Source organism: Arenibacterium halophilum, assembly GCF_005938225.1.
Classification (GTDB): Bacteria; Pseudomonadota; Alphaproteobacteria; order Rhodobacterales; family Rhodobacteraceae; genus Arenibacterium; species Arenibacterium halophilum.
In genome coordinates this window covers 506926-620747 of the sequence record NZ_VCPC01000001.1, presented here as the reverse complement: position 1 = coordinate 620747, position 113822 = coordinate 506926, and the positions used below count along the sequence as shown (strand labels likewise).

At 62.2% G+C, this 113822-nt stretch carries 108 protein-coding genes, 1 tRNA gene and 1 pseudogene (2 of these 110 only partly in view); 67 read left to right on the top strand and 43 right to left on the bottom strand.

Annotated elements, in window-relative coordinates:
* The 16 genes from FGK64_RS03000 to FGK64_RS02925 form a co-directional block, all read left to right on the top strand.
* A protein-coding gene (locus FGK64_RS03000; RefSeq protein ID WP_138862312.1) for a NapC/NirT family cytochrome c crosses the window boundary here: on the top strand, positions 1–542 show its 3' portion. Its footprint begins 151 nt before the window's first position; the window shows 542 of its 693 coding nt (coding positions 152–693); its start codon lies beyond the left edge, outside the window; it ends in the stop codon at positions 540–542.
* A gap of 132 nt (positions 543–674) precedes the next feature.
* Positions 675–845 carry a twin-arginine translocase TatA/TatE family subunit gene (locus FGK64_RS02995; RefSeq protein ID WP_138862311.1) on the top strand — a complete coding sequence of 57 codons (171 nt, stop codon included), beginning with the start codon at positions 675–677 and terminating at the stop codon, positions 843–845.
* A gap of 213 nt (positions 846–1058) precedes the next feature.
* Positions 1059–3194 carry a NosR/NirI family protein gene (locus FGK64_RS02990; RefSeq protein WP_246057658.1) on the top strand — a complete coding sequence of 712 codons (2136 nt, stop codon included), beginning with the start codon at positions 1059–1061 and terminating at the stop codon, positions 3192–3194.
* A gap of 13 nt (positions 3195–3207) precedes the next feature.
* A complete protein-coding gene (gene nosZ / locus FGK64_RS02985) occupies positions 3208–5106 on the top strand; it encodes a TAT-dependent nitrous-oxide reductase (protein ID WP_138862309.1) in 1899 nt (632 codons plus the stop codon).
* Positions 5107–5123: 17 nt separating this feature from the next.
* Positions 5124–6377 carry a nitrous oxide reductase family maturation protein NosD gene (locus tag FGK64_RS02980; protein ID WP_138862308.1) on the top strand — a complete coding sequence of 418 codons (1254 nt, stop codon included), beginning with the start codon at positions 5124–5126 and terminating at the stop codon, positions 6375–6377.
* On the top strand, positions 6374–7282 hold the full coding sequence (locus FGK64_RS02975; RefSeq protein ID WP_138862307.1) for an ABC transporter ATP-binding protein: 909 nt from the start codon (positions 6374–6376) through the stop codon (positions 7280–7282). Before FGK64_RS02980 ends, FGK64_RS02975 begins: the two co-directional genes overlap by 4 nt.
* Positions 7279–8106 carry an ABC transporter permease gene (locus tag FGK64_RS02970; protein ID WP_138862306.1) on the top strand — a complete coding sequence of 276 codons (828 nt, stop codon included), beginning with the start codon at positions 7279–7281 and terminating at the stop codon, positions 8104–8106. Before FGK64_RS02975 ends, FGK64_RS02970 begins: the two co-directional genes overlap by 4 nt.
* On the top strand, positions 8103–8636 hold the full coding sequence (locus FGK64_RS02965; protein ID WP_138862305.1) for a nitrous oxide reductase accessory protein NosL: 534 nt from the start codon (positions 8103–8105) through the stop codon (positions 8634–8636). Before FGK64_RS02970 ends, FGK64_RS02965 begins: the two co-directional genes overlap by 4 nt.
* Positions 8633–9550, top strand: coding sequence for an FAD:protein FMN transferase (locus FGK64_RS02960; RefSeq protein WP_138862304.1), 918 nt, complete (start codon positions 8633–8635; stop codon positions 9548–9550). Before FGK64_RS02965 ends, FGK64_RS02960 begins: the two co-directional genes overlap by 4 nt.
* An 83-nt stretch (positions 9551–9633) precedes the next feature.
* Positions 9634–10782 (top strand): copper-containing nitrite reductase, encoded by a 1149-nt coding sequence (gene nirK / locus FGK64_RS02955; RefSeq protein WP_138862303.1) that lies wholly within the window; start codon positions 9634–9636, stop codon positions 10780–10782.
* Positions 10783–10862: 80 nt separating this feature from the next.
* Positions 10863–11693, top strand: a complete 831-nt coding sequence (locus tag FGK64_RS02950; protein ID WP_246057657.1) for an SUMF1/EgtB/PvdO family nonheme iron enzyme — start codon at positions 10863–10865, stop codon at positions 11691–11693.
* 78 nt (positions 11694–11771) lie between these two features.
* Complete coding sequence (locus FGK64_RS02945) at positions 11772–12917, top strand: HPP family protein (protein WP_138862302.1); 1146 nt, start codon at positions 11772–11774, stop codon at positions 12915–12917.
* 118 nt (positions 12918–13035) lie between these two features.
* Positions 13036–14613 (top strand): sensor histidine kinase, encoded by a 1578-nt coding sequence (locus FGK64_RS02940; RefSeq protein WP_171053954.1) that lies wholly within the window; start codon positions 13036–13038, stop codon positions 14611–14613.
* On the top strand, positions 14610–15218 hold the full coding sequence (locus FGK64_RS02935; protein ID WP_138862300.1) for a response regulator transcription factor: 609 nt from the start codon (positions 14610–14612) through the stop codon (positions 15216–15218). Before FGK64_RS02940 ends, FGK64_RS02935 begins: the two co-directional genes overlap by 4 nt.
* Positions 15219–15307: 89 nt before the next feature.
* On the top strand, positions 15308–15787 hold the full coding sequence (locus FGK64_RS02930) for a GlcG/HbpS family heme-binding protein (RefSeq protein ID WP_138862299.1): 480 nt from the start codon (positions 15308–15310) through the stop codon (positions 15785–15787).
* Between the two features lie 66 nt (positions 15788–15853).
* A complete protein-coding gene (locus FGK64_RS02925; protein ID WP_138862298.1) occupies positions 15854–16528 on the top strand; it encodes an ankyrin repeat domain-containing protein in 675 nt (224 codons plus the stop codon).
* A gap of 629 nt (positions 16529–17157) precedes the next feature.
* On the opposite strand, the gene hemN is transcribed toward FGK64_RS02925, so the two are convergent.
* From hemN to FGK64_RS02885, 8 genes are read right to left on the bottom strand one after another with little or no spacing between them, the layout of a single operon-like run.
* Positions 17158–18513: an oxygen-independent coproporphyrinogen III oxidase gene (hemN, locus tag FGK64_RS02920; RefSeq protein ID WP_138862297.1), complete on the bottom strand. Its 1356-nt coding sequence runs from the start codon at positions 18511–18513 to the stop codon at positions 17158–17160.
* Between the two features lie 50 nt (positions 18514–18563).
* Positions 18564–19256: an NnrU family protein gene (locus FGK64_RS02915; protein ID WP_138862296.1), complete on the bottom strand. Its 693-nt coding sequence runs from the start codon at positions 19254–19256 to the stop codon at positions 18564–18566.
* Positions 19256–19471, bottom strand: coding sequence for an NnrT protein (locus tag FGK64_RS02910; RefSeq protein WP_138862295.1), 216 nt, complete (start codon positions 19469–19471; stop codon positions 19256–19258). Before FGK64_RS02910 ends, FGK64_RS02915 begins: the two co-directional genes overlap by 1 nt.
* Positions 19468–19653, bottom strand: coding sequence for a hypothetical protein (locus FGK64_RS02905; protein ID WP_138862294.1), 186 nt, complete (start codon positions 19651–19653; stop codon positions 19468–19470). The genes FGK64_RS02910 and FGK64_RS02905 overlap by 4 nt, the downstream gene beginning before the upstream one ends.
* Position 19654: 1 nt before the next feature.
* Positions 19655–21529, bottom strand: coding sequence for a nitric oxide reductase activation protein NorD (locus FGK64_RS02900; RefSeq protein WP_138862293.1), 1875 nt, complete (start codon positions 21527–21529; stop codon positions 19655–19657).
* Between the two features lie 4 nt (positions 21530–21533).
* A complete protein-coding gene (locus FGK64_RS02895) occupies positions 21534–22328 on the bottom strand; it encodes a CbbQ/NirQ/NorQ/GpvN family protein (protein ID WP_138862292.1) in 795 nt (264 codons plus the stop codon).
* Between the two features lie 4 nt (positions 22329–22332).
* Positions 22333–23688, bottom strand: a complete 1356-nt coding sequence (locus tag FGK64_RS02890) for a cbb3-type cytochrome c oxidase subunit I (RefSeq protein WP_138862291.1) — start codon at positions 23686–23688, stop codon at positions 22333–22335.
* Between the two features lie 21 nt (positions 23689–23709).
* Positions 23710–24162 (bottom strand): c-type cytochrome, encoded by a 453-nt coding sequence (locus tag FGK64_RS02885; protein WP_138862290.1) that lies wholly within the window; start codon positions 24160–24162, stop codon positions 23710–23712.
* A 125-nt stretch (positions 24163–24287) separates the two neighbouring features.
* On the opposite strand from FGK64_RS02885, the gene FGK64_RS02880 reads away from it, so the two are divergent.
* Positions 24288–24533: a DUF1858 domain-containing protein gene (locus FGK64_RS02880; protein WP_138862289.1), complete on the top strand. Its 246-nt coding sequence runs from the start codon at positions 24288–24290 to the stop codon at positions 24531–24533.
* A gap of 66 nt (positions 24534–24599) precedes the next feature.
* On the opposite strand, the gene FGK64_RS02875 is transcribed toward FGK64_RS02880, so the two are convergent.
* Positions 24600–25295: a Crp/Fnr family transcriptional regulator gene (locus tag FGK64_RS02875; protein WP_093450980.1), complete on the bottom strand. Its 696-nt coding sequence runs from the start codon at positions 25293–25295 to the stop codon at positions 24600–24602.
* A gap of 102 nt (positions 25296–25397) precedes the next feature.
* Between FGK64_RS02875 and FGK64_RS02870 the strand changes: the two genes are divergently transcribed.
* Together FGK64_RS02870 and FGK64_RS02865 are read left to right on the top strand one after the other, a co-directional pair.
* Complete coding sequence (locus FGK64_RS02870) at positions 25398–25826, top strand: pseudoazurin (RefSeq protein WP_138862288.1); 429 nt, start codon at positions 25398–25400, stop codon at positions 25824–25826.
* Between the two features lie 76 nt (positions 25827–25902).
* Entirely contained in the window at positions 25903–27093 is a 1191-nt protein-coding gene (locus FGK64_RS02865) for an NnrS family protein (protein WP_138862287.1), read from the top strand.
* A gap of 344 nt (positions 27094–27437) precedes the next feature.
* On the opposite strand, the gene FGK64_RS02860 is transcribed toward FGK64_RS02865, so the two are convergent.
* Positions 27438–27851, bottom strand: coding sequence for a hypothetical protein (locus tag FGK64_RS02860; RefSeq protein ID WP_138862286.1), 414 nt, complete (start codon positions 27849–27851; stop codon positions 27438–27440).
* A 355-nt stretch (positions 27852–28206) separates the two neighbouring features.
* Positions 28207–30300, bottom strand: a complete 2094-nt coding sequence (locus FGK64_RS02855; RefSeq protein WP_138862285.1) for a hypothetical protein — start codon at positions 30298–30300, stop codon at positions 28207–28209.
* Positions 30301–31215: 915 nt separating this feature from the next.
* Here FGK64_RS02855 and FGK64_RS02845 point away from each other — a divergent pair.
* Positions 31216–31617, top strand: a complete 402-nt coding sequence (locus tag FGK64_RS02845) for a hypothetical protein (protein WP_138862283.1) — start codon at positions 31216–31218, stop codon at positions 31615–31617.
* A gap of 209 nt (positions 31618–31826) precedes the next feature.
* Here the strand turns inward: FGK64_RS02845 and FGK64_RS02840 are convergent, their stop codons facing one another.
* The 4 genes from FGK64_RS02840 to FGK64_RS02825 all read right to left on the bottom strand — a co-directional run bounded on the left by FGK64_RS02840 (position 31827) and on the right by FGK64_RS02825 (position 36746).
* Positions 31827–33341, bottom strand: coding sequence for a hypothetical protein (locus tag FGK64_RS02840; RefSeq protein ID WP_138862282.1), 1515 nt, complete (start codon positions 33339–33341; stop codon positions 31827–31829).
* Entirely contained in the window at positions 33338–35242 is a 1905-nt protein-coding gene (locus tag FGK64_RS02835) for a hypothetical protein (protein WP_138862281.1), read from the bottom strand. Before FGK64_RS02835 ends, FGK64_RS02840 begins: the two co-directional genes overlap by 4 nt.
* A gap of 115 nt (positions 35243–35357) precedes the next feature.
* On the bottom strand, positions 35358–35933 hold the full coding sequence (locus FGK64_RS02830) for a hypothetical protein (protein ID WP_138862280.1): 576 nt from the start codon (positions 35931–35933) through the stop codon (positions 35358–35360).
* Between the two features lie 243 nt (positions 35934–36176).
* The gene (locus tag FGK64_RS02825) at positions 36177–36746 is read right to left on the bottom strand and encodes a hypothetical protein (RefSeq protein WP_138862279.1); all 570 of its coding nucleotides are present in this window, start codon (positions 36744–36746) and stop codon (positions 36177–36179) included.
* A 578-nt stretch (positions 36747–37324) separates the two neighbouring features.
* Here FGK64_RS02825 and FGK64_RS02820 point away from each other — a divergent pair.
* The 3 genes from FGK64_RS02820 (at position 37325) to FGK64_RS22695 (ending at position 40877) form a co-directional block, all read left to right on the top strand.
* Complete coding sequence (locus tag FGK64_RS02820) at positions 37325–38632, top strand: SIR2 family protein (protein ID WP_246057656.1); 1308 nt, start codon at positions 37325–37327, stop codon at positions 38630–38632.
* Complete coding sequence (locus FGK64_RS02815; RefSeq protein ID WP_210236532.1) at positions 38619–40397, top strand: ATP-binding protein; 1779 nt, start codon at positions 38619–38621, stop codon at positions 40395–40397. Before FGK64_RS02820 ends, FGK64_RS02815 begins: the two co-directional genes overlap by 14 nt.
* 141 nt (positions 40398–40538) lie before the next feature.
* Positions 40539–40877: a transposase gene (locus FGK64_RS22695; protein ID WP_281280368.1), complete on the top strand. Its 339-nt coding sequence runs from the start codon at positions 40539–40541 to the stop codon at positions 40875–40877.
* 237 nt (positions 40878–41114) lie between these two features.
* Here FGK64_RS22695 and FGK64_RS02805 read toward each other — a convergent pair whose 3' ends face one another.
* Both FGK64_RS02805 and FGK64_RS02800 read right to left on the bottom strand, forming a co-directional pair.
* The gene (locus FGK64_RS02805; RefSeq protein WP_138862277.1) at positions 41115–41348 is read right to left on the bottom strand and encodes a hypothetical protein; all 234 of its coding nucleotides are present in this window, start codon (positions 41346–41348) and stop codon (positions 41115–41117) included.
* 245 nt (positions 41349–41593) lie between these two features.
* Entirely contained in the window at positions 41594–42199 is a 606-nt protein-coding gene (locus tag FGK64_RS02800; protein WP_138862276.1) for a hypothetical protein, read from the bottom strand.
* Positions 42200–43033: 834 nt separating this feature from the next.
* Between FGK64_RS02800 and FGK64_RS02795 the strand changes: the two genes are divergently transcribed.
* Positions 43034–43540, top strand: a complete 507-nt coding sequence (locus tag FGK64_RS02795) for a 3'-5' exonuclease (RefSeq protein ID WP_138862275.1) — start codon at positions 43034–43036, stop codon at positions 43538–43540.
* Positions 43541–43812: 272 nt separating this feature from the next.
* Here the strand turns inward: FGK64_RS02795 and FGK64_RS22815 are convergent, their stop codons facing one another.
* The 7 genes and pseudogenes from FGK64_RS22815 to FGK64_RS02770 form a co-directional block, all read right to left on the bottom strand.
* Positions 43813–44136, bottom strand: coding sequence for an integrase core domain-containing protein (locus FGK64_RS22815; RefSeq protein ID WP_425456593.1), 324 nt, complete (start codon positions 44134–44136; stop codon positions 43813–43815).
* A pseudogene (locus FGK64_RS02790) lies at positions 44103–44801 on the bottom strand (DDE-type integrase/transposase/recombinase); the annotation flags it as partial. The gene FGK64_RS22815 and the pseudogene FGK64_RS02790, both read right to left, overlap by 34 nt.
* A complete protein-coding gene (locus FGK64_RS22450) occupies positions 44735–44905 on the bottom strand; it encodes a transposase (protein ID WP_246057655.1) in 171 nt (56 codons plus the stop codon). The pseudogene FGK64_RS02790 and the gene FGK64_RS22450, both read right to left, overlap by 67 nt.
* A 335-nt stretch (positions 44906–45240) precedes the next feature.
* Complete coding sequence (locus FGK64_RS02785; protein ID WP_138862274.1) at positions 45241–47163, bottom strand: site-specific integrase; 1923 nt, start codon at positions 47161–47163, stop codon at positions 45241–45243.
* A 395-nt stretch (positions 47164–47558) separates the two neighbouring features.
* Positions 47559–47633, bottom strand: a tRNA-Gln gene (locus FGK64_RS02780).
* Positions 47634–47723: 90 nt separating this feature from the next.
* On the bottom strand, positions 47724–49034 hold the full coding sequence (locus FGK64_RS02775; RefSeq protein WP_138862273.1) for a mechanosensitive ion channel family protein: 1311 nt from the start codon (positions 49032–49034) through the stop codon (positions 47724–47726).
* A gap of 69 nt (positions 49035–49103) precedes the next feature.
* Positions 49104–49589 carry an SH3 domain-containing protein gene (locus FGK64_RS02770; protein ID WP_138862272.1) on the bottom strand — a complete coding sequence of 162 codons (486 nt, stop codon included), beginning with the start codon at positions 49587–49589 and terminating at the stop codon, positions 49104–49106.
* A gap of 160 nt (positions 49590–49749) precedes the next feature.
* Here FGK64_RS02770 and FGK64_RS02765 point away from each other — a divergent pair, with 160 nt between their 5' ends.
* The 4 genes from FGK64_RS02765 to rpmG all read left to right on the top strand — a co-directional run bounded on the left by FGK64_RS02765 (position 49750) and on the right by rpmG (position 54440).
* Positions 49750–50736, top strand: a complete 987-nt coding sequence (locus tag FGK64_RS02765; protein WP_138862271.1) for a 2-hydroxyacid dehydrogenase — start codon at positions 49750–49752, stop codon at positions 50734–50736.
* Between the two features lie 91 nt (positions 50737–50827).
* A complete protein-coding gene (gene ggt / locus FGK64_RS02760) occupies positions 50828–52618 on the top strand; it encodes a gamma-glutamyltransferase (RefSeq protein WP_138862270.1) in 1791 nt (596 codons plus the stop codon).
* A gap of 27 nt (positions 52619–52645) precedes the next feature.
* Complete coding sequence (locus tag FGK64_RS02755) at positions 52646–54049, top strand: FAD-binding oxidoreductase (RefSeq protein WP_138862269.1); 1404 nt, start codon at positions 52646–52648, stop codon at positions 54047–54049.
* Positions 54050–54272: 223 nt separating this feature from the next.
* A complete protein-coding gene (gene rpmG, locus FGK64_RS02750; RefSeq protein WP_050927593.1) occupies positions 54273–54440 on the top strand; it encodes a 50S ribosomal protein L33 in 168 nt (55 codons plus the stop codon).
* 274 nt (positions 54441–54714) lie between these two features.
* Here rpmG and FGK64_RS02745 read toward each other — a convergent pair whose 3' ends face one another.
* Positions 54715–55401 carry a DUF4336 domain-containing protein gene (locus FGK64_RS02745; protein ID WP_138862268.1) on the bottom strand — a complete coding sequence of 229 codons (687 nt, stop codon included), beginning with the start codon at positions 55399–55401 and terminating at the stop codon, positions 54715–54717.
* A gap of 241 nt (positions 55402–55642) precedes the next feature.
* Between FGK64_RS02745 and FGK64_RS02740 the strand changes: the two genes are divergently transcribed.
* A complete protein-coding gene (locus tag FGK64_RS02740; protein WP_138862267.1) occupies positions 55643–55993 on the top strand; it encodes a hypothetical protein in 351 nt (116 codons plus the stop codon).
* Positions 55994–56136: 143 nt separating this feature from the next.
* Entirely contained in the window at positions 56137–56397 is a 261-nt protein-coding gene (locus FGK64_RS22315; protein WP_138862266.1) for a hypothetical protein, read from the top strand.
* A gap of 105 nt (positions 56398–56502) precedes the next feature.
* Here the strand turns inward: FGK64_RS22315 and FGK64_RS02730 are convergent, their stop codons facing one another.
* Both FGK64_RS02730 and FGK64_RS02725 read right to left on the bottom strand, forming a co-directional pair.
* Positions 56503–57249 (bottom strand): Bax inhibitor-1/YccA family protein, encoded by a 747-nt coding sequence (locus FGK64_RS02730; protein ID WP_138862265.1) that lies wholly within the window; start codon positions 57247–57249, stop codon positions 56503–56505.
* Positions 57250–57422: 173 nt separating this feature from the next.
* Entirely contained in the window at positions 57423–57644 is a 222-nt protein-coding gene (locus FGK64_RS02725) for a DUF1127 domain-containing protein (RefSeq protein ID WP_138862264.1), read from the bottom strand.
* Between the two features lie 127 nt (positions 57645–57771).
* On the opposite strand from FGK64_RS02725, the gene FGK64_RS02720 reads away from it, so the two are divergent.
* Entirely contained in the window at positions 57772–58647 is an 876-nt protein-coding gene (locus FGK64_RS02720; protein ID WP_138862263.1) for a LysR family transcriptional regulator, read from the top strand.
* A 3-nt stretch (positions 58648–58650) separates the two neighbouring features.
* Here the strand turns inward: FGK64_RS02720 and FGK64_RS02715 are convergent, their stop codons facing one another.
* Positions 58651–59613 (bottom strand): NADPH:quinone oxidoreductase family protein, encoded by a 963-nt coding sequence (locus tag FGK64_RS02715; protein WP_138862262.1) that lies wholly within the window; start codon positions 59611–59613, stop codon positions 58651–58653.
* A gap of 343 nt (positions 59614–59956) precedes the next feature.
* Between FGK64_RS02715 and FGK64_RS02710 the strand changes: the two genes are divergently transcribed.
* The 4 genes from FGK64_RS02710 (at position 59957) to FGK64_RS02695 (ending at position 63015) form a co-directional block, all read left to right on the top strand.
* On the top strand, positions 59957–60325 hold the full coding sequence (locus FGK64_RS02710) for a helix-turn-helix domain-containing protein (RefSeq protein WP_138862261.1): 369 nt from the start codon (positions 59957–59959) through the stop codon (positions 60323–60325).
* Between the two features lie 40 nt (positions 60326–60365).
* A complete protein-coding gene (hisN, locus tag FGK64_RS02705) occupies positions 60366–61160 on the top strand; it encodes a histidinol-phosphatase (protein ID WP_138862260.1) in 795 nt (264 codons plus the stop codon).
* A gap of 116 nt (positions 61161–61276) precedes the next feature.
* Positions 61277–62611, top strand: a complete 1335-nt coding sequence (locus tag FGK64_RS02700) for an 8-oxoguanine deaminase (protein ID WP_138862259.1) — start codon at positions 61277–61279, stop codon at positions 62609–62611.
* Positions 62608–63015, top strand: coding sequence for a CAP domain-containing protein (locus tag FGK64_RS02695; RefSeq protein WP_246057654.1), 408 nt, complete (start codon positions 62608–62610; stop codon positions 63013–63015). The genes FGK64_RS02700 and FGK64_RS02695 overlap by 4 nt, the downstream gene beginning before the upstream one ends.
* A 93-nt stretch (positions 63016–63108) precedes the next feature.
* Here FGK64_RS02695 and guaD read toward each other — a convergent pair whose 3' ends face one another.
* Complete coding sequence (guaD, locus tag FGK64_RS02690; RefSeq protein ID WP_138862257.1) at positions 63109–64398, bottom strand: guanine deaminase; 1290 nt, start codon at positions 64396–64398, stop codon at positions 63109–63111.
* 132 nt (positions 64399–64530) lie between these two features.
* On the opposite strand from guaD, the gene mgtE reads away from it, so the two are divergent.
* The 5 genes from mgtE (at position 64531) to FGK64_RS02665 (ending at position 70171) form a co-directional block, all read left to right on the top strand.
* Positions 64531–65931, top strand: coding sequence for a magnesium transporter (mgtE, locus tag FGK64_RS02685; protein ID WP_138862256.1), 1401 nt, complete (start codon positions 64531–64533; stop codon positions 65929–65931).
* Positions 65928–66497, top strand: a complete 570-nt coding sequence (locus tag FGK64_RS02680) for a 5-formyltetrahydrofolate cyclo-ligase (protein ID WP_138862255.1) — start codon at positions 65928–65930, stop codon at positions 66495–66497. Before mgtE ends, FGK64_RS02680 begins: the two co-directional genes overlap by 4 nt.
* 81 nt (positions 66498–66578) lie before the next feature.
* The gene (locus tag FGK64_RS02675; protein WP_138862254.1) at positions 66579–67391 is read left to right on the top strand and encodes a TIGR00282 family metallophosphoesterase; all 813 of its coding nucleotides are present in this window, start codon (positions 66579–66581) and stop codon (positions 67389–67391) included.
* Positions 67388–68338 (top strand): DMT family transporter, encoded by a 951-nt coding sequence (locus FGK64_RS02670; RefSeq protein WP_342773927.1) that lies wholly within the window; start codon positions 67388–67390, stop codon positions 68336–68338. The genes FGK64_RS02675 and FGK64_RS02670 overlap by 4 nt, the downstream gene beginning before the upstream one ends.
* 54 nt (positions 68339–68392) lie before the next feature.
* Positions 68393–70171 carry an SLC13 family permease gene (locus FGK64_RS02665; RefSeq protein ID WP_138862253.1) on the top strand — a complete coding sequence of 593 codons (1779 nt, stop codon included), beginning with the start codon at positions 68393–68395 and terminating at the stop codon, positions 70169–70171.
* Positions 70172–70234: 63 nt separating this feature from the next.
* Here FGK64_RS02665 and FGK64_RS02660 read toward each other — a convergent pair whose 3' ends face one another.
* Positions 70235–71893, bottom strand: coding sequence for an FAD-binding dehydrogenase (locus tag FGK64_RS02660; RefSeq protein WP_138862252.1), 1659 nt, complete (start codon positions 71891–71893; stop codon positions 70235–70237).
* Between the two features lie 99 nt (positions 71894–71992).
* On the bottom strand, positions 71993–73765 hold the full coding sequence (locus FGK64_RS02655) for an SLC13 family permease (protein ID WP_138862251.1): 1773 nt from the start codon (positions 73763–73765) through the stop codon (positions 71993–71995).
* A gap of 143 nt (positions 73766–73908) precedes the next feature.
* Here FGK64_RS02655 and FGK64_RS02650 point away from each other — a divergent pair, with 143 nt between their 5' ends.
* Positions 73909–74649 carry a YebC/PmpR family DNA-binding transcriptional regulator gene (locus FGK64_RS02650; protein WP_138862250.1) on the top strand — a complete coding sequence of 247 codons (741 nt, stop codon included), beginning with the start codon at positions 73909–73911 and terminating at the stop codon, positions 74647–74649.
* Positions 74650–74821: 172 nt separating this feature from the next.
* On the opposite strand, the gene FGK64_RS02645 is transcribed toward FGK64_RS02650, so the two are convergent.
* Positions 74822–75514: a nitroreductase family protein gene (locus tag FGK64_RS02645; RefSeq protein WP_138862249.1), complete on the bottom strand. Its 693-nt coding sequence runs from the start codon at positions 75512–75514 to the stop codon at positions 74822–74824.
* Positions 75515–75518: 4 nt separating this feature from the next.
* A complete protein-coding gene (locus tag FGK64_RS02640; protein WP_138862248.1) occupies positions 75519–76427 on the bottom strand; it encodes a LysR family transcriptional regulator ArgP in 909 nt (302 codons plus the stop codon).
* Positions 76428–76521: 94 nt separating this feature from the next.
* On the opposite strand from FGK64_RS02640, the gene FGK64_RS02635 reads away from it, so the two are divergent.
* From FGK64_RS02635 to FGK64_RS02590, 10 genes are all read left to right on the top strand, one after another.
* Positions 76522–77139, top strand: coding sequence for a LysE/ArgO family amino acid transporter (locus tag FGK64_RS02635; protein ID WP_138862247.1), 618 nt, complete (start codon positions 76522–76524; stop codon positions 77137–77139).
* 40 nt (positions 77140–77179) lie between these two features.
* Positions 77180–78085: a DMT family transporter gene (locus tag FGK64_RS02630; RefSeq protein WP_138862246.1), complete on the top strand. Its 906-nt coding sequence runs from the start codon at positions 77180–77182 to the stop codon at positions 78083–78085.
* A gap of 68 nt (positions 78086–78153) precedes the next feature.
* Positions 78154–79149: a DUF1036 domain-containing protein gene (locus tag FGK64_RS02625; RefSeq protein WP_138862245.1), complete on the top strand. Its 996-nt coding sequence runs from the start codon at positions 78154–78156 to the stop codon at positions 79147–79149.
* Between the two features lie 87 nt (positions 79150–79236).
* Positions 79237–79809 carry a choline-binding transcriptional repressor BetI gene (gene betI / locus FGK64_RS02620; RefSeq protein ID WP_138862244.1) on the top strand — a complete coding sequence of 191 codons (573 nt, stop codon included), beginning with the start codon at positions 79237–79239 and terminating at the stop codon, positions 79807–79809.
* Positions 79806–81314, top strand: a complete 1509-nt coding sequence (gene betC, locus FGK64_RS02615; RefSeq protein ID WP_138862243.1) for a choline-sulfatase — start codon at positions 79806–79808, stop codon at positions 81312–81314. Before betI ends, betC begins: the two co-directional genes overlap by 4 nt.
* A gap of 113 nt (positions 81315–81427) precedes the next feature.
* Positions 81428–82606, top strand: coding sequence for a BCCT family transporter (locus FGK64_RS02610; RefSeq protein ID WP_138862242.1), 1179 nt, complete (start codon positions 81428–81430; stop codon positions 82604–82606).
* A 60-nt stretch (positions 82607–82666) separates the two neighbouring features.
* A complete protein-coding gene (gene betB, locus FGK64_RS02605) occupies positions 82667–84118 on the top strand; it encodes a betaine-aldehyde dehydrogenase (RefSeq protein ID WP_138862241.1) in 1452 nt (483 codons plus the stop codon).
* Between the two features lie 85 nt (positions 84119–84203).
* Entirely contained in the window at positions 84204–84851 is a 648-nt protein-coding gene (locus FGK64_RS02600; protein ID WP_138862240.1) for a glutathione S-transferase family protein, read from the top strand.
* A complete protein-coding gene (betA, locus tag FGK64_RS02595) occupies positions 84851–86500 on the top strand; it encodes a choline dehydrogenase (RefSeq protein ID WP_138862239.1) in 1650 nt (549 codons plus the stop codon). Before FGK64_RS02600 ends, betA begins: the two co-directional genes overlap by 1 nt.
* Before the next feature lie 126 nt (positions 86501–86626).
* Positions 86627–87214: a thermonuclease family protein gene (locus FGK64_RS02590; protein ID WP_342773926.1), complete on the top strand. Its 588-nt coding sequence runs from the start codon at positions 86627–86629 to the stop codon at positions 87212–87214.
* A 150-nt stretch (positions 87215–87364) separates the two neighbouring features.
* On the opposite strand, the gene FGK64_RS02585 is transcribed toward FGK64_RS02590, so the two are convergent.
* The 3 genes from FGK64_RS02585 to FGK64_RS02575 all read right to left on the bottom strand — a co-directional run bounded on the left by FGK64_RS02585 (position 87365) and on the right by FGK64_RS02575 (position 91473).
* Positions 87365–88765 (bottom strand): helix-turn-helix domain-containing protein, encoded by a 1401-nt coding sequence (locus FGK64_RS02585; RefSeq protein WP_138862237.1) that lies wholly within the window; start codon positions 88763–88765, stop codon positions 87365–87367.
* Positions 88766–88836: 71 nt separating this feature from the next.
* Positions 88837–90051 (bottom strand): multidrug effflux MFS transporter, encoded by a 1215-nt coding sequence (locus FGK64_RS02580; RefSeq protein WP_138862236.1) that lies wholly within the window; start codon positions 90049–90051, stop codon positions 88837–88839.
* A 99-nt stretch (positions 90052–90150) separates the two neighbouring features.
* Positions 90151–91473 (bottom strand): M10 family metallopeptidase, encoded by a 1323-nt coding sequence (locus tag FGK64_RS02575; protein WP_138862235.1) that lies wholly within the window; start codon positions 91471–91473, stop codon positions 90151–90153.
* Between the two features lie 222 nt (positions 91474–91695).
* Between FGK64_RS02575 and FGK64_RS02570 the strand changes: the two genes are divergently transcribed.
* The 7 genes from FGK64_RS02570 to FGK64_RS02540 all read left to right on the top strand — a co-directional run bounded on the left by FGK64_RS02570 (position 91696) and on the right by FGK64_RS02540 (position 98167).
* Positions 91696–93228, top strand: coding sequence for an acyl-CoA carboxylase subunit beta (locus FGK64_RS02570; RefSeq protein ID WP_138862234.1), 1533 nt, complete (start codon positions 91696–91698; stop codon positions 93226–93228).
* A 108-nt stretch (positions 93229–93336) separates the two neighbouring features.
* On the top strand, positions 93337–93735 hold the full coding sequence (locus FGK64_RS02565) for a cupin domain-containing protein (protein WP_138862233.1): 399 nt from the start codon (positions 93337–93339) through the stop codon (positions 93733–93735).
* 29 nt (positions 93736–93764) lie between these two features.
* Complete coding sequence (locus FGK64_RS02560; protein WP_342773925.1) at positions 93765–94226, top strand: DUF6497 family protein; 462 nt, start codon at positions 93765–93767, stop codon at positions 94224–94226.
* A gap of 34 nt (positions 94227–94260) precedes the next feature.
* Positions 94261–94611, top strand: coding sequence for a hypothetical protein (locus FGK64_RS02555; protein WP_138862231.1), 351 nt, complete (start codon positions 94261–94263; stop codon positions 94609–94611).
* A gap of 355 nt (positions 94612–94966) precedes the next feature.
* Positions 94967–95182, top strand: coding sequence for a hypothetical protein (locus FGK64_RS02550; RefSeq protein WP_138862230.1), 216 nt, complete (start codon positions 94967–94969; stop codon positions 95180–95182).
* A gap of 137 nt (positions 95183–95319) precedes the next feature.
* Positions 95320–97365, top strand: a complete 2046-nt coding sequence (locus FGK64_RS02545; RefSeq protein ID WP_138862229.1) for an acetyl-CoA carboxylase biotin carboxylase subunit — start codon at positions 95320–95322, stop codon at positions 97363–97365.
* A 4-nt stretch (positions 97366–97369) separates the two neighbouring features.
* Positions 97370–98167, top strand: coding sequence for a hypothetical protein (locus tag FGK64_RS02540; RefSeq protein ID WP_138862228.1), 798 nt, complete (start codon positions 97370–97372; stop codon positions 98165–98167).
* Between the two features lie 73 nt (positions 98168–98240).
* Here the strand turns inward: FGK64_RS02540 and FGK64_RS02535 are convergent, their stop codons facing one another.
* A complete protein-coding gene (locus FGK64_RS02535) occupies positions 98241–98693 on the bottom strand; it encodes a DUF4174 domain-containing protein (protein WP_138862227.1) in 453 nt (150 codons plus the stop codon).
* Between the two features lie 175 nt (positions 98694–98868).
* Here FGK64_RS02535 and scpA point away from each other — a divergent pair, with 175 nt between their 5' ends.
* The 5 genes from scpA to FGK64_RS02510 all read left to right on the top strand — a co-directional run bounded on the left by scpA (position 98869) and on the right by FGK64_RS02510 (position 103658).
* Entirely contained in the window at positions 98869–100998 is a 2130-nt protein-coding gene (gene scpA, locus FGK64_RS02530) for a methylmalonyl-CoA mutase (RefSeq protein ID WP_138862226.1), read from the top strand.
* A gap of 18 nt (positions 100999–101016) precedes the next feature.
* Positions 101017–101499 (top strand): MAPEG family protein, encoded by a 483-nt coding sequence (locus tag FGK64_RS02525; protein ID WP_246057653.1) that lies wholly within the window; start codon positions 101017–101019, stop codon positions 101497–101499.
* A gap of 63 nt (positions 101500–101562) precedes the next feature.
* Entirely contained in the window at positions 101563–102243 is a 681-nt protein-coding gene (locus FGK64_RS02520; RefSeq protein ID WP_138862224.1) for a molecular chaperone DjiA, read from the top strand.
* Complete coding sequence (locus FGK64_RS02515; RefSeq protein WP_138862223.1) at positions 102243–103232, top strand: endonuclease/exonuclease/phosphatase family protein; 990 nt, start codon at positions 102243–102245, stop codon at positions 103230–103232. Before FGK64_RS02520 ends, FGK64_RS02515 begins: the two co-directional genes overlap by 1 nt.
* A 39-nt stretch (positions 103233–103271) precedes the next feature.
* Positions 103272–103658: a hypothetical protein gene (locus tag FGK64_RS02510; RefSeq protein WP_138862222.1), complete on the top strand. Its 387-nt coding sequence runs from the start codon at positions 103272–103274 to the stop codon at positions 103656–103658.
* Between the two features lie 80 nt (positions 103659–103738).
* Here the strand turns inward: FGK64_RS02510 and FGK64_RS02505 are convergent, their stop codons facing one another.
* The 4 genes from FGK64_RS02505 to FGK64_RS02490 form a co-directional block, all read right to left on the bottom strand.
* Positions 103739–105280: a Ppx/GppA family phosphatase gene (locus FGK64_RS02505; protein ID WP_138862221.1), complete on the bottom strand. Its 1542-nt coding sequence runs from the start codon at positions 105278–105280 to the stop codon at positions 103739–103741.
* Between the two features lie 118 nt (positions 105281–105398).
* The gene (locus tag FGK64_RS02500; RefSeq protein WP_138862220.1) at positions 105399–107573 is read right to left on the bottom strand and encodes an RNA degradosome polyphosphate kinase; all 2175 of its coding nucleotides are present in this window, start codon (positions 107571–107573) and stop codon (positions 105399–105401) included.
* 44 nt (positions 107574–107617) lie between these two features.
* Positions 107618–108307, bottom strand: a complete 690-nt coding sequence (locus FGK64_RS02495) for a P-loop NTPase family protein (RefSeq protein WP_138862219.1) — start codon at positions 108305–108307, stop codon at positions 107618–107620.
* Position 108308: 1 nt separating this feature from the next.
* On the bottom strand, positions 108309–109400 hold the full coding sequence (locus FGK64_RS02490; protein WP_138862218.1) for an AI-2E family transporter: 1092 nt from the start codon (positions 109398–109400) through the stop codon (positions 108309–108311).
* Between the two features lie 168 nt (positions 109401–109568).
* Here FGK64_RS02490 and proS point away from each other — a divergent pair, with 168 nt between their 5' ends.
* The 4 genes from proS (at position 109569) to FGK64_RS02470 (ending at position 113327) form a co-directional block, all read left to right on the top strand.
* Positions 109569–110927, top strand: coding sequence for a proline--tRNA ligase (gene proS / locus FGK64_RS02485; RefSeq protein WP_138862217.1), 1359 nt, complete (start codon positions 109569–109571; stop codon positions 110925–110927).
* Positions 110928–111016: 89 nt separating this feature from the next.
* Positions 111017–111292 carry a hypothetical protein gene (locus tag FGK64_RS02480; RefSeq protein ID WP_138862216.1) on the top strand — a complete coding sequence of 92 codons (276 nt, stop codon included), beginning with the start codon at positions 111017–111019 and terminating at the stop codon, positions 111290–111292.
* Between the two features lie 54 nt (positions 111293–111346).
* A complete protein-coding gene (locus FGK64_RS02475) occupies positions 111347–112633 on the top strand; it encodes a lipoprotein-releasing ABC transporter permease subunit (protein ID WP_246057652.1) in 1287 nt (428 codons plus the stop codon).
* Positions 112626–113327 carry an ABC transporter ATP-binding protein gene (locus tag FGK64_RS02470; RefSeq protein WP_138862215.1) on the top strand — a complete coding sequence of 234 codons (702 nt, stop codon included), beginning with the start codon at positions 112626–112628 and terminating at the stop codon, positions 113325–113327. The genes FGK64_RS02475 and FGK64_RS02470 overlap by 8 nt, the downstream gene beginning before the upstream one ends.
* Here the strand turns inward: FGK64_RS02470 and FGK64_RS02465 are convergent.
* Both FGK64_RS02465 and FGK64_RS02460 read right to left on the bottom strand, forming a co-directional pair.
* A complete protein-coding gene (locus FGK64_RS02465; protein ID WP_138862214.1) occupies positions 113311–113745 on the bottom strand; it encodes a DMT family transporter in 435 nt (144 codons plus the stop codon). The genes FGK64_RS02470 and FGK64_RS02465 overlap by 17 nt on opposite strands.
* Positions 113746–113761: 16 nt before the next feature.
* Positions 113762–113822: the 3' portion of an eCIS core domain-containing protein gene (locus FGK64_RS02460; protein ID WP_138862213.1), read on the bottom strand. The gene runs 632 nt beyond the window's last position; the window shows 61 of its 693 coding nt (coding positions 633–693); its start codon lies beyond the right edge, outside the window; its stop codon occupies positions 113762–113764.

Below are 113822 nucleotides of genomic sequence, written 5' to 3'. Positions count from 1 at the left end.
CCGAGGACTTTTGCGTCTCCTGCCACGAGATGCGGGATAACGTCTTCGAAGAGCTGTCGCACACCGTCCATTTCTCTAATCGGTCCGGGGTAAGGGCAGGGTGTCCCGACTGCCACGTGCCGCACGAATGGACCGACAAGATCGCCCGCAAGATGCAGGCGTCGAAAGAGGTCTGGGGCAAGATCTTCGGGACCATCGATACCCGCCAGAAGTTCCTGGAACACCGATTGGTCATGGCGAAGCGTGAATGGTCGCGGCTGAAGGCCAACGACAGCCTTGAATGCCGGAACTGCCATTCAGAAGTGGCGATGGACTTCAGCCGCCAATCTCCGCGCGCGGCGGAGATCCACACCGAATACCTGCTGTCCGGTCAGCGAACCTGCATCGATTGTCACAAGGGCATCGCGCACGAGCTCCCGGACATGACCGGCGTCGAACCGGGCTGGACCGTGCCAAAGGAACTTCAGGGCGAGACGCAGCCCGGTCTTTCACCGGCGGAGGAGATCCAGAGTTTTCTTATGGAACGGCAGATCGGCGACTGAAGCCTCGCGAGTTTGCTGAAGCGCAAAGACAGCAGCCGCAGGGAAGCGCATGTCTACCAGCGTTCTTCGCCTTTCGTGCGAAGTTAGGCGCGGCCGACGTGCCGGTGTAATTGCAATAAAGGACATGACGTTATGCTGAACAATATCGGATTGCCGGGTCTGGCGATCATCCTCGTCGTAGTGATCGTGCTGTTCGGGCGCGGCAAGATTTCCTCGATCATGGGCGAGGTGGGACAGGGATTGACCGCCTTCCGTCGCGGTATCAAGCAGGAGCCGGAGACGGACCAGACCACAGCCGCCTGAACCGCGTGCAAAAGAAAGACATAAAGAGAGAGCGGGGCCCAAGGCCCCGCTTTTCGTTTCACCGCACCCGTAATTCGCCGAGAACGTTGCTCTATCGCAAACTCCGCACCCGGCCCTGCCTTTAAGCAACGCCTAAAGAAGTTTGGGCTGATGTGAGGCGGCGAGAAGATGCGAAGCGCGATACGCCAGATTGCTTGGGCGGTGGCCGTCCTGATGAGCATTGCTGTTCAGGCCTTCGCGGCGCCTATGGTGGATCAATTCCTTGAGGCTGTAGAGCCCCAGGAGCTCGTGCCTGGAGCCGAGGCCTTCGGTGTTCCACGCGACGACGGGCTCGTGCCGACGCTGAAGGGGAGCGACACGATCGGTTGGGTGTTCCTGACCTCTGATTTCGTGCCCACGACCGGGTATTCCGGCAAACCGATCCACATACTCGTGGGCCTCTCGCCCGAGGCACATCTGACCGGTGCGAAGCTGATCAAGCATTCGGAGCCGATCGTTCTGGTCGGTATCCCCGAGAGCGAGATCCGGGCGGTCATCGACCACTATACCGGGTTCGATCTGCGGTCTGTGGCGGGTCCGAGGGATACGGATGACCTGGAAATCGTCTCGGGGGCCACGGTCACCATCATGGTGATCGACGACTCGATCCTGAGGGCCGGCGTGAAGGCTGCCCGCGCGTTGGGGCTGGACGGTTTCGCGGCCCCGTCCGCATCAGGTCCGAGAAAAGAGATCGCCCCCGATGCCGGTCAAGTGACTGACTGGGAAACGCTGGCCGGCAATGGTGCCATTCGCCGCCTCATGCTGGATGTCGGAACAATCAATGCGGATTTCGCCGCGCTCGGTGATCAGCGGACGGAGAAAAACGCGGAAACAGCGGCACCCGATGAGGCTTATGTCGATGTCCGGACAGCGCTGGTTAGCCATCCCGCCATTGGGCGCTCGCTGCTGGGCGAGGCGGGCTGGGGCAATCTGGCCGCACGGTTGGAACCGGGTGACCACGCCATCGCCGTTTTCGGGGCCGGGGAATGGTCCTTCAAGGGCTCGGGCTACGTGCGCGGCGGCATTTTCGACCGTTTCCAGCTGATCCAGGGTGAGATGTCCTATCGGTTTCGCGATCGCGGGCATCAGCGCATCGGACAGATCGCGGCCGAGGGCGCCCCGGAGTTCGGAGAGATGGACTTGTTCATCGTCCCCGCAGCGTCTGGGTTCGATCCGGCCAGGCCCTTCCGGCTACAGTTCCTCGTCAGCCGTGCCGTCGGTCCGATCGAGAAGGTCTTCCTGACCTATGACCTGGGCTACGAGTTGCCGTCCCCATATGTGCGCGAGGTTCCTTCTAAACCCGTCGCACAGGCGGAACCGGTAGCGGCCGACACGGACGCCCGCGACGCGCTCTGGCAACGGATATGGGACACCAAGCGGCTACAGGTGATCGTTCTTGCCATCGCGCTGGCGCTCCTGTCGGGCATCTTCTTTTTCCAGGCCTTCGCGACCCGGAACGCGCGAACCTTCGCGATCCTGCGCAACGCCTACCTCGTGTTCACGCTCGTCTTTGTCGGCTGGATCGCCAATGCGCAGCTCTCGGTCGTGAACATTCTCGCGGTGGTGAACGCTCTTTTCAGTGACTTCCAGTGGAACACCTTCCTGATGGACCCGCTGATCTTCATCCTTTGGTTCGCCGTGGCGGCAGCCCTGCTGTTCTGGGGGCGTGGGGCCTACTGTGGCTGGCTGTGCCCGTTCGGCGCGCTTCAGGAACTGTCGAACAAGATCGCGCGCCGGTTCCGGGTGCCGCAGGTGACGTTGCTTTGGGGCCTGCACGAGCGGCTCTGGGCGGTCAAATACATCATCTTTCTCGGACTCTTCGGCCTGTCGCTCTATTCGCTCGAACTGGCCGAGCGGTTCGCCGAAGTTGAGCCGTTCAAGACTGCGATCATCCTGAAATTCGCGCGGCCTCTGCCTTACGTCTTGATCGCATTCGCCTTCCTGCTGCCGGGGCTGTTCATCGAGCGGTTCTATTGCCGCTACGTCTGCCCCCTCGGCGGTGGCCTCGCCATCCCCGCACGACTGCACATGTTCCGCTGGCTTAAACGCTACAAGGAATGCGGCAACCCGTGCCAGCTCTGCGCGACGGACTGCCCGGTCGATGCCATCCACCCGACGGGCGAGATCAACCCGAACGAGTGCATCTCCTGTCTGAATTGTCAGGTGCTCTACCAGGATCACGCGCGCTGTCCTGTCGTCATCAAGACCGACAAACGGCGCGCCAAGGACGCGGCATCGGCGGCAGCGCTCGCGGCCCATGCCGAACGACCGAACCTCGGTCATCCCAACCAACTTTCCAATGCCAAATGAAGGAGGAAAGACAATGAGCGAAGAAACCAAGGGTGTGTCCCGCAGGGGACTTTTCAAGGGGACGGCTGGCGTCGCCGCGCTCGCGACGGTCGCCGGGAGCAGCGGGCTGGGCCTGCTTGCGTCGACCCGCAAGGCGGCGGCCGCGACGGCCTCGATTGAGGTCGCACCGGGCGAGCTGGACAGCTACTACGGCTTCTGGTCCTCGGGCCAGTCGGGCGAGGTGCGCATCATCGGCGTGCCCTCCATGCGTGAACTTATGCGTATCCCGGTGTTCAACCGCTGCTCGGCGACCGGCTGGGGCTCTACCAACGAAAGCCTGAAGATCCTGACCGAGGGGCTTCTGCCGGAGACGAAAGAGTTTCTCGCCAAGCGGGGGCGCGTGACCTACGACAACGGCGACCTGCACCACCCGCACATGTCCTTTACCGAAGGCACCTATGACGGGCGCTACCTGTTCGCCAACGACAAAGCGAATACCCGCGTCGCGCGCATCCGCTGCGACATCATGAAAACCGACAAGATCATCGAGATTCCGAACACGTCGGACATCCACGGTCTGCGGCCGCAAAAATACCCGCGCACCGGCTACGTTTTCGCCAACGGCGAACACCGCATCCCGCTGCCGAACGACGGCATCGTGCTGGATGAGCCCGAGAAATACGTCTCGATCTTCACCGCCATCGACGGCGACACGATGGAGATCGCCTGGCAAGTGATCGTCAACGGCAACCTCGACAACTGCGATGCGGATTATGACGGGCTCTATGCCTTCTCGACCTGTTACAACTCCGAGAACGGGGTCACGCTGGCGGACATGACCGCGAACGAGCAGGACTGGGTCGTCATCTTCGACATCAAGGCGATCGAGGCCGGCATCGCGGCCGGGGATTACACCGAATACAACGGTGTGAAGGTCATCGACGGTCGTGAAGCCGGGAAATACACCCAGTATATCCCTGTGTCGAACAGCCCGCATGGCTGCAACATGGCTCCGGACAAACGCCACCTGTGTATAAATGGCAAGCTGTCGCCCACGGTGACCGTGATCGACGTGACCAAGCTGCCCGAGGTCTTCGGCGGGGCAGAACCGCGCTCGGCCGTGGTCGCAGAGCCGCAGCTGGGCCTCGGCCCGCTTCACACCGCCTATGATGGCAAGGGCAATGCTTTCACTACGCTCTTCCTCGACAGCCAAATGGTGAAGTGGAACATCGAGGACGCCATCAAGGCCTTCAACGGCGAAGACGTGGACCCGATCATCGAGAAGATCGATGTGCATTACCAGCCGGGCCACAACCACACCACGATGGGCGAGACGCTTGAGGCGGATGGGCAGTTCCTGATCTCGCTGAACAAGTTCTCGAAAGACCGGTTCCTGAACGTTGGCCCGCTGAAACCCGAGAACGACCAGGTGATCGACATCTCGGGCGAGAAGATGGCGCTTGTCCACGACGGCCCGACCTTTGCCGAGCCGCATGACTGTATCCTCGTGCGCGCCGACAAGGTGAACCCCGTGTCGATCTATGATCGCGGTGACAGCCTGTGGGAAGAGGCGCGGCTTCAGGCCGAGAAGGACGGCGTGGAACTGGAATACGGAGCCGATGTGATCCGGGACGGCAACAAGGTGCGGGTCTACATGCACTCGGTCGCGCCGGCCTTCAGCCTCGATCAGTTCGAGGTGACACAGGGCGACGAGGTGACGGTCTACATCACCAACATGGACGAGGTCGACGACCTGACCCATGGCTTCACCCTGGGCAACCACGGTATCGCCTTCGAGGTTGGTCCGCAGGCCACGGCGTCGGTGACCTTCACCGCCGATCGTCCGGGCGTGCACTGGTATTACTGCCAGTGGTTCTGTCACGCGCTCCACATGGAGATGCGCGGCCGCATGCTCGTGAAACCGGTCGCGTAAGGGGAGGGGACCGGATCATGCGCTCTCTGGTTTTCGTGCTGGCCCTTTGCCTCGCTCCGCTTGCGTCCCTTGCGGAGACGGTCGAGGTGCGGCCGGGACCGGGGGCGCTGGTGCGGGCCCTCGCGACCGTCCGGCCCGGCGATACATTGGTGCTTGGGGAAGGCACCTATGCCGGGCCGGTGATTATCAAGACACCTGTTACGCTCACGGGACCTCTTGCCCGGATCGAAGGTCCGGGCGAGGGCTCCGTCGTCACGGTCGATACCGGCGGCGTGACGATCACCGCGCTTACAATTTCGGGCGCGGGTGCCCGGCTCAGCGATCTCGACAGCGGCATTCGCCTGACGAAGGCGGCCAAGGGCACCATCATCGACGGAGTGACGTTGAACGGGAACCTGATCGGGATCGACGTTCATGGTGCCCGTGATGTCACCATCAGAAACAACCGGATCGACGGCCGCAACGACCTCCGTGTCGCGGAACGCGGACCGGGCATTTACGTCTGGAACGCACCGGGGCTCACGGTCGAAGACAACCAGATCTCGAAAGGCCGGGACGGCGTGTTCATCACGACGTCAAATGACGCGGTCTACCGGCGCAACCGTTTCAGCGATCTGCGGTTCGCGTTCCATTCTATGTATGCCAACCGGATCGAGGTCACTGACAATATCAGCCGTGGCAACGACATGGGCTTCGCCTTCATGTATTCGACGCGGCTGATCGTCGAACGGAACCTGTCGGACGGAGATGCCAACCACGGCTTTTTCATGAACTTCGCCAACCGCGCCGAAATGCGTCGGAACGAAGTGCGCAATGGCGGCGAAAAATGCCTGTTCATCTACAATTCAAACCATAACCGGTTCGAGGGCAACCGCTTCGAAGGATGTGGGATCGGTGTCCACTTTACCGCAGGCAGCCAAGGCAACGTGCTGGCCCGAAATGCCTTCATCGGTAACAGAACCCAGGTGAAATACGTCGGCACCACGTGGATGGAATGGTCGGCCGACGGCATCGGCAACTACTGGTCCGATCACGTCGCCTTTGACGTGAACGGCGATGGCATCGCCGACAGTCCTTATCGGCCCAATGACAGTATCGACCGGCTTGTCTGGTCGCAGCCGGCGGCACGGCTGCTGATGGGGGCACCGGCCATGCAGCTCATCCGCTGGTCGCAGTCAAGGTTCCCTGGGCTATTGCCCGGTGGCGTGACCGATACCCATCCGCTGACGTCGCCGACCGGAACCGGACTGCCGCAAGGAGAACCATCATGACTGCAATTCTCGCCATCAATGCTCTATGTCTGTCTTTCGGTGGACAGAAGGTTCTCGACGATGTTTCGCTGTCCGTTCAGCCCGGCGAGCGGTTGGCGTTGCTCGGCCATAACGGTGCCGGCAAGTCTACGTTGTTCAAGACGGTCCTCGGGTTTCTGCGTCCAAGCTCCGGCACCGTTGCCGTTGCTGGCCACGCGCCGGGGTCCAACGCGGCCAGGGAGGCCGTGAACTACCTCCCCGAGGTCGTCTCGTTCCAGAGGAACCTGTCGGGCCGCGAGGTGCTGAGCTATTTTTCAGGCCTGCGGGGAACACCGAAAGCCGAGGTTTCGGACCTTTTGGCGCGTGTCGGCCTTCTGGATGCCGCTGATCGGGCGGTCGGGGCCTATTCCAAGGGGATGCGCCAGCGTCTTGGGCTGGCGCAGGCCCTCATCGGCGCCCCGAGGCTTCTTCTGCTCGACGAACCGACCAGCGGTCTCGATCCGGTGTCGCGGCACGAGTTCTACGAGGTGATCGCCGATGCGGCTGCCCGGGGATCTGCCGTGCTGCTCTCGTCGCACGGGCTGGAGGAAGTGCAGGACAAGACGGACCGCATTGCGATTCTCGCCCGCGGACGGCTGAAGGCAGAGGGCACCCTGGCAGAGTTGGCCCAGGAGGCAGGTTTGCCGACCACGATCCGCATATCGGCCAAGCCGGGGGCGGCAGACGATCTTCATGGAGAATTCGGCGGGCGGCGGATCAACGGATGCCGTCTGGACCTCGATTGCGCGCAGGGAGCGAAGGTGGACCTTCTCGCGCGCCTGGGGCAGCACCAAGACAGGCTGCGGGACATCGAGATTTGTCCGCCGGGTCTCACTGATATCTACAGGCATTTTTCCCGAATGGGCCCGACGGAGGACCAGATATGAGCACGCGCATCGGCACCGTTTTCGGGCAGGAGTTGCGGCAGGCGCGCCGTAACCTCTGGGTCATTCTGGCAACCGCAGTGCTTGGCTTGTTCGCTTTGGCGCTGGCGCTCTTTGGTGCCGGGCAGGGAAGTGACCTGAAGGTCGATGTGCTGACCCTGACGGCGGTCAGCCTTGCGACCCTTTCGGTCTACCTGATCCCGCTGATCGCCTTGCTCATGTCCTATGACTCGATTTCCGGAGAGGTCGAGCGAGGGTCCCTTGCCCTGACCTTTGCCACGCCGGTCCGTCGGTGGGAGGTGTTCGTCGGGAAGTTTCTGGCCCAGACGGTTGCGGTCTGCGTGGCCATCCTGATCGCCTTCGGCACAGTCGGATGTATCATCGGTTTCCTGGCCGAGATCAGCGGGGACGGCGTGTTGGCGTGGCTTCGGTTGATGCTATCGGCGGGCGGGCTGGGGGCGATCTTCGTCGGGATCGGGCTGATGCTGTCCGCGCTGACCGGGCGAACAGCGCGGGCCGCCGCGGCCGCTGTGGGTGTCTGGCTGCTGCTGGTCGTCCTTTATGACGTTGCGCTTCTGGGTGCCATCATGGCGGCGGGTGAGGGCATCTTCGCCACCCACGTGTTCCCGTGGCTTGTCATCGCGAATCCCGCCGATGCGTTTCGCCTCTATAACCTTGCCATGATCGACGCCGCGCCCGTCGCAGGGATCGACGGCCTTTCGCAAACCCTTCCGTTCCCGCCGGTGGCCGCGCTGGCCGCCCTCGGGCTTTGGCTGGTGGCAACCATCGCCATCGGCTCCGCCCGCACCAAAAGGATTGTCCCATGAAGAAAGTCGTGTTCGCCCTTGCCGTGTCTCTGGCCCTGACCGGCTGCAAGGAAGATGTGGCGAGCGTCGTTGTCCCCGTCGAGATGACGGACGATGCGCTCGGCCATTACTGCCAGATGTTCGTCGCGGACCATCCTGGTCCCAAGGCGCAGGTCCACCTGAAAGGCCGGGCAGAGCCGCTCTGGTTCAGCCAAGTGTCCGATGCCGTCGCCTATATGCATGACCCGGAGCGCGAAATGGAGGTAACTGCGGTCTTCGTCTCCGACATGAGCCACGCGGAAAGCTGGAGCGTGCCGGGCATCGCCAACTGGCAGGCTGCCGAAACCTCCTTTCTCGTCATCGAGAGCGATCAGCTTGGCGGAATGGGGGTGCCGGAAGCGCTACCGTTCAGCCGCCGTGAGGATGCGACCGCCTTCGTAGCGGACAGGGGTGGACGCATCGTCCAATGGGGCGATGTGCCGGAAAGTTACGTGCGTCCCGCGGAAATCGGGATGAGCGGGCATGCCGCCCACGGGGAGTTGATGCAATGACCCGGTTTTCCAGACGTCGTTTCATTGCCATGTCGGCCGCGACCCTTGCGTCTGGCCGTGCATCCGCTGCGGGCAGAGAGGTCGCCTACTGGCGGGGGCAAGCCCTTGGTGCGCGCGCCGAGATCGCCCTTTGCGGCATTTCGCAGGCCGAGGCGGCTCCGCTGTTCGAAGACCTTGAATTGGAGCTTTCGCGTATCGAGAGCCTATTTTCGCTTTACCGGACTGACAGCGCCCTGGCTCAGCTGAACCGGGATCAGATCCTGCGTAACCCCGATCCCGCCATGCTACATCTCTTGTCGGAGGCCCGGGCTGTCTTCACGGCGACGGAAGGCGCCTTCGATCCAACGGTCCAGCCGCTGTTCGACCTTCATGCTCGAGCGTTTGGCGAAGGACGCCGTGTCGGGGCGGACGAAGTGCAGCACGCGCGTCGCCGGGTCGGATTCCAACATGTGTCGCTATCCCCGCAGGCTATCAGGTTTCAAAGGGGCGGTATGGCTCTGACCCTGAACGGGATCGCACAGGGCTATGCCACGGATCGCCTTGCCTCTCTTCTGAAGAGTGCCGGTCTCCGGCACATCTTGGTAAACGCAGGAGAAATCCGGGCCCTTGGGGACGGGCAGGGGCAGGGATGGCGTGTATCGATCCCCGGCGGCCGGACCGTCACCTTGAAAGACCACGCAATCGCCACTTCGGATGTTTCGGGCACCTTGGTCGATCCCGCCGCGGGTATCGGACACATCTTCGATCCCAGACGTGACGCGCAGCTCACTTCCGGGCCAGCCTCGATATGTCATGACAGTGCGGCGATTGCGGATGCCGCATCGACTGCGGCCGTTCTCATGTCGCCATCGGAACGCGACCTGCTTCGGCCGCTCGGGGCGAAAATCGTCGGCTCGGCTGGCATTCGGTCCTGAAGTTTGTGTTTCCGCAACGTTCGAAAACAACAGGGCCGGTAGCTTCCACTCAAACAGCATTCATACCTGAAAGGAGATTGAAAATGCTGACGAGAAGAGCCGCACTGATGGGCGCCGCCGGTATTGCCGCGCTGCCCGTTCTCGCCAAGGCCGCCAAGGCCGAAGAGATCATGGACACGTCGATGGCCCCCCCCGCGGATTTGTCGAGCCTGAAGCGCATTAAGCGCAAGCTCGTGCGTCCTCCGATGGTCCACGAGCATGAGCAGGAGGCCCCGGCCGAACCGCGCATCGTCGAATTCGAGATGCAGATCGTAGAGAAGGAGATCGAGGTCGATGACGGTGCCTACCTTCAGGCCATGACCTTCAACGGGTCGGTTCCCGGCCCCATGATGGTTGTCCACGAAGGCGACTATGTCGAACTGACACTGTTCAACTCGCCTGAGAACATGATGCAGCACAACATCGATTTTCACTCGGCGACCGGTGCGCTTGGGGGCGGGTCCCTGACGCTGGTCAACCCCGGTGAAAAGACCACGTTGCGGTTCAAGGCAACGCGTCCGGGGACGTTTGTCTATCACTGCGCCCCGGGTGGCCCGATGATCCCATGGCACGTCGTCAGCGGCATGTCCGGCTGCATCATGGTCCTGCCGCGCGGCGGTCTGACCGACCACAAGGGCGATCCGGTCCGCTACGACCGCGTGTTCTATATCGGAGAAAACGACTTCTACATCCCGAAGGACGAAAATGGCGACTACAAACGGTTCGAGGACGTGGCCGAAAGCTATCCCGACACGCTCGAAGTGATGAACGGGCTGATCCCGAGCCATGTGGTCTTCAACGGCAAGGTCGGATCGCTGACCGGCGACAACGCGCTGCACGCGGCACAGGGTGAAAAGGTCCTGTTCGTGCACAGCCAGGCCAACCGGGACACCCGGCCTCACCTGATCGGTGGCCACGGCGACCTCGTCTGGGAACGCGGCAAGTTCAACAACACGCCGCAGCGTGACCTCGAAACGTGGTTCATTGCGGGCGGATCCGCCGGCGCGGCTCTCTATGAGTTCCTCCAGCCGGGCGTCTACGCCTACGTGAACCATAACCTGATCGAGGCTGTGAACCTCGGCGCGACGGCCCACGTGGTGGTCGAGGGCAACTGGAACAACGACCTGATGGAGCAGGTTCAGGCACCTGTCGAGTATAACGCCGCCTACGAAGGCAAGACCGCGCTGCCATAAGGCGCGGCTGTTCCAAGGCGAAAACTGACTGGGGCGGCCGGACAATCCGGGCGCCCCTCTTTTGATCATGAGGTCCCGATATGGACAGGATGAGAGTGATGATCGGGCTGGCGGGTCTGACGCTGGTCTGCGGTCTCGGGGCAGGGGCGTGGCTTGGGGATCAGGCACGCGACAGGGATGCTGCGCAGGCTTTGCGCGCGGCCGACCTGCAAGGTGATATCGTGCGGGTGCCCGCGGGCGCAGTGGCCTATCGGCCGCTTGGCAATTTCAGCCGGGATGGCAAGGCTGCGACGCCCGGTGTGCAAAGCCTTCCGGTCGGTGCGTTCGACATCATGAAGTATCAGGTCTCGCAACGGGAATATTCGGCCTGCGTTGCAGACGGGGCCTGTGTGGACGTCGAAACCGGGGCTGGCGGGTTGGCCCAGACGAACGTCAACTGGATCGATGCGACGGCCTATGCCGCATGGCTGTCCGAACAGACAGGTCAGGTCTGGCGTCTTCCGACCGCGCTGGAATGGCAGCGAGCCGCCGCCGAGCGGCGGGGCGATGCTGCCCCGGACGAAGGCGACCTCGATCCGGGAGAGCGCATGCTGTCGCAATACCAGCGCGGCGTATTCCTGCGTGGCAGTTCCAGCCCGGCCCTGAGACCGCGCGGCGGCTTTGGTGAAAACAGCCTCGGTCTGGCGGATATGGGCGGCAATGTCTGGGAATGGACGGACGGATGCATGGAGAATGGCGAGGTGGGTGCCGATGGTGTGATCACCGCCCGCGACCCCTATTGCGGCGTGCGCATTGCCGGCGGGCGTCATCAGGCGGCGGTCATTGACTTTATTAGGGACGCCAGCGTCGGTGGGTGTGCCGTTGGGCTTCCACCGGATCACTTGGGATTCCGGCTGGTGCGGGAACGATAAACCGGCATTGCTCGAACATGTGCTTGAACTCTGGGCGATGTGCTGAAAATTTGCGCGCAAAATAAATAGGGGTCTTGTTTGCAAATTTTCAGATCTTTTGGACCTGCGGTAGGACACGTTCATACCAGTGAAGCTTTGCGTGCCGGTCTCGGCGCGGTCGTCGGTCTGGGGCTGACAGGGCTGTTGCTACTGTCGCCGTCTATCGATTTGGAGTGGGGCCGTTACCTCGTCGCCCCTTTCGGAGCGACGTCGGTCCTTCTCTTTGCTGTTCCGAACTCGCCTCTTGCTCAGCCCTGGTCAGCCGTCATCGGCAATACCGTCGCAGCACTGGTTGCTGTTGCAGTGTGTCTGCTTGTCTCGGATCCCCTGACACGGGTGGTTGCGAGCGTCGGTTTGGCAATCAGTGTCACCATGATGTGCCGCGCCTTGCATCCACCGGCCGGTGCCGTGGCGATGACCGCGGCACTCTCTCCGGACGCTATCCAGAGCCTCGGCTTTTGGTTCGCGATTATGCCGATCGGCTTGGGCACAGCGGCTCTGGTCGCTGTCGCGATGTGCTTTGCACATCTGACCGGCCGACGTTATCCCTTCCGGCAATTTGAAGATCCGGGTCCGCACGGCACGGAAGACGCCTCTCCGATTGAACGCCTCGGCCTTACAGAGAGTGAACTGAGTTCTATTCTCGAACGATACAGACAGTCATTTAACCTGGGGGTCGAGGATCTGGCCCGTTTGATCGGTGCTGCCGAGATCCAGGCGGCTACTCACGAGACCGGACCGCTTACCGCAGCCCAGATTATGTCCACGGACCTTGTTACGGTCGCTCCTGACACGGAACTTGTGGAAGTCGCGGATCTGTTTCGACGTCACAAGTTCACCTCACTTCCGGTGATTGACCCGAGCGGCAAGTTTTTGGGCGTCATCTTTCAGATCCACTTGATAGGGAAAGCGCGGGAGGACGCGCTGCGTCTGGATCGACGGTTCGTGCCGGCATTTAGGCGGTTGATGGATCGGCGGAGAGAACGACCTGTCCAGGCTAAGGAGATTATGAGCGTCGCCGGACCTCGTGCCACGACCAATACGCCGATCAGTGCTCTGCTCCCAATGATGGCTGATGGTGATGTCGACGCAGTGCCGGTTATCGAACACGGCGCAATCACGGGCATCGTGACGCGAACGGACCTGATCGCTGCGCTGGCCAGAAGCGTCGTAAGGAAGGTGTAGCAAAGCGCGACACGTTTTCAACCAAAGTGAGCTTTGCGGGTTCTGGATATTGTGTGTAGTCATACGGATTTCAAATTCGAGTAGGGAGTCTATGCTGACTTCTACCTTTGGATGCACCATGAGTATCTCTCGCTCCGGAACTGGGCACTTGTCAGAAGCGACGCGATCAACACGAGAATACCTTCGTAAACCCTTCGCCAGGACGGTTTCTTGGGCGTTTGTGTGTGCAATGGCGCTTGGGATTCTCGCCAGCTTCGAGCACAACTCGCGAATGGGAGAGCTCAAAAAGGAGAGCGAACGACTCCATTTAGTAGCATCGCAACGTGTTAACCAGCACGATGCCCATCTGACAGCACTTTCGGCCATCGCAGTGGCGGGAGGAGAGCAACTTCCCGACCTCTTTCGTGAGGTGTCTGGTGCGATCATGCGCTTCTACCCGAGGATTATCGGTATCGCTCTAATTCCGCTCGACAGCGAAGACGTAATGATGGAAATTGGCGTCCAAGGTGCCGAATTGCGGGAGCAGGTTCGGACAGCTGGCGTGCGCTTGACTGGCTCTCCGGTCTTGGTTCGACATCCTTCAAACGACGCAGCTTATCTGATTGTAAAACGCAGCCCAAATTCTGAGTCGGCGCGCTACGGGCTTGCTCTCGCAATCGACGCTTCAGCTTTGCTGCATGGAGATTCTGACTACTGGATGCGTGCTAAAACCATACGGTGGCTGGCTCTTCCTGATGGAACCCCTCTGGTCGTTGATAGATGGCGCTTGCGACCGCCGCAGTTCACACGTGCTCTTTCCAGTAGCACACAGCCGCTTGAGCTGAAGACCGCTATCCGCGTGACCGCTTTCGACTTACTTCCACCGGGTAGGGTGGCTCTCGTCTTGGCGACAATTTCGTTGGCCGCGATTTTGCTTCGTGCGAGCGGGCGGCAACGTGCCAAGGTGCGAATCGCCGAAGCACGGGCTGAGTTGAGTGGTCTCGAGACCCGGCTCAGCCATGCGTCTCGGGTGAATGCGCTTGGCGAGATGGCAAGCGGCATGGCCCATGAATTGACGCAGCCCCTGACCGCGATCCTTGCTCAGACGCAGGCTGCCAGGCACCTGGCCGCGCGTGGCGACTTCGATCGGGTAACCGGAGTCCTCGAGGATGTTATCGGGCAGACACGACGCGCGTCAGCTATCCTTGAGCGGCTGCGGACTTGGACGCGACCGCAGGCGCGCAACGCCGAACTGATCGATGTGAGAGAATGTATCTGGGTGGCGGAGACATTGCTCGCGGGTCAGGCCAAGGAGCTTGGTGCACGGGTCAGTCTTAGGATGCCACCAACGCCATTAGTTATCCAGGGCGTTCGTGTAGAACTCGAGCAGGTGTTGTTCAACCTGATCAGGAATGCTTTGGATGCAGTTGCCGAGAAGGTCGGATCGCGGGCGGTGATGGTTGAAGCATTGCTGGCTGGCCAAACAGCGGTGATCGATGTGAGCGACAATGGGCCAGGCGTTGAGCCAAGTGTGCGAGATCAGTTATTCACGCCTTTTGTGACGACCAGAGAGAATGGAACTGGGCTCGGCCTTGCGCTGAGCCATCGTCTGGTCGAGCGTGCCGGCGGTGATCTGACAATATTGGATGCCAGCGAAGGTGCTTGTTTCAGAGTTAGTCTGCCGCTGGCCAGTATTTCTCGGGAAACATCTGAATGAACCCGCCTGTCTATCTCGTTGACGATGATGTTGCCGTTCGAGACGCTCTTTCACTGCTCCTTTCAACTGTGGGAGTTAATGTGAGAGCTTTCTCCGGTCCTCAAGATTTCCTGTCAGTTCTCCCAAAGCTTGTCCCGGGCTGCCTGATCCTTGATATCAGAATGCCGGCGATCTCTGGGTTGAAACTCCAAGAACAACTGACCGCCAGCGGTGTGTCATGGCCGACTGTCGTTATCTCGGGGCATGGCGACATGGAAGCTTGTCGCAAAGCATTCCGCAATGGCGCCATCGATTTTCTATCCAAACCCATCGATGAGCAGGATCTCATCGATGCCATACAAAAAGGGTTAGCTACACTCGGTCGGGCCGCCGAGGCCGATGCCGAGCGCCGAGAAACGATGGCACTGATGGCTTGTCTGACGCCACGCGAGCGGGAGGTGCTGTCATTCGTTGCGCGCGGCTTCACAACCCGTGATATTGCTGGATCGCTCAAGCTTTCGCCCCGAACGGTAGAAAGCCACCGTGCTGCCATTGGGGCCAAGCTTGGCACTACCTCGGCAGCAGAAATGACGCGCCTCTGGATCGAGGCAGGGAGCGCTCCGTAGTTCTACGAAGATGTCGGGTCGGTATACGAATGATGTGGGCTCTCGGGATGAGTTAATTGTCTTCTTGTCACTACAGAAGGAGGACTGACATGCTTAGAACAATCGCTTTTCTCGCCGCTCTCACCGCTCCTGCGGCGATGGCGCAAGACCTTCCCACCAGCCCCTATCTGCCACTCGACTTGGCGAGTGAAGCCGCGAATGCTGCCTTGGAAGCATGTTCTGCCCAAGGCCACGATGTCAGTGTCGCGATAGTAGCACGCGATGGTAGCACGAAGGTTCTTCTGAAAGCGGATAATTCCGGACCTCATACCGCGTCGAGCGCGACCGGCAAGGCTTTCACTTCTGCCGGTCTTGGACGGGATACTGCTGGTCTTGCGGAGTTCATTGCGGGGAATATGCAGAACAACGGGCTGCGAGATATGGACGCGCGTCTCGTCATACAGGCAGGCGGTATGCCGATCCGGATCGGCGGTGCTCTCGTGGGTGGTATCGGTGTCGGCGGCGCACCCTCCGGCGCGATTGATGCAGAGTGTGCCCTTGTCGGCCTCGACGTGATCGGTGCCGAGTAAAGCAAACTGGGTCCGCATTTCAGGCGCGGACCTTCCTTTTACTAACCCGTCAAGAAAGGTAAGCCTTTGCGCACCAGCTATCTTATCGCTCTTCTCATTGGTCTGGCCAGCCATGGCTGGGCGCAAACAGCCCCTTCCGCTCGCGAAATCGCGGCCTATGAGGGGCTTCTGAGGGCTGCCCATGAGGGTGATGTCGCTGGGATCAAGCAATTGGTCGCGGAGGGGGCTGACGTGGATGTCCGCGACAAAAAAGGCCGGACGCCAATTCATGTGGCTGCATTCGCCTCCGAGGACGAAGCACTTCGTGCTCTGGCTCTGGCTGGTGCCGACATGAACGCGCTTGAGCACCAAGCCTACGATGTTGTGACGATTGCGGCGGTGGCAGACGATCCTGAACTTGTGTCGCTCGCCATCGAGGCAGGCAATGATCCTGGACTCGTGACCAGTCCCTATCTGGGCACGGCACTCATCGCGGCGGCGCATCTCGGCCATGCTGAAGTGGTGCGGCGCCTAATCGCTTATGGTGCGCCACTCGATCACATCAATAATCTCCACTGGACGGCCGTCATGGAAGCCGTGGTGCTGGGGGATGGCGGATCGAGCCATCAAGCGGTGCTTGACGCGCTTTTGTCCGCCGGTGCCGACCGTTCGTTGGCCGATCGTGATGGCGTAACACCGCTTCAGCATGCAGAGGCGCGTGGCTTCGTTGAAATGGTTGAACGACTGCGGAAAGAAAACTGACTCACGCCCACGCTGAAAATTGCTTTGATTTTTTCGATGCATATTCAAATGGACCGGTAACTTGAGCTCTTTGTTTCCCTTCACCAGGCCAGTCATACGAAAATTTCCCAGAGTGCAGGATGTTTCGCACAATTTAGTGGGTAAACTCGGCCATACGAACTTCACGCTTTGCATAGTGACGCGGATCATCATATCAACCTGTCCCGGCCTTTTGGATATGGCTTATGGCTGGAGCGTATCGCTTCTTTGCCACCCAAACCGTTTCAGGTGTAGGTGGTCGTGTGACGTGCCTTGCCATCGGCCAGCTCAAGTTCGTGAACAACTTACTGGGCGTTAAGTTCGTGGAGGGTGATTTTCATTTCAGTTGGATTCCAGTTCGTTGCGAGACCTCAGTAGGTCGCGTCGTTTTCCGGCCGGCGAAAAACTTTCTGTATCTCTTGCTTCAGATGATCTATTCCGACGAATGGCGGTGCCGGTCGCAAACTATGTCGATTACAATTTTTCAAACCACTGTATGACTACTCGGAGCGCAGATTTATTAGTGCAATTCTTGCTGAGGCAATAAGATCGAAGTGGTCGTGACCGCGATCGCAACTACCGCGTGTTGCCGACGCTGATGTTACATACTTTCATGACGCCTGACTGTATTTCATAACATCTGGATCATGCGCGTCGAACGAACTTGCGATGATGCGTGTGAGAGGCCTGCCTTCGTGGGAAATGTCGAGATAGTTTTCCGAAAGCTCTACGTAGTCGCGAAACCGGGTTGCCACCTGCGCGATCAGCGGATCGACGATGTTTGACTTGTCGCCGAACATCTGACGAAGTGCACGTCGGTTGAGGCGGAAATCGCACATCAGCATCTCGATGACGCGGGCCCTGAGCAAGTCGTCCTCTGTCATTACGTGACCGCGCGCCCCTGCCAACGTCCCGCTCTCGATGCGCTGGGTGTAAGCGGCGGTGGCCGGCGCGTTCTGGACGTAGCCCGAGGGCAGACGCGAGATAGAGGAGGCTCCGAGGCCGATCAGCGTCGGGTAGATGTCGTCGGTATAGCCCTGAAAGTTGCGCCGTAGGTGGCCGGAACGTGCTGCTTCGGCGAGCGAGTCACTCGGCCGGGCGAAGTGGTCAATTCCGATCGCTTCGAAGCCCGCGTCCATGAACCGCTGTGCGGCGAGGGTCGAAAGTTCGTATCGCTCAACCTCCTTCGGCAGGGCGTCACCGTCGATCAGCTGCTGGCGTTTCGAAACCCACGGAACGTGGGCATACCCGAAAATGGCTAACCGATCCGGCGCCAGCTCGAGCACCTTCGTGATCGTGTCGTCCAGCCGGGTGAGGTCCTGATGGGGCAGCCCGTAGACGAGGTCTGCATTCAGCGAGTGAACCCCCGCTGCGCGCAGGTCTTCGACACAGGCCCGTGTCACGTCGAAGGGCTGGATGCGGCCGATGGATTGCTGGACCTTCGGGTCGAAATCCTGGATGCCGATGCTGGCGCGGTTCATGCCCTCTTGGGCCAGCGCTGCGATCTTGTCGGGATCGACCATCGTGGGATCGATCTCGACCGAGAACTCGTGGTCCTCGGTCGGGGGGATGACGGCGCGAACGGCCTGTGCCAGCCGGCGGATGAGAGCGGGAGGCAGGATCGTCGGCGTGCCGCCGCCCCAGTGCATGCGGCCCATCCGCAGCCCGGCGGGCAGGGTATCTTTCAGCAACGCAAGTTCCTGTTCCAGCGTGCCGATGTAGCTTTCGACTGGGGAAAGTGTCTTCGTGCCCTGCGTCCGGCAGGCGCAGAACCAGCACAGCCGCTCGCAGAAGGGTATGTGGAGGTAGACTGAGACGGGCTCGTCCGGGTTCAGCGCGGCGAGCGCTTTGACCTGGTGAGCGGCGCCGACCTCGGGCGAGAAGACCGGGGCGGTTGGATATGAGGTGTAGCGGGGCACCCGGGCGTCGAAGAGGCCGAGGGATCTGAGGCGGTCGATCTGTTTCATACGCCCCGTATGTGCCTTTTCCGAGACGTGAACTTTGCGCAGGATCAAGCTCAGAACGGAAAGGGCGATGCGCCGATCAAGGATCCGTGCAGGTGAAGGGCGGCGACCCAGATCAGCAGGCCGATGGTGGCCCGGATTGTCAGCGGGCGTTCGTTGTCGCGGAGCCATGCTCGGTCGGTCAGGGGGCGTAGAGAGAATGTTGCTGTGGCCTTGAAGAATGCCGTGGCTTCGGCACTGAGTGAACGGCGGGCTTTCGCGTCGAAGGCGGGAATGGCGGCAAGCGCCATTAGGCTGAAGCTGCCGAAGAGGATCACATGGGCGAGGTCTCCGTTCGGCACGAGATGCGCCCCGGCCCAAATCGCCAGGGCGAGGAACAGCGGGTGCCGGGTAATGGCTGCGAAACCCGGCCCGTTGGGATTGGCGATGGCGTTTCGCTTGCCGCCAAGCGTGAAAGGGTTCCGCAGACCGAAGCCGCAGGCAACCAGCACCATGGCAACGGGCATCGCGATATTGGGCACCCACCTCGTCCAGGGCACCTGTGGCCAGAGTTCGACATAGGGCGCCCGGCCCGCCGCGACGATGACCCAGACGAGCAGAGCGAAGGACAGCAGCCCGTAGGCTGAGAAATACACGCGCCGCCCGACCGTGCCGATCAGCCTGTCGCGCAGGCCGCCGATGCGCGGCAGAAAATGGCTGGCGACGAAGATCGCCAGTGCGAGCGTGTATTCCGTCCATCCGGTCATCAGCTTTCGGCTTTCTCAATCAGTCGCACGATGTGACAGGCAAAGGCGTAGGTCGCGGGCAGGCCGATGACCAGCCCCCCGGCTACGGATTGCCAGGGCGTCAGCACGGGCAAGCCCATCCATGACCCGATGAGCGAGGCGAAGAAGAGGTTCACCCCCATGGCCCCGGCCCCGAAGGGGTAGAGCGCGGCGAAGAGCTTCGGTGAGGGTCTCATCTCCGGCTCACCAGCATCTGCACGGCGACCAACGACAGGACGAGCGCGACCGAGCCGACAAGGAACCAGAACTCGGCGACGTGGGTCTGGGGCTGTGGAATGGGCCTTTCGAATGCTTCCGCCAGCGCGGTGGTGGGCAGGGTCAGGGCAAGATACGGGGCGATGGCGAGGATGCGTTTCATCTCAGCTCTCCATGGTCAGGGTTTGATAGATCTCGGGCAGGGCGCGGGGCAGGCGTTCGGGATGCGGCAGCAGGGTGAAGCCGGCGCGTCCGAAGATGCGGGCGAACCAGTCCTGGCCGTCCTGATCGACGATGACGCCATGCACCGCCTGTCCGAGGGCGCGTGCCTCGCGGACGGCCATGCGGCTGTCCTCGATCCCGTGCTGACCCTCGTAGTGGTCGAGGTCGTTGGGTTTGCCGTCGGTCAGCACCAGCAGCAGGCGGCGGGTCGCACCTTCTTCGGCGAGCTGGGCCGAGACATGGCGGATCGCGGCGCCGAGCCTGGTGTAATGGCCGGGGGTCAGACCGCCGATGCGGGCGGTGACGTCGCCGGACATCGGTTCCTCGAAGGTCTTGGCCCGGTGCAGGAAGACACGGTCGCGGCGAAGCGAGGAAAAGCCCCAGATGCCAAGCCGATCGCCGGCGGTGTCGATCCCTTCGGCCAGCGAGGACAGGGCTTCGCGGGCGACCTCGATGACCGAGGTGTCGCCGATTGCGGCCTCGGTCGAGCGGGAGCAGTCCATCAGGATCGCGACGCTCAGGTCGCGGGCCATGGGACGTCCAGCCTGCCAGACCCGGTCGGACCCTTCCTGCCCGGAGGCGATGTCGGTGCGCGAAGTGACAAGCGCGTCGAGGTCGAGATCCTCACCGTCGATCTGACGGGGCAGGACGACGCGGCGCGGATGCAGCGGGGCGAACTGGCGTTTGACCCGGGCGACGAGGCGCGGGTCGGGGGCGTATTCGGCGCGCGGCTTCGCGGGCGCCTCCAGCACGCGGGTATGGCCGGGCATGTAATCGCCGGTGCGGCGGTTCCATTCCGGGTAGGTGAACTTGCCTGCCAGCATCTCGTGATCGGCGTCCTGCGGCGACAGGTCCAGCGACAGACGCAGACGGGTCGCGGCGCGCTTCATGTTCTCCGAGAATGTCAGGTGGTCCTGATCCTCTGCCGCCTTTGCGGCGTTGTCCTGATCGTCGTCATCGACCATGCGGTTGATGTTCAGGCTTTCGGCCCAGGACATGATCGTTTCGAACCGGTGGATGATGAAGCCGTCGTTGCGGTCGGCCTGATCGCGGTCTTCGCGCTTCGCCTCTTTCCGGCTGGGCACGGCAAAGGCGGGGTTCTGGTCGGGTTCCTCGGCTGTGTCCGCCGCGCCCTTGCCGGTGGTCCGCGGCAGGAACCGCAGCCAGATCGGCACCGGGGCATAACTGCGGTAGCCGCGCGGGGCGGGGGTGTCGATTTCCTCGATCCCGCCGCGCTGACAGCCGATCTGATCGAGGATCATCAGCTCGACCGAGGCTTCGTGCCGGGGCAGGGCGCCGCGTTTGCGTAAGGCGCAGGTTTCGAGGCAGAGGGCGCGGTAGTCCGCCTGAAGGCCGGGGCAGGCGCGGAAGGCGCGGTCCATGGCAGCTTCGTTGGCCGCAACCTGGGCGAGGTCGTTGCGGTAGGGGTCGGCCAGTCGCGCGGGCACCGTGGCAAAGGCTGCAATAGAGGCAAGCCAGAGATAGGCGGCGCGGTTCAGCTCCCGTGTGGAAAAGCAGTCCATCACCGGCGGCAACCGCAGCCGGTCACCGTCGAAGTCCGCCACATGCACCATCTCGCGCGGGGTGCCGACCCGGCGGAACAGGCCGGGCCGGTGGTCGGAGGAGGCGAGGGGCGATGCCACGATCTCGACCCCCGCCGGGCCACCGAGTGCCCGGAAGAGTGCGGCAAGGCTGGGGCGCATGGCGTCGAATGTGACGGCGCGCTCGGCATCCTTTGCGGCCTTGCGCGTCGCCATGTCGTGCCAGAGGTTACCGACAGTTTCCTCCGGCTCCATGAGGTCGAGAACGTGGATCATGGCATCACCCGAATACGGCGCTGGCGATATCGCGCAGGGCCTGTTGAACGTCCGGCTCATCGCTGAGCGGTTCGATGATCGCGGCCTGAAGGGCCCGGTCGACGGGCATCCCCTTGGCAATCATCGTGGCGGCGTAGATCAGCAGGCGGGTGGATACCCCTTCCTCAAGGTCCATGCCCGAGAGGTTGCGGATACCGCCCGCCAGCCGGACCAAGGCCTTGGTCCTGTCCTCGTCCAGCCCGCTTTCGCGGATCACCACGGGCACCTCGACCTCCGGTGTCGGGAAGTCGAACCCGACGGAGACGAAGCGCTGCCGGGTCGAGGGCTTCAGCTTTTTCAGGATGTTCTGGTAGCCGGGGTTGTAGCTGGCGACGAGCATGAAGCTGTCGGGCGCCACCAGTTCCTCGCCCGTCTTGTCGATGACCAGCCGACGGCGGTCATCGGTCAGCGGGTGCAGGACGACGGTGACGTCCTTGCGGGCCTCCACCACCTCGTCGAGGTAGCAGATGCCGCCTTCGCGCACCGCCCGGGTCAGGGGCCCGTCGACCCAGACGGTTTCACCCCCTTTCAACAGGTAGCGGCCGATCAGGTCGGCGGCGCTGAGGTCGTCATGGCAGGCCACGGTGTGCAGCGGCAGGTCCAGACGCGCGGCCATGTGTTCCACGAAGCGCGTCTTGCCGCAGCCGGTCGGCCCCTTCAGAAGAAGGGGCAGAGCGTTGGCATGGGCCGTCTCGAACACCGCGCATTCATCGGCGACGGGCTGGTAGAACGGCAGGTCGGAGTTATGCAGGTCTTTCATCGGATCACTCTCCCGGAACGGCCGCGTCCTTGATGGCGGGGCCGGGTTTGACCACCTCGCGGCGCACCACGAGCATGGAGTAGATGAAGAGGAGCGCACCGAGGACCACCGCCACACCCGAGCCGAAGCGCATCAGGTAGAAGAGGCCAAGCTGGTCCTGGACGTCCATGTAGTAGTCGCCCACGATCCGCTGCATGTGCGTCTGGATCGTGCCCGCGAAGGTCAGCGTGAAGGTCATGAAGGCCATCCCGCCGGTCATCAGCCAGAAGCTCGCCATGTTGAGCACCTGGTTGTAGGGCGCGCGGTTCCGCAGCAGCGGCATCGCATAGCTGAACATCGCGAGGTTGAGGGCCACGTAGGCGCCGTAGAAGGCCAGGTGCCCGTGGGCGGCGGTGATCTGCGTGCCGTGGGTGTAGAAGTTCACACCGTGCAGCGTGTGCAGGAAGCCCCAGACACCCGCGCCGAAGAAGGCCACGGTGGAGGACCCGAGCGACCACAGAAGCGCGGCCTTGTTCGGGTGGTTCTTGCGGCCCTTCCAGACCATCACGAAGGCGAAGGACATCATGGCGAAGAAGGGGACCACCTCGAAGGTCGAGAAGATCGATCCGATCCACTGCCAGTAGCCCGGCGTTCCGATCCAGTAGAAGTGGTGACCGGTTCCGAGGATGCCCGAGAAGAGCGCCGTGGCGACGATGACGTAGAGCCATTTCTCGATCACCTCGCGATCGACGCCCGTGAGTTTCAGCATCAGGAAGCCGAGGATCGCGGCCATGACGAGCTCCCAGGTCGCCTCGACCCAGAGGTGCACGACCATCCACCAATACATCTTGTCGAGCGACAGGTTGTCGGGGTTGATGAAGGCGAAGACCCAGAGCAGGCAGAGCAGCCAGAGGCCCATCATCAGGATGTTGGTGATCGCTGTCTTGCGCCCTGCGAGGAAGGTCAGCGAGACGTTGACGAGGAAGATCACGGCGGCGACGAGGATGCCGAACTTGACCCAGAGCGGCTGTTCGAGGAACTCGCGCCCGCCGTGGATGCCGACAAGGTAAGAGCCGACGGCGCCGAGCGTGCCGACCACGAGGATCGCCAGCTGGATGTAGGCGAGCTTGACCGAGAAGATCTCGCGCTCGCTTTCCTCGGGGACGAGGTAATAGGCCGCGCCGAAGAAGCCGAGCAGCAGCCAGACGATCAGCGCGTTGGTATGGATCATGCGGATGACGTTGAACGGCAGAATTTCACTCAGCGTGTTCGGGGACACGTAGATCCAGCCAGCGAGAAGCCCGCCCAGCACCTGAATGCCGAAGAGGGCCATGGCCACGAGGAAGTAGGCGTAGGCCACCTTTTGCGATTGGTATTTCATGATTTTTCTCCTGTCCCTCGATCAGCCGGCGTCGTTCGGCGGCCAGTTCTGGGTGTCGGTCTGATCGGCCCACCGGAGGAATTCGGCGAGCGCGCGCATCTCCTCCTCGGTGATCTCGAAATGCGGCATCTGGCGGCGGCCCTCGATGCCCGAAGGCTGCGCCTGCATCCATCCGTCCAGCATTTCGTATGCGAGTTCGGGGTCGTCCTGCGCGCCCCACCTCGTCATCACGTTGCCGACCTCGGGCGCGAAGTAGGCGCCCTCGCCGTGCAGCGTGTGGCAGTTGATGCAGGAGTTGCGTTCCCAGACGTGCTTGCCCAGCCGAACCTCTTCGGTGAGGGGCATTCCGGCCGTGGCCTTGTCCACGATGTGACGGTGGCTCTGCGCCGTCAGGGCCACGAACACGACGACGAAGAAGATGGATCCCCCGTAGAACACGTTCCTGGCCCGCGATTTGGTGAGTATTTCTGACATGTCGCGGTCCCGACAAATTGTTGCGGATACCGGATGTCTATTGGCTGCGATATCGCCACTTGTTGCGAAATCGCAAAGAACGGGACGAAAGGTGAGCGCAACATGCGGGTATGAAAGGACCCGCCATGAGCAAGCCTGACTTCGATGACCCCAATCTGCCCTTGTCAGAGTTGTTTGCGGCCTGGCCTGAGGTTGCATCGGTGTTTTTTGATCGCAGGATGTTGTGTCCTGGCTGTCCGATTGCGCCCTTTCACGCGATTACAGATGCGTGTCTCGAATATGACCTGGACGAAGACGCTTTTCGGGCAGAGTTATCAGCGCGCATCGATGACCAGGCTGATGGCGACGGGAAACTGAGCTCAGACAATTGACCAAGAGAGCGACCCGCTAAGATCATCCCGCCCTGCGATGCTCGGAGCGGTGTCCTCAAGCGATGGTTATCCTTCGATGCCGCTTAAAAGAACAAGACGGTGTGGAGCTGTGACCACGATGTGTTTGCGCGTCGACTGCACAATACCGTCCTTCTGCCAAGCGGAAAGCAACCGGCTGACCGTGTGCAGGGTAGTGCCGGTCATCTCTGATATGTCGTGCCGAGTGACGGGAAAGGCGATTTCGATTCCTCCCTCTGTCTTCCGCCCTGTTTGGTTCACAAGTCGCAAAAGAGCGCAGGCCACGCGTTTCTCCACGGCCTGCGTAGCCATTTCGGTCAGCGTATCCTGAATCTGGCCCAAACGCTGGCCGAGAGTCTTGTAACTCTCGGTCGCGAAGCCAGGGTAGTTCGTGGTGAAGTCTGACCAGAGGCTGACGGGCCACGAGAGGGCAATCGACTCGGCAGCAGCGATGGATGTTGCCGGGTAGGTGTCGCGCTGCAAGGCCGGGGCTATCCCGAACAACTGACCGGGCGAAATATGCAGAACGATGATCTGGTCACCACCGGGCGTTGTCCGAACCACGCGCAGATAGCCGTCGAGCAGCATATAGAACCGGTCGGCGTCGTGTCCTTCACGAAAGATCGCAGTGCCTTCCTCGTAGCGACGTGACACCGCGTGGTCGAGGACCTCGCGAATCTGGGATCTCTCAAGAAGGGAGAAGGGTGGCAGGTCGCTCAGAAGGCTTTCGTCGAGTTTGGGCAATATTTGGGTCCGGAGTTTGTTTCAGAGCAACGTTCGGTTGCTCACCTTAACGCATAACGCGGCCAGAGAATGCAACCGGACAAGATACGAAAGGATGTTCCGATGCTTACGAAACTGATGATGACCGCTGCGCTTGCCCTTGCCGCCGGTGCCGCCAGTGCCGAGACCTTCGAGGTCCACATGCTGAATAAAGGCGAGGCAGGTGCCATGGTCTTTGAGCCTGCCTTCGTTAAGGCGCAGCCCGGCGACGTGGTGAAGTTCATTCCGACCGATAAGGGCCACAACGTCGAGGATATCGACGGTATGCTTCCCGACGGGGTCGAGGGATTCAAGACCAAGTTCAATGAGGAATTCGACCTAACCGTCGAGGCCGAAGGCATCTACGGCATCAAGTGCACACCGCACTATGCCATGGGGATGGTTGCGCTGATCCAAGTGGGCGACGCGGTCAATCTCGAAGCGGCCGAGGCCGTGAAGCAGAAGGGCAAGGCGAAAGGCCGCATGGCTGATCTAATCGCTCAGGTCGAATGACGCAGCGTCCCGCGTCTGATGACCGATCCGGGCGGTGCCAGTGGTGCCGCCCGATTGCTTTGAAAGGGTAAGATCAATGAAAACGCGCGAAATCTATGAAGGCCCGGCACTCTTCAGCTATGGCTTTCGTCCTTTCTTTCTTTTTGCGGGTCTCTTTGCCGTCGCGGTGATCCCGATGTGGTGGCTGATCTGGCGCGGAGATGTCAGTATCATCGGCCACCTCGCACCGACTGACTGGCACATCCACGAAATGATCTTCGGATATGGTGCCGCCGTGGTTGCCGGGTTTCTGTTCACAGCCGTGCCCAACTGGACCGGGCGGATGCCGACACGCGGCTGGCCATTGGCGGTGCTATTGGCACTGTGGCTGGCGGGACGGGCCGGTGTCGCGGGGCTGTTACCGGTCGGTCCGGTCGGGGCTGCCATCATCGACCAGATGTTCCTGCTGGCCGTCGCGGCGATGATCGCACGGGAAATCGTCGCCGGTCGAAACTGGAAGAACCTCAAGGTGCTCGTCCCGGTGTCTCTGCTGTGGGGGGCGAATATACTGTTTCACATTGAGGCGTTGACCCAGGGTGTGTCCGACATCGGACGTCGGCTGGGGATCGCCCTGCTGATCTTCCTTATCATGCTGATCGGGGGGCGCATCGTGCCAAGCTTCACGCGGAACTGGCTTGCCCAACGCAAGTCGGAGCGGATGCCGGTTGCGTTCAACCGTTTCGACGGTGTCTGCATCCTGATCGGTGCCGCCGCACTTGCCAGTTGGGCTATCGCGCCATTTCATGCGGCGAGCGTTCTTTTCGGCGGCGCCGCAGCTTTGCTGCACCTGATGCGGCTGCTGCGCTGGCGGGGACTGGCCACCTGGCGGTCGCCGCTTCTTCTGATGCTCCATGTCGCATACCTGATGGTGCCGCTGGGTTTTGCGTCCATCGGAGCCGGAGCGGCAGGCCTCTTGGGGCCGGCCGCCAGTGCCCACGTGCTTGGCATCGGCGCCGTCGCGGGGATGACACTGGCGGTCATGATGCGGGCCACAATGGGGCATACCGGTCGTCCCCTGGTTGCCGGACCTTGGCTCACGGGCGCATTCGCCCTGATCTGTGCCGCCACTTTGGCGCGTGTGGCTGGCCAAGGCGCTGAGGTTGGTAGGTTCGACGGCATCGACTTTGCCACCGCCCTCTGGACTATGGCATTCATTGTCTACCTTTGGCGCGTTGCGCCCTGGCTTCTTGGCCCCAAGGTCGGGCGGAAGCCAGCGTCAAAACCCTAAAATGCCCTACCTGTCGAAAAATATAACGCTCGAACCGGGAGCTTCCGGCCAAACTTGCCTGCTTGGTGGAGGAGGGCGAGCGAGGAAGCCATCGAAGTTATTGGCCCGAGCGATGGCATTTGAATGGCACGCGGGAGATAGCCGCGGACCATCCAATCCGGCCTGGATCGATCTAACCAACTCCGCCACGCCATGTTGCATGCTCTATCGGACGAAACCCTCGTCGATGCTCAAGTCGATTTCGGGATCGAATCGACGGTGTTCATCACGAGGTCGTAGCCGTCAACTCTTTCAAAAACATGGTTTGCCAATCACGGAGAGCGTTTTCGGTCTTTAGCGTCGAACTAAAAAGCGTCATCGACTGGCATCGACGCAATTTCCTCATCCGTCGGGCGTGGACGGCTATAGTCATGTGCCGAAGAGTATTTGCCGTTGATCGCATCGTAGACGCGACGGATGCTGCGGAGTTTCTGGTGCGCTGACATCCCTTCCCGGGACGCCGGGCCCGTGTCATAGACATCGCCGCCCGCCGGTGCCACGGTGTATCCCAGCGCTTGGAGCGCCTGGGTCGCTTCTTCGCGAAGCATGCGGCGTGTATTCTGATCTTCACAACCGGCGACGACATGCGAGATCACGCCCGGTTCAGAGCTGTAGTTTCGATCCACGCAGATACCGAACAGCGTATCTACATGCCGGCTGCTCAGCCACACGCAGACATCACGCAGGTCGAGAGTGAGTTTGAACAGTTTGTCGGCCATTGCGATTGCGATCATTCCCGATCATGTTTCAATATCCAACGACGCCGGATTCTCGCCGAGACGGACCGGGCCACTCATCCAAATCTGAAGGCAAGGGGCACTGCCCAGAACTGGTTGCGAACCCTCGACGATGCGAAGTTGGATACCGAAAACATAGCAAGTCACTTAGGTCACGAATATACCTTACCCGCGGACTTGTCGGCTTTGAGGCGACAGAAGGGTATGAGGACGGATGATGACGCATCGTGCAAATGGCCAGGGGTTCGCTGTTTGTCCGCAAGGTGGCTGCCGTGTCGATAGTCCACCGCGAGCGGCGGTGCCAGATGTCAGCCAAGAAGATACCATCTTCCAAGGCTCAATAGCTGCTATCTCCAAGGCGGGCAGGTGGCTCGGTGGGCAGCAGCACCGCAGGAAGGATCGCTACGTTTCTGAACACGCCCTTCTGCCGAAGAACTTCGAATCGTCCGACGTTCGCCAGCAGCGTTTTCGCCAGGTCTGCTCTGCCATACCGTGAGAGGTCGTTTGGCCGACGCAATTGTCGTTCGACTTCTTGAAGCCACTCCGGCGTCAGATCAGATGGCTCGAGGCCGTTCGCGTATTTCAACATCGCAGGTATCGGGTTGCTGGCCGAAGGGGTCCCGGCGTCACGAACGCTGGCGTAGAGCGAGATCCACGTCGGCGTCCATTTCAGTGAAACGTAGTCCTTGGCCGCTCCAAAAGATTGCCGGTAGCGAGCCTGTTGGTTCTTAGAGAGACTTGCGTCCGAGAATAATTCCAAATCGTAATCGAAGACCTGACCGAGGGTCTCTGCCGGGCTGCCTCCATTTTCCATATGTAGGCGGTGCAGGGTGTTACACGCGACGGTAAGCGCACGACGCGTGCTCTCACTGTAGCCGATTCGACCGGCCAGATCTCTCAAATCGGCCAATATTTTTGTAGGTAGCTGGACAGTGCCCTGAGGGTCGGACGCATGGAGCGTGTTGTTATATGAAGTGAGGTAATCGGAAAGTTGCGGCAGGACGGCGGCTCTTTCCATCACCATCCCCGCCTCGCGAATTGCTGCCTTACGGGATTTCTTTGCCCAAGCCAATCGCGACGTTATGAAAGCTCGGTCAATGTCATCAGGGGCCTTCTTGTTATAGACCGCCAAATTTTCCAACACGGCTATCCTGTCGAGATCCGAGCCAGAAAACCCCTCGCTAAGGAGGGCGTTTTTGAAAGAGGCCCACGCCGCAGCGAGATGGTTAGCCACGGGCGTTTCTCTCACTTCTCCTTTGCGCTGCCTGAGCCGTTGAAGACCGCTGGGTTCTTTCGGCAGCAACTTGGCGGGAAAGTCTTGGATTTCGAACAGGGCATCTATTGCGAACGCGCCTGACCGGAACCGTGACCGCTCGGATTTTGTCAGTCGCCTCTCAGTTTCGGTGAACCACTGCGGCGTCAAGTCCGACGGCTTCAGTCCTTCTTTGCGAGCTTGACTTGAGACGGCGAGCGTTCTCGATGCCGGTTTTTCCATCCCACGATCTGCTAACTCGGCTCGGATCTTCGACCAAGGTATTGAAACCGCATCGAAGGCCGTGTTTCGACGTGATGGATCGGACGAAATCGCTTTCTTGAGGTTCAGGACGTAAATGTGGAAGGCCTTTTTTTTAGGCTTCTCCATGCCCAAGATCGAGGGGTCGAGGTCGATCAGCTGTTCGACGGCCCGCTCAGAGAGCAGTTCGTCCAGAGTTGGATCAGCATGGATATCTACCAGATGCAACAACACTGAGGCACGATAGACTGCCGGGAGTGCACTTTTGACTTTGGGTCCGGAAATGGCATGCAGTCGTTCGAGCTTCGGCGGAAGGGGAGCGTGCGTGGTGTGATCCGAAGGCCGCGGCAGGGGGCCGATGAGATCGCGGGGCAGGAGCCCAGTCGCTCGAGCTAATTCAGAGCTCTGGAGGCGGTCGAGCACGCCGAGGGCCGCACGGTAAGAGCCTCTGTTCAAGCCGGTCAGGGGCTTCTCGAGCTCAATTGCCAGTTCTCGGGTCAGTTCCGCAGGCTCAACTTGGTCTGCGAGCACGCGCCGCAACTCGTAGAAGGGGTTTGCCGCGGAACTCCGGATTTCAAGACGCGCCAGTCGTTGAAGCGCGTGAATTGCGTCCGCGTCGACGCGGGTTCTGGTTGCCAGTAATTGAAGATCCAGAATTCGTCTCCGGAAAGCCAGGTATCGTGAACGGTTGCTCCCAAAGATCTTTTGTGCTCCCTCAGGTATCTCATCGACGGTTAGCCGGTTCGACAAGGAAGTTCCGGAGTATCGGAGCATCGACAGCGGCGTCTCGTCGATCTTGGCGAGGAGGGTTAGAGCCGTAGCCAAAGCAAATGGTGAGGCTGCCCGGGTGAGTTCTTTCCTCGGGTCGGCACCAGACAGTTCGTCGAAGAGCTTGCCGCAGTCCATTACTTCAGACATGGAAATTGCCTCGACCAGTTCGCTTCGTCGACGGTGGAGACTGCCTTGGTCCCAAGGCTTTTCCGGTGACCTCGCCTTGCCTGCGGCCGGTGTTGGTGCTGTGTTCGATCCCTGTCATACAGAGCATATTGGCCGTTTGCGCGCGGAGCAAAATCCGAGGCGTGTCCGTAATGCTATCGCCAAAACCCAATCAAAGCACCCTCCGGAGATTCTATTGATTCTGGGATTCTCTTGATTCAGGGGGGCGAATTTATCTTTTATTTCATTAGCTTGAGAGGGGGTTGGTCGCATTGAGCCTGTAGTTTGTCGCAAATTACTTTGCTCAGGTCGCAAAATTTCTGACGAAGGTCGCACGTCGCCTTACTTGGGTCGCAATGCGTCTGACGCAGGACGCAGAAAACCTGCGAGAAACCTCACGGTAATGTGATCCTCGGAGGTCAAGCATGAACATTTTTTCCAGTCCGTAGCCCGGGTGCCGGACAGCAAACCGACCAGCTCGAGCCCGCCGGCCGATATCAGGCGCGCGCGGCGTGCGAATTCATAACGTTCAGATCTGTTCGCCTGTTGCCGCGAGGGTGCCAGGTTTTCAGTGAGGCATGCTGTCTGGCAGCAAGCCAAGCACGTTGCAGATCAATTCTGTCGGGTCGTCTGAGACAGCGCGAGCCCAGTAATAAAATTCGACGACGTCCAGCCTTCGTTCAGCCAACTCGACTTTTGCCACGAAAGACGGTGGCCTGCCCAATTGCTCCGCAAGCGCCGCTTGAGAGAGGCCGGCAGACTTTCGAGCGCTTACCAAGGCTGCGATGACGTCTCGATATTGTTTTGAGTGTAATGTGCCCGCCACTGCTGCATCTTTCCGCTGGACAGGCTCTCATACGTGAGTTACTCGACGCTCCCAAAATGGGAGTGACTGTGGTGGCGGAAGAAACGTTTTGGTTGGATACACGCTGGATGAAACCGGGCTGGCAAGAGGCGTTTCGAGCACGTCTTTCTGGCTGGTTGCCGATAGGCTGGGTGCAGGAGGGCGTTCGCCTTGGTGTGATTGAATACGATGCCGAGAGGAGGATGATCGAGGTGACCACCTATGGGCGCGAGATCACTGACCTCGATTTGAGCTTGATCAGTGAAGATACCATCAAGGCGCTTGCAGCTACGGTCGCGATCCGCGGCGGAGATGATGCATGGTTCAACTCTGACTTGGGTCAGCCAGGGGGCTGGCTGGCCGTAGCACGGACGTTCCCAATCAATTTTAGGGAAAGATTTGAAGAGTGTTTTCAGGCAGCTTGTTCTGAACTGACGAAGCAACCGGTCAAATGATCTTGCCAAGATCGCAAGGAAGCGCCCGTTCCCTGTTGTCAATTGTCTCCGGGAGTATTCAGAAATGATGATTGTGCAGGGTTATCCGGTCCCGCAGCCGACCAAAAATAAAGAAGAAAAACCCGCCGAGGAGGAAAAGAAAGAAAAAAAGACAGAAACCCTACAACACGGGTAACCTGTCTGAACATCCAATCACCGTCGCCCGTGTGTTACGGTTGGCTATTCCAGTTGAAGTCGGCTCGGTAGCGCTCGCGCATACTATTCACTCGGCGGTCCCGCCGCGCCCTCATCGCTTCGGCGTCAAGCTGGGCAACTTCTTCCGCGATGTAGTGAATCTTGACGATATCGGTGCCCGACGTCGTAGGTGAGTGATGAGCAGCATGTTTTGCCAGCTCGATACCCACTGGGCCGTGGTGGCGTATGGCGTCTGAGTAATGCATGACGCGCAGCGTCGTAAAACTATTGCCAGTGAGCGCCTTGAAAACCCTGGGGATGTAGCTCGCAGCGGCGGGCCTCTCATCAACGAGGCAGAACAGTTGCCGTCTTTCCTGTATGGCCTGTTCTCTCAAGCGTGGCAGGAGGACTGGCGTCGAATCTTGGAGAAGAACTGCATCGATGAACCGTCCGCATTCGGGGTGAAGCGGAAGAACCAGAAGTTCGGGTCGAGAAGTATGTGTTTTCTGGATCTTTGTCCTGATGACCCAGTGGTTGTTCTCCCAGAACAGAGTAGTGCCGAAGGCAAGCTGAGCGGACGCATTCCGGAGCGGGGCGTTGGCGTAAATAGCCAGAATGGCAGCGGCGTTCCGCATTTGGTGCCGCTTGCCAGGGCTTAGTTCCGCATCTACGCCGATAAGAAGCCGTTCAGCCTGGTCAAGAATGCGGTCGGTCGTGTTCCCGGTCCTTGCCAGCTTAAAGAACTTCAGGGCCCGCTGTGCGCGCTCACGGGCCTCGAATTCTCTGATGTAGCAACGCAGGTGCGAGAGTATCCTTTCTTCTTCGCCGTGATAACGTGCGAAAAGGTATAATCCGTCCACCGATGCCCGGATGGATGACCAGCGAAGTCCATGTGGTTTCAGAGAGCACCGCGAGATAAGGTCCTTCACGTATCTATCGATGCCAATGGGCGAAAGGACAGGCTGGAAGTCATTGTTCCGGATCGACCACATACACTGGCATAGCTTTTCGCGCATGCGCAGCACCATACTCCGGGCCGGGACCTTGACCTCGGCCCCTCTTCCTGGAAGCCCACGAGCCGCACGGCGAATGGTTTCCTGATAATCCAGAGGCAACTCGTCGGGTTGAATCGAAACATGACGGAGGATCGGCGGTCGTTTCGGTGGTCGGGCAATCGGATCCCAACTTAGTATTTCGTAGGACGGAAGCATGACGGTGTTCTTGGGCAGGGCGAGCACCGGGGACTGGTTTGCCCCGGGAGACTTCTTAGCCAGTTGCTGGCGCGCATCCGCAATCTGTCGCAAGAACGATGGGTCAAAGAGTGAAAAGGTGTCCTCGAGCAAATCGAGGGTAAGCTGAACATCTGCTCTGCCATCGCCCTTCAGCCACATGACTACGTCGCCGGCTGACGGGGCGCTGAGACCGTGTTCCAGTAGATAGTCAAAGAACCCGTCCGTCGCGAGAATTGAAGCCTCGCCAACAGTTGCGAAACCGGGACGCATCGCCAGAGCTTTCCAGACTGGCTTTGCCAGGATGCTGTGAACATTCATTCCGAGGCACCCCGAATTTCTCTCGACCACTGGGAACGGTTGGCCCTACGGCGATAACGCGTTTCTTGGAAATCAAGAGCACGCTTCTCGGCATCTATGAATGTGTAGTTTCTCCGCAGAACACGCTCGGTATCTCCGGTGATTGTCTCGAGTTGCGGGAAACAACTCGGATCCTCATTGATCTCGATGGAGCACAACCCATGCCGGAAGTTATGGCTGGTGAGGGGAAGGCCGATTTCATCCGAACACTCCGCGAGCCAACTATCAAACGTCTGGAAAACCAATTCCTCTCCGACCACTTCAATGGCGGGAAACAGGAGAGAAGACTCGGTCGATCCGCCGAACAATGGTCGTATGCACGCCAGGTAGAATGAAAGTATATTGAAAGCGTCGCGACGGTGATGAGCTTCCGAAATCGGGAAGGGTGGCATGTGCTGCCCGCGAGCGGTCATGGCTTTGCCGTTTTTGAGGAGCTCGTTTGGGATGTGAATGACGAAATGGGGATTCACCGGGTCAGATCGATGATCGAAGAAAGTTTGCGGATGACCGTCCATGTTCAGATCGCGCAGGATGTTGGATTTCCGAAATGGAGCGACGTCAATCGCAATTGCTGCGAAGGCCGCGCAGGTTCCGAACATACGGGCTTGCCGAAGGAGGCGCTTCGCGATGCGAACCTCCTCGGTTGACAGAGCCAAAGATGCCGGATCTTTCACAAACGCTCCAAGATCAATTTTTTCGAGCGCGGCCATTTCAAGTGCTGCCTGTGCTTTGGCGGCATACTGGAGGTGCTGGGTCTCGAATATTTCGGTCTTGACCTCATTTTGGATGAGGTTTCTGCACCATGCTTTCGTTTTGGGAGACATCTGCTCGCTTGCCTTGGCTCCTTCGATCAGGACCGGCAGGCGAGATATTAGCTTGGCGAGTTTCTCCGCCTCCTCGGTCAAGCCACGACGCTTGACGGTCAGCTTTAGCGCCGACGCATATTCGTAGAGGCTTCTCGGCTCCAGGCCGTTGGAGTTCTTTGATCTCTCGCAGAGGGTCACCAGAACTTTCTCGATGACGTCCAATTCGAACAGCGGAGTAAGTCCGTTGGACATCTTCAGGTCGCGGTATTCACCGGCGGTCCTAACATAGGTTCTCAAGGCAGCTCTATAGATCCCGGTGTTGCCGGACGAATGGCGTTTTGCCGTGGCCTCCCTAGCCTCTTCTGTAAGAGCGGTGTCGTCATACTCGACGGTCGCATTGGTCACCCAATTATTTACCTCCTCGAAGAGAAATTCGGGAATAGCCTCTTCGTTTCGGAAAACGCCTGTCAGGGATCCGATCTCATTGTGCGGGAGCATCGCGCGGCATGTGGGAAACTGCCGAAGTAAATCGATGAAGCCGGCTCCCCGCTTGACTTGTGTCCATTCGTCTGAGGTCGAACACTCTTCACGAAGCTGGATGACACGGTCCCGCGTGAGATCAGTGATGTCCCAGCCGCGTAAACGGGCGAGATCGCATAGCTTGGGGTAGCCACGAGTCTGATCCTCCCGGATGAAATTTGCTTCAATGAGATCCGGCAGGACGGCCTTGAGGCGGGCGAATACGTCCTTCCTTTCGCGGCGTGCCTGCCGAGCCTGCAAGTCGCCATGGTAGAACTCAATCATCCGCCTGCCGTCGGCCTGATACTGCCGATATGTCGATGGCAAAATGCCCCATGCTGCAACACGGGCATTCAGGCGGGCATTTTGCTTCGAGTATTTGGGGGCGAGGTCGAGATATTCTCCCAGGGCGCCCGCGAGGGCTCGTAGGTGGTGATCCTTGTAACCACGCTTTCTCAACATACGCTCGAGATGGCTGGCGTATTGGCGGACCGTAGGGTCCTCGTGACCCAGACCGTAGTCTATGATGTCGTGCATCGACGGCTCTGATGTGAGCATTGGTTTGACTTTCTATCTTTCGGTGTTACCGGGACGATCTGGCGTTATCGGGAGGCGGATAATAAAAACCGGTGGGTTTGCCAGTTCCGAAAACCTACTGACTGTTGTTATTTTCGGCGTTGGAGGGACGAGCGGCTTCGGAAGCAAATAGAGTCGCGAAAACGTCACCTGCGTCGGCTGAAGAGGCAGGCTCGCATCGTGGATTTGAGCCAGGTGCTGACACCGGCACTGGTTCCACGATCTCGAAGTTTGGGGTAGGGGTGCCAAGGACACGGGTCCGGATTAGCGCGGGCAGCCAGCGGCGCATGCGAGGTGCGTGCTCAGAGTTAGCTTTGCCGAGTTGGACGCCACGGTCGTATTGCCATCGCCCTGTCCGAAGGTTGTCTCTTATCGTCGAGTTCGGCACGCCGGTGATGCAGCGAACCCAATGGATGTCTGCCAAGCTCTCCCGCAACAGATTGCTTGCGAGGTCGTCCGCAGGAAGGACGCCGAACAACTGGCGCCATAAGATGTGCTCCGGGTAGATGTCGTGCATCTTTTCCAGTCCGAAGCGTCCTGCGATGTCTCTTACAGTGTTGCGGCCGACGCCGAGATAGAGTCTGAGCTCTTCGGTGGACAGTCCAGCGGCTTTGGCGGGAACGACCTTGGCCCGATACAATTCGAATGTCATGGCATCTCTCCTTTGGCGGGAGATGGGTCCGAAAGGGTGTTGGCCAAAATGTCGGTCGTTAGGGTCGGCTTACGAGGCGGATAAGGAATGTGACCCTCTTCCAGCACAACGTTTCTGGAGCCAAGCGACGAATAGCCGACGAGTTCGGTGACGCCAAAGCTCCGGTATCGATGTCGATGGTGGCGAGACATAACGAACCGGCGCAGTTCAGTTGGCACCGACTACGGGGCAAGAAAATTCGTGTCAGTCTTCTTTGTCGGAGGGCCACCGACGCCGCTTTTCGGTCAAAATTACAAGATCAAGCGCATCTCTCAGCACGCCGTTAACGCTCCCTGCATATCCGTCTGCAACGAGCTGCTTCGCAATCGCATAGTGCTCGTCACTCAAATGGACCTCGATCCTAACCTCAGTCTCCGTCCGCAGATGGTCTTGTGCGTCTGACGAGAACTCTGCGACCACCTCCGAGGGCCCAGGGATATTCCCGGCGCGCGGGGAACCTACATCGCGCAGCCCTTCCAGGTCGTCGATCAGAACGAAGTCGGGATCGATGCGTCCCCGGGAGCGTTCGAAAGCCTCGCGGAACCGTTCGTCATCAGACTTGAGTGACCGCAAAAAATGTTTGGGCACGGCGCCTCGGTCGTCATCTGCATCGAGAACGCCGATGCGGTATCCGAGTGGCGTGTCCTCGGCCGCGTAGTTGCCGGATGTCCGGGGCCGGAGCGAGACCCCCGTCTCGATATCAAGCTCAATGCCAGTTTCACGCGTCAGTCGAGTGAGCCCATAGATGAACGCCTGGATCTGGTCAGGTGTCATGTCACCTCGCATACGGGTTCATAAATCGTCGCCCGGTATCGATCGTATCGACTCTGTGGGGTTCAAGGGAAAGACTATTATTCATTACCAGAAGCTATCACGGACGTGCATTCCGGCCGAGGGATCAAGCATTACACCACAGAAAACAACTTGCGGCGTAAATGCTCATGTATCGTCGCTGCCGCGCAGTTGTCGCCGCGCTTACTCTAAGCCGCACATGCTACAATTTCGCCGGAGTGGCCGTCGTGGAATCTCATGTCTACAAGTCGCGTGCGGCTCGCCACCCCCCCCCGACGTTCGTTCGAACCCGAGCAAACATCGTTTCCGCGCGGACCGGGACCGCTCCCGGCCTTTGGCCGCCATTTGGACCGCCCTGCGTCATCGGCCCATCGCTATCTCACATAAGCCATGAACTGTGGGCCCCAGCCGCAGGCAACGGCGGGCATTCACCTTGAAAATAGGTAATCATCAATGCACCATGGGACCACGACCGCTGTTTCCCGGGCAAAGTATTGAGGCGTCCGCGCAAAAGCGCGGACCTACGTTGGAACACAGTTTTTTGCAGGAGCAAGGTGCGTTTGAATTACTGGACCAATAAGCCCCCGTCTGCAAGTAACCTACGCTTATTTCAGTCCGATGGGACGTGGTTGGCTTGGGATGATTGTGAGGAAGACGGAAAGACTCGTAGGGGAGCAATAGGACAGGTCGAAGAACGACTGCTGTCGGCCCTGAATGCAACCAACCTGATGGCTCTGCTTGGTTCGGGCGCATCTTTTGCCGCAAAAAACGCGGACGGAAAGCAGGCCCCAGGGATGGGTGACCTCTGGGACGATGTCCGACAGAAAGTTGGGGAGACGAATTTTGACCAGGTTGTCGCCAATGTCTGGGGGGCGACCGACAAGAAGGACATCGAGTCGCTTCTCAGTCTGTGCAAGATGACGGTCGAGTTGCAAGCTGCCCGCAGGGCAGCCGCTGGTCAGGATGCAACTGGCAACATGCAAGTCGACCTGCCATCCTTCGTCCAAAATGCAGAACAGGCGATCTTGGATCGCGTCGACTTCGTCTCGGAGAAGACGGACCTCATTTCCCACAAAGAGTTCCTGCGCCGCCTCGCCCGCCGAAGCGCAGACAAGGCGCGGGTGAAGCTTTTCACTACTAACTACGACCGCTGCATCGAGGAAGCGGCCGTCACCCGGAATCTGGCCCTTATCGACGGCTTCTCCCACTCCGCGGTCCAGCGGTTCAATCGCGATCACTTTCAGCAGGACATCGTGCGGCGATCCGCCGGCAGCACGCGCGCAGACTATGTTGATGGGGTTTTTCACCTCTATAAGCTACACGGGTCGATGGATTGGAGGCGTCGCAAGTCTGATGGTGTGGTCATCCGCCGTCTCGGCCACGACGAGAACCACGAACCAGTGCTGATCTACCCGCGCTCCTCGAAGTATCAGGAGGCGTTTGCGCCGCCCTACCTCGACATGTTCGCCGCTTGGCAGGCGGCACTGCGAGAACCAGACACGACATTGATCGTCAGCGGTTTCGGTTTTGCCGACGATCACATCAGCGCACCGGTCTGGTCTGCGCTTGAGTCGAACCTCTCGATCCGCCTCGTGCTTTGCGATCCATGTTTCGTGCCAGTCGATGAACTCGACGTGAGCCTCATCGACACCCAAGAGCATGCAATTTCTCACACCAACGAAAACTTGCACACATACCAGCAACGCATCCTAAGCTTGGTGAAGGAGGGCGACAGCCGGATCACGGTCCTGAACGGCCGGTTCAGCGATCTGGCCGTCGCTTTGCCGGAATTTATGGGGGAGACCGACCGGCAGCGGCTGGAGGCTCGACTTGAACGCATCCGGGGGCAGGACGATGGCGATGGATGACCGGTCGGCGCTAATCGACGGGGAAAAGCGCCTTGGCACCGTGACCAAGGTTAGCGCTTCCGGGATCGAACTGAACCTGCCACAAGCCCTCGCCGCGACCGGTCGGCGTGGCATCGCGCGTGGGACGGTGGGCGACTTCGTCTTCATCGACTGCGACCAGGCAGCTATACTCGGACGCATCGTCGAGGTTCATATTCCCGACCGCAACCGACCCGCCCTTGAAAGACAGATCGAACGTGAGCCCAGCGTGGAGCCGGTTGGCAGGGTTCAACTGCTCGCAACGATACGCAAAACGACGCAGACTGTCGTTAGAGGCGTGCTGGTATCACCGAGGGTCGGGGACGGTGTTTTCGAGTCGAATGGCCCAGCACTGTCAAGCTCGATCCAAGCTGCTCTCTTCGATGGCGTCGATGTGCAAGATGGCGCACAGCCGATCGCCGTTTCCCTCGGTCGAATATCTGGCATCGACGACGCCGAAATCGCGTTACCGCCGGAAAAGCTGTTCGGCCGCCACTGCGGCATCTTCGGTGCAACCGGCGGCGGGAAAAGCTGGACGCTCGCAAAGCTCGTTTCCGAAGTCGCTCGTCTCGGCGGAAAGGCCATCGTATTTGATCCGACAGGCGAGTTCTCGGGCAAACTGCCTGGCGCAGTCGAGTATGTCTTCACGCGGGCCGAAGATGGTCAGACGCTGGTCAGGTTTCCTTCTGAACGGATGACCGAGTTGTCACTCTTCGCGCTCCTGCGCCCCACCGGTCAAAGCCAAGGACCGACCATGCGCGAGGCGATTAGGAGCTTGAGGGTGGCACGCGCGTTAGCGACCGACCAGCAAATACAAGCACAGGACATCGTTCAAGGAAGGCAATATTTCGACCAATCATTTGGGACCGTCTGGGTCGAACAGGCGGGCACAATTCGCAAGACCGGACAGAAGATCGCTGAATTCAATAAGGCTACAGATCACTATGCCACAGAAATCGCGAGCCAAGACTGCAACTTCGATATCCATCGGTTGACCGATCAGATCGCGAATGAGTGCATCTGGCCGGATGATCGCAACGACCGGTCAAAATTCGGCGGGCCGAATGACTCCACTTTGGGATACTGCAACACTTTGATCGTGCGGATGCGTGGAATGCTGGCGTCCGCAGAACTGCGATGCCTGTTCGGGGACGAGGGCGAAGACATTTGCACTCTCCTCGACGGCTTCCTGAAAGACACGCAGCAACAGATATGCCTGATCTCCTTCAAGAATGTCAGCTTTAACCACAACGCGCGCGAACTGCTTCTGAACACCATCGGTGAGTATCTTCTCGGCCTCGCCCGTGGCGACCGCTTCCGGACCCAGCCCGTCATCTGCTTCCTCGATGAGGCGCATCAGTTCATGGGTCGTTCTGTCGGGGATGAGTTCAACAGCGTATCGCTCGACGCATTTGGCCTGATTGCCAAGGAAGGCCGGAAGTATGGGCTGACGACTGTTCTCGCCACACAGCGCCCCCGCGACGTTCCGCAGGACGTGCTGAGTCAGCTCGGGACGATGTTCGTCCATCGACTTACGAATGAGCGCGACCGCGAGACCATTGAGCGAGCCTGCGGTGATCTGGACAGGTCCGCCGCTGCATTTATCCCGTCATTGAGCCAAGGAGAGGCAATCGTCTTGGGGCCAGATCTTCCCGCTCCCCTACCGATCCAAATAACTGCGCCCGAAAGAACGGCACAGCCAACCTCTCGCGGCCCGAATTATCAGCGCGCCTGGCGGCAATTCTGATCAGGTCGCCGTCAGCTCAATTGTGCGCGGCCGCTTACGGCCCTCAGCGGACCTTTGAGATGACCGCTCCCAGCTCTGACCTGCTCCCCTGAAAAGTCCGCAGTTTGAAGTTAGCCTGTTCTCAAAACGAGGAAACAGACGATGCGGAAAAGCCGTTTTAGCGAAGAGCAGATCATTTGCATCCAGAAGGAGCACCAGGCCGAGATAGGCGCCAAGGAGCCCTGCCGGAAGCATGGCATCAGTGATGGCACGTCCTACAAATGGCGCTCAAAGTATGGCGGCATGGGTCGCGACTCTGGGTCGGAGTGGCTGCGACGGGATCAGCTCACCGGTAGATATTCGGCCAAGAGGTCGGCGGCGCTCTCGTCCTCCAGGCGATCAAGGGCGAAGGAGATTTCGAACTCGTCATCGAGGGTTGCGAAGATTGTGTCTTCGTCCTCGACGGTGAGGGTAGCGATGGGCCGGGACATGTTGCCGTAGTTTAGGCGCACTGCGTCCAGATGCAGCTTCGCGTCCTGAATGGCGCTGCGAAAACCGCGAGGGCCGTGGGCGTAGTCACTGCTATATCCTGCGCGCTGGAGGATGTCATTGGAAAGGCCCTCGTTCGTGGGCCCCACGGTAAGATAGATGCGCTTTGTCATTGCTGTGGCTCCTTGATGGGGTGAGGTTGAGGTGATGACCGGCTGCCCGAAGTGACCGCGCCGGGTGGCACCAAGGTCAGACAAGGCCGCTCCCGCGCGACGGATCGAGATCGGCCCTGCGGTAGAGTTCGCTGAGCGGAGATGAGAGCAGCTTACGGGAAACCGTATCGGTCACGCGCGCCATCAGTCGCTGCCCGCCGTAGGTCTTCATTACCTTGTGAATGAACGCATTGCTTTCTGCGGCGGTCGGCAGAAAGCGCAGTTCATGTTTGTCGTTCAGTCCGGCTGCGAGAGCGTAGAAAAAGCGCATAGGGGATCTCTTGTTCATGCCTATTGGATTGACCCTCTTGGGGGTGAAAATCGTCAAGAGGCTTCTGCTGCACCTGACAACAAGGATATATGCCCCAAAATCTCTCCCCAAAGCGGATTTCGGCTCGTCGCCCACATTGGTCCTGCTCATCGAAGCAATAAGTCTGGTAGCCTGAGCGGCCTGCTCCCTCTCTTTCAATCCCGTGCGCCAAAATACGGCCCACATCCAACTGCCTGCGATGCCTATCATAATCCGCGATGCCCATCGTGATCACTGCATGCAGAACCTGGACTTGCCTCGAAAAAGTGGAAAGCACCAACTGAGGAACCGTGAGGTGTTCTACGGGAAACGGAAACAGGCCGACGCCGGAGTTTCGGCTGGAAGCGGTGAGTCTGGCGCCGACGCGCGGCCTGACACGGCGCGAGATCGCAGAGGGCCTGCCGGTGACCGTAGTCGGCCATCGCGATAGGAACCGCACTGAAAGTCGGATGCCCTTCGAGGAACCGGGTATGCTTGCCTTCGATAAAGACCTTCGAACCGTCGACAAGTTGCAGCAAGAAATCCGGTGTATAGCACCAAGGCCTGTAGCGCGTTCCGTGCAAAGCATCCATGAGAGCCTGTTTCGAAGGGTAGGCTTCGCCGGTATTGAGATCGAACGTGCATGGCTGCGGAAAGACGCCGCGCACCCGTGGATCGAGATCTGCCGCGATCAGGATGATCGACTCGAGTTCACTCTCCGTGTCCACGATCCCGCAGGCTTTGCCGGACGTCTGACGGTTAACCTTCTTCTGCAACCCTCGCTTGTCGATCGTGCGAGCAGGATCGCTGTATTTGCCGTCTGCGTCGAACATTTCTTCGCCCCTTCAGTTGATGGGAATCGTTCTCGTAGGCGAATGAGGCAATGCGTAGGCACAAATTCTACTAAAATATATCGACGCTGAAATATCATGTAAGCATCAGAAGATAAACAATAATATAGTAATTTCTTCTTGATTTTGACGATAAAGATCCAGAAATGCCATTTCCAAGAAGATATCCTATTTTAATCACATAGCCCTATAGGGCTATGTGATTTTTCGGTCGACAGATTTGCAGAATTGAACGATTCTATCTGAAAGCCCCGGGTCAACCCTGAAAGGCGGCCGCCAAGAGCGGGAATTCCCAAGGTTCTAATGTCGATGTGGCTCGACTGACGCCGAAATGGTATACTCAAGCTGTCAGGTTACGCTTGATGATCAATGGGCAAGTGACAGAGGCATTGGACTATGGAGCAGATCGTTCAGGGTTACCCGGTGCCAGGCAACTGGCGTAAACCACTGGAAGACGAAGAGGACGAAGAAGCTGGAGGCGGCAAGAGTAAGTAGTCCGCGGCAGTCAATCTGCGGGTGTCGGACCTGCTACGAAAACTCGATGGTGGAAGTGTTCTTCAACACCATCAAATCGGAGCTGATCTGGCCGGTCGCATGGCAATCCCGCCAGCCGGCGGAAAACGTTGTCGCCAGATACATCCACGTGCACCTCTCCCCCATCAGGCCACATTCCTTGCTCGGCTACCAGAGCCCTAACTCATTCGCGCGGAAGGCAAGGAAGTGAGATAATCTCTCCCCACAAGAAGCCAGGCAACTCCAGTCTGTCACAGCGATCCAGGACATGAGGTTGCCCAAATGAATTGCGACAAGAAGACAATGAGCCGCCTCGAACGCCTCGTCGTAATCGACTTCGAGGCTTCGAGCCTGTCCGAGGGCAGCTGGCCGGTAGAGGTCGGCATCTCATGGATTGAAAGAGGTGAACTCCATTCCTGGGCCTCTCTTATCCGGCCCGACGCGGGATGGAGCATGGACCATTGGTCGATCGCCAGCGCCGCGGTTCACAGGATTCCGCTCGAAACGCTCTCCGCCGCGGCGCCCGCAAAAGAAGTTGCGGACGCACTCATCACACTGGTCGCAGGGAAGCATCTGGTTTCGGATGCGCCGACGTTTGAGAGGATGTGGCTTTCCAAGCTGCTGGCTGCCGCCGGTCATTCAAGGAAGCCTGACATTGCGGAATACAACGAGATCACCTTTTCCATATTCGATGGATATGCACTCGACATGGTTTACGAGACCCTGGAACGGACCTTCGTCCCGCACAGAGCTGGACCTGACAGCGCCCGACTTGTGAAAGGCTGGCTCAAGGGGGCAGAAACATCGTGACAGGCCGAGTTCGCTGAAATCATGCGACCTATTCAGCTGACGTCCGGCTACTCTGCAACGCGTCGCATCCTGTGCGAAGGTCCCTTGTAGGATACCTTGTCACACAGGAGGGTGCCGATTGCATGCGATATTTCAACGGGGAAGCCAAATTCTACGCAGTTCTGGAAACTGAAGACATAGCCGCGTAACCAACGACAATCAGTCTCCGGCAAACACGGCGCGGTTTAACTTTCAACTCGCGATCGTGGGTAGACTGACCTGCCACTGAACTTTCATCCAGCCGTGACCGGAGCCCGGTTGGTGTTTACGCCGTTCGGCGCAGGTTGAGCAATCGCCCGACGCGCGGAGCTATCATCTCGCGCAGCGGGGCGGGCGATTGCGCTGGTCAGGGCGCGCGCGTAGTCAGCCGGTGTCTCGTAGTCCAAGGCAGAGTGCGGGCGTTTGGTATTGTAGTCGGCAGCCCAGGCGGCGATCACGATCCGCGCGTGGGCCAGGTTGCGGACATGGTCTCGTTGAGCAGCTCGTCCCGCATCCGCCCGTTGAAGCTCTCCACGAAGCCGTTCTGCATCGGCTTGCCCGGCGCGATGTAGTGCCACTCGATCCGGTGCGCGGTAGCGAAGGTTAAGATCGCGTTACTGGTCAGTTCGGTGCCGTTGTCAGAGACGATCATCCCCGGCTTTCCGCGGCGCTCGATCAGGGCAGTCAGTTCACGAGCCACACGGCGCCCCGAGATCGAGGTGTCCGGGATCGCCGCGAGGCACTCCCGGGTGACATCGTCGACCACGTTGAGCACCCGGAAACGCTGACCGTTGGCGAACTGGTCGTGAACGAAATCCAGCGACCATCGCGCATTGGGCCGCGCCTCGACCAGGATCGGGGCTCGCGTCCCGACAGCCTTGCGGCGTGCTTTGCGTTTGCGCACCGTCAACCCTCCCTCGCGGTAGAGCCGATAGATCCGGTTGATGCCTGAAGGCTCACCCTCGCGCCGCAGCAGCACGAAGAGCCGCCGATAGCCGAACCGGCGGCGTTCGTTGGCCAGCTCCCGCATCCGCCCGCGCAGCACCGTGTCCGGCGAACGCTGCGTCTGGTAGCGGACCATCTTGCGATCCGCCCCGGCAATCCGGCACGCCCGCCGTTCCGAGAGCCCGAACTGGGCCTTCAGATGCGCGACCGCCTCGCGCTTCAAGGCAGGCGTTACCACTTTTTTGAAACCAGTTCCTTCATGGCGGCGAGATCGAGCATCTGCTCGGCCAGCAGCTTCTTCAGCTTGGCGTTCTCGTCTTCGAGCGTTTTCAGCCGCTTTGCCTCCGGCACCGTCATGCCGCCGAACTTCGCCTTCCAGTTATAGAAGGTCCCTTCCGACATGCCGTGCTTGCGGCACAGGTCCGCGCACTTCGCGCCTGCCTCGTGTTAGGCCAGGATGCCGATGATCTGCTCGTCCGTGAATCTCGTTCGTTTCATTGTCCGTCCTCAAGTTGGGCCGGACTCTAATCGACGGTGGAGGAAAAATCCCGTGGCAGGTCAGGGAGGCCGAGAGCTGACCGCTGCGCAGCAGGGTCTATTGAAACTTGCCTACAGCTACGCTTCAGACTGGCCTGCGTAATGCCTAAGGTCATGAAGTGAAGCATGTCTCCGTGGCTGAAACAGGAGCGGCAGGCTCTACAGAGCCTGCCGTCATATGTGTTTTTCTGTCTTTCTTTTCAACCGAGGGCGCGGAAGTGCTCAACCGCTTGGCGCTTCAGCGGATGCTTGGGGAAACGCATCGTCCTCTTGTCCGTGAGTTCTTTGAACGCGGACGCCAACGAGCAGAGCTCGATAGGTTCGATCTTCTGCCCGGTGGCGACATCAATCGTAAGAAACTTGCGGGGTTCCTTGCCGTCCTCGTTGACTACAACTTCGGAGGCCGTTCCGTCAGCGGCCAGAATGACATCAACGGAAAGCGGTGCACCTTTGCTCAGGCCGCACGACAGAATGACAGGGAAGCCGTGTTCCTCAGAAAATCCGATCTCGAGTGCGAATTCGGCTTTGTCTACGGCCTCCTTCAGCTCCTTCGTCCGATGCGCTGTGTAGTGAATATTCATGATCGACCCCGTCCGGTGACCGGCGATCGCCTGGCGCTGTCCGTCGGCAACATCTGCGGCTCGCAAGAGGGAATGGAATGTCTTGCGAAGCGCATAGAAGTCTTCGTCGACGTCACCAAGATCCAGGTGGTTCAGGATGATGTAATAGGCCTTGCTGAACGGCTCAGTCACATTTCCCACCGCCGAACGATTGGCGGCTTCCGGGAAGAGAAGGGGGCCATGCGCATCGTCGAGACCCTTCCACCATTCAATAAAACCGAGATCGAGAAGGATCTGGGGAATGGGGACAACGCGGTATGCGTCGTCCGTTTTTCCAGGCTGATCAGCGCCCTGACCCAAGATGAAGCAGTATTCGCCGTTGCGCCAGATGATGTTGCGCCGCTTCAACAAGAGTATCTCCTTGATCCGGCTGCCGATCATCATGACGATGAGAGGCACCCAATAGAATGCGTCGCGGATGATCACGTTACCGGGTCTCCAGCGGCGATTTGCGGAAAAGCAGCCGGCGTAGATCGGAGAGGTCAGCAACTGGCTCAGTCGCTCTTCGGTCCAAGGCATGCGGATCTTCGACTGGACAACCCGCAGGTAGAGCGGATCTTGTTTCTCCTCGCCCAGCGCCTTCACGATGCGTTCGACATCGCGATAAGAAATCACCTCTGGCAGGTCCGTGCACCCGAGTGCTCGGGCTCCTTTCATCAAGCGGCTCAGGCCGTCTCGGTTGCGCTTCAGCGTGCTGTTTGTCAGCCGAGGCACGAGCTGTTCCGACAAGAGGGCCCGTTTCTCCAAATCGGACAAATCGTCCCTGTCCCGAAGCGCTTCAGTCGCGACGTAGTCCGCCTCATCGGCTGCCTCAATCTCGTCATCCTTGGTGATCAGCGCTTTGCTTGGGTCCTTGGGAGCGTCTGGGCAGAACCGGTTCTTGCCGTGCCCTTTTCCGTGGCTCTTCGGCAGTCGAGACATCCATTTGAAGAACTCCGTCTGTCGATCCGTCGTGATCGTCGCGACTGGAATATCTCCAAAGAAAGCGATCGCAATTTTTGCGATCGCGTCGATGTTTCCTTTCATGTCGCGGGTCGGATAGAGCTCGAGCGTCTTGGCCCAGGCTGCATTCAGGGAAACAGGCTTCGTTCGGACGAAGTCGTCGACAGGCAGTGACGAGAAACGCGCGACGGAGTCTGCTGCTTCCGTGACCGCGTCGTATCCGTCGAGGGCCTTCACTTCGAGATCGAGAATGTCACGGGCCAAATCAGTCACCCGGCGTCCCAGGCTCGACGGGAGATCTTCGGGCAGAGTGATGCCAAGGCGGGCAGCGGCATCCCGCGCGATCTGGTCCACAAGTCGAAAGTCGTTCTTACGGGCGTGGTGACGCATATCGTCACCTTGGTCCGTCAGGCTCTGGATCTGGAGATCGAGCTCATCGTCGTCGATGGGCTCACCTGTGTTCTGCGCGTCGATGATGCGGTTGAGTTCAGCGCGCAGGATGTCGGACAGGATGACCTTGATCTGCTCTGCGGTGACGGCGGTTGCGGAGGTGTTTGTCATTATTTTTCTCTCTTCGCGTTGTAGGACTGAGAGGAGATGCGCCGCCCGGCACATCGCCTCGGTCCGAAAATTCGTCCGAAGGGAGAGGCACAGAAATTTTCCCGTGCATTTTTTCTGATTGTTGACGCTACGTAATCTTTTTCTGAAGTAGTAGGTCGACCCTCTGAGAAGAAGATAGGGCCCTGGCGAACGCCGGGGCCGGCGGGTCTTCGATAGCATCTTTGCCGCGTTGCAGGGGCCTGCCGGAGGGCGGTCGATGGAGCGCGGTTCCGCAGGATGTGGCGCATCCTGTGATACAGCTGGTGGCACAGTCTCAGATTTCTGTGACACAGCATTTCCGGACCGCATCCTTGCGACCCTATATTCTTGGGCTTTTTTGTTCTGGTGGGAAAACATGGCTGGGGTGGTAGGATTCGAACCTACGGTACACGGTACCAAAAACCGCTGCCTTACCGCTTGGCTACACCCCAACGTGAGCGGCTAATTAAGCCGACAGCGCGGGGGGTGCAAGACCAAATCCGCAAAAAATCTTGTCCTTTCCGTCGGGCTCTTGCGGGGCGTCACTCAACGGGGGCGTCGCGGTTCAACAGGTCCTGATCACCAAGGGCGCGGCGTTCGTCGTTGACGATCTTTTCCAACTGCGCCTCGGCGTGGGCGTCGGTTTGCTGCGCTTCCATGTCGGGCGCTTTGGTAGGCGCGCGCGCCGGGGCGGGGGCGGGCGTATCGGGGCCGAGGATTCGGAACGTCGGCTCGGGCATCGTGACGCCCGCGGCATCCAGCGCGGCCAGACACAGGCGCGACGCCTCGGACCGGGCCAGAAGATAGGATGTATCGTGCTGGTCGATCCAGCCCGCCACCCGGAGCGTCACGCTGCTGTCGCCCAGCGATTCGATCCAGACCGAAGGTGCGGGTGCCTCCAGCGTGAAGGGCAGGGCGCGTACGGTCTCCAGCATGATCGCCTGCGCGCGGGTCAGATCAGTGTCATAGGCCACCCCCATATCGACCAGAATGCGGCGTTCGTTGTTGCGGGTGAAATTGGTGATCTTGCTTTTGAACACGGTCGCATTCGGGATGCGGATATGGTTGCCATCGAAACTCAGCAGGATCGTCGCGCGCGACGTCAGGCGGATGACCTTGCCCTCTTCTCCGTCGATTTCCACCGTGTCATTGGGGCGAAACGGCTGGCGCATCGACAACAGCACCGAGGCGATGAAGTTTTCCACGGTGTCGCGAACGGCAAAACCGATGGCCAGGCCGACGATCCCGGCCGCGCCAAGGATGGTCGACAGCAGTGCGGTGGCCCCAAGGATATCCAGCGCGATGACCAGACCGGCGACCACGAAGGCGATGCGCAGTATCTGGCGGTAGATGTCGGCGATGAAGGCGTTGGGCGCAATCCTGTCCCACGGCTGACGCCGCCGCGCGATCCAGAAGCCAACATAGGTGACCACTGCAAAGGCCACCATCCCGACCGAAATCAGCGGCAGGAAGGCGATGAACTGGAAGAACCGTGCCCGGAACCGCTGCATCGCGGGGTTCAGCCGTTCAACCACATCGGTGCTTTCGACCACCTCGTTGCGGATGGCGACAACGCCCTGCACGCGGCGCGCGATTTCGTTCAGGCGGGTGGCCGCCGCGCTGTCGATGGTGGTGCCGCGCAGCGTGACGATGCCCGAGGACACGGTGACCGTGACATTGCGATAGCCGTCCAGCTCGCCCAGAATATCGCGGATACGCACGGCGATGGCGGCGTCCTGCGTTGCGCTGTCTTCCACCGTGATGGTGCCATCGGGCTGGTCGGCGGTCTGGGCGGCGAGGGGCAGGGTAGAGGCCAGCGCAAGGCAGACCAGCAGCAGTGACAAAAGACGCATCAAAAAACCTGTCGTGACAAAGGGCTGAGGCCAGATTATGGCCCGTGCGCCGTCACGATCAAGCCCGGACTATTCGCGCAGCTCGTCCGGCGCGACACCCCAGAGCACCCGCTTTTCCGCCCAACCGCGATAGCCGCCCGCCGAAATTCGGCACCATGCGACGGTGCACTCACCCAGCCGCGCCACCACGCCCAGCTCAAACGCCGCGGTCACCGGCGCGTTCGGATCGGGGCGCAGGTGCACCGGGGTCATGTCCTGTTCGATCAGCACGGTGCGCACGCCTGACAAAAGCGCGTAATGCACCCAACCGCCCGCGCCGTCGCGGTCCTGCACCCGGCGCCAGTGGCCGTATTCGGCGGTGATCTCCAACGGCATGTCGCGGCGCTTGAACACCCAGTCGATGCGATGGGTCAGCGAGGGGCCGCGCCGCACGTTGCCCTCGGTCGCCTTGAGCGAGACATAGCGCGGCAGGGGCAGGTTGGTGACGGGGCCGCGTTTTTCCTCTGCGGCGAAGGCTCCGGCTGCCAGACTCAGCCCCACGATCAAGGCCGCCATGCGGCCCGTTCCCTTGACGATGTTCGACACGCTTGCCTGCCCGACTGCTTATGTTTTTGGGGATCACGGCTTTTTCCCGCGCGGGGTTCTTGTGCCCCGCCTGATCCTGCGCTTTGATGCCACAAGAGGCGCAGAATTGAAAAGCCATGGGAGAGCAGGCGTGCCAAGAGAACGGATGAGTGTTGTCGTAACGCGACGGTTGCCCGAGCAGGTAGAAACCCGGCTGAGCGAATTGTTCGACGTGCGCCTGCGCGACGACGATACGCCGATGACCCGGGAAGAGCTGACCGAGGCCATGAAAAGCGCCGATGTGCTGGTGCCCACGGTGACTGACCAGATCGACGCGGCGCTGATTGCGCAGGGCGGCGACCGGCTGAAGCTGATCGCGAATTACGGGGCAGGGGTCGATCATATCGACGTGGCAACGGCGCGGCAGCGCGGGGTTCTGGTGTCGAACACGCCGGGCGTGCTGACCGACGATACCGCCGATATGACGATGGCGCTGATTCTGGCGGTGACACGGCGCATTCCCGAAGGGCTGGCCGTGATGCAGCGCGGCGACTGGCAGGGCTGGGCGCCGACCTCGTTTCTGGGCGGTCGGGTCGGCGGGCGCCGGTTGGGCATTCTTGGCATGGGCCGGATCGGTCAGGCGGTGGCGCGGCGCGCGGCGGCCTTCGGGATGCAGGTGCATTACCACAACCGCAAGCGCCTGCGCCCCGAGATCGAGGAATCGCTGGAGGCGACCTATTGGGAAAGCCTTGACCAGATGGTGGCGCGGATGGACGTTTTGTCGATCAACTGCCCCTCGACGCCATCGACGTTCCATCTGATGAACGCGCGGCGGCTGAAGCTGATGAAGGACACCGCCGTGATCGTGAACACCTCGCGCGGCGAGGTGATCGACGAAAACGCGCTGACACGGATGCTGCGCGCGGGCGAGATTGCGGGCGCCGGGCTGGATGTGTTCGAACATGGCGCGGCTTTCAACCCGCGCCTGCGCGAGCTGGAAAACGTGGTGCTGCTGCCGCATATGGGCTCGGCCACGCGCGAAGGCCGGGTCGAGATGGGCGAGAAGGTGATCATCAACATCAAGACCTTCGCCGACGGGCACCGTCCGCCCGATCAGGTGGTGCCGTCGATGCTGTGACGGCGCGCGCCCTGCGGAACTGACCGGCCCCGTGGCGCGCGGCGCGTGTGCCCCGGTGGCCCCATCTTTGCGACGCGCCCGGAGGGTTACCATGCGCAAGATGTTCCTTACTGCCGGGGTGATTGCCCTGCTTGGCGGCGCGTTGCCGCTGGCGGCGCAGCAGGCCGCCGATGCCGTACAGCCCGAGGTGGCCACCTCTCGCGCCGAGGTCGAGGGCGTATCGCCCGCGCTGGCGGCGGCACTGTCGGCCAAGGGGCTGGGCCAGCCGGTTGAGGCGCAGAACTGGATGGTCGCCGCCGCCAATCCGCTGGCGGTCGAAGCGGGGGCCGATGTGCTGCGCCAGGGCGGCAGCGCGGCGGATGCGATGGTCGCCGTGCAGGCGGTTCTGGGGCTGGTCGAGCCGCAATCTTCGGGGCTGGGCGGCGGGGCCTTCCTTGTCTGGTACGACGCGGAAACAGGCGAACTGACCACTCTGGACGGGCGCGAAACCGCGCCTCTGGCCGCGCGACCCACGCTGTTTCAGGACGAGGCGGGCGAGCCGCTAAAATTCTTCGATGCCGTGGTGGGCGGGCGCTCGGTGGGCACGCCGGGCACGCCCGCGCTGATGGAGGCCGCGCACCGCCGCTGGGGCAGGCTGGACTGGGCGCCGCTGTTCGACCGCGCCATCGCGCTGGCCGAAGACGGATTCACCGTGTCGCCGCGTCTGGCCGAGCAGATTGCGGCAGATGCCGACCGCCTTGGGCGCTATCGGGATACGGCGAATTATTTCTTGCCCGGCGGTACGCCACTGGCGGCAGGGGATGTGAAGAAAAACCGCCCCTACGCACGCACCCTTGCGGCGCTGGCCGAAGGCGGGGCGGCAGAATTCTATACCGGTGCCATCGGCAAGACGATTGCCCGCGTTGTGCAAGAGGCCGAGGGCAATCCCGGGGTGCTGGCCGAGATCGATATGGCACTCTATGAGGTGCGCGAGCGCCCGGCGGTCTGCGTGCCTTACCGCGCCTACGAGGTCTGCGGCATGGGCCCGCCGTCCTCGGGCGCGTTGACGGTGGGCCAGATCCTTGGGCTGGTATCCGGGCATGACATGGCCGCGCTTGGCCCCGACAGCCCCGAGGCGTGGCGGTTGATCGGCGATGCCTCGCGGCTCGCCTTTGCGGACCGGGGTCGCTACATGGCCGACAGTGATTTCGTGCCGGTGCCGGTGAAGGGGCTGGTCGATGCAGCGTATCTGGAGGAGCGCGCCAAGCTGCTCGACACGGATGCCGCGTTGGGCGATGTGGCGCCCGGCAATCCCGGATTCGATCACGCCTGGGCGGATGATGACTCGATCGAGTTTCCCTCGACCTCGCATATCTCGATCGTCGATTCGGCGGGCAATGCGCTGTCGATGACCACGACCATCGAAAACGGGTTCGGCTCTCGGCTGATGGTGCGAGGGTTCCTGCTGAACAACGAACTGACCGATTTTTCCTTCCGCACCCATGCGGATGGGGTGCCGATTGCCAACCGGGTCGAGCCGGGCAAGCGGCCAAGGTCGTCGATGGCGCCGACCATCGTGATGCAGGGCGGCAAGCCGGTGCTGGTGATCGGCAGCCCGGGTGGCAGCCGGATCATCGGCTATGTGGCGCAGGCTGTCATCGCGTGGGCCGACTGGGGCATGAACGTGCAGCAGGCGGTGTCGATGGGCCACGGGCTGAACCGCTTCGGCACCTTCGATCTGGAAGAGGGCACCGACGCCGCCAAGCTGCAAGAGCCGCTGGAGGCGATGGGGTTCGAGGTCTCGGTGCAGGGGTTGAATTCGGGCTTGCATGGCATCGCCATTGGCGAGACTTTGCAGGGCGGCGCCGACCCCCGCCGCGAAGGCATCGCGCTGGGCGAATAGGGCGCGACGATCACAAAGGAGCAAGCCATGGTGCAGGCGATTGATTTGCCACGTAATGAGACCGGAATCCGCGTGGCGCTGGAGCGTCTGACCGAGGCCTTCGGTGCGCGCTGCCAGACCGGGCAGGCGATCCGCGAGCAGCATGGCCACACCACCACCTGGATCAAGACCCAGGCGCCGGATGCGGTCATCATGGCGCGCTCGACCGACGAGGTCTCGCAGATCGTGCGCGTCTGCGCTGACCTTGCCGTGCCGGTGATCGCCTATGGCACGGGCACCTCGCTTGAGGGGCATGTGAACGCGCCTGCGGGCGGTGTCTGTATCGACCTGACCGAGATGAACACCATCATCGACGTGCACTCCGAAGATTTGGACTGTGTGATCCAGCCCGGCGTGACGCGCGAGCAGTTGAACACGCATCTGCGCGATCAGGGGCTGTTCTTTCCCATCGACCCGGGTGCCAATGCCTCGCTTGGCGGCATGGCGGCGACGCGGGCCAGCGGCACCAACGCGGTGCGCTATGGCACGATGAAGGACAATGTGATCGCGCTGGAGGCCGTGATGGCCGACGGCACGGTGATCCGCACCGCGCAGCGGGCGCGCAAATCCTCGGCCGGGTATGACATGACGCGGCTTCTGGTCGGGTCGGAAGGCACGCTGGGAATCATCACCGAGCTGACGCTGCGGCTTCAGGGGATCCCCGAGGCGATCCGCTCGGCCCGCTGTTCCTTCCCGACTGTCGAAGCCGCCTGTCGCGCGGTGATGGCAACGATTCAGTTCGGGATTCCCGTAGCGCGGATCGAGCTGCTGGATGCCATGTCGGTGCGCGCGGCGAACACCTATTCCAAGCTGACCTTGCCGGAAACGCCGCTGCTGCTGCTGGAATTCCACGGGTCGGAGGCCGGGGTGACCGAGCAGTCGGACACCTTCGCCGACATCGCCGAGGAATTCGGCGGGACCGACATCGCCGCGACCTCGAGCACCGAGGAACGCAACCGCCTGTGGCAGGCGCGGCATGACATGTACTGGGCCTGCCTTGCGCTGCGCCCGGGGGCACGGGGTATTTCCACGGATGTCTGCGTGCCGATCTCGCGGCTGGCGGATTGCGTCGGGCAGGCGCAGGCCAAGGCCGAAGAGATGGGGCTGATCGCGCCGGTCGTCGGCCATGTGGGCGACGGAAATTTTCATGCGCTGCTGTTGATCGACATGGAGAACGCCGAGGAGGTTGCCAAGGCGGACGATTTCGTCGGCTGGCTGAACGATCTGGCGATTTCGATGGAGGGCACCTGCACAGGCGAGCATGGAATCGGGCAGGGCAAGCGGCCTTATCTGACCCGCGAGCTGGGCCCGGCGACGCGCTACATGGCCGCGATCAAGGCGGCGCTGGACCCGGACAACATCATGAACCCGGGGAAGGTGTTGTCGGACTGAAGGTGTTTTCCACGCCTGCGTGGCCCTGCTGCGCGGGCGGTGGAACGTGAGTATTTGTGGAATAATGAAAGAAGGGCGGGGGAAATGCGCCGCCTGAACGTTCCGGATGCGGGATTCGCGGGGTAAAAGCGCGGGACGAGGTTGACACGCGGGGCGGCATCGGTAAAAGGCGGGCTTCGAAGGGTTTTACCGGGCGCTGCTGCCCGGACGCAGGAGAGTGACAATGGCCAAGCCAACCACCATCAAGATCCGCCTGAACTCGACCGCGGGAACAGGCCATTTCTACGTGACAAAGAAAAACGCGCGCACGATGACCGAGAAGATGTCGGTGCGTAAGTACGATCCCGTCGCGCGCAAGCACGTCGAATATAAAGAAGGCAAGATCAAGTAAGCCTTTCCGGGCTGACTTGCCGGTGCTTTCGGGTCGTGTCCATTGGGGCGCGGCCTTTTTGCGTTGCAGCCTTGCCGCAATGGGGCATCCAGGGGCGCGGGGCGGGTTGCCCGGGACGCGCGTGTTGGTCAGGCTGCCGCGCAGGGGCGTGATGTGGAGCAAACCGTATGGTTGGGAAAATCGTGATTGTGGTCCTGGCGCTTGGTGCCCTGGCTGCCTGCGAAAAGGAAAGCGGCGTGGGCTTTACAGGGATCGGGCAAGAGCAGCCTGTCGACTAGGGCTTGAGCCAGACGAAGGCGTGGCGCAGTGCGTCTGCACCCTGCGTTTTAATGGGGGCGCCATGGGCCATCACGACCCGGTCGGCGCCTTTGGACAGCAAATCGTCGACGCCGTGCCGTAGCGCCGCGCGGTCGCGGATGGCAAGGCGGAATTTACGCGGCACGGTGGGGCGGGGGGCTGTCAGCAGGTCGGCCCTGGCCACCCATCGGCGCCAGCCCCGGACCCAATCGCGTGGGAAATTCTGCACCAGATCGGTCAGGATCACTGTGCGTGACGGTTTATGGTAGGCGATGATTTCCGTGGTGAGACGGGTTTCGACTATAAGATGGTCGATCACGCCGTACCAAGCGGCGGGCGGTTTCGGTCCGAGTGGATCGCCAAGCGGCAGATCGGGGCGCTTTTCTGCAAGGCCGGGCGCACCGTGGCAGTGTGCGTCGGGGAAGGCGGCGGCCCAATCGGCCATGAACAGGTGATGAAAGCTGTTGGGGGCCACGATGTGGCGCACCGGCCCGATCGTCTTGACCGCGTTTGCCAGTGTCGTGCTGTAGGTGACGGGAGACCACAAGAGCGTGCCGCCGCAGGGCAGGGCGATCACCACCATCCGGGTTGGATAGTGGAAGCCTGCAACGGAGACCTCTGCTCCGTTGGCAAGATACACCCCGCTGGCGAAGTCTTGGATCATGGTGTTCCTGCTAACCTGGTTGGAGCCTAGAGGGTATAAATCAAAATAAGAGGATGTGACTGCGTTCCCGTTGGTCAATCAGTTCCTGTAGGTGGACTGTCCGGGCAAAGCGCGGTAGAGGTCGGGTTGGACTTCGTGTTGACATATCTTCTACAACGCTAAATACTTAGGAGCCCTTGGGCCAAGATTGATCTGACCGAAAAGGACTGTTTTCTGAGTTCACAACAACATGAATTTCGTGATGAGCGAACAAGACATACCCTCTAAAATGATTGAGGCGTCGAGACAATTTGGCGTCTCAAGCGAACAGATGGAGCAACTTAGCTCGAATTCACAGGTTGTGGCAGACTTGGGCATCTGGGGCGATGACTTCGACGAGTTCTATCACATTTTAAGTCAGGTATACGACTCTGATCATCTGATTCCGGCAGAATGCATTCCAAGCGAGTTTGCATGGATGAGGACGCTCAAGGGATGGTTGCCGTTTACCAATATGAAAGATGCCGCCGCTGCCTCTCCGTTGTCTCTAGCGCAGCTTGACATGATCATGCGCGGCGAACGGAGTAAAAATCTTGAAGACGTGTTCAGCTAAGCCCCCACAGTCCGATTTGGCGTGCTCCAGAGCACGAGCTTCTGATAGCAATTGTCAGATGACCGTTTAAAGCCAAATCTTGTCTTATGCACGCCACGGCCAACGGGTAAGGAAGTTGCGCGCTGAGGAGTCATAATGAGCCTATGAAACCGCTTTGCGCTTATCTTCTCCTGATGCTGCAATGGCTCTCTCTTGTTTGGGGAGCGTTCACAGTGCTCATCGCGCTACACCTCTATTCAATCGACTCCGGCTACTTTTCGACAGTTCCGCTCGCAGCGCCGGGCGCTGACCATTACATGCCACCAATTTTTCATCGTCTGGTGGTAGGACTATGTACCGGTTTTGCGACTATGGGGATCGGCGGTATTCTTTTCTACCTGAGACGAATATATCTGGTGCGCTGATTGGCAGTTTCGTCCGCACAGCCGACCACCGCACAATACGAATACCCCCAAAGAAAAAGGCCACCGGAACCCGGTGGCCTTGGTCGTTCACGCGAGAGGCGTGGATTATTCGCGGTTGCCCAGCAGTTGCAGCAGGAACATGAACATGTTGATGAAGTCGAGGTACAGGTTCAACGCGCCCATAATTGCCGCCTTGCCTAGCCATTCGGTGTCGCCGCTGTGGGCGTGGGCCAGGTAGGTGCTTTTGATGTTCTGCGTGTCATAGGCGGTAAGGCCGGCAAAGATCAGCACACCCAGGATCGAGATCGCGAAGGCCAGGCCCGGCATCGGCCAGATCAGGTTGATGATCGACGCGACGATCAGGCCGATCACGCCCATGATCAGGAAGCTGCCCCAGCCCGAGATGTCTTTCTTGGTGGTGTAGCCCCAGAGCGACAGGCCCGCGAAGGCGATCGAGGTGATCAGGAACACCTGCGCGATCGAATAGCCGGTGAAGGCCACGAAGATCCAGCTGAGCGACAGGCCCATGACGGCGGCGAAGGCATAGAAGAACAGCTGCGCGCCGGCGGCCGAGATACGGTTCAGCATGCCCGAGAACAGGAAGACCATGCCCAGCGGCGCGAACATGATGATCCAGCCAAGAATATTGGGTTGCAGCGTGGCCGGGTCACGGAACACTGCCAGAAGTGCGGGGCTGGTGCCCACGGCCCAGGCCACGGCGAATGTGATCAGCATGCCGACCGACATCGTGCCGTAGACTTTGTTCATGTGGGCGCGAAGGCCCTCGTCAATTTCGACCGTGCGGGCGCCGGCTGTCCGGCCTGCCGTGCGGGTCGTTTGAAAATCAGCCATAAAGGTCTCCATCCAAGACAGTTGAGGCGCCGGGACACGTGCCCACGGCATACGTTGCTGAATATCGGCAACGCGGCATGCATTTTCAAGTATTTCCGGAGGACAAAACAGTGTTTTTGAACGAAAAACGCCCCGCCAAAATGGCAGGGCGTCAGACGGTCAGTTTGGGCATGTCAGGTGCGCCAGGTCCGGGGGGCATCCCACAGCGGGCGGCGGGCCTCGGTCTGGGCCTGGTCGCGGGTCAGTCCAAGGTCGGACAGCCGTTCGGCGTCGAGCGTTTTCAGCACCTGGCGCTGGCGCCAGACCCCGTAGACATGGGCAAGCGTGGAGAAAAGCGAGTGGCGGCGGCGCAGCGGGGCACCGGCACAAGAGATGTGGCGGGCAATATCGGTCATCGGGTTTGTCCTTTTTCTGAAACGTGATGGTTCGTCTGGGTGCGATCAATTTGCTTGATGTATATGGCATCCTGTGCTGTATTTTAAAAACGAATGTTAATGAAGTTATTCATCAAGGATTGTGATGATGCGAAATCTCGATGTCACGACACTCCGGTCTTTCGTCGCGGTGGCCGACAGCGGTGGGGTCACACGGGCCGCCGGGTTCCTGCATCTGACCCAATCGGCGGTGTCGATGCAGTTGAAGCGACTGGAAGAGCTTTTGGGCGTCGATCTTCTGGATCGCTCGGGCCGGGGGGTGGCGCTGACGGCGGCCGGCGAACAATTGCTGGCCTATGCCCGGCGCATGGTGGCGCTCAATGACGAGGTGATCGGGCGGCTGACGGATCAGGCCTTCGAGGGCGAAGTGGTGCTGGGCGTGCCCCATGACATCGTCTACCCTGCGGTGCCGCGCGTGTTGCAGCAGTTCAACGCCGCCTATCCGCGCTTCAAGGTGCATCTGCTGACCTTGAACACGACGGCGTTGAAACAGAAATTTGCCCGGGGCGAAGTTGACTTGATCCTGACGACCGAGGCGGACCGCCAGCCGGGCTCGGAGTGTCTGGCGACGAAGGCGCTGCACTATGTGGGCGCGCTGGGCGGGTCGGCGTGGCGCAAACGCCCGCTGGATCTGGCGCTGGGGCGGCATTGCATCTTCCGGCCTTTGGTGCTGCGCGCGTTGGATGGGGCCGGTGTCGAATGGAATATGTCGGTGGACACCGATTCCGACCGCACGCTCGAGGCGACGGTCGCCGCTGATCTGGGCGTTCAGGCGCTGCTGGAGGGCACCTTGCCGCCGCATCTGGAAGTGGTGAAACACGATGGCCAGCTGCCCGAGTTGCCGGTGCACTATATCAACTATTACGGCGGTGATACCTCGGGCGAGGTGTTCCAGACCTTGTCGCGCCTGTTGCGCGAGGCGTTTGACGAGGCCCACGCAAAATCACGTCTGAAGGTGGTCTAGGGTCTAGTTGTCCATCGTGATGACGACTTTCCCGGTCGAGCGACGCTCGCGCAGCAGATCGAAACCCTCGAACACGCGATCCAGCGGCAGGGTGTGGCTGATGTGCGGGTGCAGCTTGCCCTGTTCGAACCAGTCAAACAGGGTGGCAAAGCTGTCGTGCACCACTTCGGGGCGGAAGTTCTGGTAGCCGCCGATGTAAAATCCGATGGCAGTCAGATTCTTGACCATCAGGTGATTGGCCGGAATCTGCGGCACGTCTCCGCTGGCAAACCCGATCGAGATCAGCCGGCCCTCGGGGCGGCAGGCGCGGAAAGCGGCGCGGAAGGCATCGCCGCCCACCGCGTCATAGACCACGTCGGCACCGCCAAGCGCCAGCACGCGTTCGCGCAGATCCTCGCCCGCCTCGACCAGATGATCGGCCCCCGCGCGTTCGGCCACGGCCAGCTTGTCGGCCCCGCGTGCCTGCGCGATGACCGTCGCGCCCATCAGCTTGCCGATTTCGACCGCCGTCAGACCGACGCCCCCGGCTGCGCCCGTCACCAGCAACGTTTCCCCCGGCAGAAGGCGGGCGCGATGGGACAGCGCCATGTGGCTTGTACCATAAGCAATCTGAAATGCGGCCGCCTGCTCGAAGCTCATCGAGTCGGGCAGCCTGACCGCCCGGTCGGCCTCGAAAACGCCGTGCTCGGCGAACCCGCCCTGACCGGCGTAGACCGCCACACGATCGCCACATTTCAACCCTTGGACCGACTCGCCCGTGGCCGACACAACCCCGGCGATTTCCATGCCCATTGTAAACGGTGCGGCCGGAATGTCCTGATAGGTTCCATTCTGGATCAAAAGGTCCGCAAAGTTGAGCCCGCAGGCCTTGATTTCAACCTGTATCTGAGTGGCGGTTGGGGATGGTGTATCTATCTGACAGAAAACAGCTTTTCCGCTCTTCTCGGTGATCCGCAGGGCCTTCATGGCGTTCTTTCGGTGGTGAAATGTGGCAGACTTGACATATTTGCTGTGTCATACACGTGCTGTGTAACGCAAGAGCCGGTCCATTATGTGTGTTTCGGGGCGGTTCGGGCGACTGTTTGTAAATGGTAACTGAACGGTTCTGATTGGCCCCAGGGAAAGGTGAAACTCCGGCAAACGTTAACAACCTTGAAATGTAAGCGAAAGAACGTAGTATTCCGACGGGTGCAGCGAGGGGGGTTGCTCTGTTGACGATATGTCTGTTCCACGCCGCGTGCATGGAAGGGTGGTGTGCCGGATCCCGAAGGGCCGATTCAGTATCGGGCGGTGGATTAAGGAGTAAGGCATGACCCATCCGGTTGATGCGCACGTTGGAAAACGCGTGCGGCACCGTCGCTGGCTGATTGGGATGACCCAGCAGCAACTGGCCGAAAAAGTTGGAATCAAGTTCCAGCAGATTCAAAAATACGAAACTGGCGCGAACCGCGTCAGCGCGTCACGCCTCTGGGACATCGCGGATGCGCTGGACGTGCCGGTGGCCTTCTTCTTCGAAGGTCTGAACGGTGAAAAGGATGAAGCCGAAAGTTCGGCCATCCCTGCCGATATCCTTGGAGACAAGGAAGCCCTTGATCTGGTGCGGTCGTACTATGCGATTCCGGAAAACCAGCGTCGACGGCTGTTCGAACTGGCCCGTGTCCTCAGCGATGTGGCCTGAGCGGACTTGATCTTGTCCGGTGCCAGTGGCACCAGACAGCATGACACATGCCGATTTGACCGATCTCGACGTGGCGCACTTGCTGGCCGATGCGGCCCGCAATGCCATTCTGCCGCATTTCCGCCAGTCGGGTCTGCGGGCCGAGAACAAAGAGGCTGAGGGGTTCGACCCCGTGACTGTGGCCGACCGGGCCGCTGAACAGGCGATGCGTGCCATTCTTACGCAATACCGCCCCGACGACGGCATCCTTGGCGAAGAATTCGCACGGACCACGGGCAGAAGCGGGCGCACATGGGTGCTGGACCCGATCGACGGCACGCGCGGCTTCATTTCCGGAACACCCACATGGGGCGTGTTGATCGCGCTTGACGCGGGCGCAGGCCCGGTCCTTGGGGTGATCGACCAGCCCTATACCGGGGAACGGTTTGTCGGCGGGGCTGACGTGGCGCAGATGACTGGCCCGCTTGGGCCGCGTCCGTTGGGCGTACGCGCGACCAGGGCGCTGTCGGATGCGATCCTGTTCACCACGTTCCCGGAAGTCGGCACCGAGGCCGAAGGCGACGCCTTCCGCGCGGTGTCCGGTCAGGTCCGGCTGACCCGCTATGGCATGGATTGCTATGCCTATGCGCTCCTGGCCGCCGGGCAGATCGATCTGGTGATCGAGGCCGGGTTGAACGCCTATGACATTCAGGCCCCCATCGCCGTGATCGAAGCCGCCGGCGGCATTGTCACCGACTGGACCGGCGGTTCCGCCGCGCAGGGGGGACGCGCCATCGCCGCCGCCACGCCCGATCTGCACGCCGCCGCGCTGGCGCTGCTCTCCGGGGTGACGTGACGCGAGGCTTGTTCCGTGCAGAACTTGGTCCTAGTCTGGCCCGGGCAGGTGGTTCTTCTCCGTTTTCCATCCCCTGTCCGTGACGGTCTGAAGCGGGTTTCGCACAAAGGACCACCATGCCTGAAACCCTGATCCGAAATGCCGATACCATCCTGACAATGGATGACACCCGCGCCGAGCTGACCGGCGCCGATATCCTGATGCGCGATGGCGTTGTTGCCAGGGTGGGGCAGGGGCTGACCACAACCGGCGAGGTGCTGGATGCCGCGGGCTGCGTCGTCACCCCCGGTCTGGTGAACACGCACCACCACCTGTTTCAATCGCTGACCCGCGCGGTGCCCGGCGCGCAGGATGCGCTGCTGTTCGGCTGGCTGCGGCGGCTCTACCCGATCTGGTCGCGCTTCACGCCCGAGCATATGCACGTCTCGGCGCTGACGGGGCTTGCTGAATTGGCGCTGTCGGGGTGCTCGCTCACGTCGGACCACCTGTACCTTTATCCCAACGGCGCGCGGCTGGACGACACCATCGCCGCCGCATCCGAAATCGGGTTGCGCTTTCATCCCACGCGCGGCGCGATGAGCATTGGCGAAAGCGCGGGTGGCCTGCCGCCCGATGCGCTGGTCGAGGCCGAGGCCGACATTCTGCGCGACAGCATCCGCGTGGTCGATGCCTTCCACGATGCGAACCCCGGTGCAATGGTCCGCGTCGGCCTCGCGCCCTGTTCGCCCTTCTCGGTCAGCCGCGAGCTGATGCGCGACACTGCACTTCTGGCCCGGGACAAGGGCGTGATGCTGCACACGCACCTTGCCGAAAACGACGAAGACGTGGCCTATTCGATGGAAACCTTCGGCTGCCGGCCCGGCCAATACGCCGAAGATCTGGGCTGGACAGGCCCCGATGTCTGGCACGCCCATTGCGTGAAACTGGACACGGCAGAAACCGCGCTGTTCGCCACCTCGCGTACCGGCGTGGCCCATTGTCCCTGTTCCAACTGCCGCCTCGGATCGGGCATCGCGCCGGTCCGCGCCTTCCGCGATGCGGGCGTCCGCGTCGGGCTCGGGGTCGACGGATCGGCCAGCAATGATCGCGCCAGCCTGATCGACGAGACGCGGCAGGCCATGCTGCTGCAGCGGGTCAGCCGCGGCGCAGATGCCATGAGCGCGCGCGAAGCGCTTGAAATTGCCACCCGGAGCGGGGCCGAGGTGCTTGGCCGCGACGATTGCGGCCGGATCGCGCCGGGGTTCCGCGCCGACATTGCGATCTGGGATGTTTCGGGCGTTGAAAGCGCCGGCAGCTGGGACAGCGCCGCGCTGGTCCTCGCCGGGCCGCGCCAGGTGCGCGACCTCTTCGTCGAAGGCCGCCGCATTGTGGCCTCGGGGCAGATCGCCACGCTCGACATCGGCCCCGTGCTCCACCGCCAACGCGCATTGGCGCGAGGTTTGGCGGAATGATGCGCCTGCTTTCTCTCTTGCTGGTCTTCTGGGCCAGCACGGTTCAGGCCCAACAGCTGAATATCCTGCGGGCCGAACAGGGCCTGCCCGGGCTGATGCACAACGAAACGCTCGACCGTGCGGCACAGGCTCACGCCAACGACATGGCGGATCGCGGTTATTTCAACCACCGCTCCCCCGAAGGCGCAGGCCCCGGTGACCGCGCAACCGCGGCCGGTTACCCTTGGTGCCTGATCGCGGAAAATATCGCCAAAGGGCAGACGTCACAAACTGAGGTCATGCAGGCCTGGGCCAATTCTCCTCCGCATCGCACCAACATGCTACGGCCCGGCATTCGCGAATATGGTCTGGCCCGCGCCCCGGGCGATATCTGGGTGCTCGTCTTCGGCGCCACCACCTGCTGACGTCTTTGGGGTCCAAATATCCCCGCCGGAGGCACCGCGCCTGCCAGCGGCAGGCGCCAGATTCACGTGCCAAGGCCCCATCGGGGCCGTGGCTCAATTCAGCGGTTGCCCCGCGATCCAGACGCGGGCGATGGCGCGGTCGTCGCCCAGCATGATCAGCGCGAACAGCTCGTCCCAGATATCCTCGGCGCGGGCGGTCCTCTGCGCCAGCGCGGGCGTCGCACCCGGATCCAGCGCGATCAGGTCGGCCTCCATCCCCGGGGCAGCAGTGCCGATGCACGCGCCAAGGTGCAGCGCCTGTGCAGACCCGGCCGTCGCCAGCCAAAGCAATTCCGCCGCGTGCAGCGCGCGCCCCCGCAGCTGTCCCACCTCATAGGCCGCCGCCATGGTGCGCAGCATCGAAAACGACGACCCGCCCCCGGTGTCCGTCGCCAGCCCGATCCGGTGCCCCGCCGCCAGCAGTCCGCCCATGTCGAACAGCCCCGAGCCGATGAAGGTGTTCGAGGTCGGGCAATGCACCAGCGCCGCGCCCACCTCGGCCAGCCGGTCCCGCTCGCGCGGTTCCAGGTGGATCGCGTGGCCGTAAACCCCACGTGCGCCCAGCAGCCCGTGCGCCTCGTAGGTATCCAGATAATCGCGCGCCTCGGGGTACAGCCCCATCACCCAGTCGATCTCGTCGGTCTGTTCGCTCAGGTGGGTCTGCATCAGGCACGTGGGATGCTGGGCCCACAGCGCCCCCAGCGCCTCGAGCTGTTCGGGCGTCGAGGTCGGCGAGAATCGCGGCGTGATCGCATAGCCCAGCCGCCCCACGCCCTGCCAGCGGTCGATCAGCGCGCGGCTGTCGTCATAGGCTGATTGCGCCGTGTCGCGCAGCCCCTCGGGCGCGGTGTCGCGGTCCATGCAGGTCTTGCCGGCCACCACCCGCTGATTGCGCTTTTGCGCCTCGGCAAAGAAGGCATCGACGCTGGCAGGGTGAATCGTGCCATAGGAACACACGGTCGTGGTGCCATTTGCCGCCGTCAGATCCAGGTAACGCGCGGCGACCTCGCCCGCATAGGCGGGATCGGCAAAGCGCATCTCCTCCGGGAAGGTATAGCTGTTCAACCAGTCGATCAGCCGCTTGCCCCAGCTCGCGATGATCGCCGTCTGCGGGTAATGCACATGGGCATCGACAAAGCCCGCCATCACGATGCGATTGCCCTGATCGTCCAGCGGCGCGCCCGGAAATTGCGCCAGCATCTCGGCCCGCGTGCCCCGCGCCACGATGCGCCCGTCCGACAGGGCCAGTGCCTCGTCCACCCGCGCGCTGGCGGTGGGCGCAGCCGCTTCGGGCATGGCGTCGAACGACAGGATGCGCCCGGCGATCAGGGTGGTGTCTGGCATCTTGCGGCTCCGGTGATCCAAGTGGCAGGGGCAGGATAAACCGGGCCGGGCGGCGCGTAAATTACGCCATTGTCATTGTTTTCCCCCAGCAGTTTCAATTAGGTTGCCGCCAATCGCAAACGGGGGCAGGCCATGGCCGAAATAGACGAACAGATCGTGGATGCAACCCCCGAGGATGACGGCGAAGACGACGCCTATGCCCTGAATCGCAAGGCGGTTGCCGCGATTCTCTACGCGGTCGACATCGACGACCGCGACAAGCTGACCGAGCTGATGGAGCCGCTGCACGCGGCCGACATCGCCGACCTTCTGGAACAGATCAATTCCTACGACCGGGCGCGGCTGATCCGGCTGTACGACCGCGAATTCGACGGCGAGATCCTCTCGGAACTCGAAGAATCCGTGCGCGAAGAGGTGCTTGGCATCCTGTCGCCGCAGGTTCTGGCCGAGGCCGTGCGCGAACTTGACAGCGATGACGTGGTCGACCTTGTCGAGGACCTCGAGGAAGACCAGCAGGATGCCATCCTCAACGCGCTGGACGAATCCGACCGTCTGGCAGTGCAGCAGGCGTTGTCATACCCCGAGGGATCCGCCGGGCGCCTGATGCAGCGCGAGGTGGTGATGGCGCCCGAGCACTGGAACGTGGGGCAGGCCATCGACCACCTGCGCGGGTCGGAAAACCTGCCCGACCAGTTCTATCACATCATCCTTGTCGATCCGCGCCTGCACCCCATCGGCAACGTGACGCTGGGCCGGCTGATGGCCGCGCGGCGCGACGTTCTGCTGGCCGACCTGACCGAGGACATGTTCCGCACCATCCCCGTGGACCAGGACGAGGAAGACGTGGCCTATGCCTTCAACCAGTACCACCTGATTTCCGCCGCCGTGGTCGATGACGAAGGCCGTCTGGTCGGTCAGATCACCATCGACGACGCGATGATCGTGCTGGACGAGGAACACGAGGAAGACATCCTGCGCCTTGCCGGTGTGGGCGAAAGCTCGCTTGCCGACCGGGTGGTCGACACGGTCAAGGGCCGTTTCCCCTGGCTGGCGGTGAACCTTGTGACCGCGATCCTGGCCTCGATGGTGATTTCGCAGTTCGACGTGGTGATCGCGCAATTCGTGGCGCTGGCGGTGCTGATGCCCATCGTCGCCTCGATGGGCGGCAACGCGGGCACGCAATCGCTGACGGTGGCGGTGCGCGCCATCGCCACGCGCGACCTTACGGGCTCGAACGTGTGGCGGGTGATCCGGCGCGAGGTGCTGGTGGGGCTTGCCAACGGCGTGTTCTTTGCCGTCGCGATGGGGATCATCGGGTTGATCTGGTTCAATTCCTTCGGGTTGGCGCTGGTGATCGGGGCGGCCATGGTCATCAACCTTGTGGTGGCAGGGCTGGCGGGCACGGTGATTCCGGTGCTTCTGGACAAGTTCGGGGTCGACCCGGCGCTGGCCTCGGGCGCGTTCGTCACCACGGTCACGGACGTGGTCGGCTTTTTTGCCTTCCTCGGCTTTGCCGCGCTGTATCTGCTGTGACCGACCTGACCGCCGAGAAATCCGCCGCGCGCACGGCCGCCTTCGCCCGCCGCGCCATCGCGCATCGCGCGCTGGGCGGGGCCGGGGTGGCCTGCGCCGGTGTGCTCTCGTCGGTTCTGGCGGGGTATCGCGGCGTGCCTGTGTCGGGCTTCATGCCGATCCGCACGGAAATCGACCCGACCCCGGCGATGACCGAGGCCGCCGCCCATGGCCCCGTAGGCATTCCGGTGATTGAGGCCGCCGGCCAGCCGCTGACATTCGCCCGATGGGAGCCGGAGATGGATCTGGTGCCGGGGCCGTTCGGCGCGCAAATCCCAAAGGTGTGCGAGTTTTTCGAGCCGGAGATACTGATCGTGCCGCTGGTGGCCTTTGATAGCGCGGGCAATCGGCTGGGCTATGGCGGTGGATTCTATGACCGCACGCTGGAAATGCTGCGCGCACGTCGCGCCACGCTTGCGATCGGATTCGCCTATGCCGCACAGCAGGCCGATGCCCTGCCGCTGGAACCCACCGACCAGCCGCTTGACATGATCGTCACAGAGGCCGGCGTGATCGACTTGCGCTGATGCCCCGGGCTTGCCCTGCGGGGGGCACCCGCCTATAGCGTTGCGGTCGCCCCGGGTTTCGGGGCCGGATCGGAGCGCGCGATGAAAATTCTGTTTCTGGGCGATGTCATGGGCCGGGCCGGGCGCCGTGCGGTGGCCGAAAACCTGCCCCGTCTGCGCGACGAGTGGAAGCTGGATTTCGTCGTGGTGAACGGGGAAAACGCCAGCAATGGCATGGGGCTAAGCGGCGATCACGCCAAGGGCCTGCTGGACGCGGGCGCCGATTGCCTGACGCTGGGCGACCACGCCTTCGACCAGCGCGACATGCTTCAATTCATCGAACAGGAACCGCGCATCATCCGCCCCGTGAACTATGCCAAGGGCGCGCCGGGGCGGGGGCATCGGCTGTTCACCGCGCGCAACGGGCGCAAGGTTCTGGTGGCGCAGGTGCTGGGGCAGGTGTTCATGAAACGCGCCTTTGACGATCCGTTTTCCGCGCTGGACGGGGTGCTGAAATCCTATCCGCTGGGCGGGCAGGCGGCGGCGGTTCTGGTCGATGTGCATTGCGAAGCCACCAGCGAGAAGATGGCCGCGGGCCATTTCTGCGACGGGCGCGCCAGCCTGGTGGTGGGCACGCATACCCATGTGCCCACGGCCGATGCGCAGATCCTGCCGGGCGGCACAGCCTTTCTGAGCGATGCAGGCATGTGCGGCGATTACGATTCGGTCATCGGAATGGACAAGGCCGAGCCGATGCGCCGGTTCATCACCGGAATGCCCAAAGGCCGCTTCACACCGGCACTGGGCGAGGCGACGCTGTCGGGCGTCTACGTCGAAACCGACGACCAGACCGGCAAGGCCAAGCGGATCGCGATGATCCGGCAGGGCGGGCGGCTTGCGCAGGCCGCGCCGTGAGCGTTGCCTCGCGTCCCGCCCCGCGCCCCGAGATGACACCCCGCGAAGGGCTGTTCTTTACCGCGATCCTGATCGTGGTGGGCGCGGGCTGGGGCATGACGCAACCGCTCAGCAAGATCGCGGTCAGCACCGGGCACGGCCATTTCGGGCTGATCTTCTGGCAGCTGGCGATCGGCGCAGCGATCCTCGCGGTGGTGTCCCTGGTGCGGGGCAAGGGTCTGCCGATGCGCCGTGATGCGCTGGTGCTTTGTGCCATCATTGCTTTGATTGGCACGGTGATCCCGAATTCAACGTCCTATCAGGCAATTCGGCATCTGCCCTCGGGGGTGATGTCGATCCTGCTGTCGCTGATCCCGATGATTGCCTTTCCGATGTCTCTGCTGATGGGCACAGAACGGTTTTCGCCGCGCCGCCTGCTGGGGTTGCTGGCCGGGTTGGCGGGCGTGCTGCTGCTGGTCGTGCCAGAGGCCAGCCTGCCGGATCGTGACATGCTGATCTGGATTCCGCTGGCGTTGGTCGCGCCTTGTTTCTACGCCTTCGAGGGCAATTTCGTGGCCCGCTGGGGCACCGCCGGGCTGGACGCGGTGCGGGTGCTGTTTGGCGCTTCGCTGATCGGGGCTGTGATCGCGCTGCCGCTGGCGCTTGGCTCGGGGCAGTTCATTTCACCGCTTGGCCCCTATGGCGCGCCGGAATGGGCGTTGATCGCATCCTCGCTGATCCATGTCGTGGTCTATTCCAGCTACGTCTGGCTGGTGGGCCGGGCCGGGCCGGTGTTTGCGGTGCAAGTCAGCTATCTGGTCACGGGGTTTGGCGTGCTCTGGGCGATGGTGATGCTTGGCGAAAGCTATTCGCCCTATATCTGGGCGGCGCTTGGGCTTGTGCTGGCAGGTGTGGCGCTTGTACAGCCGCGGCGCAATCGTCCTGTTGCCCCCGGCGCGACAATATAAGAAACTGCGCTGCAACTGATTTCGGGCCAATGGCCCCGGCAAGAAAAGACGTCGATGCAGCTTATTCCCCTTTCGGACACCGCCGGTGCGATCCTCGCGCTGTGTATTGTTTTGTCCATGTTTGCCCTGTTCCTGAAGGAAACCTTTCCGACAGAGGTGGTCGCCATCGCTGGTGTGGCGTTGATGCTGATCACGGGCGTGTTGCCCTATGACGACGGGCTTGCGGTGCTGTCGAACCCGGCACCCTGGACCATTGCGGCGATGTTCATCGTGATGGGCGCGCTGGTGCGTACCGGCGCGCTGGACGTTCTGACCCGCGCCGCCGAACGCTATGCCAAGACGCATCCCAAAGTGGCGGTGGTGTCGGTGATCGGCATGGTCATGGCCGGCTCGGCCGTGATGAACAATACGCCGGTGGTGGTGGTGATGATCCCGGTGTTCGTGCAGCTGTCGCAGACGCTGGGCGTCAAGGCATCCAAGTTGCTGATTCCGCTTAGCTACGCGGCGATCATGGGCGGTTCGCTGACGCTGATCGGCACCTCGACCAACCTGCTGGTGGATGGCGTGGCGCGCACGCAGGGGCTGGAACCATTTGGCATTCTGGAAATCATGCCCATCGGGCTGGTGGTCTGTGCCTGGGGCCTGATCTACATGGCAATCTTCGCGCCGCGCCTGCTGCCCGATCGCGACAGCATGGCCAATCTGCTGTCGGACCGGTCGAAGATGAAGTTCTTCACCGAGGCGGTGATCCCGCCCGACTCCAACCTGATCGGCCGCGAGGTGACTGGCGTGCAACTGTTCAAGCGCGAAGGCGTGCGGCTGATCGACGTGGTGCGCGGTGATATCTCGTTGCGGCGCAACCTGCAGGGGGTCGAGCTTCAGGTCGGCGACCGGGTGATCCTGCGCACCCAGATGACCGAGCTTCTCAGCCTTCAGGCCACCAAGGAGCTGAAGCGCGTCGATCAGGTCTCGGCCGTCGAGACTTCGACTGTCGAGGTGCTGATCACGCCGGGCTGCCGCATGGTGGGCAAGGCGCTGGGCGGGCTGCGGCTGCGGCGGCGCTATGGGGTCTACGTTCTGGCCGTGCATCGACGAAACCAGAACATCGGCCGCCAGCTGGACGATCTGGTGGTGCGCGTGGGCGATACGTTGCTGCTGGAAGGCGCGCCGGGCGACATTCGCCGTTTGGCGACCGAGATGGAAATGGTCGACGTGACCCAGCCCTCGGCCCGTGCCTTCCGGCGCGGCCATGCGCCCATTGCCATCGCCGCGCTGCTGGGCATCGTGCTGCTTGCGGCGTTGAACGTGGCCCCGATCCTGTTGTTGGCCGTGCTGGCCGTGGCCGTGGTGCTGACCACCGGCTGCATCGACGCGGACGAGGCGTTTTCCTTTGTCGATGGCCGCCTGTTGGCACTGATCTTCGGGATGCTGGGGGTGGGCGCCGGGCTGCAGCATACGGGCGCGATTTCGCTGGTGGTGGACAGCGTGGCGCCGGGGTTGCAGGCCCTGCCTCCGGCGCTGGTGGTGTTCGTGGTGTTCCTGATGACGACCACCCTGACCGAGATCGTGTCGAACAACGCCGTTGCCGTCATCATGACACCGCTGGCGATTGGCTTGGCGACCGCTCTGGGGCTGGATCCGCGCCCGCTGGTGGTGGCGGTGATGATCGCGGCCTCCTGCGCCTTTGCCACGCCCATCGGTTATCAGACCAATACGTTGGTCTACGGCCCCGGCGGCTACCGCTTTGCCGATTTTCTGCGTATCGGCATCCCGCTGAACCTGTCGATGTCGGTGCTTGCCTCGGCGGTGATCCCGCTGATCTGGCCGCTTTAAGGGGGCTCTGCCCCCGTCCCTGCGGGACTCCCCCGGGATATTTGGCCCCAAAGACGGGTCGGGTCATGCCACGGCGTCAGACTGCCCAATCCGGTGCCCACCGAACAGGCAGCCGCCAAGGAAGGTGCCTTCGAGCGCATTGTAGCCGTGATAACCGCCGCCACCAAAGCCCGCGACTTCGCCCGCGGCGAACAGCCCTGGCACGGGTGCGCCATTGGCCCCGATCATCTGGCCATTCAGATCTGTTTGCAGCCCGCCCAGCGTCTTGCGGGTCAGGATATTCAGCCGCACCGCGATCAGCGGCCCGTTGGCCGGGTCAAGGAACCGGTGCGGCTTCGCCGTGCGGATCAGCCTGTCACCGCGATAGTTGCGCGCCGCCAGGATCGCCATGATCTGCGCGTCCTTGGTAAAGGGGTTGTCGGTCTGCGCGTCGCGCGCCTCGACCATGGCGCGGATGGTACTGGCGTCCAGCCGGTTGCCACCTGCCAGCCGGTTCATGTCCGCGACCAGATCCTCGATGGTTTTGGCCACGACGAAATCGGCGCCCTTGGCCTTGAATGCCTCGACCGGGGCAGGGGCACCCTTGCCCGACAAAAGCCGCGCGCGGATCACTTCGCGCCATTTGGCCGAGGTCAGATCGGGGTTCTGTTCCGAACCCGACAGTGCGAATTCCTTCTCGATCACCTTCTGGCTGAGGACAAACCAGCTGTAGTCATGCCCGGTCGAGAGGATCTCGCGCAGAGTGCCCAGCGTGTCGAAGCCGGGCAGGCAAGGCGCGGGAAGGCGCCGCCCGTTCGCATCCAGCCACAACGACGACGGCCCCGGCAGGATGCGGATGCCATGGTTCGGCCAGATCGGATCCCAGTTTTGCAGCCCCTCCGTGTAATGCCACATCCGGTCGCCGTTGATGACGTGCCCGCCCGCCGCTTCGGATATTGCGATCATCCGCCCGTCCACATGGGCGGGCACACCGGCCACCATGCGGCGCGGCGCAGGGCCCAGCCGATCCCTGGGCCAGGCCTTGCGCACCAGATCGAAATTGCCGCCGATCCCGCCCGAAGTAATGATGACCGAGGCGGCGTAAACCTCAAAATCGCCCACCACCTCGCGATTGCTGGGCGCACCGCGCGCCATGTCATCGGGTGCAAGCCGCGCGCCTGCCACGCCGATGGCCGCGCCCGCCCGCGTCAGGATTCTGTCCACCCGATGCCGGAAAGACAGGGTGATGCGCCCGGCCTTGGCGTGTTCACGCACCCGCGCCACGAAGGGTGCAATCACGCCGGGCCCGGTGCCCCATGTCAGGTGAAAACGGGGCACAGAGTTTCCATGCCCGTCGGCATAGCCGCCGCCACGCTCGGCCCAGCCCACCACGGGGAACCAGCGCAGCCCCATCCCACGCAGCCAGCCGCGCATCTCGCCCGCGGCAAATTCCACATAGGCCTCGGCCCAGCGGCGGGGCCAATGATCCTCGGGCCGGTCGAACTGGGCCGAGCCCATCCAATCGGCCAGCGCCAACGCGGCGCTGTCGCGAATGCCCATGCGGCGCTGCTCGGGCGTGTCGATCATGAACAATCCGCCCAGCGACCAGAAGGCCTGTCCGCCCAGCGATTGTTCCGGCTCCTGGTCCAGCAGCACCACGCGCTTGCCCCGGTCGGCCAGTTCCATCGCCGCCACCAGCCCGGCCAGCCCCGCGCCCACAATCACCGCATCTGCATCTGCCATCACCGATACCTCCCCGCACCATCCAGACACAGTCCTTCTCTTTGTGCAAATACTCCGGGGGAGTCCCGCAGGGACGGGGGCAGCGCCCCCCCCCCGCCGTCAGAGCGGCCAGACGATCAGGATGGTGGGGATCGACACCGCCACGATCAGCACCTCGAGCGGCAGGCCGATGCGCCAGTAGTCGGAGAACCGATAGCCGCCGGGACCAAGGATCAGTGTGTTGTTCTTGTGCCCGATCGGCGTCAGAAACGCCGAAGATGCCGCCACCGCCACCGCCATCAGGAACGGGTCGGGCGAGACATTCAGCGTCTGGGCCATCTGGATGCCGACCGGAGCCGCGACAATCGTGGTCGCCGTGTTGTTCAGCACATCCGACAGCGTCATCGTCACCACCATCAGCACCGTCAGGATCACCCATGGCGCCATGTCGCCGGTCAGCGCGATCAGCGCGCCCGCGATCAGCTCGGTCCCGCCCGATGTTTCCAGCGCGCCGCCCAGCGGGATCATCGACCCCAGCAGCACGATCACCGGCCATTCCACATGCTCGTACAGCTCGTTCAACGGCACGATCCGCGTCAGCACATAGGCCACCACCACCAGACCCAGCGCCACAGGCAGGTAGATCAACCCGAAACTGGCCGCTGTGACCGCAGCACCGAAGATCGCGATGGCGGGCCAGAGCTTTTCATTCGCCGTCACCGACAACCCGCGCTGGGCCAAAGGCAGACCGCCGAGCCATTCCGTCACATCCGCGCCGCGCCCCTTGGGGCAGAGCACCAGCAGGATGTCGCCGGGGCGAATCTCGGTCTGGCGCACTTCGGTCGTGATCCGGCGACCCTGCCGCGACAGGCCCATCAGGATCGCGCTGCGCCGCCACGACAGCCCGACCGACGTGGCCGAGCGCCCGGCGATGCGCGCGCCTTCGGGCACCACCATCTCGACCACTTCCAGCCCCTCGCCATCGGCGGTCAGCTTGTCCTGTCGCTCCTTGTCGGAGAAATCGAGCCCCAGCGCCGAGCGGAATTCGTCCAGCGCCTCGGGTTCGGCTTCCAGCACCAGAACATCGCCCGCGCGCAGGGTTTCATTGGCCGACCGGCCATACCGCCTCTGGCCGCCCCGGATCAGGCCAAGGATCGCCACATCTGTCTTTTCGGCTGTCTCGTCCAGTTCCCCCAGACGGCGGCCGATCTGGTCGCTCTCTTCCGGCACCGTCAACTCGGCGATATAGGGCTGAAGCCCCGCCGCGCCGGTGTGGGCGCTGCCCCGGTCCGGGATCAGCCTCCAGCCGATCACCGCGATAAACGCCAGCCCGGCCAGCGCGGCGACGCCGCCTACCGGGGCGAAATCGAACATGGCAAAAGGCGCGCCCAGTGATTGCTCGCGGATCGAGGCGATAATGATGTTGGGCGGCGTGCCGATCAGCGTGACCATGCCACCCAGGATGGTGGCAAAACTCAGCGGCATCAGCGACAGCCCCGGCGCGCGCTCGGCCTTGCGCGCGGTTTGGATGTCGACGGGCATCAGCAAGGCAAGCGCCGCCACGTTGTTCATGAAGGCCGACAGAACCGCGCCGACCCCGCCCATCAGCAGCACATGCCGCCCCAGCGCGCGGCTGCTGTCGACCATCGTGCGGGTGATCAGGTAGATCGCGCCCGAATGCACCAGCCCGGCCGAAACGATCAGCACCAGCGCCACGACAAGGGTGGCGGGATGGCCAAAGCCGGTGAAGGCCTGATCCACGGGCACGACACCCAGCACCACGCCGGCCATCAGCGCGCCGAACGCCACAAGGTCGTATCGGATCTTGCCCCAGAGCAGCATCGCGAAGACCGCGCCAAACAGGGTGAACAGGATGATCTGGTCAGTGGTCATTATGGGATCCGGGGGTCGTTGCCGTCTTGCCTTAGCCTAGCGCGGACAGCGCCGTTGCCAAGGAGATGGGCGCGGGCTTGCGGCGGCATACCTGCCTGCCATATAGAGGCGCAAACCTTACCACCGAAGATCGGAGGCGCCTCATGGCCGGCCATTCCAAATGGGCAAACATCCAGCACCGCAAGGGGCGGCAGGACGCCGCGCGGTCGAAACTCTTTTCCAAGCTGTCGAAGGAAATCACCGTCGCGGCCAAGATGGGCGACCCCGATCCCGACAAGAACCCGCGCCTTCGCCTTGCGGTGAAAGAGGCCAAGTCGAACTCGGTCCCCAAGGACGTGATCGACCGCGCGATCAAGAAGTCGCAGGCAGGCGAGGGCGACGACTACGAGGAAATCCGCTACGAGGGCTATGGCCCGAACGGCGTGGCGGTGATCGTCGAGGCGATGACCGACAACCGCAACCGCACCGCGTCGAACGTGCGCTCGACTTTCACCAAGAACGGCGGCAACCTGGGCGAGACTGGCTCGGTCGGCTTCATGTTCGAGCGCAAGGGCGAAATCACCTATGGCCCCGACGCGGGCGATGCCGATACGGTGATGATGGCGGCCATCGAAGCCGGCGCCGAGGATGTCGAGAGCACCGAAGACGGCCACACCATCTGGTGCGCCGACACCGACCTGAACGATGTCTCTGCCGCGCTCGAGGCCGAACTGGGCGAGAGCCAGTCCACCAAACTGGCGTGGCGCCCCAGCACGACGACCGAACTGGACCTTGAGAACATGCAGAAGCTGATGAAGCTGGTGGATGCGCTGGAAGACGATGACGACGTTCAGCGTGTGACGACCAACTTTGAAGCCTCAGACGAGGTCATGGCCCAGCTCTGAGCGACACTCGGGAGAGGTCGGATGGGGGCTCTGCCCCCGTCCCTTTGGGACTCCCCTGGAGTATTTCTTGAATAATGAAAGGGCGGGTTGGAAGACCTGCTTCTTTGGGCCCAAAATATCCCCGCCGGAGGCACCGCGCGTCAGCGCGGTTTTTTGTGTCCAGACACCGCTCCTAGTCGAAGAAGCTGGAAATCTGCTCCAGCGGCTTTTTCATCTTCGCGACCTCCGGGACGGTGGCGTTTTCCGCCGGATGACCGACCGCAATGATCATCGTGGGTTTTTCAGAGGCCGGGCGATTCAGCGCCGGTGTCAGGAATTTCATCGGGTTGGGGGTGTGGGTCAGCGTGACGAGCCCGGCGTCGTGCAGGGCGGCCAGCAGGAACCCCGTCGCGATATTCACGCTTTCGGGCACGTAGTAGTTCTTATACCGGGTGCCGTCGTCGAATTCGCCCCAGCGTTGGGCGAAGACAACGATCAGCCAGGGAGCGATTGTCAGGTGGGGCTTGTCTGCCGTGGTGCCGATGGGCTCCAACGCCTTGATCCATTCGTCACCGGCGCCGCCGGCGTAGAACCGGCGTTCTTCTTCTTCGGCTTCGTCGCGGATTTGCTGTTTCAGTGCCGGGCTGGCGATGGCCGCAAAGTGCCAGGGCTGATGGTTGGCGCCCGAAGGCGCTGTGCCGGCGGTGCGGATGCAGGTTTCGATCACCTCGCGCGGAACGGGCCGGGCACTGAAATCGCGCACGGTATGGCGGCGGCGCATGTGGTCATGGAAGGCTTGAGCCCGGGCACGCATCTGGTCGTCGGTATGCTCGAAGCGGTCTGGCAGCGGGATGGCCGCGTAGGAGAGGGCATCTTTGGCGAACATCGGGTTACTCCTTGCGCGGTTTAAGGGGCTGATGCAGCCCGGCGGTAGCGGCCTGGCGGACGGCCTGGGTCAGCGGTGTCAAAGCGGGGGCCATGATGCGGCTGACCTGCCAGGACAGTGGCACATCCAGTAGCGCGCCGGGGCGCAGTTCTGCAAGCCGTCCGGCGCGGATGTGATCGCTCACCAGCGTCCAGGGGTTCATGCCCCAGCCGACGCCCGCCAGCGCCGCATCGACGAAGGCGTGGGTCGACGGCAGCACGTGGCACGGGGGAGACATGCGGCGCGACGCGGGCACGTTCGTTTCCATCCAGCGGTGTTGCAGCCTGTCCTTGGCGCTGAAAACAAGGCAGGGCGCGCGGGACAGGTTCTCAGGCGACAGGCCGCCGGGAAACCAGCGCGCCAGATAGGCCGGGCTGGCGGTGGCGGCATAGCGCAGCGTGCCCAGCGGAATGGCGTCGCAGCCCTGTACGGGGCGGCCCGTCGCGGTGACGGCGGCGCTGACGGTGCCGTCACGGAGCCAGTCGGCGCTGTGGTCCTGGTCGTCGATCACCAGATCGACCAGCAGATCGGGCAGGTTCGCCAGCGCGGTCACGAACCACGTGGCAAGGCTGTCGGCATTCACCGCAAGGCGCACCTGTGCCGGGTAGGGCCGCGAGTCCAGCGACAGATCGCGAGCCAGCTGCGCCTCGAGCAGGGTGATATCCTCGGCGTGTTTGGCGAGCCGGGCCCCGGTGGGGGTCGCAGTGCAGGGCTGGCCGCGGCGGATCAGGGACGCGCCAACCCGTTCCTCGAGCGTGCGGATGCGTTGCGAGACAGCCGAGGGCGTCACGAGCAATTCCGCGGCTGCGGCCTCGAAACTGCCATGTCGAAGGATGGCGGAGAGGGCGGCAAGGTGATCGGGGTCGAATGACATTAGTAGAACTTAATTATGGTGCGTGGAATTAACTGGATTACACTCGTTGGCCCGGCGTAGTCAAACTGTCACCCTGTCCACGGAGCATTCGACCATGCAAAATGACCCGACAACCGCGATCATCGCGGGGTTTGCCCTTGGCTTCAGTCTGATCCTCGCGATCGGAGCGCAAAACGCATTTGTGTTGCGGCAGGGGCTGGCGCGGCAGCACGTGTTTGCCGTCTGTCTGACCTGTGCCGTGTCCGACGCGCTTCTGATCGCAGCCGGGGTGGCGGGATTTGGCACTCTGGCGCGGTTAGCCCCTTGGTTGGAAGGAGTCATGCGCTTTGGTGGGGCGGCGTTTTTGCTGGTGTATGGGGCGTTGAGCCTGCGCAGTGCATGGCGCGGGGGTGCCGCGCTGACCGTGGACGGCGTCGCGACGGGCGGGCGCGGGCTCGGGGCCACGCTGGCGACAGTGCTGGCCTTCACCTGGCTCAATCCGCATGTCTATCTGGATACGGTGGTCCTGCTGGGGACGGTTTCGGCACAGTACGAGGCGCGCCTGCTGTTCGGACTTGGGGCGATCTGCGCCAGTTTCGCGTTCTTCTTTGCATTGGGCTATGGCGCGCGGCTTTTGGCGCCTTTGTTCGCACGGCCTCGGGCCTGGGCGATACTGGATGCGCTGATCGGGGTGACCATGTGGGCCATCGCCGCGAAACTGATTGCGATGTGAAGGGTTGCCATGCTTGCGGGAAGGGTGTTGAACCTGTGGTATGGATCAATCCGCCCCTCAACGCCCGGTCGCGGGCGTGCTCTGGATGCTCTTCGCGGGCTTCTGTTTCGTCGCCGTCAATGCGCTGGTCAAATATCTTGGCCCCCGGATCCCGGCGGTTGAATCCGCGTTTTTGCGCTATCTGTTCGGGCTGGTGTTCCTGTTGCCGCTGGTGCCGCGCATGTTTGCCGAGCCGATTGCGCCGCGCCTGTGGGCGCAGTTCGTCACCCGCGGGGTGCTGCATGCGGCGGGTGTGGCGCTGTGGTTCTATGCGATGGCGCGGATTGCGCTGGCGGATGTAACCGCGATCAACTTTCTGTCGCCGATCTATGTCACCATCGGCGCGGCGTTTTTCCTGGGCGAGAAACTGGCGTTCCGGCGGATCGCTGCGATCGTGCTGGCGCTGATCGGGGCGGCGATCATCCTGCGCCCCGGACTGCGCGAGATCAGCGCCGGCCATTGGGCGATGATGCTGGCGGCGCTGGTGTTCGGCGGGTCGTACCTGTTGGCCAAGATCACCGTCGACAAATCGAATCCTGCGCTGGTGGTTGGCATGCTGTCTGTCTTTGTTACCGTAGCTCTGGCACCGTTTGCCGTGACGCATTGGGTGCAGCCCACGCTTTGGGAATTTGCAGTTCTGGCCGGGGTTGCGGCTTTTGCCACCGTGGGGCATTACGCGATGTCGCTGGCCTTTGCCGTGGCGCCGGTGTCGGTGACACAGCCGGTGACCTTCCTGCAATTGGTCTGGGCTGCGATCCTTGGCCTTATCGTGTTTGGCGAGCCGCTGGATGCCTGGGTCATGGCGGGCGGGGCGCTGATCATGGGGTCGGTCAGCTTTATCACATGGCGTGAGGCGCGGCTGAAGCGGCGTCCGGTGACCCCGGTGGTGAATGCCACCAAACTGTGAACTGGCGATTGTCCCGCAGCGGGGTTTGCCGATAGAGTGTAAGGGGCCTCGGGGGTCGGGAGAACGCAATGAAGGCGACAGCTTACGTGTCGGCATTGATGCTGCTTGCCCTTCAGGCGCCGGGACCGGCGCGGGCCGGGCTGCAGGTGTGCAACGATACCAAAGCAAATCAAAGCGTCGCCGTCGGATACGAGGCGGACGGCAAGCTGGTCTCGCAGGGCTGGTGGAACCTTGCGCCCACGCAATGCGCCGAAACCATCGAGGGTGATCTGACGCATCGGTATTATTACCTGCTGTCCGAATCGAAGGGCTGGGAATTCGCGGCCGAAGATTTTCGCTTTTGCACGATGGAGAAGGCGTTTGTGATCCCGGGCAGCGACGAATGCGCCGCGCGCGGGTTCCAAAGCGCGATGTTTCGCCAGATCGACACCGGCGCCAGCGCGGGCAGCCATCGTGTGGCTTTGTCAGAGATGATGCATCAGGCCGAAACCCGGCCCGAGGTGGCTGGCGAAAGCTATCATGGGGATGCGCGGATTCAGGGGTGCTCTCAACCGGTGGAAGACTCGCAGGCCATTTGCAGCTTTCATGCGGGCGGCACCAAGTTTCTAGTCGTGGCAGGGGCGGGCACGCCGGGTTTCCTGTTCAAGCGGCTGCATGAAAAGGCCCCCGGGGCATCGGTGACCGTACGGGGGCGGTTGACCGAGGTCTCGGGGTTGGGCGCCCATATGGTGCTGACGGGTCTTTCCGGGCGTGAGCCGACCGAGGCAGATATCATCCTGAACCGGATGCAGGGCACGTGGTTCGCCCACGACGATGCCAATGCGCGGTTCGATGTCGTTGGGTCCGAACGCACCAGCACCTTTGGCGGTCGACCGGGGCAGACCGAATACCTGGCCATCGGCCAGACCTGCGGACAGAACGCCAACGCCGGGCTTTACCTAAGCGCAACCGACGCCGAGACCGGCGAGGAACAGTGCTATAAGGTCGAGGTGCTGGACGCGCAGAAGATGACGCTGATCTACCTGCCGGACGGCAATTTCCTGGAATTCAGGCGAGGCGACTAACGTGCGCCGGGCGCGTATCGGATTTTATTGATTGACGAGTCAATAACCCCTTTCTAGCCTAGGGAGCAATTCCCGAAAGGAGAGGGCATGCCCAAGGTCGGAATGGAACCCATTCGCCGAGAGGCGCTGGTGAAGGCGACGATCGCCGAAATCGGCGCGGTCGGATCTCTGGATGTGACGGTCAGCCAGATCGCGCGCCGGGCCGGTATGTCCAGCGCGCTGGCGCATCACTACTTTGGCGGGAAAGAGCAGATTTTCCTGGCTGCAATGCGCCGCATTCTTGGTGATTTCGGTGCCGAGGCGCGCGCCGGGCTGGTGATGGCGCACCCCGAGGGCCGGGCGGCGGCCATCGTGCGCGCGTGTTTTGCGCCCTCTTGCTTCACACCCGAATCCACCACCGCCTGGATGACGTTTTACGTGCTGGCCCAGACCAACCCCGAGGCGCTGCGCCTGTGGCGGATCTATCAGCGGCGGATGCGCTCGAACCTGACCCATGCGTTGCGTCCGATATGCCGCGCGCCCGAGGCGGTGGCCGATACCATGGTTGCGCTGATCGACGGGCTGTATATCCGCGCCGCGCTCAGCGACCCCGAAACACCCGAACGCGCCACCGTCCACGCTCTGGACGTGCTGGCCAAACTGACCGGAGACGGCGTATGAGCAAACCCAACATCCTGATCCTTATGGTCGACCAGCTGAACGGCACGCTGTTCCCCGACGGCCCTGCGGATTGGTTGCACGCGCCCAACCTGAAGAAGCTGGCGGCGCGCTCGACCCGCTTTGCCAACGCCTATACCGGCAGCCCGCTCTGCGCGCCGGGACGTGCGGCCTTCATGTCGGGGCAGTTGCCGTCGCGCACCGGGGTCTACGACAACGCCGCCGAATTCCGCAGCGACATCCCGACCTACGCCCACCATCTGCGGCGCGCGGGCTATTACACCTGCCTCTCGGGCAAGATGCATTTTGTCGGCCCCGATCAGCTGCACGGGTTCGAGGAGCGGCTTACGACCGACATTTATCCCGCCGATTTCGGCTGGACCCCGGACTACCGCAAACCGGGGGAACGCATCGACTGGTGGTATCACAACATGGGCTCGGTCACGGGCGCGGGCGTGGCCGAGATTTCCAACCAGATGGAATACGATGACGAAGTCGCCTATAACGCCACGGCCAAGCTGTACGACCTGTCGCGCGGCAATGACGACCGGCCCTGGTGCCTGACGGTCAGCTTTACCCACCCGCACGACCCCTATGTCGCGCGGCGCAAGTACTGGGACCTGTACGAGGGGTGCGACCACCTGGCGCCGACGGTCCCGGCCATCCCCTATGACGCGCAGGATCCGCATTCGAAGCGGATTTTCGATGCCAACAACTGGCGCGATTTCAACATCACCGACGATGACATCGCCCGCTCGCGCCAGGCTTATTTCGCCAATATCAGCTATCTTGACGACAAGATCGGCGAAATCCTTCAGGTGCTGGAAGACACCCGGCAAGAGGCGATCATCGCCTTCGTGTCCGACCATGGCGACATGCTGGGCGAACGCGGGCTGTGGTTCAAGATGTCCTTCTTTGAGGGATCCGCGCGGGTGCCGCTGATGATCGCCGCGCCGGGGCTGCAACCGGGGCTGGTGGACACGCCGGTCTCCACGCTGGACCTGAACCCGACGCTGGCCGCGCTGGCGGGCGTGGACGTGGCCGAGATCGCGCCCTGGACCGATGGCGAAGACCTGACCGCGCTGGCCAACGGGGCCGAGCGCACGGCGCCCGTTGCGGTGGAATACGCCGCCGAAGCGTCCTATGCGCCGATGGTCTGCCTGCGGCAGGGGCGGTGGAAATACACCCGCTGCGCACTGGATCCCGAACAGCTGTTCGACGTGGCGGGCGACCCGCACGAGCTGACCAACCTTGCCGATGATCCGGCCCATGCCGACACGCTGGCGCAGTTCCGCGACATGGCCGATGCGCGCTGGGATCTGGACCGGTTCGACGCCGATGTGCGCGCCAGTCAGGCGCGACGCTGGGTGGTTTACGAGGCGCTGCGTCAGGGCGGGTATTACCCATGGGATTACCAACCGCTGCAAAAGGCATCCGAACGCTACATGCGCAACCACATGGATCTGAACGTGCTGGAGGAAAGCAAACGCTTCCCGCGCGGCGAATAGGCCCATTTCAAGGTCGGGCCGGTGATGCGGGATGCCGCGCCGGCCCGGATACACAAACGGCATCCGCGACCGGATCACACGAATGACCCGGCAACAACAGGGACGACGCAACAATGACCGCAATCATATCTTTCGGGATCCTGCTGGCCTTTGCGCTGGTGATCTTCTGTACGATCAAATGGTGGAACCTGCGCCTGATCGGGCCTGACCCGGTGCCGCTGTTCACCTTCATCGCGATCCTTTTCACATCCGGCCTGGACGTGGGGCTGATCATGTTTCCGCTGGCGTTTGACTATCCGCTTTACGCCGACACCGCAGCTGAACCCGCCTATGGATTTACCAACCCGCTGGCGCTGGAATTCGGGTTCTGGGGCTTTCTGATCTGGGCCTTCTACTTCCTCACGGCCTTTTACTTCTGTGCCATCGAGCCGCGGGTGAAGTTCTTTGAAAAGCCGCTGGTGAAGCTGGCAAACACCATCGTCATCATCACCACCTGCGCCTTCACCGGGGCGCTGTTCCTGATCTACATGCCCTATTACATCGCCGAGGTGGGCGACGGCGAAACCATCCTGCCGGTGTTCTACCTGATCTGCTTCCTCGTGATCCTTGCGGCGGCGTTTTCCTCAACTGACATCCGCTACGTCAAGGTGCTGTCGGTCGGGTCCACCGCGCTGTTCCTTGCGCTGATCGCGGGCATGTGGCTGAACGCGGGCATGGGGCTGGGCGAGTTTTTCGGCGTCGCAGGCAACATCGGCGGCTATTTCGGCAACCTGCACAAATTCATCCTGCCGCTGACCGAATACCACGAATTCTACCTGTTCTGGTGGTTCGCCTGGTCGATCATGATCGGGCAATTCACCTCGCGCTTTGTCGGGGGGCTGAAGACCTGGCAGCTGCTGGCGGCGTTGCTGGTGTTCCCGTCGATCCCGCTCGCGGTGTGGTTCTCGGTTCTGTACTACTATCACCTGAATGCGATCCCGACGGCGGGCATGGCGAACTGGGCGATGACCATTGTCGGCATCATCTTCGTCATCAACTCGTTCGACTCGCTGATCCGGCTTTATACCGACAACCTGAACCTGTCGGCGGAACGCCTCGGCGGCCCGATGTATGTGCTGGGCAATGCGGTAGGGCTGTTCGTGCTGACGCTGCTGTTCCAGAGCCAGTGGCTGCAAATCCAGTGGGTCGGCACCGTGGTGATCGCGATCTACGTGGCCTGCGTGATCTATGTGATCACCCGACGCGACCAACTGGCCCCCCTGAACGACGGCGTGGCCACGCCAACCACCTGACCTGACAAGACCAGACCGCGCCGGGGTGTTCCGGCGCGGCCAACCCATCCGAGGACGACCATGCAGACACAGCCCCAAGCGAGCCATTTCATCGACGGCGAGTACGTCGAGGACACCGGCGGCACCCCCATCGACGTGATCTATCCGGCGACCGGCGCGGTGATCGCGCGAGTGCATTCCGCCACGCCCGCGATCGTCGAGCGCGCTGTGGCTTCGGCCCAAGCGGCACAGGCCGCATGGGCTGCGATGAGCGGGACGGAACGGGGCCGCATCCTGCGCCGCGCCGCCGATATGATCCGCGACCGCAATCACGACCTTTCGGTGCTGGAAACCTGGGATACGGGCAAGCCCTATCAGGAAACCAGCGTGGCCGACGCCACCAGCGGCGCCGATGCGCTGGAATACTTCGGCGGCATGGCCGCCACGCTGACCGGCCAGCACATCCAACTGGGCGAGGATTGGGTCTATACCCGGCGCGAGCCGCTGGGCGTGTGTGTCGGGATCGGCGCGTGGAACTACCCGACCCAGATCGCCTGCTGGAAGGGCGCGCCCGCGCTGGCCTGCGGCAACACGATGATCTTCAAACCGTCCGAGACGACCCCGCTGTGCGCGCTGAAGGTTGCGGAAATCCTGGTCGAGGCCGGATTGCCCAAGGGCGTTTACAACGTGGTGCAGGGACTGGGCGATGTAGGCGCCGCGTTGGTCGGCCATGCGGATGTCGACAAGGTATCGCTGACCGGGTCAGTTCCCACGGGCCGCAAGGTCTATGCCGCCGCCGCCGCCGGCATGAAGCATGTAACGATGGAGCTGGGCGGGAAATCCCCGCTGGTGATCTTTGACGACGCCGATGTGGACAACGCCGTATCGGGCGCGATCCTTGGCAATTTCTATTCCTCGGGACAGGTCTGTTCCAACGGCACCCGTGTTTTCGTGCAGAAGGGCATCAAAGAGGCGTTCCTGACCCGCCTGACCGAACGGCTGAAGGGCGCCCGCATGGGCGACCCGATGGACCCCGACACCAGCTTTGGCCCCATGGTCAGCCAGCGCCAGATGGACATCGTGCTGGGCTATATTGCCAAGGGCCAGGACGAAGGCGCACGGCTTGTCACCGGCGGCAATCAGGTCGGGCAAGAGGGGTTCTGGGTTGAACCGACCGTCTTTGCCGATGTGACCGACGATATGGTGATCGCGCAGGAAGAGATTTTTGGCCCCGTGATGGCGGTGCTGGATTTCGATACCGAGGAAGAGGTGATGACCCGCGCCAATGCCACCGAATTCGGGCTGGCTGCGGGCGTTTATACCCGCGATCTGGCCCGCGCCCACCGCGTGGCGGCAGGGTTTGAGGCCGGCACCTGTTTCATCAACTCTTACAACGACGCGCCGGTAGAAGCGCCTTTTGGCGGGGTCAAGCAATCGGGCGTGGGGCGCGAGAATTCCTCGGCCGCGATCGAACACTATAGCCAGGTCAAATCGGTCTACGTTCGCATGGGCGACACCGAGGCACCGTTCTGATGGCGCAGCGCAACCAAAAGGTGCGCTACCGCGCGCTGTCATGCTGTGCGCCGCGAGGCGACGCAGAACGGGCCGGGGCGCGCGCATGATCACGGTGTACGGGCGCGCCACCTCGTCGAATGTGCAGGCGGTGATGTGGGGCATTGCCGAGCTGGGGCTGGAGCATGAGCGGCTGGATTACGGCCATGTCCATGGCGGCACCGACACGCCCGAATTCCGCGCGATGAGCCCGCACGGGCTGGTCCCCGTGCTGCGTGACGGCGAGGTGGTGATCTGGGAAAGCTGCGCCATCCTGCGCTATCTTGCGGCGATGTACGGCGATGGCGGGGCGTTCTGGCCCGCCGATCCGGCGCGGCGCGCGGGCGTGGACATGTGGGCGGAATGGGGCAAGCAAAGCGTCGCCACCGCCTTCACCGGCCCGATCTTCTGGGCGCGGGTGCGCACGGCGGCGGCCGACCGGGACGACTCCGCGCTGGCCCGTGCGATTGCGGGGTTCGAAAAGGCGCTGGGCGTGCTCGAGGATCAGCTGGAGGGCCGCGACTTTGTCACCGGAATATTCAGTCTGGCCGACATCGTGATCGGCCACCTGTTGTATCGTTACTACGACATCGACATCCCACGTGCCGCGCTGCCGCGCGTGCGCGCCTATTACGACCGGCTGTGCGACCGGCCGGCCTACGCCCGGCAAGTGATGATCGACTACAGCCCCCTGCGGCACCCGGAGGCCGGATGATGGAAGCGGATTTTGTGATTGTCGGCGCCGGAAGCGCCGGATGCGCCATGGCCTATCGGCTGAGTGAGGCGGGCGCCTCGGTTCTGGTGATCGAACATGGCGGCACCGATGCGGGGCCGTTCATCCAGATGCCGGCGGCGCTGAGCTATCCGATGAACATGGCGCGTTATGATTGGGGCTATCGGTCGGAACCCGAGCCCAATCTGAACAACCGCCGTCTGGCTTGTCCGCGCGGCAAGGTGATCGGGGGGTCCTCCTCGATCAACGGGATGGTCTATGTGCGCGGCCACGCGATGGACTATGAACATTGGCGCGACAGCGGCGCCGATGGCTGGGGCTATGCCGATGTGCTGCCCTATTTCAAGCGGATGGAAAACTGGCACAGCGGCGGCCACGGCGGCGACACGGAGTGGCGCGGCAAGGATGGCCCGCTGCATGTGACACGCGGCCCGCGCGAGAACCCGCTGTTCGGTGCGTTTGTCGAGGCCGGGCGGCAGGCGGGGTACGATCTGACCGGCGACTACAACGGCGAAAAGCAGGAAGGCTTTGGCCCGATGGAGCAGACCGTCTGGCAGGGGCGGCGCTGGTCGGCGGCCAATGCCTACCTGCGCCCGGCGCTGAAGCGCGACAATTGTGATTTGGTGCGCGGGCTGGTCGAACGGGTGGTGATCGAAGACGGCCGGGCCACGGGCGTTGCGCTGAAAGGCGGGCAGGTCGTGCGGGCGCGGCGGCAGGTGGTGCTTGCGGCCTCTTCGCTGAATTCACCCAAGCTGTTGATGCTGTCTGGGATCGGGGCGGGCGCGCATCTGGCCGAACATGGGATCGAGGTGGTCGCCGACCGACCGGGCGTTGGGGCCAACCTTCAGGACCATCTGGAGATCTACCTTCAGATGGCGGCCAGCCAGCCGATCACGCTGTATAAACATTGGAACGTGTTCTCGAAGGCGCTGATCGGGGCGCAGTGGCTGTTCACCAAGACGGGGCTTGGCGCGTCGAACCAGTTCGAAAGCGCGGCCTTCATCCGCAGCCGGGCCGGGGTGCAATACCCCGATATCCAGTATCATTTCCTGCCGATGGCGGTGCGTTATGACGGGCAGGCGGCGGCCGAGGGGCATGGGTTCCAGGCCCATGTCGGGCCGATGCGGTCACCCAGCCGGGGTGCGGTGACCCTGCGCAGCGCCGATCCGGGTGACGATCCGGTGATCCGGTTCAATTATATGTCGACCGAGCAGGACTGGATCGATTTCCGCGCCTGCATCCGGCTGACCCGCGAGATTTTCGCGCAAGAGGCGTTCAAACCCTATGTGCGCCACGAAATCCAGCCCGGCGCCGATCTGCAAGGCGATGCCGATCTGGATGCATTTGTCGCCGAACACGCCGAGAGCGCCTATCACCCCTGCGGCACCTGCCGGATGGGGCGCGCGGACGACCCGAACGCCGTGGTCGACCCGCAGGGCAGGGTGATCGGGGTCGAGGGTCTGAGCGTGGCCGACAGTTCGATCTTTCCGCGCATCACGAATGGCAACCTGAATGGGCCGTCGATTCTGGTGGGCGAAAAGATGTCGGATCACCTGTTGGGCCGTGCCCCACTGGCGCCGGTTAACGATGCACCGTGGATTCACCCTGATTGGGAAACCGAGCAACGCTAGAGAAACGCTCCTTGAAATAGCCATGTTCTCCGTTTACCCGGAGGCATGTTAAGAATTTGTTCATGGCTTGTTCTTGCGGTCCTGGCCGGCTCGGTCGCAAGCGCGGACCCCGCGGGCCGTATCAGGGTGATCGACGCCGATACCTGGGATGTCGGCGGCGTGCGCGTGCGGCTGTTCGGCATTGATGCGCCCGAGCGCGATCAGACCTGTCGCCGCGCGGATTCCTCGGACTGGCCCTGCGGTCAGTGGACGACGGATGAGACAGCCCGTCTGTATCACGGGCGAACCGCTGACTGCCATGCGGTCACAGTTGACCGATATCAACGTGTTGTTGCGCGTTGTCAGGTCAATGGCGCAGATGCCGGGCGCGAGATGGTGCAGCAGGGGCTTGCCTTTGCCTACCGCAAATACTCGATGGATTACGATCTGGACGAAAAGCGCGCGGTGGTATCCGGTGTCGGCATTCATGGGGCCGAGACGATGCGCCCCGCCGAGTTCCGCACCGCGCAACGCAAGGTCGTGAAAGTTCCGGCGCAGTCGTCGCAACATAGCTGTTCGATCAAGGGCAATATCTCGTCCAAAGGTGAGCGGATCTATCACGTGCCGCGGCAGGACCACTATTCCAAGACTCGAATTTCGCCGCACAAGGGGGAGCGCTGGTTCTGCTCGGAAGCTGAGGCGCGCGCCGCAGGGTGGCGTCGCGCGAAACGATAGCGGGCCAGGGGGCGCTGCCCCCGTCCCTGCGGGACTCCCCCGGAGTATTTTCACGATGGTGAAGCGGGAAGACTCCCTGCTTCTTTGGGGTCCAAATATCCCCGCCGGAGGCATCGCGCGTCAGCGCGATCGAGCCACGTTGGGGCTGGGTCAGAGCACCTCGTAGGGCAGGACGCCGCGTTCGTCGGTGTCGATGGTCAGCCGCCGTTCAAGCGGCGGAACCGATCGCTGGTGGCATTTGCGGCGGTCACAGATGCGACAGGAAATGCCGATGGGCTCGAAGGCCGTGGCCTTAGTGATGTCGAGTGTGTCGGCATAGACAAGCGAGGGCGCGTGGCGCACTTCGCACCCGAGTGCAACGGCAAAGCGACGGACGGGCGCCCCATAGCTGCCGCCCGGTTTCGAGACATCGCGCGCGAGGCTGATGTAGCGCACTCCGTCCGGCGTTTCCGCCAGTTGGCGCAGGAAGCGACCCGGGGTCTCGAACGCGCGATGCACGTTCCAGAGCGGGCAGGCGCCGCCGAAGCGGGCAAATTGCAGCCGGGTGGCGCTATGGCGTTTGGTGATGGTGCCGGCCTGATCGACCCGCACGAAGAAGAATGGAATGCCCTTGGCGCCTGGGCGTTGCAGGGTCGACAGGCGGTGGCAGACCTGTTCGATCGACGCCTCGAAACGGGCGGCGAGGATTTCGAGATCGTGGCGGCAGCTTTGCGCGGCGGCAAGGAAGGCGGCGTAGGGCATCAGGGCCGCGCCTGCGAAGTAATTCGCAAGACCAATCTTCGCGATGGCGCGGGCCTCGTCGCTGCGAAAGCGGGCAAGGTCGAGCGTGGCTTCGATCAGCGTGTCCTGTCCGACCAGGGCCAGTTGCAGCAGCATCTGAAACAGCTGTGTCTGCGGCGCGGCCCGCGCCGAGAGTGTCAGGACACGGGCGTGCGGATCGAACCGGCGCAGCGCGTCGATTTCTGCGATGGAGACAGTGACGCCATGCCGGGCGAGGCGCTCGATTGCCAGATCGCGGATGCTGCGGCCCTCTGATGCGCCCTTGGCGAAATGTTCTGCCGCGCGGTCCACCGCGTCGATGTAGTTGTCGCAGTAGTGGAAGAAATCGCGCACTTCCTCCCAGGGGCTGGCGCGGGTGCGGGCGCCTTCGCGGCCCAGCGCTTCGTCCAGCGAGGCAAGCCGTTCGTGGGTCTGGCGATAGGCGCGGTGCAATTCAAGAAAGGCATGTGACAGGGCCGGTGCGTTCGAGGCGGCCAGCCGCAGGTCGGCCAGTGGGGGCGAGGTTTCGGTAAAAAGCGGGTCGGCCAGCGCTTCGCGCATGTCACTGACAAGGCGTTCGCTGTCGCCGGTTGTCAGTTCGGTCACATCAAGGCCGAATTCCCGCGCCAGGGCCAGCACCACGGTGGTGCTGACGGGGCGGTTGTTGTTTTCCATCTGGTTCAGGTAGGGCAGCGACACGCCCAGCTTGGTCGCAAAATCCTTCTGCGTCAGCCCGATGCGCGATCGGATTTCGCGCAGCTTCGCGCCAGCGTAGAGTTTCTGTGCGGGCATGGACTCTCCCGGGTTTGCGACTTTGCTTTTGGCGAAGCATAGATTTGCAAACTTACCCGGGCAAGCGGGTTCTAAAGCCGCAATTGCCGCTCGCGCAGGATCACCACCGTGATGGCGACAATGCCCAATGCGGCCGTAACCAGCATCGTGGCGATCAGCGGTGCCGCGCCAACGCCGGGTTTCAGAAGCATCCCGGCAATGGCACTCATCGCGGCGCCGCCGCCCAGCATGATGGCCGCGCTGAGGCCGGCGGCGCTGCCTGCAAGGTGGGGGCGCACGCTCAGTGCGCCGGCGGTCGCATTTGGAATGCACAGCCCGTTGCCCAGCCCCACGAAGCACATGAAGCCGAAGAACACGACGGCCGTGTCATGCCCGGCGAGGGTGAGCGCCAGAGACACGCAGAGTGCGGCCGTGATGGTCAGGCTGCCCCAAAGGACCATGCGGTTCACCCCGTATCGAACGGCATAGCGCCCGGTCAGGAAATTTCCGACAAAATACCCGACGGCGGGGCTGCCGAAGAACAGGCCGAAGACCCCGGACGACAGGCCGTACACTTCGGTCCCCACATAGGGTGCGCCGCCGAGATAGGCGAAAAAGCAGCCCGACGTGAGCGCGCAGGCCATCGTGTAGCCCCAGAACCTTGGCGACAGGAACAGCTCGGGGTAGTCGCGGAATTGCTGAACCAGTGTCTTTCCGCTTTTGGTGGCGGTTTCGCCGAAGTCCCGCCATGTGATCCAGAGCATCACGGCACCAAGGATCAGCAAGAGCCAGAAATTCGATTGCCAGCCAAGGAGGGCGTCAAGCACGCCGCCGATCGCGGGGCCAAACATCGGCACCACGGCCATGCCCATCGTCACATAGCCAATGCGGCTGGCGGCTTCGTCCTGCGAATAGACATCGCGGATGGCGGCGCGGCTGAGAACCATCGTAACGGCAATGACCGCCTGAGCCATTCGGGCCAGAAGGAACAGCTCGGCCGTGGGGGCGTAGATGCAGGCAAGCGTGGCCAGAAGGAACAGCGCGATGCCCCATAGAATCACGGGGCGGCGGCCCATACTGTCCGAGATCGGGCCGATGATGACGTTCAGCAGCCCGTTCATCCCAAGATAAAGCGCAACCGAAAGCTGCATCACCCGATAATCGGTCTGAAAATACTCGGTCATCCGCGGCAGGCTGGGCAGAAAGATGTTCATGCCAAGCGCCGCCAGCCCCGTTGCCAGGATCAGCGTCGAAACATGCGGCGGTGTGGATCTGTCGAGAAAACGGGAAATACGTGTCGTTTGCATGTATCGGGGTTAAAGCTTGCTCTGTGAAATGTCCATTGCACAAGCACATATGCCCGAAAATTTGTCGCTACGTTATCTGTGGCCGTGCGGCTGACACCGTCATGCCAGGATATCGTCGGTGATCTGGGCAAGCGTCACGCCCTGAACCGTCAGGCTGTTGCCGCCGCCGAAATCAAACAACACGTCGCCATTCACGTCACTGGCTGCGGACAGAACGCTGGCGGTGTCGCCCAACCGGAAGAACCGGACCGCATCGCTCCCGGCAGAAAAGTCGGCGATCACGTCGGCGCCGTGGCCGCTGCGATAGATGAACACGTCATTGCCTGCATTCCCATACATCATGTCGTCGCCGCGTCCACCTTCTATGCGGTCACGTGCGCCGCCACCGCGCAGCAGATCATCGCCGTTATCGCCCCGCAGCCTGTCGCGTCCGCTGCCGCCCCAGAGACGATCGTCGGCGGCGCCGCCCGACAGAACATCCTTTCCGACACCGCCCCAGATGCTGTCTTTGCGGCCACCGCCGTCGATGGAATCGTTGCCGTTGTTGCCGCGCAGCTTGTTGATAAAGGCGTTGCCGGTAATGACGTCGTCGCCGCTGCCTCCGGTGGCGTTTTCGATAACCGTTCCATAGGCGATGGCCATGTCATCGCGCCCCGAAAGGTTGGAAAAGGCACCCTCGTTCAGGTCGATCCGCACGCCGGATGACTGGCCCGAGGCGTCGATGGTGTCTTTGCCGCCGCTGTCCCAGATCACGTCGATCGTATCAGCGCGGCCGCCAGAGTATGTGGTGTTGCCCTCGTTGTAGTCAGCCGCGCCCCACAGATCCTGCAGCGCGAGAATATCGTAGATCATCATCGCATCGGCATCGGTGCCGGTGTCGGGGTTCACGGTGTAGGACATCAGCGTGTATTTGTTGGTGTCCTGATCGGTGGGCAGGGCGGGGGCGCTGAACGGGTGTTTCATTCCCAGCGCATGGCCAAGTTCATGCAGGATAAGCGACACGCGCGAGTCGGCGGAAATGTCGAGCGTGTTGTCGTAGACCACGAAGGAATCGACCGAGGTTATGGTGTCGGGTTGGCCGCCTGACCCGTAAGTGTAGCGCACGGACAGCCCGCCATAGCCGATGGTGTTGCCAGGGATCGTAACCTTGCCGACGTTGATGTCGGGGTCGCTGCTGCCGGTGACTTCGACGAAATCGACGTTCAGAAAGGTTTCGATGTGCGCCAGCTGCGCCTCGAATGCCGCGCGCTCGGCCGTCGAAAGGGGCGTCCAGCCAGTGAAGGTGGAACTCGACGGGTAATCCACCGGCTCGGCGTAACCCTCGTATTGATATGTCAGTGTATAGCGGCCGGTGGTCGTGAACATCACGCGGTCTGACACCAGCGAAAACTGCATGGCTTCGATAATTTCGTCGGTCGTCATGGCTGCCTCCGTCCGTTTTGTTATTCTTAGCCGATGTTCGTTTTGAAATCATTCCCCTGAACTGGCGGTATGGCGAACTATTGCGCGCATGCAGCAATTTGCTGATTTGCAAATATTGATTTTCGCAAATCATCATATTTGCAAATTTGCCAGATTCCGCTTTGGCCTTGTCGGCACTGCGGCTAGGGTGCGCGCGAATTGCCAGAAAAGGGTAGCGCACCGATGAAAGACATCCTGACAGAGCTGGAAACCCGTCGTGCCGAAGCGCGGCTTGGCGGCGGGCAGGCGCGGATCGACGCGCAGCACAAGCGGGGCAAGCTGACGGCGCGCGAGCGGATCGAGTTGCTACTGGATGAAGGCAGCTTTGAAGAGTTCGATATGTTCGTGGCCCATCGCTGCACCGACTTCGGGATGGAAAAGCAGCGCCCGGCAGGCGATGGCGTGGTTACCGGCTGGGGCACGATCAACGGCCGCATGGTCTATGTTTTCAGTCAGGATTTCACCGTCTTCGGCGGGTCGCTGTCGGAGACCCACGCCCAGAAGATCTGCAAGATCATGGATATGGCGATGCAGAACGGTGCGCCGGTGATCGGGATCAACGATTCCGGCGGCGCGCGCATTCAGGAAGGCGTGGCCAGCCTTGCGGGCTATGCCGAGGTGTTTCAACGCAACATCATGGCCAGCGGCGTGGTGCCCCAGATCAGTGTCATCATGGGCCCCTGTGCCGGTGGCGCGGTCTATTCGCCCGCGATGACCGATTTCATCTTCATGGTGCGCGATACCTCCTACATGTTCGTGACCGGACCCGACGTGGTGAAAACTGTGACGAACGAGGTGGTGACGGCCGAGGAGCTTGGCGGGGCCTCGACCCACACCAAGAAATCCAGCGTGGCCGACGGGGCGTTCGAGAACGATGTCGAGGCGCTGGCCGAGGTGCGGCGGCTGGTGGATTTCCTGCCTCTCAACAATCGCGAAAAGCCCCCGGTTCGGCCGTTCTTCGACGAACCCGACCGGGTCGAGGCCAGCCTTGATACGCTGATCCCGGAAAATGCCAATTCGCCCTATGACATGAAGGAACTGATCGTCAAAACGGCGGACGAAGGCGATTTCTATGAGATCCAGGAGGATTTCGCCAAGAACATCATCACCGGGTTCATCCGTCTGGAAGGTCAGACCGTGGGCGTGGTGGCGAACCAGCCGATGGTGCTGGCGGGCTGTCTGGACATCGACAGTTCACGCAAGGCTGCGCGCTTCGTGCGGTTCTGCGACTGTTTTGAAATCCCGATCCTGACCTTTGTCGACGTGCCCGGCTTCCTGCCCGGCACCGGGCAGGAATACGGCGGCGTCATCAAGCATGGTGCCAAGCTGCTGTTCGCCTATGGCGAGGCGACGGTGCCGAAGGTGACGGTGATCACCCGCAAGGCCTATGGCGGCGCCTATGACGTGATGGCGTCGAAACACATCCGGGGTGATTTCAACTATGCCTGGCCCACGGCTGAAATTGCCGTGATGGGCGCCAAGGGCGCGACCGAGATCATCCACCGCGCCGATCTGGGCGACGCCGAGAAGATCGCGGCCCATACGCGCGACTATGAAGACCGGTTCGCGAACCCTTTTGTCGCGGCCGAAAAGGGCTTCATCGACGAGGTGATCATGCCCCATTCCACACGTCGCCGCGTTGCGCGGGCCTTTGCGTCGCTGCGCAACAAGAAGCTGACAAACCCGTGGAAGAAGCACGACAACATTCCGCTGTAATCCGGGCTGCCCCACGGTCGCGGGGCGCCTGTGCCACAAATTGCGAAAGGCAGGGGCCATGACTGTCAGACCAAACGATTTCGCAAAACCAGAGGGTGGGGTGCGTCAATGAGTCGGCTTTGGGCGAATCAGTCCTTTGTCATCAGCCATGCAGATGCGGGTGAATTCAAAGGGCAGGGGCTGCGCCCGTTCTTCGAATATCGCCAGCTTGGCATCAGTGAGGCGACCAAGGGCGACTTTGGCGCGCATGTGATCCGGGCGGTTCCGGGCATGGAAAGCCCGGGCAGATGGCACTCGCATGATCTGGTGTTTCAGATGGTCTATGTCACTAAGGGTTGGGTGGTTTTCGAATATGAAGGCGAGGGAGAGCACGTTTTGCGGGCGGGTTCCTGCGTTCTTCAACCCCCCGGAATCCGCCATCGCGAGGTCCGACATTCCGACGATATGGAGCTGATCGAGATCACGAGTCCGGCAACGTTTGACACGGCGGAAGAAATCGCTCCATGATGAAGCGTCGAAGATTTTGGTTAGCGCGCGTGACGAACGCTGCGCCTGCGGCCCCGGCAGGAGGAGCTTTTTCGCAAGGGAAAGGCCGGGGCTGCGGATTTATTCCGCTGATCGTCGCTGCATTGCCGATTTTCTGTGCATCCCATGTCCGTGCCACCCCTGTCGAGGTGCCGTCGGGCCAACCCGTCACCCTGACCGAAGTGTTGCTGGACGAAGCGCCCGGGGCGCTTTGGGTCCGGTTCCGGTTCGTGGCGCCCGACATTGCGCAGGGTGGGGGGCGGATGGATCCGGCGGTTGCGGCCGAAGACATGGATCACCTCTGCACCGCGCTCGCCTTGCCCTATATCCTGCACCACAATCTTGCTGCTGCACGGGTGGTGATTTCGCTTTCGGATCGACCGGTGGACTTTGGCGTAAGCGATGCCGAGGCGACCCAGTTCTTTGAAGCTTACACGCCGCGCGATGGCGCCTGCATCTGGGAAGAATTCTGATGCCCTCACACCCTTTTGCCAAAGATGTCGCCCCATGCTGAAACATCGCGGATTTCCGGGCCGCTACCCCGGCACCGACTTTCAGTTCACCATTCGGCGTGCCAATCCACGGGGCGTCACTCCGCTGGAACGGCGCGAACGTTTCCGCGACCGCAAGTCGCTGGACAAACGGATCGACGCCGCCTTCATGACGGCCCTGTGGGAACAGTTCGGCGAAGAGCCGTTCGAGCGGGGTAACCTGGACGCGGGCCGCCTGAGTTGGCTGTTCGGCCGCGAGGTCATTCCGGCAGAAGACCCTTTCGATCCGACCAGCTATGACGCGCTGCTGCAAATTGACGTGTCGGCGGCCCGCGCGGCTTTCCCCGAGGTGTTCGAGGGCGAATGATGGGCGGCTTCGGCATGAAATTGCGTGCGCGGCGCAGCTTTCGGCGGGTTTTGGCCCAAAATCCGGTGCCGTTTTCGGCGTGCTTGGCGCAGGCCCGAGAAGCGCGCAGTGTCGACTGTGCAAAGGGTGCCATCATGCAGGCGTCCGATGCAGATTACATATTCCGTACCCCTTCCCTTGCCGGGCAGTCGCGCTTACCCATCTCGTGCCTGCCCGGCATTTTTCTATGTTCCGCGCGGCCTGTGCGGCGGGAATTCGCTCAAACTACATGCGATAATCACGAAAGCTTGCGGAACCCGGGGAATGGGTCATGGGTTGATTTATCGAGCAAACAAAAACGAACAGGACAAAACCCATGCAGTATTCCCATTTCGCAAAACGCGGCGCAATCGTTCTGGCCCTGCTGGGCGGACTTGCAGCCTGTGGCGACGACCCGACCGAACGCGCGCTGTACGGCGGTGCAGCCGGTCTTGGGGTGGCAACCCTTACCGACACCAATCCGATCGTCGGCACGGCAGCGGGTGCAGCGGCAAACATGCTGTATTGCCAGCAATACCCCAGCAAGTGCTGATCTGACATTCACGGACCGCTACTGCGCGGTCCGCACGACACGTTCGAACGCCACGCCCGGCCGCGCGCCGGTGCGTGGCGTTTTGCGTTTCGTACCTTTCCAAATGAACCGAAGCCCCCTGAACCGAAGGACGTAAGATGTTCAAGAAAATCCTGATCGCCAACCGTGGCGAAATTGCCTGCCGCGTGATCAAGACGGCGCGCAAGATGGGTATTCAGACGGTCGCGATCTATTCCGATGCCGACCGGCAGGCGCTGCATGTCCAGATGGCGGACGAGGCGATCCACATCGGGCCGCCGCCCGCCAACCAATCCTATATCGTGATCGACAAGGTGATGGAGGCGATCCGCGCCTCGGGCGCCGAGGCGGTGCACCCGGGATATGGCTTCCTGTCGGAAAACGCGAAGTTCGCCGAGGCGCTGGACGCCGAGGGCGTGGCTTTTGTCGGCCCACCGGTCAAGGCGATCGAGGCGATGGGCGACAAGATTACCAGCAAGAAGATCGCGCAAGAGGCGGGCGTTTCGACGGTGCCGGGCTACATGGGCCTGATCGAAGATGCCGACGAGGCAGTCAAAATCTCGAACGAGATCGGCTATCCGGTGATGATCAAGGCCAGCGCCGGGGGCGGGGGCAAGGGGATGCGCATCGCCTGGAACGACGAAGAGGCGCGTGAAGGGTTCCAGAGCTCGAAGAACGAGGCCGCGAATTCCTTTGGCGATGATCGGATCTTCATCGAGAAATTCGTGACCCAGCCGCGCCATATCGAGATCCAGGTGCTTTGCGACAGCCACGGAAACGGCATCTATCTGGGTGAACGCGAATGTTCGATCCAGCGCCGCAACCAGAAGGTGGTGGAAGAGGCGCCCAGCCCCTTCCTGGATGAAGCGACGCGCAAGGCGATGGGCGAGCAGGCCGTGGCTTTGGCCAAGGCCGTGGGTTATGCCAGCGCGGGCACCGTGGAATTCATCGTCGACGGAAGCCGCAATTTCTATTTCCTTGAAATGAACACCCGGCTTCAGGTGGAACACCCGGTGACCGAGTTGATCACCGGTATAGACCTTGTCGAACAGATGATCCGCGTGGCCAAGGGCGAGGCGCTGACAATCACGCAGGACGATATCAAGCTGACCGGCTGGGCCATCGAGAACCGGCTGTATGCCGAAGACCCGTATCGCGGCTTCCTGCCGTCGATCGGGCGGCTGACGCGCTACAACCCGCCCGCCGAGGTGGCTGCCGGTCCGCTGCTGGAGCAGGGGAAATGGCAGGGCGATGCACCCAGCGGTGTCAACGCAGTGCGCAACGATACCGGCGTCTATGAAGGCGGCGAGATCAGCATGTACTACGATCCGATGATCGCCAAGCTGTGTACATGGGCCCCGACCCGCGCCGAGGCGATCGAAGCGATGCGCGTGGCGCTGGACAGCTTTGAGGTGGAAGGCATCGGGCATAACCTGCCGTTCCTCTCGGCGGTGATGGACCACCCGAAATTCGTCTCGGGCGACATGACAACCGCGTTCATCGCCGAGGAATACCCCGAGGGTTTTGAGGGCGTGACCCTGCCGGGCGACGATCTGCGCCGTATCGCGGCCGCCTGTGCGGCGATGCACCGGGTGGGCGAAATCCGCCGCACCCGCGTGTCGGGCCGGATGGACAACCACGAACGCAAGGTGGGTACCGACTGGGCCGTGACGCTTCAGGGCGAACGGTTCGACGTGGTGGTGGATGCCGACCCGAAGGGCGCGACGATCCGCTTTGCCGACGGCCCCGCGCTGCGGGTCGAAGGCGACTGGACACCGGGGCGCAGCCTGGCGCAGATGACGGTGGATGGTTCGCCGCTGGTGCTGAAGGTCGGCAAGGTCAGCGGTGGCTTCCGCATCCGCAGCCGGGGCGCCGACCTGAAGGTGCACGTCCGCACCCCGCGTCAGGCCGAACTGGCCGACCTGATGCCGGAAAAGGTGCCTGCGGATACCTCCAAGCTGCTGCTGTGCCCGATGCCCGGGTTGATCGTGAAGGTCGATGTGGCCGTGGGCGACGAGGTGCAGGAAGGCCAGGCGCTGTGCACCGTTGAGGCGATGAAGATGGAAAACATCCTGCGCGCCGAAAAGAAGGGCATCGTGTCCAAGGTCAACGCCGCGGCGGGCGACAGCCTTGCGGTGGACGACGTGATCATGGAATTCGAATGATTCCATGATCCCCGCGGACCAGCCCATATGGATCTGGAGCGGCGGTCTAACGCTGCTTCTGATCGCGCTGGCGGCGGCCCTGTTCGCCGGGAGCGAGGCTGCGACCTCGCGCCGGATCCTGTTGCAGTTCCTGTTCCGGATCGCGCTGCCGATCACCATCCTGCTGGGCGTGCCGCTGCTTTTGCTGGCTCAGATCATCGGGATCGAGGATCGGCTGGGGCAGGCGCTGATTGCCGGGCTGGTCATCGCGATGGGCTGGCTGACAACGGCCATGTTCACCGAGATCGGCCGCTCGCGCGATCGGGCGGAAAAGCTGCGCGATTACCACAAGGCACTTTATGCTGAAATCGGCAACGCCCTGCGTGCGATCTGGGACGAGGGCCAGTCAGACGGCTACATGCGCGCGACGGTCGAAAAGATGAAGGCCGACCCGACTTTCGTGCCTTTCATCCCGCACGAACGGCACGATCACGTTTTCGATGCGCTGGTGGAAAAGATCGAGGTGCTGCCGCGCCAGACGATAGATGCCATCGTCGCCTACTATGGGCAGATCAAGGCGCTGTCGATCATGGCAGAGGATATGCGCGGCAGCTACTTTCGCGGCAAGCTGGCGCAGGAACGGCGGATTGCGATGTACGAGGATTATGCCCAGATGCGGCGCCAGGCCTTTGTTCTGGGGCAGTATGCGCTGGAGCTGATCCGGGCCTTTTCCGACGGCGGCGCGTCGGCGGCGGATCAGGTGATCGCGCGGGTCAATAGCCCGGGCGCGGACCCGTCCGGCCGGTCAGCGGGATCGGAGTGAACGGAATGTTCGGGTCTTTTTCCATGTCAGCCTCTCGGAAACAGGATTACACCGCAAATATAGGCGGTTGCGGCTATTCGTTCAAGGTGCCGTGCCGCATCTGGATTTCGCGCTGCCGGATCGGCATCTTGTCGATGGACCGCGTCAGCTCGCGCACCGTCCAGGGCAGGGGCTTGCGCAGCTCGATCGCGCCATCCTTGCCGATCAGCACCAGCATGAAGCCACGCGGGCGCAGCTTGCGGCGCAGTTCCGATTGCGTGCCCGGGTCGGTATCCGTCAGAACCACCACTTCGCGTTCGGCCAGCATGGCAGGCGCTTCGGCCAGCCGGTCCATCTGTTCGATGAACCGCGGATCCTCGGCACTGTCGGCAAAGACGATCACGGGGCGCGATTTCCACAGGAAATCCTCTAGCCGGGTGGTTTCGTCGGCGCCAACAATCAGGTCGTCCAACGACGGCTCTGCCGCCTGCGCCATGGCGCCAAGCGGGATAAACAACGCAAGAACAAGGGCCAAGCCGTATTTCATCATCTCTCCTGTCCGGTCGAATATAAGCCCGGACAGGCAGAATGCGACAGCCGAAAAGCCCATGTGGCACATTTTTGGCCGCGATGTACTGACGCGGCCTTTCACATGCCTTCACCTGAACATTCCGGCCAGCCCCCCTCTGGCCGCCCCTGCGACCTGACGAAAGGACACGGAGATGACAAGCAAGCGAGACGAATGGACCAAGCGCGCCGAAGCCGAACTGCGCGGCCGTCCGCTGGATAGCCTGACGTGGAACACGCTGGAAGGTATTGACGTCCAGCCGCTGTACACGGCCGAGGATCTGGAGCGCGCCGACCACCTTGGCAGCCTGCCGGGCGAGGCCCCGTTCACGCGCGGCGTGAAGGCCACGATGTACGCCGGGCGGCCCTGGACGATCCGCCAATACGCGGGCTTTTCGACGGCCGAGGAATCCAACGCCTTTTACCGCCGCAACCTGGCCGCCGGTCAGCAGGGTGTCTCGGTCGCTTTCGATCTGGCGACGCACCGCGGCTATGACAGCGACCACCCCCGCGTGACGGGCGATGTGGGCAAGGCGGGCGTTGCCATCGACAGCGTCGAGGACATGAAGATCCTCTTCGACGGCATCCCGCTGGATACGGTTTCCGTCTCGATGACGATGAACGGCGCGGTGATCCCGGTGCTGGCGAGCTTCATCGTCACTGGTGAGGAACAGGGCCACGACAAATCGGTGCTTTCAGGGACCATTCAGAACGATATTCTGAAGGAATTCATGGTCCGCAACACCTATATCTATCCGCCCGAACACTCGATGCGGATCATCGCGGACATCATCGAATACACCAGCAACGAGATGCCCAAGTTCAACAGCATCTCGATTTCCGGCTACCACATGCAAGAGGCCGGCGCGAACCTTGTGCAGGAGCTGGCCTATACGCTGGCGGACGGCAAGGAATACGTGAAGGCCGCGATGAGCGCGGGCATGGATGTCGACAAATTCGCCGGTCGGCTGTCTTTCTTCTTCTGCATCGGGATGAATTTCTTCATGGAGGCTGCCAAGCTGCGCGCCGCGCGCCTGCTGTGGTATCGCATCATGGACGAGGTGGGCGCCAAGAACGAACGGTCGAAAATGCTGCGCACCCATTGCCAGACCTCGGGCGTGTCGTTGCAGGAACAGGACCCCTATAACAACGTGATCCGCACGGCTTACGAGGCGATGAGCGCGGTTCTGGGCGGCACCCAGTCGCTGCACACCAACGCGCTGGACGAGGCGATTGCTCTGCCGACCGATTTCAGCGCCCGCATCGCGCGCAACACACAGCTGATCTTGCAAGAGGAAACCGGCGTCACCAACGTGGTCGATCCGCTGGCCGGGTCCTACTACGTCGAATCCCTGACCAAGGAATTGGCCGACAAGGCGTGGGCGCTGATTCAGGAAGTCGAGGAAATGGGCGGCATGACCAAGGCGGTCGCCAGCGGCATGCCGAAGCTGCGGATCGAGGAAACCGCCGCGCGGCGTCAGGCGATGATCGACCGGGGCGACGAGGTGATCGTCGGCGTCAACAAGTACCGCAAGGACAAGGAAGACCCGATCGACATTCTGGATGTCGACAACGTCAAGGTGCGCGACAGCCAGATCGCACGGCTGGAAAAAATCCGCGCCAGCCGGGACGAATCCGCCTGTCAGGCGGCGCTTGACGAATTGACCCGCCGCGCGGGCGAAGGCGGCAACCTGCTGGAAGCAGCGGTCGAAGCGGCGCGCGCACGCGCCAGCGTAGGAGAGATCAGCATGGCGATGGAAAAGGTGTTCGGCCGCCACCGGGCCGAGGTGAAGACGCTGGCCGGTGTTTATGGCGCGGCCTACGAAGGCGACGAAGGCTTTGCCGCCATTCAGAAATCGGTCGAGGACTTCGCCGAGGACGAAGGCCGCCGCCCGCGGATGCTGGTGGTAAAGATGGGGCAGGACGGCCACGACAGGGGCGCCAAGGTGATCGCGACCGCCTTTGCCGACATCGGGTTCGACGTGGACGTGGGCCCGCTGTTCCAGACCCCCGAGGAAGCGGCGCAGGATGCGGTGGACAATGACGTGCATGTGATCGGCATCTCGAGCCAGGCGGCAGGTCATAAAACATTGGCGCCGCAGCTGGTCGAGGCGCTGAAAGCCGCCGATGCGGAAGACATCATCGTGATCTGCGGTGGCGTCATCCCGCAGCAGGACTACGATTACCTGTACAAGCACGGGGTAAAGGCGATATTCGGCCCCGGAACCAACATCCCCAAGGCGGCCGAGGACATCCTGCGTCTGATCCGCGAGGCGCGGGGGTAAACCGGCAAGAGGCAAGACTTGGGCAAGCGGGGCACGATCGGTGCGGGAATGGCGGCGGGGGCCCTTTGGGCCGTCGCGCTTGTCTGGGGCGTGCAGTCGGCGGGCTATGCCTATCTGCCGCCACAGCTGACGCTGCCCGGTGCGCTTGCGATGCCGGGCCTTGTGCTGGCCGCCATGATCGGACGCATCGCGCAGCGCCGGTTTTTCGACCAGGCGCTGATCGACGGGGCCGGGGCCATGCAGGGGTCTCCGGCGTGGATCGACGGGCGCGTGCTGGTGAACACGGTCGAACAGGCGCTGCTAGCGGCGCTGATCTGGCCTTTTGTCGCGATGACGCTGGGCGGGGTTCTTGCCCTGTACCTTGGCGGCGGGTTCGTCGTGGCGCGGCTGGCCTTCTGGGTTGGCTACCATGTGGCACCGCCGCTGCGCGCCTTCGGCTTTGCCGCGACCTTCTATCCCACCGTTCTGGCCGGGCTCTGGGCGCTGGCGGTGTGGCTGTGATCGGGCGCGCTGCGGCCGCACACCGCACCTGACAGCGGCGCGGCGGCAGGCTAACGTGATCCCATGTCGATCTGGACCCGGATAACCGAGGCGCTGTCCGCGCTGGCGAATGGCGAAAGCCTTGCGCAGGTCTTTGACCGTCTGCGCACGCCCCCCGAACGCAGCGTGGCCTTTACCATCGCCGTGATCGCGCTGGGCGCCAAGATGGCCAAAGCCGACGGCACCGTGACCCGCGACGAGGTGACCGCTTTTCGCGAGGTCTTTCTGATCGCGCGCGAGGACGAAGCCAACGCCGCGCGGGTGTTTAACATGGCCCGCACCGACGTGGCGGGCTATCGCGACTATGCCGCCTCTGTCAGCCGCATGTTCGAAGGTGACCGGCGCGTGCTGTCGGACCTGATGGAGGGGTTGTTTCACATTGCCATCGCCGACGGGCATTACCATCCCGCCGAAGATCAGTTCCTGGCGGACGTGGCCGAGATTTTCGGTCTGTCGCCGGCAGAATTCGCCGGGCTGCGCTGTCGGTTCGTGCCCGATTCCCGGCCCGATCCCTATTCGGTGCTGGGTGTGTCCCCCGACACCCCGCGTGACCAGATCCGCGCCGCCTGGCGGCAACTGGTTCGCGAAACCCACCCCGACCGGATGATGGCCCGTGGGGTTCCGGAAGAGGCGGTGAAACTGGCCGAAAAGCGCCTGCGCGACATCAACCAGGCCTGGGACGACATCAATTCGGCCGCCGCCTGATGCGGCTGGCAACCTATAACGTCGAATGGTTCGCGAACCTGTTCGACGAGGAAAACCGGCTGATGATGGATGGCGGATGGTCGGGCCGCCACGATGTGACCCGCACCCAGCAGGCCGAGGCACTGGGCACGGTGTTCCGCGCGTTGGACGCTGACGCGGTGATGGTGATCGAAGCGCCGAATACAGGGCGGCATCAACATACGGTCGCCGCGCTGGAAGGGTTCGCCGCGAATTTCGGGCTGCGCCAGCGGGTGGCGGTCATGGGGTTTTCCAACGACACCCAGCAGGAAATCGCGCTGCTTTACGACCCCGATAGGCTCAGCGCGCGTCACGATCCGCAAAGCACCGGCGCGCCCCGCTTCGACGGGGCGTTCGAGATCGACCTTGACGTGGATGCCACCCGCGACAGGGTGCAGTTTTCCAAGCCACCACTTGAGCTTGCGGTTGAAACCTCATCCGGGTTTCGGTTTCGGATGATCGGCGCGCATCTGAAATCCAAGGCCCCGCATGGGGCACGCGGGCACGACCAGATCATGCGTGTGTCAATCGCCAACCGGCGCAAACAGCTGGCCCAGGCGATCTGGCTGCGTGCCCGGATCGAGGCGGTTTTGTCCGAGGCGCAGCCGCTGGTGGTGATGGGCGACTTGAACGACGGCCCGGGGCTGGACGAATACGAACACCTGTTCGGGCGATCCTCGGTCGAGATCGTGCTGGGTGACGATCTGCATGACCCGCATGCGCGCATGGCGCTGCAACAGCGGCTGGGCGCGATGCCGGCCACCGCGCGTTTCACTCAGCCGGGGCAGGGGCGGTTTCTGTCGGCACTGCTGGACTACGTGATGGTGTCACCCGATCTGATGGAACGTCAACCGCACTGGCGCATCTGGCATCCCTTTGACGACGCACGGATTTACCGCGATGGGGTGTTGCGCGAGGCCCTTCTGCTGGCGTCGGACCATTTTCCGATCACGCTGGATATTGAGATCTGACCCTTAACGCGGGGCGTCGGGTGGCCTATATTCAGGGGCATGAAACAGCTTGTCGCCCTTGCCCTGTCGATCGCCATGCTGGCCGCGCCGCTGCGCGCCGAAGAACCACCCGCCGAAGGCCGATCGCTGATGGAGCAGGGGATGGAGCTGTTCTTCGAAGGGCTGCGCGATGAAATGTCGCCCGCGCTGCGCGACCTGCGCGATCTGGCGGGCGAATACGGTCCTCAGATGCGGAGCTTTTTCCAGCAGATGGGCCCGGCCCTGGGCGATCTGATGAGCAAGGTCGGCGACTGGAGCCGCTATGAGCTGCCCGACGTTCTGCCCAATGGCGATGTCATCATCCGCCGCAAGGCCGATGCGCCGCCCTATGAGCCGCAGCCGGACGTGGACGACGATGAGCCGCCAGCCGGTGCGACAGACATCTGAGTTCGCCGACGGAAGGGGGCTCCGCCCCCGCCCGCTGCGCGGACTCCCCCGGAGTATTTATGGAATAATGAAGCGGGGTTTCAGGTGATCTTGACGCTGGTTTCGGCGTTAAGCGTCGTCGCAAGCGAAAGGAAGCGCGCCTCGGCCACTTCACCGAACAGATCCTGCGTCGCTTTGGGCATGGTCAGCGTCAGTTTCCGTTTCTTGGGTTGCCAGATCAGCGCGGCACCGGGGCCCTCTTTCTGCATCAGCAGCATCGCGCCAAGGCGCATGGCCTTGCCCAGAACTTCGGCCTGATGTTGCGAGCGGTCGTCGAGCAGCGTGTAGAGGTTGTCGAAGGCGGTGCCATCGCGCTTGTTTGAATAGCGGTGCAGCAGCGCGAGACCAAGGAAGACGCGTTCGGAGTGCTTGAGGCCGCCCAGATTGGCGCGGGTCGCGTTGTCGAAACAGACTTCGGCGCGGTAGTCGGGGTGGGCGCGCCAGCTGACATCGTGCAGCAGCGAAGCGGCCTTGATCAGGCGCTGGCGGGCCGGCGGCGCGGCGCGGAACAGCGGTGTCACGAAATCGAACAGGGTGCGGCCAAATCCGGGCAGGCGCGCGTCTTTCGCCTCGGCAAAGCGGCAGGCTTCGATCAGCGGATCGCGGTCGCGCAGGCGTTGGGGCATCTGTTCGTACAGCAGCCCCTCGCGGATGCCATAGCTGGAGATCGCGATGTCCTTGGGTTTGAAAGTACGCACCAGCCGCGACAGCACTTCGGAGGCGATGGGCACCAGCGCCATCCGGGCCGACGACACGCCACAGGCATTGCGCAGCGCGTCCGGGTCGGATTCGGCGATGTGGCGCACGGTGGCCTGAACGGCGGACGGCGACATGCGGTATTCGTGCAGCACTTTCAGCGGATAGCCCCTGCGGTGCATGTCGATTTTGGCAATGGCGCGCCAGCTGCCGCCGACCAGGAACAGGCGGTTGTGCTGCGGGCCCATGCGATCGGACAGATCGGCCATCACCGACTTGATGTAATCCTTGCGGGCGCGGGCGCCGCCGGACATGCCAGCCAGTTTCAGCGGCCCGAGCTGCGAGGTGGTGCGCTTGCCCACGCGGCCCTCGGCGATTTCGGCCAGTTCCATGGACGAGCCGCCAATGTCGCAGACCAGACCGTAGGATCCGGGCCAGCCCAGCAGCACGCCCTGCGCAGACAGCCGCGCCTCTTCCTCGCCGTCGATCACCCAGAGCCGCAGGCCGGTTTCGCGCTGGATATCATCGCGGAATTCGGGGCCATCTTCGGCATCGCGCACGGCGGCGGTGGCGACCGCGGTCAGCGGGGGCAGGTCCATCCCCTCGGCAATGCGCTGGAAGCGCCGCATGGCGGACAGGGCGCGGCGGCGGCCTTCGGGGTTCAGGCGGCCTGTTTCCGAAAGGCCTGCACCGAGGCCGCACATGATTTTTTCGTTGTAAAAATAGGCAGGCGAGCGGGCGGCGCCATCGAACACCACCAGACGGACCGAGTTCGAGCCGACGTCGATCACGCCGACGCGCGACAGGGCGCGCGCGCTGGGATCGTTGAACAATGGGCGGCCGAAGGGGCCCCATTCACCTTGAGCAGGTTCAGACTGCAAATTCATGTCTTCCGCGCGTTGGTTCCGGTCAGCCGCCTGTTGGCGGGGTCAACTTGGGGCAGGGCGCGGGCCCGGTCAACCGCATAAACCGGGCCGGTTGCATTGAGCCGGTTTCCGCGCCCGTTCAGTCGTCGGCGTGGGTCAGCTGTGGGACGTCCGAGGCCCCGGCCGAGCCGCGCCCCGAAAGCGACGGGTTTTCCATGAAAAAACGGTGGCAGTTGAAGGCAAACCCGCCTTCAGGCGCGGGCGGACGCGTGAAGCTGCCGTCGGGGGCCATCACCCAGCTTTGCGCAACATCCGCAAGATTGGCGGCCATCACCTGGCTGACGATCTGGGCCTTGACCGTTGCGTTCTCGATTTCCACGAGCGTTTCGACACGGCGGTTCAGGTTGCGGCCCATCCAGTCGGCGGACGAGATGAAAACCCGCGCGCGTTTTGACGGCAGGCCATGGCCATTGCCGAAGCAGACGATGCGGGAATGTTCCAGAAAGCGGCCGACGATGGATTTGACGCGAATGTTGTCGGACAGGCCCTTGATACCGGGGCGCACACCGCAGATGCCGCGGATCACCAGGTCGATCTTCACGCCGCCCTGGCTGGCGCGATAGAGCGCGTCGATCACCTCGGAGTCGATGAGCGAGTTCATCTTGGCCCAGATCGCCGCAGGTTTCCCGGCCTTGGCATGGGCGATTTCGGCATCGATCAGCTCGATCAGGCGCGGCTTCAGGGTGATCGGTGAAATCGCAAGGTTTTCAAGGCTTTCGGGCTGGGCATAGCCCGAAAGGTAGTTGAACACCTTGGTGGCGTCGCGGCCCAGGGCCTTGTCGCAAGTAAAAAAGCTGAGGTCGGTGTAGATGCGCGCGGTGATCGGGTGATAGTTGCCGGTGCCGTAATGCGTATAGGTCACGAGGCTGTCGCCCTCGCGGCGCACCACGGTGGAAATCTTGGCATGGGTCTTGAGGTCCATGAACCCGTACACCACATGCGCGCCCGACCGTTCCAGACGCCGCGACTGGCGGATGTTGGCGGCTTCGTCAAAGCGGGCCTTGAGCTCGACCAGAGCGGTGACGGATTTGCCGTCTTCGGCGGCCTCGCACAGGGCCTCGACGATGGGCGAATTCTTCGACGTGCGGTACAGCGTCTGCTTGATCGCCACCACGTCGGGGTCGCGCGCGGCCTGTTGCAGGAAGCGCACCACCATGTCGAAGGTTTCATAGGGGTGATGCAGCAGCATGTCTTTCTGGCGGATCGCGGCGAACATATCGCCGTCGTGATCCTGCACGCGTTCGGGCACGCGGGGCGTGAAGCTGGGCCAGAGCAGATCGGGGCGCGAGTCGAGCACCAGCTCGCCCAGATCGGCAACGCCGATCATGCCGTCGACCTCGATCACCTCGGAGCCGTCGACGTGCAGCGCGTTCATGACCGTGGCAAGCAGTTTTTGTGGCGCACCGGCAGAGTGGGTCAGGCGCACCACCTCGCCGCGACGGCGGCGTTTCAGCGCAACTTCGAATTCGCGAACGAGGTCTTCGGCTTCTTCTTCGACTTCCAGATCGCTGTCGCGCAGCACGCGGAATTCAAAATGCGATTTCAGCACGTAACCGGGGAAGAGATTGCCGATTTCCAGCAACAGCAGATCTTCCAGCGGCAGAAAGCGCGCGGTGCCCTCGGGGGCGGGCAGGGGAACAAACCGGTTGATCTGTGCGGGGATCGGCAACAATGCCTGCAGGCTGCGTTTGTCGCGGCTGCGTTCCAGCTGAACCGCAAGGCAATAGCCGGTGTTGGGAATGAACGGGAACGGGTGTGCCGGGTCGATGGCCAGAGGGGACAGCACCGGGAACACCTGTTGCAGGAACACATCCGCCAGGTGGGTACGGTCGGCCTCGGTCAGATCATCGCGCGAGAGCAGGGAAATCCCGGCCTCTTCCATTTCAGCCTTCAGGCTGACAAGAACGCGCTGTTGCGATTGCATCAGGCGGCGGGCGTTTTCGCTGATCAGCACCAGTTGCTGCGATGGCGTCAGCCCATCGGCGGCCGGAGTCATGTTGCCCGCATGGGCCAGTTCGCGCAGGCCGGCGACACGCACGGTAAAGAACTCGTCAAGGTTGTTGGCCGAGATCGACACGAACCGGAGCCGCTCCAGCAGCGGCACACGGAGGTTCTCCGCCTCTTCCAGCACGCGCCAGTTGAAGCCCAGCCAGCTGAGCTCGCGGTTGTAGAATCGTTGAGGGCCGTTGGGATCGAAATCCTCCAGCGCGACGGCGGGGGGAATGTCGGATTGCAAGAAATCAGCGTTTGTCATGGCGGCCTTATCCTGACCGAATGTAACCGTTCGGTGACGGAGATTTAAATAGTTTCCGACGAACCCGCCGCGATGGCAATCATCCGCGCGGCGATCTGGCGCGACACGGTGCGCCCTTCGTCCAGCGCCATCTTGTCCATCCCCGCCACGATGCTTTGCGCCGCCGCGAAAGACCGCTCCATCTGGCGCACCAGATAGGGAATCACATCGGGTTTCGGCGTGATCTGCCGGTCGGCGAACAGCTTGCCCAGCACTGCGGCCAGCAACGTGTCGTCGGGCAGGTCCAGCGCCACATGGGCGGCGGCCTGAACCCGGCTTTGGATATCTGGAAGGGCCAAGCCCCATTGCGACGGGTCGCCGCGCCCCGTCATCAGCAAGGGGCAGCCATTGGCACGCATCAGGTTGAACAGGTGAAACAGCGCATCCATCGCGGCGGCGTTCGAGGCGATTTCGGGCACGTCTTCGACCGCAACCGGGGCCTCGGCCAAGGTTGGAATATCGCGCCCCGGCAGATCGCGCGAGGGCACGATAACCGCACCGGTCATATTGGCCCAGACGTTGGCCAGATGCGTCTTGCCCGCGCCCTCGGGGCCACAGACCGTCAGCTGTGGCGCGGGCCATGTTTCGGTCGATTCGATCATTGCCACCGCCAGCGCGTTCGAGGGGGCGACGTAGAAATCCGCCCGCCCCAGCACGGTCAGCGCGGGGAGGTCAAAGCTGAGCTGTCGGGCCATGTCAGCTGTCTTTCGGGGTGAAATGATGGTCGGGGGCAGGCTCGGGTTCGCCCGAGTACAACCGGCTGTTCATGTACTGGCTGACGGCGAAACGCGCGATCACGCCAAGCGCTGCAGCGACGGGCACGGCGACCAGCATCCCGACGAACCCGAACAGCGCGCCAAAAACAGACAGTGCCAGCAGCAGCCAGACCGGATGCAGCCCGACCGAACTGCCGACCAGCTTGGGCGTCAGGATATTGCCCTCGACCACCTGGCCGATCACGAATATCGCGCCGACGATACCGATCGACACCCAATCGCCCCAGAACTGGAACAGTGCCAGCCCGATGGCCAGCGCCCCGCCGATCAGCGCGCCAAGATAGGGGATGAAGGTGACCAGCCCCGCGATGAACCCCACGACCAGCCCGAATTGCAGCCCCACGATCATCAGCGCCACCGCGTAATAGGTGCCAAGGATCAGGCTGACAGTGCCCATGCCGCGAATGAAGGACGCCAGAGTGCGATCTATGTCGGAGGCCAGCAGGCGGATGGTGGGCGCATGTTCGCGCGGCAGCAACTCGTCGATCCGGGCGATCATGTTGTCCCAGTCGAGCAGCAGGTAGACCGACACCACCGGCACCACCACCAGCAGGATCACGATGTTGATGATCGACAGGGCCGAACCCAGCAGGGTTTCCACCACCTGCGGGCCCCGGCTCTTGATCGCTTCGCCAATCGACGCCAGCGTCTTGCGCATGGTCGAATCCGCGTCCAGCAGCGACGGGAAATGTTCGCCCAGGAAGGTTTGCAGGTTGTTGGTCAGCTTGGGCAGCGTCTCGATCAGCCCGGCGGTCTGGGAAATCAGCGTCGGCACCACCAGCAGCATCATAAGCACGAAGATCAGCACGGCGGCGATGGTGATGATCGCCGTGGCACCCACGCGGCTGAACCCCGCGCGTTCCAGCCGGTCGGCGACCGGGTCGATGAAATAGGCGATGGCAGCACCGATGATGAACGGCATCAGCACATTGCCAAGGAACCACAGCACCACCGCAAAGACGATGGCGGCGATCCCCCAATAGCGCAGTTGATCGCGAACCGGCAGCGACATGATGACCCTTTCAGATGTTCCCCGTGACATCGCCCATGCGCCGCGTGGTTTCAAGGGGCGGGCCATGCGAAAAGACACGGGAAAAGCCGGGCGCGCAGGGCGCGCGGGCTTGTTTTGGCAGGGGCAAAGCCATAGAGGAATGGCAACACCATCTGTCCCGGAGCCATCATGCGCCTGAGCCGCTATTTCCTGCCCGTCCTGAAAGAAAACCCCGCCGAGGCGCAGATCGTCAGCCACCGCCTGATGTTGCGTGCGGGCATGATCAAGCAGGCGCAGGCCGGGATCTATTCGTGGTTGCCGCTGGGCTACAAGGTGCTGCGCAATGTCGAGGCCATCGTGCATCAGGAACAGCAGCGCGCGGGCCATATCCCGCTGCTGATGCCGACGCTGCAATCGGCCGACCTGTGGCGCGAATCCGGCCGCTATGACGCTTATGGCGAGGAAATGCTGCGCATCACCGACCGTCAGGGCCGCGACATGCTGTACGGCCCCACCAACGAAGAGCTGATTACAGACATCTTCCGCAGCCATGTCAGCAGCTACAAGGATCTGCCGCTGACGCTCTATCACATCCAGTGGAAGTTCCGCGATGAAATCCGCCCGCGCTTTGGCGTGATGCGGGGCCGCGAATTCCTGATGAAGGACGGTTATAACTTCGACGTGGATTACGAGGCGGCAATGCGCGCCTACGACCGCCACATGGTCAGCTACCTGCGCACCTATGAACGCATGGGGCTGAAGGCGATCCCGATGCGCGCCGATTCCGGCCCCATCGGCGGCGAGGATACGCACGAGTTCCTGGTTCTGGCCGATACCGGCGAATCCGAAGTGTTTTATGATGCGGCAATCACCGACCTGACGCTGGGCGACCGCGCGGTGGATTACGACGATGCGGCGCAGCTTCGTTCGATCTGCGAGGAATGGACAACCCCCTATGCCCGCACGGACGAAACCCACGACGAGAGCCTGTTCGACGCCATCCCCGAAGATCGCCGCAAATCATCGCGCGGTATCGAGGTGGGGCAGATTTTCTATTTCGGCACCAAGTATTCCGACCCGCTGAATGCGGCTGTTCAAACCGCCGATGGCGGCAAGGTGCCGGTGCACATGGGCAGCCACGGCATCGGCGTGTCGCGCCTTCTGGGCGCGATCATCGAAGCCAGCCATGACGACAAGGGCATCATCTGGCCCGAAGGCGTGACTCCCTTCCACTGTGGCATCGTGAACCTGCGACAGGGCGACGAGGCCGCAGATGCCGAATGCAACCGCATCTATGCCGCGCTGGTCGCCGCAGGGCTGGAGCCGCTGTACGATGACACCAACGAACGGGCCGGGGGCAAATTCGCCACGATGGATCTGATCGGCTTGCCGTGGCGCATCACAGTGGGGCCGCGCGGGCTGAAAAACGGCGTGGTCGAGCTGACCAGCCGCCGCACCGGCGAAAGCGAGGAACTGAGCCCCGAAGCCGCGGTTCAAAAGGTGGCGGAAATCTACGCGCCGCATCTCGCCGCTGCCGCCATTCTGTAAAACGAAACCGTCAAGCGACTGACAAGCGGAACTTTTTCGACCTCCCAAGTGTTGAGGCCACAGATGCCAACACACTTGGGAGTATCGAAATGCCTCGCCTTCGCCGTCTTGCTGTCCTGTCTTCGCTTGCCGCTGTCGCGGTCGGTGCCGCGACGCTGGCGCTGGCCTTGCCGCAGATCGACGGGCCTCTCGGGGGTGTCACCAGCCCGCACGGCGCCGCCGTGATGCATGAACCCGATACGCTCGACACCATCCCCGAAGGCGCAGTTTTGTACTTCGACCAGTCCGGCGGCCTTGACGCCGTGGTGACGGACGGTGATACCGCCGATATCCAGAACAGGGCCGAGGCGCTGCACGCGCTTTAAGCCTGACGCTGATATGCGGCGCGGCCCACGGCCCGCCGGGGTTCGGAGGACCATGTGAGCGCGCGCACACGCCCCTTTGCGGGTTTCGAATGGATGATCGCCTGGCGTTATCTGCGCGCCCGCCGCGCCGAAGGCGGCGTCAGCGTCATGACTTGGATCAGCCTGATCGGCATCACCCTGGCCGTCTTCGCCCTGATCGCGACGCTTGCCGTACGCTCGGGCTTTCGCGCCGAATTCGTCGGCACGATCCTCGGCGCCAACGCCCATGTCACGGTTTACAGCGCGGGCGAGGTTGACCCCTTGGGCAACCTGAATCGAACGATCCCGGACTACGATGAGATGGTTGCCCGTATCGCCGCCGTTCCGGGCGTGACCCGCGCGGCGCCTTTGGTGCGTGGTCAGGTGCTTGCCAGCCTGCGGCAGGGCAGTTCCGGCGCGGAGATCATCGGCATCACTCCCGAAGACCTTGCTAGCCTGCCGGGCATCGCCCAGGCCGAGGAAAGCGCCGGAGACGTCGCGCGCTTTTCCGAAGGCATCGCCATTGGCTCGGGCCTTGCACGCCAGCTGAACGCCACCCCCGGCGACCGGATCAAGCTGACCTCGCCCAACGGGGTGCAGACAGCGATGGGCACCAGCCCGCGCGTCAGCAGCTACGAGGTGGTCTATGTCTTCACCGCCGGGCGCTACGACATCGATCGTACCCGGATCTACATGCCGCTGGATCAGGCACAGCCTTACCTGAACCGCGAAGGTGTTGCGGATGAGATCGAGGTGATGGTCACCGACCCCGAAGCGGTGGAATCGATGGCGCTGCCGATCCTGCGCGCCGCCGGTGACACGGCGCTGATCTGGACATGGCGCGATCAGGCGGGCGGCTTCCTGCGCGCGCTCGAAGTCGAGGACAACGTGATGTTCATCATCCTGTCGATCCTCGTGTTGATCGCCGCGATGAACATCGTTTCGGGCCTGATCATGCTGGTCAAGAACAAGGGCCGCGACATCGGCATCCTGCGCACCATCGGCCTGACCGAGGGCACGGTGCTGCGCGTATTCTTCATCTGCGGGGCCGCCACGGGGGCCATCGGCACGCTGGCCGGGGTCATCCTCGGCTGCCTGTTCGCGCTCTATATCGACCCGATTTTTTCCTTCGTGAACTGGGCGATGGGCGGCGGCGTCTGGGACCCGTCGATCCGGGGGATCTATGCGCTCCCGGCGGAATTGCACCTGAACGATGTGCTCAGCGCCGTGGCCCTGTCGCTGGGGCTGTCGTTTTTTGTCACCTATTTCCCCGCCCGCCGCGCGGCGCGGATGAACCCGGTCGAGGCGCTGCGTTATGAGTGATCCCGCGCTGCTGCTGGACGGTATCTGCAAAAGCTACAACCGTGGCACCCCGGCTGAGGTGCGCGTGCTGCAAGGCGCCTCGCTGACCCTGCGAAAGGGCGAGGCGGTGGCGCTGGTCGCCCCCTCGGGCGCCGGGAAATCCACGCTGCTGCATATCGCCGGGCTGCTGGATACCGCCGATGCGGGCCGCGTGGTCGTCGGCGGCACCGACATGAGCGCGGCAGGCGATGCCGCCCGCACCGCGATGCGGCGGCAGGACATTGGCTTCATCTATCAGTTTCACCACCTGCTGCCCGAATTCTCGGCCGTGGAAAACGTGGTGCTGCCGCAACGGGCCAATGGCGTACGCGGGTCCGAAGCAGAGGCGCGCGCGCTGACCCTTCTGAAGATGGTGGGGGTGGATCACAGGGCAGGTCACCGCCCGGCGGCGCTGTCGGGGGGCGAACAGCAGCGGGTGGCCTTCTGCCGCGCCATGGCCAATGCGCCGGGCGTTCTGCTGGCGGATGAGCCCACGGGCAACCTTGACCCCGCGACGTCGGATCAGGTGTTCGAGGCGCTGATGCGGCTGGTGCGCGAAAACGGGATGGCGGCGCTGGTCGCCACGCATAACCCGGCGCTGGCCGCGCGGATGGACCGGGTGATTCACCTGGCCGAGGGTCAGCTGCGCGACGGGCCGTTCAGCCCCGCAGCGTAACCCAGGTGCCTGCGCCCATCAGCGCCAGCCCCAGCCCGCGCATGGCCGAAACCGGCGTGACCGGCGCGCCGAACAGGCCGAAATGGTCGATGGCGGCGGCACTGATCAACTGGCCGATCAGCACGCAGAACACCGCGTTGCCGACTCCGAAATGCGGCGCGATATAAGTCACTGACAGCACGTAGAACGCCACCAGTGCCCCGCCCAGCAACAGATGTCGGGGAGCCGTTGCCACCCGGATGAGAGCACCGGGGCCGGTGATCGCCACCGCGACCAACCCGATCACCATGGCCGATGCGAAGAGCACGGCCGCCGCGGCGGCGGGCGAGGCCATGTGCCGCCCCAGCGCGGCGTTCAGGGCCGCCATCAGCGGAATGCCGACCCCGGCCAGCAACATGGTGAATGCATAGATGCCCATCGGCCGCCCTTTCGCCTCACGCGCAGATATTCTTGATCTCGGCTTTGTCCCAAGGCAGGTACACGCCGCTTTCCCGC

Excerpts from the sequence above, each read along its gene's own strand:
- FGK64_RS02540 (WP_138862228.1), top strand. The coding sequence starts at position 97,370 with ATGATCCCCGCGGACCAGCCCATATGGATCTGGAGCGGCGGTCTAACG.
- FGK64_RS02645 (WP_138862249.1), bottom strand. The coding sequence starts at position 75,514 with ATGTTCGCCAAAGATGCCCTCTCCTACGCGGCCATCCCGCTGCCAGAC.
- FGK64_RS02880 (WP_138862289.1), top strand. The coding sequence starts at position 24,288 with ATGAGCAAGCCTGACTTCGATGACCCCAATCTGCCCTTGTCAGAGTTG.
- FGK64_RS02935 (WP_138862300.1), top strand. The coding sequence starts at position 14,610 with ATGAACCCGCCTGTCTATCTCGTTGACGATGATGTTGCCGTTCGAGAC.
- FGK64_RS02855 (WP_138862285.1), bottom strand. The coding sequence starts at position 30,300 with ATGTCTGAAGTAATGGACTGCGGCAAGCTCTTCGACGAACTGTCTGGT.
- FGK64_RS02840 (WP_138862282.1), bottom strand. The coding sequence starts at position 33,341 with ATGAATGTTCACAGCATCCTGGCAAAGCCAGTCTGGAAAGCTCTGGCG.
- FGK64_RS02470 (WP_138862215.1), top strand. The coding sequence starts at position 112,626 with ATGAGTGATCCCGCGCTGCTGCTGGACGGTATCTGCAAAAGCTACAAC.
- FGK64_RS22695 (WP_281280368.1), top strand. The coding sequence starts at position 40,539 with ATGCGGAAAAGCCGTTTTAGCGAAGAGCAGATCATTTGCATCCAGAAG.
- FGK64_RS02725 (WP_138862264.1), bottom strand. The coding sequence starts at position 57,644 with ATGACCGATATTGCCCGCCACATCTCTTGTGCCGGTGCCCCGCTGCGC.
- FGK64_RS02565 (WP_138862233.1), top strand. The coding sequence starts at position 93,337 with ATGAGTCGGCTTTGGGCGAATCAGTCCTTTGTCATCAGCCATGCAGAT.
- FGK64_RS02630 (WP_138862246.1), top strand. The coding sequence starts at position 77,180 with ATGGATCAATCCGCCCCTCAACGCCCGGTCGCGGGCGTGCTCTGGATG.
- FGK64_RS02830 (WP_138862280.1), bottom strand. The coding sequence starts at position 35,933 with ATGACATTCGAATTGTATCGGGCCAAGGTCGTTCCCGCCAAAGCCGCT.
- nosZ (WP_138862309.1), top strand. The coding sequence starts at position 3,208 with ATGAGCGAAGAAACCAAGGGTGTGTCCCGCAGGGGACTTTTCAAGGGG.
- FGK64_RS02905 (WP_138862294.1), bottom strand. The coding sequence starts at position 19,653 with ATGAAACGCATCCTCGCCATCGCCCCGTATCTTGCCCTGACCCTGCCC.
- FGK64_RS02900 (WP_138862293.1), bottom strand. The coding sequence starts at position 21,529 with ATGATCCACGTTCTCGACCTCATGGAGCCGGAGGAAACTGTCGGTAAC.
- FGK64_RS02505 (WP_138862221.1), bottom strand. The coding sequence starts at position 105,280 with ATGAATTTGCAGTCTGAACCTGCTCAAGGTGAATGGGGCCCCTTCGGC.
- FGK64_RS02610 (WP_138862242.1), top strand. The coding sequence starts at position 81,428 with ATGACCGCAATCATATCTTTCGGGATCCTGCTGGCCTTTGCGCTGGTG.
- FGK64_RS02625 (WP_138862245.1), top strand. The coding sequence starts at position 78,154 with ATGAAGGCGACAGCTTACGTGTCGGCATTGATGCTGCTTGCCCTTCAG.
- FGK64_RS02515 (WP_138862223.1), top strand. The coding sequence starts at position 102,243 with ATGCGGCTGGCAACCTATAACGTCGAATGGTTCGCGAACCTGTTCGAC.
- FGK64_RS02570 (WP_138862234.1), top strand. The coding sequence starts at position 91,696 with ATGAAAGACATCCTGACAGAGCTGGAAACCCGTCGTGCCGAAGCGCGG.
- FGK64_RS02495 (WP_138862219.1), bottom strand. The coding sequence starts at position 108,307 with ATGGCCCGACAGCTCAGCTTTGACCTCCCCGCGCTGACCGTGCTGGGG.
- FGK64_RS02510 (WP_138862222.1), top strand. The coding sequence starts at position 103,272 with ATGAAACAGCTTGTCGCCCTTGCCCTGTCGATCGCCATGCTGGCCGCG.
- FGK64_RS02575 (WP_138862235.1), bottom strand. The coding sequence starts at position 91,473 with ATGACGACCGACGAAATTATCGAAGCCATGCAGTTTTCGCTGGTGTCA.
- FGK64_RS02815 (WP_210236532.1), top strand. The coding sequence starts at position 38,619 with ATGGCGATGGATGACCGGTCGGCGCTAATCGACGGGGAAAAGCGCCTT.
- FGK64_RS02480 (WP_138862216.1), top strand. The coding sequence starts at position 111,017 with ATGCCTCGCCTTCGCCGTCTTGCTGTCCTGTCTTCGCTTGCCGCTGTC.
- FGK64_RS02860 (WP_138862286.1), bottom strand. The coding sequence starts at position 27,851 with ATGGCCGACAAACTGTTCAAACTCACTCTCGACCTGCGTGATGTCTGC.
- FGK64_RS02910 (WP_138862295.1), bottom strand. The coding sequence starts at position 19,471 with ATGAGACCCTCACCGAAGCTCTTCGCCGCGCTCTACCCCTTCGGGGCC.
- proS (WP_138862217.1), top strand. The coding sequence starts at position 109,569 with ATGCGCCTGAGCCGCTATTTCCTGCCCGTCCTGAAAGAAAACCCCGCC.
- FGK64_RS02895 (WP_138862292.1), bottom strand. The coding sequence starts at position 22,328 with ATGAAAGACCTGCATAACTCCGACCTGCCGTTCTACCAGCCCGTCGCC.
- FGK64_RS02965 (WP_138862305.1), top strand. The coding sequence starts at position 8,103 with ATGAAGAAAGTCGTGTTCGCCCTTGCCGTGTCTCTGGCCCTGACCGGC.
- FGK64_RS02740 (WP_138862267.1), top strand. The coding sequence starts at position 55,643 with ATGAGCGAACAAGACATACCCTCTAAAATGATTGAGGCGTCGAGACAA.
- FGK64_RS02865 (WP_138862287.1), top strand. The coding sequence starts at position 25,903 with ATGAAAACGCGCGAAATCTATGAAGGCCCGGCACTCTTCAGCTATGGC.
- FGK64_RS02755 (WP_138862269.1), top strand. The coding sequence starts at position 52,646 with ATGGTGCAGGCGATTGATTTGCCACGTAATGAGACCGGAATCCGCGTG.
- scpA (WP_138862226.1), top strand. The coding sequence starts at position 98,869 with ATGACAAGCAAGCGAGACGAATGGACCAAGCGCGCCGAAGCCGAACTG.
- FGK64_RS02520 (WP_138862224.1), top strand. The coding sequence starts at position 101,563 with ATGTCGATCTGGACCCGGATAACCGAGGCGCTGTCCGCGCTGGCGAAT.
- FGK64_RS02715 (WP_138862262.1), bottom strand. The coding sequence starts at position 59,613 with ATGAAGGCCCTGCGGATCACCGAGAAGAGCGGAAAAGCTGTTTTCTGT.
- FGK64_RS02710 (WP_138862261.1), top strand. The coding sequence starts at position 59,957 with ATGACCCATCCGGTTGATGCGCACGTTGGAAAACGCGTGCGGCACCGT.
- guaD (WP_138862257.1), bottom strand. The coding sequence starts at position 64,398 with ATGCCAGACACCACCCTGATCGCCGGGCGCATCCTGTCGTTCGACGCC.
- FGK64_RS02835 (WP_138862281.1), bottom strand. The coding sequence starts at position 35,242 with ATGCACGACATCATAGACTACGGTCTGGGTCACGAGGACCCTACGGTC.
- FGK64_RS02770 (WP_138862272.1), bottom strand. The coding sequence starts at position 49,589 with ATGGCGGCCTTGATCGTGGGGCTGAGTCTGGCAGCCGGAGCCTTCGCC.
- FGK64_RS02535 (WP_138862227.1), bottom strand. The coding sequence starts at position 98,693 with ATGAAATACGGCTTGGCCCTTGTTCTTGCGTTGTTTATCCCGCTTGGC.
- betB (WP_138862241.1), top strand. The coding sequence starts at position 82,667 with ATGCAGACACAGCCCCAAGCGAGCCATTTCATCGACGGCGAGTACGTC.
- FGK64_RS02695 (WP_246057654.1), top strand. The coding sequence starts at position 62,608 with ATGATGCGCCTGCTTTCTCTCTTGCTGGTCTTCTGGGCCAGCACGGTT.
- FGK64_RS02915 (WP_138862296.1), bottom strand. The coding sequence starts at position 19,256 with ATGACCGGATGGACGGAATACACGCTCGCACTGGCGATCTTCGTCGCC.
- FGK64_RS02650 (WP_138862250.1), top strand. The coding sequence starts at position 73,909 with ATGGCCGGCCATTCCAAATGGGCAAACATCCAGCACCGCAAGGGGCGG.
- FGK64_RS02640 (WP_138862248.1), bottom strand. The coding sequence starts at position 76,427 with ATGTCATTCGACCCCGATCACCTTGCCGCCCTCTCCGCCATCCTTCGA.
- FGK64_RS02885 (WP_138862290.1), bottom strand. The coding sequence starts at position 24,162 with ATGTCAGAAATACTCACCAAATCGCGGGCCAGGAACGTGTTCTACGGG.
- FGK64_RS02785 (WP_138862274.1), bottom strand. The coding sequence starts at position 47,163 with ATGACAAACACCTCCGCAACCGCCGTCACCGCAGAGCAGATCAAGGTC.
- mgtE (WP_138862256.1), top strand. The coding sequence starts at position 64,531 with ATGGCCGAAATAGACGAACAGATCGTGGATGCAACCCCCGAGGATGAC.
- FGK64_RS02550 (WP_138862230.1), top strand. The coding sequence starts at position 94,967 with ATGCAGTATTCCCATTTCGCAAAACGCGGCGCAATCGTTCTGGCCCTG.
- FGK64_RS02980 (WP_138862308.1), top strand. The coding sequence starts at position 5,124 with ATGCGCTCTCTGGTTTTCGTGCTGGCCCTTTGCCTCGCTCCGCTTGCG.
- FGK64_RS02890 (WP_138862291.1), bottom strand. The coding sequence starts at position 23,688 with ATGAAATACCAATCGCAAAAGGTGGCCTACGCCTACTTCCTCGTGGCC.
- FGK64_RS02545 (WP_138862229.1), top strand. The coding sequence starts at position 95,320 with ATGTTCAAGAAAATCCTGATCGCCAACCGTGGCGAAATTGCCTGCCGC.
- FGK64_RS02805 (WP_138862277.1), bottom strand. The coding sequence starts at position 41,348 with ATGCGCTTTTTCTACGCTCTCGCAGCCGGACTGAACGACAAACATGAA.
- nirK (WP_138862303.1), top strand. The coding sequence starts at position 9,634 with ATGCTGACGAGAAGAGCCGCACTGATGGGCGCCGCCGGTATTGCCGCG.
- FGK64_RS02800 (WP_138862276.1), bottom strand. The coding sequence starts at position 42,199 with ATGTTCGACGCAGACGGCAAATACAGCGATCCTGCTCGCACGATCGAC.
- betA (WP_138862239.1), top strand. The coding sequence starts at position 84,851 with ATGGAAGCGGATTTTGTGATTGTCGGCGCCGGAAGCGCCGGATGCGCC.
- betI (WP_138862244.1), top strand. The coding sequence starts at position 79,237 with ATGCCCAAGGTCGGAATGGAACCCATTCGCCGAGAGGCGCTGGTGAAG.
- FGK64_RS02950 (WP_246057657.1), top strand. The coding sequence starts at position 10,863 with ATGGACAGGATGAGAGTGATGATCGGGCTGGCGGGTCTGACGCTGGTC.
- FGK64_RS02870 (WP_138862288.1), top strand. The coding sequence starts at position 25,398 with ATGCTTACGAAACTGATGATGACCGCTGCGCTTGCCCTTGCCGCCGGT.
- FGK64_RS02700 (WP_138862259.1), top strand. The coding sequence starts at position 61,277 with ATGCCTGAAACCCTGATCCGAAATGCCGATACCATCCTGACAATGGAT.
- FGK64_RS02665 (WP_138862253.1), top strand. The coding sequence starts at position 68,393 with ATGCAGCTTATTCCCCTTTCGGACACCGCCGGTGCGATCCTCGCGCTG.
- FGK64_RS02990 (WP_246057658.1), top strand. The coding sequence starts at position 1,059 with ATGAGCATTGCTGTTCAGGCCTTCGCGGCGCCTATGGTGGATCAATTC.
- FGK64_RS02720 (WP_138862263.1), top strand. The coding sequence starts at position 57,772 with ATGCGAAATCTCGATGTCACGACACTCCGGTCTTTCGTCGCGGTGGCC.
- FGK64_RS22315 (WP_138862266.1), top strand. The coding sequence starts at position 56,137 with ATGAAACCGCTTTGCGCTTATCTTCTCCTGATGCTGCAATGGCTCTCT.
- FGK64_RS02795 (WP_138862275.1), top strand. The coding sequence starts at position 43,034 with ATGAGCCGCCTCGAACGCCTCGTCGTAATCGACTTCGAGGCTTCGAGC.
- FGK64_RS02960 (WP_138862304.1), top strand. The coding sequence starts at position 8,633 with ATGACCCGGTTTTCCAGACGTCGTTTCATTGCCATGTCGGCCGCGACC.
- FGK64_RS02655 (WP_138862251.1), bottom strand. The coding sequence starts at position 73,765 with ATGACCACTGACCAGATCATCCTGTTCACCCTGTTTGGCGCGGTCTTC.
- FGK64_RS02675 (WP_138862254.1), top strand. The coding sequence starts at position 66,579 with ATGAAAATTCTGTTTCTGGGCGATGTCATGGGCCGGGCCGGGCGCCGT.
- FGK64_RS02730 (WP_138862265.1), bottom strand. The coding sequence starts at position 57,249 with ATGGCTGATTTTCAAACGACCCGCACGGCAGGCCGGACAGCCGGCGCC.
- FGK64_RS02600 (WP_138862240.1), top strand. The coding sequence starts at position 84,204 with ATGATCACGGTGTACGGGCGCGCCACCTCGTCGAATGTGCAGGCGGTG.
- FGK64_RS02635 (WP_138862247.1), top strand. The coding sequence starts at position 76,522 with ATGCAAAATGACCCGACAACCGCGATCATCGCGGGGTTTGCCCTTGGC.
- FGK64_RS02940 (WP_171053954.1), top strand. The coding sequence starts at position 13,036 with ATGAGTATCTCTCGCTCCGGAACTGGGCACTTGTCAGAAGCGACGCGA.
- FGK64_RS02975 (WP_138862307.1), top strand. The coding sequence starts at position 6,374 with ATGACTGCAATTCTCGCCATCAATGCTCTATGTCTGTCTTTCGGTGGA.
- FGK64_RS02660 (WP_138862252.1), bottom strand. The coding sequence starts at position 71,893 with ATGGCAGATGCAGATGCGGTGATTGTGGGCGCGGGGCTGGCCGGGCTG.
- FGK64_RS02775 (WP_138862273.1), bottom strand. The coding sequence starts at position 49,034 with ATGCGTCTTTTGTCACTGCTGCTGGTCTGCCTTGCGCTGGCCTCTACC.
- FGK64_RS02490 (WP_138862218.1), bottom strand. The coding sequence starts at position 109,400 with ATGTCGCTGCCGGTTCGCGATCAACTGCGCTATTGGGGGATCGCCGCC.
- rpmG (WP_050927593.1), top strand. The coding sequence starts at position 54,273 with ATGGCCAAGCCAACCACCATCAAGATCCGCCTGAACTCGACCGCGGGA.
- FGK64_RS02585 (WP_138862237.1), bottom strand. The coding sequence starts at position 88,765 with ATGCCCGCACAGAAACTCTACGCTGGCGCGAAGCTGCGCGAAATCCGA.
- FGK64_RS02825 (WP_138862279.1), bottom strand. The coding sequence starts at position 36,746 with ATGACACCTGACCAGATCCAGGCGTTCATCTATGGGCTCACTCGACTG.
- FGK64_RS02580 (WP_138862236.1), bottom strand. The coding sequence starts at position 90,051 with ATGCAAACGACACGTATTTCCCGTTTTCTCGACAGATCCACACCGCCG.
- FGK64_RS02995 (WP_138862311.1), top strand. The coding sequence starts at position 675 with ATGCTGAACAATATCGGATTGCCGGGTCTGGCGATCATCCTCGTCGTA.
- FGK64_RS02465 (WP_138862214.1), bottom strand. The coding sequence starts at position 113,745 with ATGGGCATCTATGCATTCACCATGTTGCTGGCCGGGGTCGGCATTCCG.
- FGK64_RS02555 (WP_138862231.1), top strand. The coding sequence starts at position 94,261 with ATGCTGAAACATCGCGGATTTCCGGGCCGCTACCCCGGCACCGACTTT.
- FGK64_RS02930 (WP_138862299.1), top strand. The coding sequence starts at position 15,308 with ATGCTTAGAACAATCGCTTTTCTCGCCGCTCTCACCGCTCCTGCGGCG.
- hisN (WP_138862260.1), top strand. The coding sequence starts at position 60,366 with ATGACACATGCCGATTTGACCGATCTCGACGTGGCGCACTTGCTGGCC.
- ggt (WP_138862270.1), top strand. The coding sequence starts at position 50,828 with ATGCGCAAGATGTTCCTTACTGCCGGGGTGATTGCCCTGCTTGGCGGC.
- hemN (WP_138862297.1), bottom strand. The coding sequence starts at position 18,513 with ATGAAACAGATCGACCGCCTCAGATCCCTCGGCCTCTTCGACGCCCGG.
- FGK64_RS02970 (WP_138862306.1), top strand. The coding sequence starts at position 7,279 with ATGAGCACGCGCATCGGCACCGTTTTCGGGCAGGAGTTGCGGCAGGCG.
- FGK64_RS02500 (WP_138862220.1), bottom strand. The coding sequence starts at position 107,573 with ATGACAAACGCTGATTTCTTGCAATCCGACATTCCCCCCGCCGTCGCG.
- betC (WP_138862243.1), top strand. The coding sequence starts at position 79,806 with ATGAGCAAACCCAACATCCTGATCCTTATGGTCGACCAGCTGAACGGC.
- FGK64_RS22450 (WP_246057655.1), bottom strand. The coding sequence starts at position 44,905 with ATGTCGGAAGGGACCTTCTATAACTGGAAGGCGAAGTTCGGCGGCATG.
- FGK64_RS02745 (WP_138862268.1), bottom strand. The coding sequence starts at position 55,401 with ATGATCCAAGACTTCGCCAGCGGGGTGTATCTTGCCAACGGAGCAGAG.